94 protein-coding genes and 2 pseudogenes (1 of these 96 running past the window's edge) are annotated in these 115,343 nt (G+C 38.4%); 56 read left to right on the top strand and 40 right to left on the bottom strand.

All coding sequences use genetic code 11. The features are described from left to right. Positions 1-1,233 (bottom strand): hypothetical protein (locus H6607_00005; protein ID MCB9260748.1); only part of this gene is annotated, 1,233 nt, incomplete at its 3' end. 282 nt (positions 1,234-1,515) lie between these two features. Between H6607_00005 and purL the strand changes: the two genes are divergently transcribed. Next, positions 1,516-3,729: a phosphoribosylformylglycinamidine synthase subunit PurL gene (purL, locus tag H6607_00010; GenBank protein ID MCB9260749.1), complete on the top strand. Its 2,214-nt coding sequence runs from the start codon at positions 1,516-1,518 to the stop codon at positions 3,727-3,729. A 2-nt stretch (positions 3,730-3,731) separates the two neighbouring features. Here the strand turns inward: purL and H6607_00015 are convergent, their stop codons facing one another. The 3 genes from H6607_00015 to H6607_00025 form a co-directional block, all read right to left on the bottom strand. Beyond that, a complete protein-coding gene (locus tag H6607_00015) occupies positions 3,732-4,646 on the bottom strand; it encodes a hypothetical protein (protein MCB9260750.1) in 915 nt (304 codons plus the stop codon). Positions 4,647-4,750: 104 nt separating this feature from the next. Further along, positions 4,751-8,062: a hypothetical protein gene (locus H6607_00020; protein ID MCB9260751.1), complete on the bottom strand. Its 3,312-nt coding sequence runs from the start codon at positions 8,060-8,062 to the stop codon at positions 4,751-4,753. A gap of 38 nt (positions 8,063-8,100) precedes the next feature. Further along, positions 8,101-8,700, bottom strand: coding sequence for a hypothetical protein (locus H6607_00025; GenBank protein MCB9260752.1), 600 nt, complete (start codon positions 8,698-8,700; stop codon positions 8,101-8,103). Positions 8,701-8,833: 133 nt separating this feature from the next. Between H6607_00025 and H6607_00030 the strand changes: the two genes are divergently transcribed. Both H6607_00030 and rlmD read left to right on the top strand, forming a co-directional pair. Further along, positions 8,834-9,313, top strand: coding sequence for a DUF255 domain-containing protein (locus H6607_00030; GenBank protein MCB9260753.1), 480 nt, complete (start codon positions 8,834-8,836; stop codon positions 9,311-9,313). 51 nt (positions 9,314-9,364) lie between these two features. After that, positions 9,365-10,771, top strand: coding sequence for a 23S rRNA (uracil(1939)-C(5))-methyltransferase RlmD (rlmD, locus tag H6607_00035; GenBank protein ID MCB9260754.1), 1,407 nt, complete (start codon positions 9,365-9,367; stop codon positions 10,769-10,771). A gap of 27 nt (positions 10,772-10,798) precedes the next feature. On the opposite strand, the gene H6607_00040 is transcribed toward rlmD, so the two are convergent. Then, positions 10,799-11,059 (bottom strand): RNA-binding protein, encoded by a 261-nt coding sequence (locus tag H6607_00040; protein ID MCB9260755.1) that lies wholly within the window; start codon positions 11,057-11,059, stop codon positions 10,799-10,801. Positions 11,060-11,112: 53 nt separating this feature from the next. Between H6607_00040 and H6607_00045 the strand changes: the two genes are divergently transcribed. The 3 genes from H6607_00045 (at position 11,113) to H6607_00055 (ending at position 15,552) form a co-directional block, all read left to right on the top strand. Further along, positions 11,113-12,687: a hypothetical protein gene (locus H6607_00045; protein MCB9260756.1), complete on the top strand. Its 1,575-nt coding sequence runs from the start codon at positions 11,113-11,115 to the stop codon at positions 12,685-12,687. A gap of 239 nt (positions 12,688-12,926) precedes the next feature. After that, the gene (locus H6607_00050) at positions 12,927-14,513 is read left to right on the top strand and encodes a hypothetical protein (GenBank protein MCB9260757.1); all 1,587 of its coding nucleotides are present in this window, start codon (positions 12,927-12,929) and stop codon (positions 14,511-14,513) included. Between the two features lie 19 nt (positions 14,514-14,532). Then, on the top strand, positions 14,533-15,552 hold the full coding sequence (locus H6607_00055; GenBank protein MCB9260758.1) for a glycosyltransferase family 2 protein: 1,020 nt from the start codon (positions 14,533-14,535) through the stop codon (positions 15,550-15,552). Positions 15,553-15,604: 52 nt separating this feature from the next. On the opposite strand, the gene H6607_00060 is transcribed toward H6607_00055, so the two are convergent. After that, positions 15,605-17,380: a T9SS type A sorting domain-containing protein gene (locus H6607_00060; GenBank protein ID MCB9260759.1), complete on the bottom strand. Its 1,776-nt coding sequence runs from the start codon at positions 17,378-17,380 to the stop codon at positions 15,605-15,607. A gap of 245 nt (positions 17,381-17,625) precedes the next feature. Between H6607_00060 and H6607_00065 the strand changes: the two genes are divergently transcribed. The 4 genes and pseudogenes from H6607_00065 to H6607_00080 all read left to right on the top strand — a co-directional run bounded on the left by H6607_00065 (position 17,626) and on the right by H6607_00080 (position 19,568). Then, the gene (locus H6607_00065; GenBank protein ID MCB9260760.1) at positions 17,626-18,012 is read left to right on the top strand and encodes a hypothetical protein; all 387 of its coding nucleotides are present in this window, start codon (positions 17,626-17,628) and stop codon (positions 18,010-18,012) included. Between the two features lie 44 nt (positions 18,013-18,056). Beyond that, a pseudogene (locus H6607_00070) lies at positions 18,057-18,403 on the top strand (TfoX/Sxy family protein). Next, positions 18,400-19,053, top strand: a complete 654-nt coding sequence (locus H6607_00075) for a class I SAM-dependent methyltransferase (protein MCB9260761.1) — start codon at positions 18,400-18,402, stop codon at positions 19,051-19,053. Before H6607_00070 ends, H6607_00075 begins: the two are co-directional and overlap by 4 nt. A 56-nt stretch (positions 19,054-19,109) precedes the next feature. Continuing rightward, positions 19,110-19,568: a hypothetical protein gene (locus H6607_00080; protein ID MCB9260762.1), complete on the top strand. Its 459-nt coding sequence runs from the start codon at positions 19,110-19,112 to the stop codon at positions 19,566-19,568. Between the two features lie 2 nt (positions 19,569-19,570). On the opposite strand, the gene H6607_00085 is transcribed toward H6607_00080, so the two are convergent. The 3 genes from H6607_00085 to H6607_00095 are packed head-to-tail and all read right to left on the bottom strand — an operon-like array spanning position 19,571 to position 23,743. Continuing rightward, on the bottom strand, positions 19,571-21,964 hold the full coding sequence (locus H6607_00085) for a T9SS type A sorting domain-containing protein (GenBank protein ID MCB9260763.1): 2,394 nt from the start codon (positions 21,962-21,964) through the stop codon (positions 19,571-19,573). Continuing rightward, complete coding sequence (locus tag H6607_00090) at positions 21,964-23,202, bottom strand: hypothetical protein (GenBank protein MCB9260764.1); 1,239 nt, start codon at positions 23,200-23,202, stop codon at positions 21,964-21,966. The genes H6607_00085 and H6607_00090 overlap by 1 nt, the downstream gene beginning before the upstream one ends. Continuing rightward, the gene (locus tag H6607_00095; protein MCB9260765.1) at positions 23,195-23,743 is read right to left on the bottom strand and encodes a sigma-70 family RNA polymerase sigma factor; all 549 of its coding nucleotides are present in this window, start codon (positions 23,741-23,743) and stop codon (positions 23,195-23,197) included. Before H6607_00095 ends, H6607_00090 begins: the two co-directional genes overlap by 8 nt. A 261-nt stretch (positions 23,744-24,004) precedes the next feature. Here H6607_00095 and H6607_00100 point away from each other — a divergent pair, with 261 nt between their 5' ends. The 3 genes from H6607_00100 (at position 24,005) to H6607_00110 (ending at position 28,932) form a co-directional block, all read left to right on the top strand. Further along, on the top strand, positions 24,005-25,390 hold the full coding sequence (locus H6607_00100) for a T9SS type A sorting domain-containing protein (protein MCB9260766.1): 1,386 nt from the start codon (positions 24,005-24,007) through the stop codon (positions 25,388-25,390). A 180-nt stretch (positions 25,391-25,570) separates the two neighbouring features. Continuing rightward, positions 25,571-27,802 (top strand): penicillin-binding protein 1C, encoded by a 2,232-nt coding sequence (pbpC, locus tag H6607_00105; protein ID MCB9260767.1) that lies wholly within the window; start codon positions 25,571-25,573, stop codon positions 27,800-27,802. 89 nt (positions 27,803-27,891) lie between these two features. Beyond that, a complete protein-coding gene (locus H6607_00110; protein ID MCB9260768.1) occupies positions 27,892-28,932 on the top strand; it encodes a PA0069 family radical SAM protein in 1,041 nt (346 codons plus the stop codon). Here the strand turns inward: H6607_00110 and hflB are convergent, their stop codons facing one another. Then, complete coding sequence (gene hflB, locus H6607_00115; GenBank protein ID MCB9260769.1) at positions 28,933-30,972, bottom strand: ATP-dependent zinc metalloprotease FtsH; 2,040 nt, start codon at positions 30,970-30,972, stop codon at positions 28,933-28,935. A gap of 312 nt (positions 30,973-31,284) precedes the next feature. Between hflB and kbl the strand changes: the two genes are divergently transcribed. From kbl to H6607_00140, 5 genes are all read left to right on the top strand, one after another. Then, positions 31,285-32,475 (top strand): glycine C-acetyltransferase, encoded by a 1,191-nt coding sequence (gene kbl / locus H6607_00120; protein ID MCB9260770.1) that lies wholly within the window; start codon positions 31,285-31,287, stop codon positions 32,473-32,475. Further along, positions 32,475-33,380 carry a 1,4-dihydroxy-2-naphthoate octaprenyltransferase gene (menA, locus tag H6607_00125; protein ID MCB9260771.1) on the top strand — a complete coding sequence of 302 codons (906 nt, stop codon included), beginning with the start codon at positions 32,475-32,477 and terminating at the stop codon, positions 33,378-33,380. Before kbl ends, menA begins: the two co-directional genes overlap by 1 nt. A gap of 3 nt (positions 33,381-33,383) precedes the next feature. Beyond that, positions 33,384-34,400 (top strand): o-succinylbenzoate synthase, encoded by a 1,017-nt coding sequence (locus H6607_00130; GenBank protein ID MCB9260772.1) that lies wholly within the window; start codon positions 33,384-33,386, stop codon positions 34,398-34,400. A 61-nt stretch (positions 34,401-34,461) separates the two neighbouring features. Next, positions 34,462-37,362: a DEAD/DEAH box helicase gene (locus tag H6607_00135; protein ID MCB9260773.1), complete on the top strand. Its 2,901-nt coding sequence runs from the start codon at positions 34,462-34,464 to the stop codon at positions 37,360-37,362. A gap of 86 nt (positions 37,363-37,448) precedes the next feature. Then, positions 37,449-38,171 carry a T9SS type A sorting domain-containing protein gene (locus tag H6607_00140; protein ID MCB9260774.1) on the top strand — a complete coding sequence of 241 codons (723 nt, stop codon included), beginning with the start codon at positions 37,449-37,451 and terminating at the stop codon, positions 38,169-38,171. Positions 38,172-38,232: 61 nt separating this feature from the next. Here the strand turns inward: H6607_00140 and H6607_00145 are convergent, their stop codons facing one another. From H6607_00145 to H6607_00185, 9 genes are all read right to left on the bottom strand, one after another. Further along, the gene (locus tag H6607_00145) at positions 38,233-39,168 is read right to left on the bottom strand and encodes a GNAT family N-acetyltransferase (GenBank protein ID MCB9260775.1); all 936 of its coding nucleotides are present in this window, start codon (positions 39,166-39,168) and stop codon (positions 38,233-38,235) included. 5 nt (positions 39,169-39,173) lie between these two features. Continuing rightward, positions 39,174-39,986 (bottom strand): 1-acyl-sn-glycerol-3-phosphate acyltransferase, encoded by an 813-nt coding sequence (locus H6607_00150; protein MCB9260776.1) that lies wholly within the window; start codon positions 39,984-39,986, stop codon positions 39,174-39,176. A 196-nt stretch (positions 39,987-40,182) separates the two neighbouring features. Then, positions 40,183-40,857 (bottom strand): DNA-3-methyladenine glycosylase 2 family protein, encoded by a 675-nt coding sequence (locus H6607_00155; GenBank protein ID MCB9260777.1) that lies wholly within the window; start codon positions 40,855-40,857, stop codon positions 40,183-40,185. After that, positions 40,794-41,636 carry a prolipoprotein diacylglyceryl transferase gene (gene lgt, locus H6607_00160; GenBank protein ID MCB9260778.1) on the bottom strand — a complete coding sequence of 281 codons (843 nt, stop codon included), beginning with the start codon at positions 41,634-41,636 and terminating at the stop codon, positions 40,794-40,796. The genes H6607_00155 and lgt overlap by 64 nt, the downstream gene beginning before the upstream one ends. Before the next feature lie 2 nt (positions 41,637-41,638). Then, positions 41,639-43,174: a DUF853 family protein gene (locus tag H6607_00165; GenBank protein MCB9260779.1), complete on the bottom strand. Its 1,536-nt coding sequence runs from the start codon at positions 43,172-43,174 to the stop codon at positions 41,639-41,641. A 142-nt stretch (positions 43,175-43,316) separates the two neighbouring features. After that, on the bottom strand, positions 43,317-44,519 hold the full coding sequence (locus H6607_00170) for a TlpA family protein disulfide reductase (protein ID MCB9260780.1): 1,203 nt from the start codon (positions 44,517-44,519) through the stop codon (positions 43,317-43,319). Continuing rightward, positions 44,506-45,264 (bottom strand): hypothetical protein, encoded by a 759-nt coding sequence (locus H6607_00175; protein MCB9260781.1) that lies wholly within the window; start codon positions 45,262-45,264, stop codon positions 44,506-44,508. The genes H6607_00170 and H6607_00175 overlap by 14 nt, the downstream gene beginning before the upstream one ends. A gap of 434 nt (positions 45,265-45,698) precedes the next feature. Next, positions 45,699-46,691 carry a DUF4349 domain-containing protein gene (locus tag H6607_00180; GenBank protein ID MCB9260782.1) on the bottom strand — a complete coding sequence of 331 codons (993 nt, stop codon included), beginning with the start codon at positions 46,689-46,691 and terminating at the stop codon, positions 45,699-45,701. A 268-nt stretch (positions 46,692-46,959) separates the two neighbouring features. Beyond that, positions 46,960-47,823 (bottom strand): ABC transporter substrate-binding protein, encoded by an 864-nt coding sequence (locus H6607_00185; protein MCB9260783.1) that lies wholly within the window; start codon positions 47,821-47,823, stop codon positions 46,960-46,962. A 194-nt stretch (positions 47,824-48,017) separates the two neighbouring features. Here H6607_00185 and H6607_00190 point away from each other — a divergent pair, with 194 nt between their 5' ends. The 4 genes from H6607_00190 to H6607_00205 are packed head-to-tail and all read left to right on the top strand — an operon-like array spanning position 48,018 to position 51,696. Continuing rightward, entirely contained in the window at positions 48,018-49,037 is a 1,020-nt protein-coding gene (locus tag H6607_00190; GenBank protein MCB9260784.1) for a homocysteine S-methyltransferase family protein, read from the top strand. Between the two features lie 3 nt (positions 49,038-49,040). Then, complete coding sequence (bshA, locus tag H6607_00195) at positions 49,041-50,183, top strand: N-acetyl-alpha-D-glucosaminyl L-malate synthase BshA (GenBank protein MCB9260785.1); 1,143 nt, start codon at positions 49,041-49,043, stop codon at positions 50,181-50,183. Next, positions 50,180-50,923 carry a DUF4271 domain-containing protein gene (locus H6607_00200; protein MCB9260786.1) on the top strand — a complete coding sequence of 248 codons (744 nt, stop codon included), beginning with the start codon at positions 50,180-50,182 and terminating at the stop codon, positions 50,921-50,923. Before bshA ends, H6607_00200 begins: the two co-directional genes overlap by 4 nt. A 23-nt stretch (positions 50,924-50,946) precedes the next feature. Beyond that, positions 50,947-51,696, top strand: coding sequence for a uroporphyrinogen-III synthase (locus H6607_00205; protein ID MCB9260787.1), 750 nt, complete (start codon positions 50,947-50,949; stop codon positions 51,694-51,696). Here the strand turns inward: H6607_00205 and H6607_00210 are convergent. Next, positions 51,680-52,882, bottom strand: coding sequence for a methyltransferase domain-containing protein (locus H6607_00210; GenBank protein ID MCB9260788.1), 1,203 nt, complete (start codon positions 52,880-52,882; stop codon positions 51,680-51,682). The two genes, H6607_00205 and H6607_00210, sit on opposite strands and share 17 nt — an antisense overlap. 529 nt (positions 52,883-53,411) lie before the next feature. Here H6607_00210 and H6607_00215 point away from each other — a divergent pair. The 5 genes from H6607_00215 to H6607_00235 all read left to right on the top strand — a co-directional run bounded on the left by H6607_00215 (position 53,412) and on the right by H6607_00235 (position 58,755). After that, on the top strand, positions 53,412-54,086 hold the full coding sequence (locus H6607_00215; protein ID MCB9260789.1) for a hypothetical protein: 675 nt from the start codon (positions 53,412-53,414) through the stop codon (positions 54,084-54,086). A gap of 114 nt (positions 54,087-54,200) precedes the next feature. Continuing rightward, the gene (locus tag H6607_00220; GenBank protein ID MCB9260790.1) at positions 54,201-56,906 is read left to right on the top strand and encodes a T9SS type A sorting domain-containing protein; all 2,706 of its coding nucleotides are present in this window, start codon (positions 54,201-54,203) and stop codon (positions 56,904-56,906) included. A gap of 1 nt (position 56,907) precedes the next feature. Then, positions 56,908-57,600 carry a fused MFS/spermidine synthase gene (locus H6607_00225; protein MCB9260791.1) on the top strand — a complete coding sequence of 231 codons (693 nt, stop codon included), beginning with the start codon at positions 56,908-56,910 and terminating at the stop codon, positions 57,598-57,600. Between the two features lie 133 nt (positions 57,601-57,733). Beyond that, positions 57,734-58,165 (top strand): Hsp20/alpha crystallin family protein, encoded by a 432-nt coding sequence (locus H6607_00230; protein ID MCB9260792.1) that lies wholly within the window; start codon positions 57,734-57,736, stop codon positions 58,163-58,165. An 86-nt stretch (positions 58,166-58,251) separates the two neighbouring features. Further along, positions 58,252-58,755: a hypothetical protein gene (locus tag H6607_00235; GenBank protein MCB9260793.1), complete on the top strand. Its 504-nt coding sequence runs from the start codon at positions 58,252-58,254 to the stop codon at positions 58,753-58,755. Here H6607_00235 and H6607_00240 read toward each other — a convergent pair whose 3' ends face one another. Then, the gene (locus H6607_00240) at positions 58,756-60,195 is read right to left on the bottom strand and encodes a hypothetical protein (GenBank protein MCB9260794.1); all 1,440 of its coding nucleotides are present in this window, start codon (positions 60,193-60,195) and stop codon (positions 58,756-58,758) included. Between the two features lie 152 nt (positions 60,196-60,347). Here H6607_00240 and H6607_00245 point away from each other — a divergent pair, with 152 nt between their 5' ends. After that, on the top strand, positions 60,348-61,535 hold the full coding sequence (locus H6607_00245) for a T9SS type A sorting domain-containing protein (GenBank protein MCB9260795.1): 1,188 nt from the start codon (positions 60,348-60,350) through the stop codon (positions 61,533-61,535). 1 nt (position 61,536) lies between these two features. Here H6607_00245 and H6607_00250 read toward each other — a convergent pair whose 3' ends face one another. The 3 genes from H6607_00250 to H6607_00260 are packed head-to-tail and all read right to left on the bottom strand — an operon-like array spanning position 61,537 to position 66,270. Further along, entirely contained in the window at positions 61,537-62,544 is a 1,008-nt protein-coding gene (locus H6607_00250; protein ID MCB9260796.1) for an NAD(P)H-dependent glycerol-3-phosphate dehydrogenase, read from the bottom strand. Positions 62,545-62,570: 26 nt separating this feature from the next. Continuing rightward, positions 62,571-63,698 (bottom strand): radical SAM family heme chaperone HemW, encoded by a 1,128-nt coding sequence (gene hemW / locus H6607_00255; GenBank protein ID MCB9260797.1) that lies wholly within the window; start codon positions 63,696-63,698, stop codon positions 62,571-62,573. A gap of 4 nt (positions 63,699-63,702) precedes the next feature. Further along, entirely contained in the window at positions 63,703-66,270 is a 2,568-nt protein-coding gene (locus H6607_00260; GenBank protein MCB9260798.1) for a lamin tail domain-containing protein, read from the bottom strand. Between the two features lie 2,818 nt (positions 66,271-69,088). On the opposite strand from H6607_00260, the gene H6607_00265 reads away from it, so the two are divergent. Continuing rightward, complete coding sequence (locus tag H6607_00265; protein ID MCB9260799.1) at positions 69,089-72,214, top strand: histidine kinase; 3,126 nt, start codon at positions 69,089-69,091, stop codon at positions 72,212-72,214. Between the two features lie 123 nt (positions 72,215-72,337). Here the strand turns inward: H6607_00265 and H6607_00270 are convergent, their stop codons facing one another. Next, on the bottom strand, positions 72,338-73,036 hold the full coding sequence (locus H6607_00270; protein MCB9260800.1) for a Bax inhibitor-1 family protein: 699 nt from the start codon (positions 73,034-73,036) through the stop codon (positions 72,338-72,340). Between the two features lie 166 nt (positions 73,037-73,202). Between H6607_00270 and H6607_00275 the strand changes: the two genes are divergently transcribed. Together H6607_00275 and H6607_00280 are read left to right on the top strand one after the other, a co-directional pair. After that, positions 73,203-73,838 (top strand): hypothetical protein, encoded by a 636-nt coding sequence (locus H6607_00275; GenBank protein MCB9260801.1) that lies wholly within the window; start codon positions 73,203-73,205, stop codon positions 73,836-73,838. Positions 73,839-73,853: 15 nt separating this feature from the next. Then, positions 73,854-74,204 (top strand): hypothetical protein, encoded by a 351-nt coding sequence (locus tag H6607_00280; GenBank protein MCB9260802.1) that lies wholly within the window; start codon positions 73,854-73,856, stop codon positions 74,202-74,204. A gap of 87 nt (positions 74,205-74,291) precedes the next feature. Here the strand turns inward: H6607_00280 and H6607_00285 are convergent, their stop codons facing one another. Next, positions 74,292-75,401, bottom strand: a complete 1,110-nt coding sequence (locus H6607_00285; GenBank protein ID MCB9260803.1) for a DegT/DnrJ/EryC1/StrS family aminotransferase — start codon at positions 75,399-75,401, stop codon at positions 74,292-74,294. A gap of 155 nt (positions 75,402-75,556) precedes the next feature. Between H6607_00285 and H6607_00290 the strand changes: the two genes are divergently transcribed. From H6607_00290 to H6607_00315, 6 genes are all read left to right on the top strand, one after another. Continuing rightward, entirely contained in the window at positions 75,557-76,273 is a 717-nt protein-coding gene (locus H6607_00290) for a hypothetical protein (GenBank protein ID MCB9260804.1), read from the top strand. A 110-nt stretch (positions 76,274-76,383) separates the two neighbouring features. Beyond that, entirely contained in the window at positions 76,384-76,986 is a 603-nt protein-coding gene (locus H6607_00295; protein MCB9260805.1) for a hypothetical protein, read from the top strand. A 167-nt stretch (positions 76,987-77,153) separates the two neighbouring features. Then, positions 77,154-77,828 (top strand): hypothetical protein, encoded by a 675-nt coding sequence (locus H6607_00300; protein MCB9260806.1) that lies wholly within the window; start codon positions 77,154-77,156, stop codon positions 77,826-77,828. Positions 77,829-77,993: 165 nt separating this feature from the next. Beyond that, entirely contained in the window at positions 77,994-79,010 is a 1,017-nt protein-coding gene (locus tag H6607_00305; protein ID MCB9260807.1) for an RNA ligase (ATP), read from the top strand. Positions 79,011-79,106: 96 nt separating this feature from the next. Beyond that, a complete protein-coding gene (locus H6607_00310) occupies positions 79,107-79,820 on the top strand; it encodes a hypothetical protein (GenBank protein ID MCB9260808.1) in 714 nt (237 codons plus the stop codon). Positions 79,821-79,927: 107 nt separating this feature from the next. After that, positions 79,928-81,109, top strand: coding sequence for a Fic family protein (locus tag H6607_00315; GenBank protein ID MCB9260809.1), 1,182 nt, complete (start codon positions 79,928-79,930; stop codon positions 81,107-81,109). Between the two features lie 230 nt (positions 81,110-81,339). Here the strand turns inward: H6607_00315 and H6607_00320 are convergent. Continuing rightward, a pseudogene (locus H6607_00320) lies at positions 81,340-82,791 on the bottom strand (IS1182 family transposase). A gap of 362 nt (positions 82,792-83,153) precedes the next feature. On the opposite strand from H6607_00320, the gene H6607_00325 reads away from it, so the two are divergent. The 3 genes from H6607_00325 (at position 83,154) to H6607_00335 (ending at position 86,596) form a co-directional block, all read left to right on the top strand. Then, positions 83,154-84,281 (top strand): Fic family protein, encoded by a 1,128-nt coding sequence (locus tag H6607_00325; GenBank protein ID MCB9260810.1) that lies wholly within the window; start codon positions 83,154-83,156, stop codon positions 84,279-84,281. 288 nt (positions 84,282-84,569) lie between these two features. Continuing rightward, complete coding sequence (locus H6607_00330) at positions 84,570-85,346, top strand: hypothetical protein (protein MCB9260811.1); 777 nt, start codon at positions 84,570-84,572, stop codon at positions 85,344-85,346. Continuing rightward, the gene (locus tag H6607_00335) at positions 85,346-86,596 is read left to right on the top strand and encodes a hypothetical protein (GenBank protein ID MCB9260812.1); all 1,251 of its coding nucleotides are present in this window, start codon (positions 85,346-85,348) and stop codon (positions 86,594-86,596) included. Before H6607_00330 ends, H6607_00335 begins: the two co-directional genes overlap by 1 nt. On the opposite strand, the gene H6607_00340 is transcribed toward H6607_00335, so the two are convergent. The 4 genes from H6607_00340 to H6607_00355 all read right to left on the bottom strand — a co-directional run bounded on the left by H6607_00340 (position 86,591) and on the right by H6607_00355 (position 91,660). After that, complete coding sequence (locus tag H6607_00340) at positions 86,591-86,920, bottom strand: hypothetical protein (protein MCB9260813.1); 330 nt, start codon at positions 86,918-86,920, stop codon at positions 86,591-86,593. The genes H6607_00335 and H6607_00340 overlap by 6 nt on opposite strands. A 23-nt stretch (positions 86,921-86,943) precedes the next feature. Continuing rightward, complete coding sequence (locus tag H6607_00345; protein MCB9260814.1) at positions 86,944-90,561, bottom strand: TraB/GumN family protein; 3,618 nt, start codon at positions 90,559-90,561, stop codon at positions 86,944-86,946. Between the two features lie 70 nt (positions 90,562-90,631). Further along, positions 90,632-91,081 (bottom strand): D-tyrosyl-tRNA(Tyr) deacylase, encoded by a 450-nt coding sequence (locus H6607_00350; protein ID MCB9260815.1) that lies wholly within the window; start codon positions 91,079-91,081, stop codon positions 90,632-90,634. Next, positions 91,082-91,660, bottom strand: coding sequence for a nitroreductase (locus H6607_00355; protein ID MCB9260816.1), 579 nt, complete (start codon positions 91,658-91,660; stop codon positions 91,082-91,084). It abuts the gene before it with no gap. 97 nt (positions 91,661-91,757) lie between these two features. Between H6607_00355 and H6607_00360 the strand changes: the two genes are divergently transcribed. The 6 genes from H6607_00360 to H6607_00385 all read left to right on the top strand — a co-directional run bounded on the left by H6607_00360 (position 91,758) and on the right by H6607_00385 (position 95,181). After that, positions 91,758-92,360, top strand: a complete 603-nt coding sequence (locus H6607_00360) for a superoxide dismutase (protein MCB9260817.1) — start codon at positions 91,758-91,760, stop codon at positions 92,358-92,360. Positions 92,361-92,461: 101 nt separating this feature from the next. Next, complete coding sequence (locus tag H6607_00365; GenBank protein MCB9260818.1) at positions 92,462-92,959, top strand: transcriptional regulator; 498 nt, start codon at positions 92,462-92,464, stop codon at positions 92,957-92,959. A 60-nt stretch (positions 92,960-93,019) separates the two neighbouring features. Continuing rightward, positions 93,020-93,385: a hypothetical protein gene (locus H6607_00370; GenBank protein MCB9260819.1), complete on the top strand. Its 366-nt coding sequence runs from the start codon at positions 93,020-93,022 to the stop codon at positions 93,383-93,385. A 13-nt stretch (positions 93,386-93,398) separates the two neighbouring features. Then, the gene (locus tag H6607_00375) at positions 93,399-93,800 is read left to right on the top strand and encodes a hypothetical protein (protein ID MCB9260820.1); all 402 of its coding nucleotides are present in this window, start codon (positions 93,399-93,401) and stop codon (positions 93,798-93,800) included. Between the two features lie 168 nt (positions 93,801-93,968). Next, positions 93,969-94,541 (top strand): hypothetical protein, encoded by a 573-nt coding sequence (locus H6607_00380; GenBank protein ID MCB9260821.1) that lies wholly within the window; start codon positions 93,969-93,971, stop codon positions 94,539-94,541. Then, positions 94,507-95,181, top strand: coding sequence for a hypothetical protein (locus H6607_00385; GenBank protein ID MCB9260822.1), 675 nt, complete (start codon positions 94,507-94,509; stop codon positions 95,179-95,181). The genes H6607_00380 and H6607_00385 overlap by 35 nt, the downstream gene beginning before the upstream one ends. 314 nt (positions 95,182-95,495) lie before the next feature. Here H6607_00385 and H6607_00390 read toward each other — a convergent pair whose 3' ends face one another. Genes H6607_00390 through H6607_00410 form a run of 5 tightly spaced genes read right to left on the bottom strand, consistent with a single transcriptional unit; the run spans position 95,496 to position 100,644 of the window. Further along, positions 95,496-95,729 (bottom strand): hypothetical protein, encoded by a 234-nt coding sequence (locus H6607_00390; protein MCB9260823.1) that lies wholly within the window; start codon positions 95,727-95,729, stop codon positions 95,496-95,498. Further along, a complete protein-coding gene (locus H6607_00395) occupies positions 95,726-97,000 on the bottom strand; it encodes a DUF2851 family protein (GenBank protein MCB9260824.1) in 1,275 nt (424 codons plus the stop codon). Before H6607_00395 ends, H6607_00390 begins: the two co-directional genes overlap by 4 nt. An 18-nt stretch (positions 97,001-97,018) precedes the next feature. Beyond that, positions 97,019-97,816 (bottom strand): orotidine-5'-phosphate decarboxylase, encoded by a 798-nt coding sequence (pyrF, locus tag H6607_00400; GenBank protein ID MCB9260825.1) that lies wholly within the window; start codon positions 97,814-97,816, stop codon positions 97,019-97,021. Positions 97,817-97,849: 33 nt separating this feature from the next. Beyond that, positions 97,850-98,554 carry an SAM-dependent methyltransferase gene (locus tag H6607_00405; GenBank protein ID MCB9260826.1) on the bottom strand — a complete coding sequence of 235 codons (705 nt, stop codon included), beginning with the start codon at positions 98,552-98,554 and terminating at the stop codon, positions 97,850-97,852. After that, positions 98,554-100,644, bottom strand: a complete 2,091-nt coding sequence (locus H6607_00410) for a carboxy terminal-processing peptidase (GenBank protein MCB9260827.1) — start codon at positions 100,642-100,644, stop codon at positions 98,554-98,556. The genes H6607_00405 and H6607_00410 overlap by 1 nt, the downstream gene beginning before the upstream one ends. Positions 100,645-100,827: 183 nt before the next feature. On the opposite strand from H6607_00410, the gene H6607_00415 reads away from it, so the two are divergent. The 6 genes from H6607_00415 (at position 100,828) to H6607_00440 (ending at position 106,994) form a co-directional block, all read left to right on the top strand. Continuing rightward, entirely contained in the window at positions 100,828-102,846 is a 2,019-nt protein-coding gene (locus tag H6607_00415; GenBank protein MCB9260828.1) for a M13 family metallopeptidase, read from the top strand. Between the two features lie 149 nt (positions 102,847-102,995). Continuing rightward, positions 102,996-104,306, top strand: coding sequence for a UDP-glucose/GDP-mannose dehydrogenase family protein (locus H6607_00420; protein ID MCB9260829.1), 1,311 nt, complete (start codon positions 102,996-102,998; stop codon positions 104,304-104,306). A 6-nt stretch (positions 104,307-104,312) separates the two neighbouring features. Continuing rightward, complete coding sequence (locus H6607_00425) at positions 104,313-105,287, top strand: SDR family oxidoreductase (GenBank protein ID MCB9260830.1); 975 nt, start codon at positions 104,313-104,315, stop codon at positions 105,285-105,287. 65 nt (positions 105,288-105,352) lie between these two features. Then, positions 105,353-105,520: a type II toxin-antitoxin system HicB family antitoxin gene (locus H6607_00430; GenBank protein MCB9260831.1), complete on the top strand. Its 168-nt coding sequence runs from the start codon at positions 105,353-105,355 to the stop codon at positions 105,518-105,520. 214 nt (positions 105,521-105,734) lie between these two features. Beyond that, positions 105,735-106,154: a hypothetical protein gene (locus H6607_00435; GenBank protein MCB9260832.1), complete on the top strand. Its 420-nt coding sequence runs from the start codon at positions 105,735-105,737 to the stop codon at positions 106,152-106,154. A 36-nt stretch (positions 106,155-106,190) separates the two neighbouring features. Further along, entirely contained in the window at positions 106,191-106,994 is an 804-nt protein-coding gene (locus H6607_00440; protein MCB9260833.1) for a hypothetical protein, read from the top strand. Positions 106,995-106,997: 3 nt separating this feature from the next. On the opposite strand, the gene H6607_00445 is transcribed toward H6607_00440, so the two are convergent. Together H6607_00445 and H6607_00450 are read right to left on the bottom strand one after the other, a co-directional pair. Beyond that, the gene (locus tag H6607_00445; protein ID MCB9260834.1) at positions 106,998-107,648 is read right to left on the bottom strand and encodes a DUF2461 domain-containing protein; all 651 of its coding nucleotides are present in this window, start codon (positions 107,646-107,648) and stop codon (positions 106,998-107,000) included. Between the two features lie 82 nt (positions 107,649-107,730). Beyond that, positions 107,731-108,774 carry an SRPBCC family protein gene (locus tag H6607_00450; protein MCB9260835.1) on the bottom strand — a complete coding sequence of 348 codons (1,044 nt, stop codon included), beginning with the start codon at positions 108,772-108,774 and terminating at the stop codon, positions 107,731-107,733. Positions 108,775-108,937: 163 nt separating this feature from the next. Between H6607_00450 and H6607_00455 the strand changes: the two genes are divergently transcribed. Both H6607_00455 and H6607_00460 read left to right on the top strand, forming a co-directional pair. Continuing rightward, entirely contained in the window at positions 108,938-111,220 is a 2,283-nt protein-coding gene (locus tag H6607_00455; GenBank protein MCB9260836.1) for an SPOR domain-containing protein, read from the top strand. A gap of 62 nt (positions 111,221-111,282) precedes the next feature. Next, the gene (locus tag H6607_00460; protein ID MCB9260837.1) at positions 111,283-111,918 is read left to right on the top strand and encodes a putative DNA binding domain-containing protein; all 636 of its coding nucleotides are present in this window, start codon (positions 111,283-111,285) and stop codon (positions 111,916-111,918) included. Here the strand turns inward: H6607_00460 and H6607_00465 are convergent. Continuing rightward, a complete protein-coding gene (locus tag H6607_00465) occupies positions 111,905-112,648 on the bottom strand; it encodes a shikimate dehydrogenase (GenBank protein MCB9260838.1) in 744 nt (247 codons plus the stop codon). The genes H6607_00460 and H6607_00465 overlap by 14 nt on opposite strands. Next, positions 112,641-113,552 (bottom strand): DUF368 domain-containing protein, encoded by a 912-nt coding sequence (locus H6607_00470; protein ID MCB9260839.1) that lies wholly within the window; start codon positions 113,550-113,552, stop codon positions 112,641-112,643. The genes H6607_00465 and H6607_00470 overlap by 8 nt, the downstream gene beginning before the upstream one ends. A 482-nt stretch (positions 113,553-114,034) precedes the next feature. Between H6607_00470 and H6607_00475 the strand changes: the two genes are divergently transcribed. Together H6607_00475 and H6607_00480 are read left to right on the top strand one after the other, a co-directional pair. Further along, positions 114,035-114,985, top strand: a complete 951-nt coding sequence (locus H6607_00475; protein ID MCB9260840.1) for a calcium/sodium antiporter — start codon at positions 114,035-114,037, stop codon at positions 114,983-114,985. Positions 114,986-115,000: 15 nt separating this feature from the next. Continuing rightward, a protein-coding gene (locus H6607_00480; protein ID MCB9260841.1) for a leucyl/phenylalanyl-tRNA--protein transferase crosses the window boundary here: on the top strand, positions 115,001-115,343 show its 5' portion. It continues 227 nt past the right edge of the window; 343 of the gene's 570 nt are visible here — the first part of the coding sequence; the start codon lies at positions 115,001-115,003; the stop codon falls past the right edge of the window.

Here is a 115,343-nt window from a genome sequence, read left to right on the forward strand (position 1 = left end):
GCCCGTACCATCGGTTTTGCTCATAAGCGTACCGGCAGTACAAGTGATAACGTTTCCAGGAATACCGGTAATGGTACCTGGACCCATTTCTACATCACAACCTTTTACAACTTCCACGTAGTCGTGTTTAATCAACACTTGTGATGAACCTATATCGTTAGAAGCAATAAGACCAATGCTCCATTTTCCAACATCAGGAAATCCGGGAACGCCTTTAGCTGTAAATACTTCAGGGTTTTGGTCGGCATACGTACTACCAGCAGTAATATCAATGTGTGTACCGGCAGAGTCTGCTTCTTGATACATAAACCACTCCCAGTAAATAGGACCATTGGTTGATAAATCTCTCAAGTTGAAGGTGCTAAAGATGTCAACTCTATTTGAAGTTGCAACAAAGTCAGCTACCGGAGGAGCAGTTGGAGTAATAATCTGAACACATTTAAGAGCAGAGTCTCTTCCAAGACAGTTTTCTGAGAAAAGACGCACACAGTGTTTTCCACCAGTTGTAAAGGTGGTTAATAGGTTTGTGCTTGTGGCATCAATCGTACCATTGTCTTCAATGTCCCAACCGTGGTAGAAGTAACCATCCTGGTTGTTGTTTACTAAAGAAACACGAGTTTTAATGTAGGCAGTGTCGGGCATATAAAAGCCTGCTGCCAAAGTTCCGGCAATACCAAGAGAAATGGTGTAATCCTCTGTCTCACCGTAGGCATAAGTTCCGCAAGGAGCAGTGTTTGTTCCTTCTTTCACAATAGCACGCAAACGAGTGCTGCCACTTTTAATGTTACATGGAACAGTAAAAGTAATTACGTGAACATAACCATTTGCAGAAGAACCTGTTGTACCTTTTCCCAACATTTCACCTGCATCATCAAAATCGCCGTCTTGGTTGTAGTCAATCCAAGCATTTCCGTAACGGGTGTAGTTTCCACCACAAGTACCGTTTTCAAGAGTAATGGTGTAGGCTTCACCTGCCGTCAAATCGGCCATTACAGTTCCTGTATTGTCGGTATAGTTGTCACAACCAGAACCGGTTTTTGAAACATCGAGAGTTTTTGTGTCTCCCTCCAAATAAGCTCGAGCACACTCAGAGTCTGCCGAAACGGTTGCGTTTGAGGTACAATACTGTGCCTCGGCAAACGCACCCGAAAGTAAAGTTGCTGCCAACAACGCTGAGAATTTTTTTCCAAACGGAATTCTCAATTTTTTTGTCGTAAATAAATCTGTTTTCATTAATTCTACTATAAGAAAATTTTGAACGCCAAACTTATACTTTTTTACGAATAAAAAGAAAGGAACAAAAAAATTTTAACAACAACATTATTAGGTGTTTACATCAAATTCAATCAAGAAAAAAATGCTTACTATTTTTACTCACAGCAAAAACGAAATCATAATGAGAACCTCAATAAACTTCTTTTTTACAAATGGTGGGATTCTTGTGAATGACAAACGGATGTTTCAACTTTTTTGTAAGCACTCATTCGTTAATTTTGCCCAATCAAATCTCGCAGTATGCAACAAACAACAGCACAAACCGCTATTGAGTTAGGACTAACCGCCGATGAGTTCGAGAAAATAAAAGAGATTTTGGGTAGAACGCCCAATTTTACTGAGTTGAGCGTTTACTCGGTTATGTGGAGTGAACACTGCTCGTATAAAAATTCGATTGTTTGGTTAAAAAAACTTCCCAAAGAAGGACCTATGATGCTGGCTGAAGCCGGACAAGAAAATGCCGGATTGGTGGACATTGGAGAAGGTTTGGCTTGTTGTTTTAAAATCGAAAGTCACAATCACCCTTCGGCTATTGAACCCTATCAAGGTGCGGCAACGGGTGTGGGCGGAATAAACCGAGATATTTTTTCGATGGGAGCCCGACCCATTGCTCAACTCAATTCATTGCGTTTTGGAAATATCAACACAGCCCGAACAAAATGGTTAACCAAAGGGGTTGTAAAAGGAATTGGCGATTATGGAAATTCTTTTGGAATTCCGACCGTTGGCGGCGAGGTTTATTTTGATGATTGCTACGAAACTAACATTTTGGTTAATGCCATGAGCGTGGGTATTGTCGAGGTTGGCAAAACTGTGAGTGCAGTGGCCGAAGGCGTTGGAAATCCGGTATATATTTTTGGAAGCAGCACAGGAAAAGATGGGATAGCAGGAGCGGCGTTTGCCAGCAAAGATATTGGCGAAGATGCCATGAACGACTTGCCAGCCGTACAGGTTGGCGACCCTTTTTGGGAGAAACTAATATTGGAAGCTACCATGGAAATAATTGAGACCGGTGCAGTGGTTGGTTTGCAGGATATGGGTGCTGCCGGAATAACCTGTTCTACTTGCGAAATGAGTGCTAAAAGTGAAACGGGAATGTTGATTGACTTGGACAAGGTACCACTTCGTCAAGACGATATGCTGGATTGGGAAATTCTTTTAAGCGAGAGTCAAGAGAGAATGTTGGCCATTATTGAAAAAGGACATGAAGCAAAAATTGAAAAAATCTTTGAAAAGTGGGATTTGACTTTTGCCAAAATTGGTGAGGTAAACAACAGTGGAAGAATTCAATACAAAAAAGATGGAGCAATAACTGCCGATGTACCAGCCGAAAGTCTGGTTTTGGGTGGAGGGGCTCCAGTTTATAACAGAGAATGGGAAGAACCTGCATACACCAAAAAAATAAATGAATTTGAAATAAAGAACATTTCTCAGCCTACAGAACTAAAGCAGGTTGCGGAGTTTATGACGGCGTTGCCAAATATCGCCTCAAAGCGATGGGTTTATAGACAATATGATAGCATGGTTGGCACCGTTAACCAAAGCACCAATCAACCAAGTGATGCGGCGGTTGTTCAAATAAAAGGCACGAATCGGTCGTTGGCATTAACAGTAGATTGCAATAGCCGATACGTATATGCTAATCCTGAAGAAGGAACAGCCATTGCTGTGGCAGAGGCGGCAAGAAATATTGTATGCACCGGTGGCAAACCATCTGCAGTAACCAACTGCTTAAACTTCGGAAACCCTTATGACAAAGGTGTTTATTGGCAGTTTAAAAATGCCATTTTGGGTATGAAAAAAGCCTGCGAAAAATTCGGAACACCGGTAACAGGTGGCAATGTGAGCTTCTACAACCAGAGCAGCGACGGAACTGCCGTATATCCCACACCAACCATAGGCATGGTGGGTTTGATAGAAAAACCAGAGCATATTACCACTTTGCACTTTAAACAAGATGGTGATTTAATTTATCTGTTAGGAGAAGAAAAAAATGATTTGGGCTCATCGCAATATGTTGCAAAATATCACAATGTTTCGCACTCCCCCTGCCCGTCATTTGATTTGGATAAAGAATATGAATTGCAACAAACCATAACTCAACTTATAGAAAACAGCTTGTTAAAAAGTTGTCATGATGTGTCGGAAGGTGGGTTGTTTGTAACGGTTTTAGAAAGTTGTATGGCCAGTGGCTTGGGTGCTAATATTACCACCAATTCATCCGTTAGAAAAGATGCCTGTTTATTTGGCGAAAGTCAGAGCCGAGTGGTAGTTTCTGTTGATAAAAACAATCTTTCGGCATTTGAAAGCATGATGGCTAAAAGCAACGTGGTTTATCGAAAACTTGGTGTGGTTTCTGGCGAACAATTGGTTGTGGATAGCGAAAAATTTGGAGCCATATCAAAATACAAAGAAATTTATGACACAGCCATTGAGAAAGCGTTGGTGGGGTAGCTTTAATTTTGAAAAGGCTCAGATTCCAAAATCCTAAGGGGTATTATTTTGACAATTTTATTTTTGACTTCCAAATCCAAGTTTGTAAAATTAGACCCAAAGTAAGCATTCGACAAATCATTTCTTACATTATCAAATGCTTGAATTATCGTGCTATAAACTCCAATATATTGCTGGTATGACGTAGAATTTTCGTGATCCAAACCAATAGCTCCCTTAAAACTTTCAAGCTCATCGAGCTTTTTTGATTTATCAATTTTTTTAATTGATTTTTCTATAATGAACCTGCGAACTGCGGCCTCAATATGTGTAATGTCAGCCGTATTGCCATCAACAGTTATGACATCATTTCCATCTACCATAATATGCAAAATGGAGGTAGAATCATATTCCAAATCTTTTTTGATGTGTGGTGGCAAAACCACTTTCAAACCTCTATTGCTTGTTAAATCAAGTTCCATGGCAAACAAGGTTATCAATGCAATAATGCGAGTTTTGTATAATGGATGGTCAAAATCTGAAGGTTCAAAGTTATTTGTGAACATTGATGCCATTTTTTTGATGTAATTGGAATCTATGTTCATCGGATTTCTCATAGAGCTATCCCCCTTTTGTTTCAAAAATCTATATTTTGATTTAGATAGGTCTCTGTTTTCCAAGTTGATTGATGGGCAGCCAATAATTAAATGATTCAAATTCAAATTATGAAGTTCTTTGTACATTTCTATTTTTGTGAACATTGAATCATACTCACCCTTTTCAAGGGCTTTCAAGGCCTTGGCATAGCTTTTCCCAGAGCTATCATCTAGAATTTTGTGTTTGATATAAATTGTTTGATACTTTTTGTACAACTCGTTCAAATCATATCCTAAACTTTCTGCTGCCCCCTCTTGGCAGTAAAAAATTTCATTTTCCAATTCAAAATCATAATGGTGACGGTTGCAACCAATTAGTACAGAAATAAAAAAAAATAAGATTCTATATTTCATATCAGACTGAAAGTTTAGATATAATGTCTCAACTAACCACCAATCTCCTCAAAATATTCCCGCACCTTTTGTTTGTAGTAAGGCGATAAACCCGGAGGAACTGTTTTGAGCAATTCCTGCTCTTTTTGCTTTTGTTTTAGATACTCCTCAATGTTAGGCGGAATGGGCTTTGCTTCTTCCTTTGCCTCAGTAGCCTTTCGTTTATTGTCCTGTTCTTGTTTTTGAAGAGCTTTTTCATGCTCCAGCATTCGGGTTAAAATTTCTTGTTGCCGTTTCAACACATCAGGGTTCAGCCTTTTGTTGTATAAATCGCGTTCCAAGTCATCCATCATTTGTTCGGTTTTGCCCATATCACCGTGGTTTTTACCCTCTTTTTCCAACTGGCTTCTTATTTCTGCCATTCGTCGTCTTATGGCTGCTTGTTGGGCGGCGGCCTCTCCAAAGCTTTGGCTACTGGGTTTTTGGCCACCTTCTTGTTGTTTGCCCATTTGCTCCAATTGCTTTTTAAGGCCTTCTTGCATCTGTCTGCTGTTTTTCATTTTGTCGCCACTCGAGTTGGGGTTGCTGCCACCCGGATTTTGGCATTGTCCGCTACCCGACATTTGGCTTTTCATTTTTTCTTGCATTTGGTCGAGACTGTTTTCAAGCATCAAGGCAAGGTTGTTCATGCTTGTCATTGCATGTTGCTCGTGGTTTATAACCATTCCGGTGTTTCGTTCGCCAAGCTCTTTTATGGATTTGTCAATATGATAATTAACCAATCCAATTTCTTCATTTATAAAATGTTGCACCTGCTCCACCCGTTTACTCAAAGCAATTAGCGAATCTTCAATCATTTTGCTATCGTCTCTGATTTTCTTTTGTTGCTGAGCAAGCTCCACATATTTCGGATTGTAGGTTCTCACTTGCTTAAAGTTATTCATCAGGTCTTCCTGATCCTTACTTACTTGCACCAAATTTTCGAGAATGGATCGAAGGGTATTATAGTCCTCAACATGCTGCTCTTTGGTGGCCTCTTCCATTTCTTTTTGAAGCTTGTCCGCAGCTTTTTTCATGTTTTCGGCGGCATTTTTTTGGTTTTGCCCAGCTTTATCATTTTTGTTTTTAGATATGTTTTCTTCGCTTTCCTTTTGCTGTTCGTCCACATTTTCTTTTTCCTCTTTCAGCTCGTTCAAATCCATGTTCAGAGGAGTTTCCATTTCTTGATTTTTCTTTTTTATATCATCCAAATCCTTTTTTGCTTTTTCAAATTCGTCTGATAATTTCTTTTGTTCTTTAAGCAATTCATCGTTTGATTTCTTTTTGTCTTCGGTTTGCTCTGCCAGCTTTTCTTGCTTTTCCGCAAGGTCATTCAATTTGTCAACCGTTTCGTCCACCTTTTTCTCCAATTGAAGCATTTTTAGCTGCTCCATCATTCTATCTAATTGATTTTTGATGTCCTTGTCATTGAGTTTTAATTGCTCGAGCTGTTGCATCAGTTGGTCTTTCTGATTTTTTTGCATCATCTCCTCAATTTTTTCGAGCAATTCTTTCATTTCATCATTCATTACCTCATCAAAAAGGTCTTGAATTTCCTGTTGTTTGTCAAGAATTTGTTGGTCAATTTGTTTAAACTCATTTTCCTTTTGAATATTCTGCTCGTTTTGTTCAACAATATTTTCAAGCTGTTCTGAAAGGTTTTCATGCTTTTTAAGCAGTTCTTCAATCTTCTTCTTGTCTTCCCAAGTCAACTCACGTTTTTCGGTAAGTTTTTTCTCTAATTCTTCGATGTCTTTTTGAAGATTGCCTATATCTTTTTTACTGTCAGAAATATCATCTTTTATCTTCTCATTATTTTTTTCTGATTGCTTGTTTATCTCTTCAATGCTTGGTGCAGCAAAAATTTGTTTTGATGTTTTCGATGATTTATTGCCAAACACAGCATCGTTATCCCATACTTCAAAGTAGTATTCCAATTTATCTTCGGCCTCTATGCTCAGCTCATTCAAATCCCAGAAATAGTAGAAACTTTGGGTTTTTAAATCGCTGTTCAATTTGATGGGAACATTCTTTTCAAGCCCTTTTTTGGTTGGGTTGTTTGAATTCAAAAATTTGTAGTGAAAAACAAGCTTGCTCAAACCATAATCATCGCCCACTTTTCCGAGCATATATATCATTTTTTGAGTGCTAGAATCTGCTTTTTCATCGACTTTTATTTCGGGGTAATTGTCCGGAATTATTTGAACCGAGTACACCATCGAATCGCCATTTTTAACGTCGGTGTTTGAGGTTTTGATATTAAATCGATTTGATTTTAAAATGCGTTGGGCAAATTCAAAACGACCAGCACTCGGCTTTATTTTGGTCGATTTTCCATCAAAATCAAAAATGGCTTCTTCAGCATTTTTAGCATTTATTTTCCATTTTATTTGAGTACCAACCGGCACAGTAACCTCCGATGTATTTTTAATCCATTCGTCCTTTAACCCAGTATATTCGGGGTAATCCATAAATGTTTCATAGCCCACCAATGTTGGTTTTGATAGCGTTTTTAAGGTGTAGGTGTTGCTTTCAAAATCATCGGCCAAAAAATGAAAATCCATGGTTTTACCCACCTTTTTTATGGTGTAGGTAAAATGGCCAATTTGCTGATTGGTCATCTTAAATTTGTTCCCATCAAGGTTAAGATAAACCTCTCCAGGCACTTGGCTTCCAATTGTTTTTAGTTTTATTTCCACCTCCGAGTTTTGAAGCACCGTAAGGTTGTCCATGTCCAAAACAAATTCAAACGGGGCTTCGCGTTCAAAGGTTTTGTTGTAGTGCATCAAACGGTTTGCACTATCATTAAAACCTTTGTTTACAACCGACATAAGCACAAAAAGTAATACCGGAATGAGGGCATATTTTATGTACTTTTTGTTGGCATTAATATCAATGGCCTGATGGAAAGGGATGGGTTTTAGCTCGGCAGTTTTTTGCTCAATGGCGGCTCGCAAGAGGCTATCATCATCTGCATTTGCACCGAGTTGAAGTGTGTTTATCAGTTTATCGCCAATAGCAGAAAAATGCTGCCCAACTATGGTTGCAGCTTGATTATAATCTAAAGTTTTGCCCAATTTATTGAGCTTGAGCAGCGGAATTATTACAAATTTGACAAGTATTACCGCACTGAAAATGGTAAATACTCCGAAAATGGCCGTGCGTATTTTTGAATTAAAATGCCCAAAATATTCAAACAAAGAGGCGACCAAAAAAGCAGAAATAATGCCAGCCGTTACCCATAAAATACCTCTAACCAATTGATTTTTATAGTATTTTCGGATAAAGGCATCCAGTTTTTCCAGAAGAATGTTGTTTTTTTCCACGCTCTATTATTCTACTTTTTGCAGAACGGTAAAAGTAATTAATTATTTTTTTCTTTGGCCAATTGCATGGTTTCTTTAAACGTCATAATTGTGCCATTAACTCTACCTAAAAGTTCTATTTCTTTAAACCCCATTTTCTTTAAATCGTTTTCAAAAAGCAGTGCTTTTTTATATGAGCTAAATCTTGCCAACACTAATGCGTCTCTCTCATCAAGAGGCCTGCCCTGAATTTTAGCCATTTCACTTTTATATTTTTTAAGGTCAAAATCGCCTTTAAATTTTATGTGGATTTCAAAGAAAATTCCTTCAAAATCATCTGAGTTTTCGAGCAATGCTTCGTTAGCCAACTGCAACTGTAGATTGGTCTGCAACAAGCTATCAAGCCTATTTTTTACCGAGTCGGACGTAGCATTGATATTGGTTTGATGAGCAGTTTTGGTAAGGGCCTTTAAAGTTGAAATTTTAAACGACTGCCACAACACAATGCCAATTGAAAAGGCTAAAAACGACCCCAAAATGATGGCCCATAACCTAAATTTTTGAGCGTTTTGCTGCTCAATATTTTTTAAATAATCCGACTCTTTAGGAGATTCTATTTCTCCTGATATTTTAAACTTGGTATCTCTAATAGATGTCAATTCTAAACTACAAAAAATATTTGATGGCTCGAAATTATGAGTTTAGATTTACAAAACAGCTCAATAAATAATACTAACTTCGCAAAACATTCGGAATGGTTTTTGTCATGCTCCGAGTAATAATAATAAAAAAATGAAAAAAGCATTGCTCTTACTTCTTTTTGTATCAACGTTGTTTACCATATCGTCCACAACAAAAACACAACATGTGGCTTGGAAACAGTGGAATGAAGGATATCCCTCAGCAAAAAGCCAAAATAAAGTAGCCATTATTGATGTATATACCGACTGGTGTGGATGGTGCAAAAAAATGGACAAAGACACGTATGAAGATTCGACTATTATGGCCATGATAGATGAAGATTTTGTAGCGATTAAATTTAATCCCGAATTGGGGGGGCTGTATAACGTAAACGATACTACTCTGGATGGTAGAACTCTGCTTTCGGCCATGAATCAAGGCGGACCTAATAGTGGTTATCCCACCACATTTTTCTATATACCGAGCATAAACCAAATGTATAAAGTACCTGGATATCATGGAGCTGAAGAGTTTAAAAGCATTTTGGAGCAAATTCAAGAGTTTCACGAATCGCAGGCAAAGGGTCAATAATCAACATAAGAAGTTAAATTCTTGAGAAAGAAGAATCTTTACGGCACGCAATTGCAGAGCATTACAATTGAGCGGGCTGGTGCAGAGGGCAATTGCATTGCTCATTGGAACGGAAAGGTGGTTTTTGTAAAAAAGGCCGTGCCGGGCGATGTGTGTGACTTAAAAATAGTAGGTAAAAAGAAGAAGTTTTTAATTGCCGAAATCGAAATCATCCATCAAACGGGTTCAACGCGAACAACTCCATTTTGCAATCATTTTGGGGTGTGCGGCGGTTGCAAATGGCAACAAATGAGCTACGAGTCACAATTAGATTTTAAAACCCAACAGGTAAAAGACGCTTTTGAGCGAATCGGCAAACTGCCTTTTGAGAACATTCCAAAAGCCTTAGGAAGCCGACGAACCGAGTTTTATCGAAACAAAATGGAATATACATTCAGTCACAGTAGATGGCTGGAGCGGGAGTTGATTGAGGCAAATGAATTTGTTGAAAATCCCGGTTTGGGTTTTCATATACCGCAGCGATTCGACAAAATTGTGCACATAGATAAATGTTGGTTGCAGCACGACTTGGCCAATCAAATCAGGAATTGGTGTTATGATTATTCGATTAAAAACAACTTTGAATTTTATAATGCCCGAACAAAAGAAGGGTTTGTTCGAAACCTGATGCTTCGGAATAATAGAAGAAATGAGTGGATGGTTTTACTCACTTTTGGGTATGAAAGCGATGAAATCAAACCGATGCTTTCTGCCTTAAAAATGGAGTTTACCGAAATAATATCGTTGGTTTATGCCATCAACGAAAAAGTGAATGACAGTCTATATGATTTGGATATTCAGACATTTGACGGAGAAGAGTATTTAAAAGAAACGCTAAATGATTTGAATTTCAAAATACGTCCAAAATCATTTTTTCAAACCAATCCAGAGCAAGCCGAGATTTTGTATGAAACAGCGTTGGAGTTTGCCGACCTAAAAGGACACGAAAATGTATATGACCTTTATTGTGGTACGGGAACCATCAGCTTGTTTTTAGCCAAAAAGGCAAGAAAAGTGGTGGGCATAGAAAGCGTGCCGCAGGCTATTGCCGATGCCAACGAAAATGCTAAAGACAATAAAATTGACAATTGCCAATTTGTGGTGGGTGATATGAAAGACGAACTAAACGATGATTTTACCACAAAATATGGCAAGCCAGATGTAATAATAACCGACCCTCCGAGAGCAGGAATGCATCAAGCGGTTGTGGAGCAAATACTAAAATTGGAAGCTCCACGGGTGGTGTATGTTAGCTGCAACCCCGCCACACAAGCCAGAGATTTGGATTTGATGCGAGAAAAATATAGGATTATCAAAGTTCAACCCGTTGATATGTTTCCGCACACGCACCATGTGGAGAATGTGGTTCTTTTGGAGTTGACTGGCAGTTTGGAGAGTTCAGACCTAAATAAACCGTGATAAGCCGCGGCAAATCGCGGTGCAAAGCTAACTCCAGATATTAACCTTTCTTGGTTTGGCTTTTTCTACAACAATGGCTTTTCCGTTTATTTCTTTGCCATTAAGTTCTTCCATTGCTCTTTGGCCGTCTTTTTCGTTTACCATTTCCACAAACCCCATTCCTTTGTGTTCGCCCGTAACTCGGTCGTACACCACTTTCACATAATCAATTTCGCCAAAGGGGTTAAACAACATTTCTAGATAATGAGCATTGTAGCTTTCGGGCAAATTTTTAACAACCAAGTTCATGCTTTTTTTGTGCGAAGGTAGTGATGTTTCCGTCAAACAATTAAATTTGGTGCATGAAAAACAGACTATTTTATTCCGTATTAATCGCCCTAACCCTTTTGTCATCGAATGCCTTTGCTCAAGAATTGTTTAACTACCCTCAGTTTGAAATGAAGGGTTTGAAGAACATTAAACTTGAACATAGTAGATATATTTATGATGACAAAATGGAAAAAACCCCATTTGGGTATCTTGTCCAAGAAGGTTCAGGTCTTTTGGACAAAAATTATCAATTTCATCATTACAATAAAAACTTTGAGAGAATGGCGAGTTCAAAGGTTGTCCCTGACTTAGTTCCGAGCATGGATAATGAGGCTTCGTATTCATTGGAGAAAGTTGTATATACAGACTCGAAAATGTTTGTTTTCTATGAAAGGTATGGAAAAAAGGACGGTATGGCCAGTTTGCATTATGTGGAGGTGGCACCTAATTCACTAAAAAAAATGGGTGCTGCTAAAAAGATTGCCCAACACAAAATTTATTATACCAACACCGTTCAAGATCGGGGCTGGTTTCGGGTCGATCAATCGTGTAGAAATGGATGGATTAAGATAGTAAATGTTCATGCCAAAACAGAGGAGCAAATCCAAGAAATATCCGTATTTGACAAAGATATGCAGTCTTTGGATATAGAGTATCCCGAGGACGATGAAGTGGTGAATAAAATACCGGCAACATATTCTTTTTACTCCCCAACCTACACCATCGGCGATGACTTTTTATTTGTTGCTAATTCGAATGAGGCGACATCAACAGCATACAATTCTAGAGAGATAATTCTCAGAAGATTCTATATGGAAAAAGATGAGTTAAAACTCAAAGAATTTAATTATATCCCAAAACATGATGGTGGTGAATTTCAGCTAAAGGGATACAGAATTAAAAATGGGAAAGTCGCAATTTTTGGTAAAATTATTCAAGAGGACCACCATTGTATAGGGGTGTATGTATGCCAGATAGATATTGAAACACAAAAACTAGATTATGAATGGACTTTTGATTTTCAGGATTATGATAAATCCAAGTTTTCCGAAACGTTCGTTTCTGAAATAATAGATGGATTGAATACGAATGTGGTTAATCGGCAAAAAAACATATTACTTCTTGCATCTGATAGTGGTATGTATGTTGGTTTTGAAAGGTATAATGCTTCATACAGCGGAAGCTCTCAATACATTCGTAACGAGGATATACTGATATTTTATATTGACAAGAACCAAGGATTTCAGAATTTGAGTAAAATTGATAAAAACCAAATTTCAAAAAAGGAAAAAACGGAATACCTTGCTTCCAAATATATGTACACGGATAAAGATGGAGCTCTTAAAATTATTTTCTATGACAAACCAAAAAATGTGTCGCCCGCTCCATTAAATAGTCAGTCTTCAAAACCTCAAATTTTGGAAACAACGCTTTTACCAAATGGAGAAGCAAGTACTAAATCCATAGGTGTTTTGAAGAGCAATAATTATGAGTATTACCTCAATTTCAACTTATACATTCGACTTGAGGACTCCGAAAACAACTACTTAATGTCTATCACCAACGGGAGTGAAGCCAAGTGGGCGATAATTTCTCTAAAGGAATAGCATAGCAAAAACATAGGTTTCAATACCTTTGCCCATTATGCACTACCCAAAGGTGTTGGTTGTTATACTCAATTTAATACACGGCAATTGCTCGATTTATGAACAATTGGGTAAAGAGGTTTAAAACGCTATTTTCACCATTAGGTTGTTGTTTTTCGCAATTTTAAAAAAAAAGGTTTATCCTTCTTTTTGTATGAAGGTAGTTAATATCATTTGGTTAGAAAGGATACATTTGAAGAATGAAAAAATTAATTTATCAGCTAATAGTAGTAACTTGTTTACATTCACTTTCATGCATTGATTCATCTGCTCAAAGCGTTAACAACCATCTTTTTTCAATTGATTTTGATGCCAAAAGTGAGAATTTGGATATTATACCTTTCATTCCATCTGTTGTTAGCAATAATTATGTTATTGCATTAGAATATAACAACGGGCCAAATTTGGTTAAATTCAAAGAAAATTCGATAGTCGAGAAAAGGATAAAATTGAGTCCTGAAATAATTCCATATCGAACAGTGAAAAATCAGTTAAGGATAAATGGAGTATTTCTTTTTGGGGGAAAACTGTATGTTTCTTACAAATTCAATTCAGAAACTAAGTTGTTTTATTACGTTGCTCAGTTTTCACTGGAAGATTTAACACCCATAGGTGAGCCAATCTTGTTATTAAGTCATCAATTTGAAGAGGAATATAATAAGGGAGATATTGAAATGTCGTTTGCAGACAGCAGTGCTTCATACTTGGTGCTATGTGAAACATTACCACTGGGAAAAGCAAATTTTGAAACTAGTGAGCGGTTTGTTGTGTTTGACGAGGATTTGAAAAAGATCCACACCCACAATTTTGAGGGTGCAACAGAAAAATATGTAGTTGAATTATATCAAAGCACCGTGGATAAAGAAGGCAATTTGTTTTATTTGTCCGGAATAACGGAATATGAAGTTAAGGCAAAAGCAAAAAGAAATGACATTAATTACACGGCGACAAAGAAATATTACTTTGGGAAAATAGATATTGAAAAGAAGGAGACAGAAGAGTTGGAGATAGAATTAGAAGATGAGAGTTCAATAATTAGTGCTGAGTTCTATTTTGATTCGAACCAAGTTGCTCATATCGCTGGATTGTACGAATCGAACGGATTGGGCTGCAATTGTCCAGCTTCTAAAAAATCAAGCGGCTTCTTTAGTGTTACTCTTAACATGAATGAGTTTTATATAGAGAATGATTCATATATGAAATATGACGAAGGATTTTTTTCTGTTGCAAGTCAAGGACAAACCAAGCGTTTTACTCGTGTCGGGGGATTATTTAGTACTCCGGCTCGAGAAATTATTCAGGCTCGCAAAGGGGTCTTTTGCCTTTTTGAATCACGAATTTGGGGTGCCTTCGGAGAGTACTACGAAGAAATTATTGTACTGTATGTTGATGAGAAGGGGGAGGTTGAGTGGTATAAAACAATTGAAAAGAACCAATCAACTCAGCAGATGGATGTGAATGAATATAGTCCAAGTCAGCAGATGGATGCGAATGAATATAGTTTTTTTGCCTTCGGTAGCGATGACAATTTGGTAATTTTATTCATGGCACCAGCCAAAAGTGTTACAGCATATCGTTCTCAAAAAGTTGAGGATAAAAAAGAATATTTATTCGTAGCTTCTCTAAATACCGAACAAGAGTTTCGGATTGAAGCCCTCTATTCTAAGAATGAATACAAGTACATTCCTTTTGTCAAAAGTGCCATTTGCCTTGATGATAATACCTTTTTTATTCCCCATAGAAAGGGAAAACATGACAAGTACGCTGTATTAAAATTGGCAAAATGAAATAAATATGATTGGCATTATGCACTACCCAAAGGTATCGGTTGTTATACTCAATTTTAATACACGGCAATTGCTCGAACAATTGTTGCCCTTTGTTTTAAAAACAGAATATCCAAACCTTGAAGTGGTGGTGGCGGACAATGCTTCGACCGACCATAGTGCAGAGCTTGTAAAGACCAAGTTTCCGGAAGTAAAGCTAATTGAACTTGCTGAAAATTTTGGTTTTGCCGAAGGCTACAATCAGGCATTAAGGCAACTTGATACAGATTTTTGGGTACTCCTAAACAGTGATGTGGAAGTGCCACAAAATTGGTTGAAACCAATGATGGATTTGATGTTGTCGAACGACCAAATAGCAGCGGTGCAACCAAAAATTTTAGATTATTTCAAACGCGATTTCTTTGAATACGCAGGAGCTTCTGGTGGGTTTATCGACAAACATATTTACCCATTTTGTCGTGGTAGAGTAATGAACGAACTGGAAGCGGATAATGGACAATATGACGATGCAAAACCAGTTTTTTGGGCAACAGGTGCGGCCATGTTGGTTCGTGCCAATGTCTATAAAGCATTGAATGGATTGGATGCCGATTTTTTTGCCCACATGGAAGAAATTGATTTGTGTTGGCGAATAAAAAATGCAGGTTCTGAAGTTTGGGTTTGCCCTCAAAGCACGGTATATCACATGGGCGGAGGCACGTTGGCAGCTACAAGCCCACGAAAAACATTTTTGAACTTTAGAAATAACCTATGCTTAATGACTAAAAATCTAAAAGCCAGTGAATTGGTTCGGGTGTTGGCCATACGATTGGTTTTGGATGGAGTGGCAGGGCTTAAATTTTTGGTTGACGGAAAACCAGGCCTTACTTGGGCTGTGGTAAAAGCTCATTGGGCATTTTTTATAAAATTTGGTTATTGGGCATCAAAGAGAAAAAGGGTACCCAACCAATTGCCGCTGAAACAACATACCGGAGTTTATGGCCATAGTCTGATTGTGGCTCATTTTGCAAAAGGCAAAAAAAAATTCAGTGATTTATAACAAAAAAAACCTCTCCGTTTGGAGAGGTTTTTCTATAAAAAAGTAAGAAATCTTATTTTAAAACAACTCGTTTTAAAGCCGAAGATTTTTCAGCATTAATCTCAATTAGGTACATGCCCGAAGCAAGATTTTCAAGAGAAACAATAGCGTTCAACCCGTTTGCAGAGGTTTTAGAAACGACATTTCCTTGAATATCAAATACTCGAATGCTTGTCAAATTTTCAACAGATTCAATGTAAACAACACCTTCGGTTGGGTTAGGGAAAACCTTGGCAGAAAGCGTAAATTCTTTAATTCCTGCGTTTCTGTATTTCTCTATATCACTCAATTTTCTTGGGAAAATTTGATAACCGGAATTGTATGGAGAAGAATTGTCGAACTGACCACCAATTCCTGTAATTTTCAACGTATCCCATTCAATTGGTTGACCAACTATGTCAGAAGCATCTCTATCAATGCGTACTTGGAAAGTGTCTGTGCCATTGGTCATCCACACATTTCCATTGTCTGGCCAAACGGTGTTGGTGTCGGCCACCCATACTCTGTCAATAACGATAAAGTCCGATTCGGTTTCTTCTGAAGGTTTGGAAACCATAACAGCATCTTTCAATGTGTTTCCACTACTATTTACTTTAATACTATCAGCAAAAACCTCTGTCAAACCGTTGTAGAAATCCATTTTTCCTCTAACCGTAATTTCATCACCTTCTGTTACTACATAATCAGAAACATCATTAAAGTTAAAGATATTTACGCCAGCGGTAGAGTCGATAATGGTAAAAGAAATACCGGCATTTCCATCAAAATCAATTCCGTAAACAATACCAGTTACCTCTACTTTTTGACCTTTATTGGCAATGTTAAAATCGGCTGCATTAACCTTTACGTCTTTAATTTTAGCTACCAAATAATCATCATCTTCAATGGTGATGGTCATTGTTGAATCTGCAGTTAGCAATGCACCTGAAGACACGTTTCTCAATGTCAACATGATGGTTGAATTGCCAGAAGCCATTGTATTATCATTTAGTGTAATATCAAAAGTTTCGTTGCTGCTTGAGCCTGCGGCAAATGTCAATGTGGTTGGAGAAGTAGCCGAATATTCCGCTCCGTTTGTGGCCGAACCCCCGGTTATTACCACTTCAACAGTTGTAGCTACTGTGGATGACGGGCTTGCAATACCTACATTTACAGACACCATGCCTGCATTTTCCTTAAAGGTAGCTGAGGTAGCTTTAAAACCAACTTCTGGAGTTGGCGGAACATAACAATCGCTGGTGTGCGAACCTAAGTATGTTGTTGTGTTTTGTGGGTAAACATCCCATTCGTTCACGCCTGTTGTCCAATCTAAAGAACCACCTTTAATGGTTGATTTTCTTACCAAAGTATATTCACTTGAAGCTCCACTCCCGACAGTCCAATTGGTTCCTGGATCGATTCCAGGAGTGCCAAAAATGTCAAGTGCAGTTTGAGTAGAAATTTTGAACAAAGTCAAAGCATCGTCACCATTGAAATTGGTAGCCGAACCTGTAGTATCTTTTAAAGCCAAAATGGCTGCATTTGCACTAGCGTTGGCAACAATGTACACATCGTAAGAAGCCAAACTACCACTTAAATAAAAAGTGTCTGTGGTTGATACACCACCGTTTAATCTCAAAATGGCGTAATCCGACAAATCAATGGCCGAGCCTGTTGGATTGTAGATTTCAATAGCTTTGTTGTTGCTGCTGCCCTCGATATATTCCGAAAAGAATAACTCGTTGCACTGGGCAAAACCTGACATTGCCATTGCGGCAACTGCAATAATTGAAAGGAAAAGTTTTCTCATTTTTTTACTTTTTTACTTGTCTTTTGACTGCGAATTTATTGAGTTTAGAGCTAAATAGTCAAGCAAATCAGTATTAAATTGCCGTTTAATTTATGGTTGTAGCTATAACTGGCATTAAATAAGGATGTTAAACGATTGTCATCCTTATTGGTCGTTCGTTAAGTAAGGTGGTTCGTTTGTGAAAAGTGGCTTTTAAGGTTTGTTTTCTTCATCGAAGTTTACACTTTTTCTAATGTCAAATTACGATGGTTAAACCAATCTTTTACATTTTGTTGGCCATATTTTTTTTCACTGGTTGCGATTTTCAGAAAAACAAAAATGTCCAAAATAATATAAACGAACAGACCCAATTCATTATATCATACTTCGAACTAGAAATTGGTGATTCGGGTAAAATGTATCTTGAAGGCAAATTAAAGAACCTAAACGAACTGCAAATGGAAATGCAAAAATCATTGAAAACCAATGGAAAGAAGATGGTAATTTATTTGAGACATGACGAGCAAATGAGTTATTATAACTACAATCAATTTTACCAAGAACTTGACAAAATTTTTAAAGAATTAGAAACCAAGTTTCAAGCAGAAATTATGTTGACGGGAGAATATCAGTACACGATAATTTGTCGTTGAAAGCTCTGTTTTTGGAGTAAGTTTGTGTCAATAAATATTGTGAAATGGCATACGATAATTTTTTAGCAGATAGAATTGGAAATCATTTAAAACGCCACAGCGTGCATTTTGAGAGCAAAGAAATGATGGGGGGCTTGTGTTATATGGTGGATGACAAAATGTGCATTGGCATTATAAAAAATGAATTGATGGCTCGCATCGGTGAAAAATTAAGGCTCGAAAACGAACACAAGCCGGGTTGCAGACAAATGGATTTTACAGGAAAACCTATGAAAGACTATGTTTTTGTTTCGCCTGATGCGATAGACAGAGAGGATGATTTAGCCTTTTGGTTGATTTGTGTTTACAGTTTAACCCGCTAGCCAAATCGAGCAAAAAAAAGAAAAAATGAGAAACGGAGACAGTGAAGAATTAGCCGCCCAGCTACGAAAACCAAGTGGAGAAATGGGTTTGCAAGTGGCCGATTTTATGAACAAAGGCAATGAACTTCTCAATAGAAACACCATCGACAAAATAGATTTTGGGCCAGGAAAACGGGTGGTGGAAGTGGGTATGGGCAATGGCAAGTTTGTGGCCGAACTATTTGAAAGACAGTGCGATATATACTATTCTGGCTGCGATTATTCGGAGTTGATGATAGCCGAAGCCGAACGTATAAACCGACATTTTATTGACCAGAAAAAGGCTAACTTTTATCAGAGTCAAGCGGCAAATTTGCCTTTTGATGCCCATTCGATAGATATTATTTTTACCGTTAATACCATTTATTTTTGGGAGAATTACCACGCTGTTTTAAATGAATTTAAACGTGTTTTAAAATCTTGTGGACAGCTCGTGATTGGCATGCGGGCAAAAGAGCAAATGCAGCATTATGGATTTGTAAAACACGGCTTTCAAATGTTTCATCCACGCGAAGTAGAGCAGCTTTTGACAACTTCAGCATTTAAAAATGTCAATTCATATCTCATCAACGAACCCGATTTTATTACTGAAAATCAGGTGTTTAAAATAAAATCGTTGATTGTTTCGGCGAATACATAGCATTTGTTGCTTGCTATTTTGAACCAATAGTCGCAACTTTCGCAAAAATTAAGATTATGAAACGAACATATTTTTTTGGTTTAGTGTCAATTTTATTTTTAACCACTCTCACAATCACAAATTGTGCCCCTGATTCATCAACTTCCGACGATCAAGTTACACTCAACAATTTGTTTTGTGGCGTAGATCAATTGTCACAAAATCATACAGTTGGCACATCACCCTGTCCGCAAGATATTTCTACCTTAAACATTCTGCTTACTGAAGACCCTACCATTGGTCATCCGGATTCGATAAGTGTAACATTGAACAATACTTCGCTGGATGCCTTCTTTCAGGATAATGGTGAACGAACGATTGGTGGTTTGGCCGTGGTGAATTCGACGAAACTCAGAATCATGTTTACTTGTGCCACACAAGAAAGCTTTACCGGTACTGTTTCTATAAACTACTTCAAAGACGGGAAACTTGTTTTGAAAGAAGATGTTGATGTAACCATGAACATTACCAAATAAAATTAGTGGGTAAGCACCACCGGCAGAGTTTCAAATCCGAGCGAATGTTCAATGCGAACCCAATAAATGCCTGCTTGCAGCTTGCTTAAATCAATGGTGCTGGATGCTTGGTTTGTACTAAACTTTTCGGAAGAAATGATTTTGCCATCGGTTGTTATAACGATTGCGGCAAGCATATTTTTATTTTTGGCAAAAACCTGAATCATCCCGTTGGTCGGGTTTGGAAATAGGGTAAAATCATCGGAGTTGTTTGGGTAAAGTGCTGGTTTCTCAACTACCTTAGAAACCGTAGTGTTTGTAACAACAGGTTTTTGATAATCAAAATAGATATAGGCCGTATTTTCTATTGTTTGCCCAACAGTTAATTGATTTGACAAACCAGCCAAATAGGTGATGTATCCACTGCTTTCTTCATCGCCAACCCACTGCTGGGGCATAAGGTAAATTTCTTCAAAACTCCAAACAATGGCGTGGCCTCTCACTTTATATGACGAAGAATAATGTTGATGATGACTGTTGTCTAAAATTTGAAGATATTCTAATGGCATCGTAGGGTCAATGGTATCCACCACATGGATATTTGCCGCTGCTGCCGTACCCAAATTTTGAAAACGGATGTGATAATTTAAGTTTTTCTCGCCAACAACAATTTCTTCTTTATCACATTGTTTATCATTTGGGTCAAAGGCAGAAACCACCATTTGCTCCAAACTGCTTTCGGCAATGTTTGCTTGATTAATAGATTGGGCGTTAACCTCAAAAAGTAATTTTTCGTTCATTTCAATAAGGTCAGGATCTATTCTAAAATCAATGTCAATGACTTGATTTTCTGAAAGTTCCCAACCAATTGTATGTTGGCTTATCGTGGTTGGTTTCACGGAAAAAACGGCATCTGTTAGCCGCTCGTCGATTTTTAAAGAGAGCAATACCGGAAATTTGCTCTTGTCTGCAGAGTGGCAGCTCAAAACATATTTTTCCGTATAACCATGTTTTGCCAAAAACCCATTTTGTCCGGTTATTGATGCTTTCAGTTTAACAATTCCAGGATCAATTTGGAGGGCAAAATTTTCTACCAAAACAGAATCTGTATTGGTTGTTCTTACAGTTCTTTCTTCTCCATTACAATTCGGATTTTCATTGTCTTTGGCAAATATTTTTATGGTGCTTGTTTGATTGTTGGGAATAAAAAGACTGTAGAAACCTTGAGCATTGGTGCTGGTATAGTAGCTGCCGTTGTTCAACGAAATAAGTGCATTCTGGCGTGGTTCATCGCCAGCATCAAACACGCAGTTTCTGTTATTGTCAATAAAAACTCTGCCACTCAAAATGCTGTTTCCAGGTTTTAACACAGCAATATGGTCGAAATTTTTACCTTTTAGTTTAGAAAAATATCCACTGATAACCAGCTTATTATCATACGTTGAAAGGGAAATTTCCGTACTATGTGTTGCCGCAATATCAGCATCAAACAAAATAATTTCAGTGGTCTGTTGGTCGATGCTAATCAGCCGAATAAGGTTGTTTTTAGAATCCTTAAACAAACCAGAAGCATACAATTTTCCGTTATACTCCTCAATACTATTCATCGAAACAATTTCCAAATTCATATTGCCCATTTTCTGCCATGTTTGGTCATTTTTAAAATAAAACCCTTCCGAATTTATGGCAACAAGATGATTCTGAAAGGAGGTCAAATCAATAAAATTTTGGGTAAACGAATGTGGCACCTCAAACCAACGGTCATTGGCAAAACCCGCCAAATTCCTGCACTCAACAGATTCAATCTCGCTAAAATTTCCTGAAACATAAAGTGTATCATTGGCCACAGTAAGGCTATTAAAGGAATTTCCGACAGAATTTATTGGATGCCAAAAGTCGTTTTGCAGCCGAACCAAATTTTTTACGTCTCTGCCGTCGGCGAGGTCAAAATCACCACACACAAACAATTGGTTTTGGAATGATTTCATACCCGAAATAGAAAATTCGTCATGAATAATTCGGGAGGATTGGATTCCTCCTGCTACCGATTTCCATCGTTCTCCGTCCCATTTGACGATACCTTTAATTTGCTCATTTTGGGCATAAAACGAACCTCCAACATATAGTTCATTTTTATGAAATGCCAAACGCATTTGGTGAGCGGAATCATAGAAAACGTTGTTGGCATTTAAGGTTGGCAGACTGGTCCAAAACAGGCCGTTCCAGTACCGAAAACGAAAATTGGCCGCTCTATATCCTATACCAGTATTTGGCGAAAAGGCATAAAGATTTTGGTTGGAAGTTATTGTTTTTTCTATCGATACATTGGGTACTTCATCCAATGCGACAAACAGTGATTGAGCTTTTATAGAAAAAGCCGAAAAAACAATCAATATGCCAAAGAGGAAACGTTTCACTAATGCAAAAATCCGAATTTAATAGAGAACGAGTTAAACCCTACTGAATAAATACCCTTTATTTGGCTCAAACCAAAATTGTTTCCGTAGGTGGGTTCTATAAACCAACGATAGTTTTCGTTTCTTCGCCAAAGGGTAAAGCCCACGTTAAAGGCTAAATTACCCTGTTTATAGTTTGAAGAATTGAAGGTCTCCACCTCATTCAAATAAACAGCGTTTGGTGTTTGGCCGCCACTTGCTATCAACATTTGCGGAGTGAATTGAGCTAAAAATGATAATCCAATTTTATTTTTTTGAGTGATGTCGTAAGAAACACTCAACGGTAATTGAACAAACGAATAGTGATGAGCAGAGTTAAACCGAATATTTTGCGGCAACAACTTGGTGTAACCTATTATGGTTCCATTTTTTTCTAAAATTGGGCGTTCGGAATAGTCAAAATTATAATGAGCCAGCACCCTATAATGGCTAAAACCTAAACCAACCATCGGTGTTATTTTTGCATATTTTTTTCCTGCGGTTAGGCTAAAATCGATGCCTAAATTGGCCACTTCACTGCTATTTCTAATCGATGTATAATCCTTGTGATTTCTAGAAGGAGATGAAATACTTCCCGCAGAAATGGTCGGGGCATTGTAATTTGGACCTAAACTGAGTTTCAACACATTTTCGGCTGTTTTTAACAAAGGAAGACTATCAGAAATAAGGTTAGACAGCTTGTAAATAATTGAATTTGAATTAATTATGGTATCAAATATAACAAAATGTGGTGTGTGTTGGTGTTGGAAAGACTTTGGCACAAACCTTGGAAGTTCGATAGAATTCTTTGTTGAAACCATTGAAATTGGAGAGTCATTAACTTGTATTTCTTTTGGTTTCGAATCAGGTTTTACTCTTTTGAATTCATGCAATTTTTCGGTTATCGTATTTTCTTTTTTTATGTCTGAAGTGTCAATTATTGGCTGTTCTTTGGCTTTCATATTTTCTGGATGATGCAAATCGGTATGAGGCAAATTGACCTTTTTGGATTGATGATTTTTATTAAACATAGAGAAATAAGCCCAAGAGCCAATACCAATGATTAAAGTGGCAGTGGAAATAATTCTCCACCAAAAAGCGGCCCTCTTTTTTGACCTTTTTTGTTCAAACGAATTCCAGTCAATGCCATCGGCATCCATTTCGGCATTATCAAATAAGCCGTGCAAAAGTTGGTCGATATTTTTTTCTGACTTAGCCAATGTTCAACAATTTTTTTAACGCCGCTCTGGCTCGTGATAATTTTGAACGAGAAGACGATTCTTCAATTCCTAATTCTTGAGCTATTTCACTATGACTCAAATTTTCGATGGCATACAGATTGAGCACTATTTTATAATCGGGTCTTAGTTTACTCATTGCTTCCAAAACAGCTTTTTGTGAAATTTCTTCCTCTTCTTCATACATCATTTCGTTGGTTTCTTCAGTATAAATTTCTTCAAAATAGTGGATATATTTTTTGTAAGCCGACCGAACATAATCGATGCAATTGTTTGTAAACAAGCGTTTTATCCAAGCCGAAAAGGAGGATGTACCACTAAAAGACGATATGTTTTTAAAAAGTTTCATAAAACCTTCGTGAAGCAAATCTTTTGCTTCATCGGCATTTGAACTGTATCTCAAACAAATTGCGTACATCGATTTATAATAGGTTTCGTAAACTATTTTTTGACATTTTTTGTCGTTGCGGCAGCACCCCTCAATAACTTCACCCGAAATTTCAACTTGTCCTTTAGCCGACATGTATTGTCTATATATAGTTGTACCAAAAGCAAAACTATGTTTTTTATTATTTGACGATAAAACTCAAAAACGTTGCAGAAAAAATTTTGGGCTTTTTATTAGAAGTCAATTTGAGTTAAAAATCAAAGTCAAAAGAAGGCCGTTCCTCCTTTTATTTGAGGCAGTTTACGATGCCATGGATACGTAAACCAAAGAAAATTTGATATATTTTTGCAACGTTTTAAAATGCCTTCGTCTTAAAGGGTATAGAAAACTAAAAAAATGAAAAGTCTTTACAAATCTGTTTTATTTACTGTTGGTATGATGATTGGGGCTTTTGCCTTTGGGCAAACCACCGTTTCATCCATTATTTCATCAAATCAAACATGGACCGCCGCCGGAAGCCCATACTTGCTCTCTTCAAATGCTCTGATTGAACAAGGGGTAACTGTAACGGTTGAGCCGGGAACAATCATTCAAGGTGGAACAAGTCTATATAGACTTATTGTTGATGGCGAGTTTAAAGCAATCGGGAAAAAGGATTCGGCCATAACCATCAAAAAAATTACTGTAGAATTTAGCAAAAAAGCTGTTGACTATGATTCATCATCAAAAACGGGGTCACAATTTCAATATGTTTATTTTGAAGGCAGCAGCACTGGTGGCGATCGAAGTATTTATACCACAAGCACCTCGCTATTGGTAAGAAATTGTAAGTTTATCGATGGTTACTACAATATTTATGCTTATTCAAGCTATCCGGATACTATTGATGTTTTTATTGAAAATTCTGTTTTCAGAGGGGTTACCAATAAATATGGTTATGCATGTTATGCATCTGGGGGTAATATCAGATTGTTTATGACCGATTGTTATGCCGACAATTTGTATGGAATGTATTTGCCTTATACGGCAACCATTATTCGATCAAGTTTTAACAACATGTCCTCATACAATGCCATTTATGCTTCCAATATCCGAAAACTGAAATTGCAGTGTAACTCATTTACCAACTTCCCAAATACTGTTTTGAATCTTTATTTTGGAAAAGATGCGGAGGTAGAAATTACTCAAAACACTTTCGATTCAGGTGCTTACTTTATGTCGATTGGTAGCTACAAACCTGCCAAATTTGTTGTCGAAAACAATAATTTCCTGTTTGCTACTAAAAATACGATAAAAATTTCTGGTGGTAGTACACCCGGAAAAGCAGATACTCTAAATTTCAAAAATAACTATTGGGGAACTACCAATGCAGCGGCTATATCAGGTGGCATCTGGGATTTTGCAGATGATATAACTATTGGCGGATATGTTGATTATTCAAACTATTTGTCGGCAGCCCAAACTACTTGCAGTCTTGGAGGCACCATCGGCGGAGCAGATACATCCTCTATTCATGGCGGACAAGTAGCCGTTCAAAATATTCAAAACACTCGGGTTAAAATGTATCCGAACCCTGCCAGCAATCAGGTTCATTTCGATTTTAATGGTGAAAAAATTTCAACCATCAGAATGTTTGACCTACAAGGCAAATTGATTGTTGAAGAATCTGTTTTGAATAATAATCATACACTTTATCTTAATTCTATAAACGATGGGCTTTATCTACTCGAATTGAGTGGAGACAACAAAGTTGCCCAGCAAAAATTGGTCGTAAAACACTAAATTTTAATCACCCTTAAAAATGCGGCTCGCCACTGGCGAGCCGTTTTTTTTTCGTTTAATCAAAAAATCAACACGTTTTAATCAAATTCGATTTTCGAATAATAACATCCACTTCTTGCCTCAAAACTTCGACTCATATTTGAACTTGATATGTTGGCATTGCGAAGAATACCGAGAATAATGAAGTGGATAAAGAGAATGTTCTGGTTTGTCTTTATATACTTTTGGTTTTGTTTGCCTTCCAACCTGTTTGAAAACCAATATTCTACAGTTTTGGAAGATTCAAAGGGAAGCGTTTTGGCGGCTCATATTGCCCCTGATGGCCAGTGGCGGTTTCCGCTGAATGACAGCATTTCAGACAAATTTAAAACAGCACTCATCGAATTTGAGGATAAACATTTTTACAACCATTGGGGCATCAGTATCAGAGCAATTTCAAGAGCCATGCTTCAAAATATACAGGCAAAAAGAGTCGTGAGTGGGGGTAGCACCATCAGCATGCAAGTTATTCGGTTGAGCAGGGAGCGAAAAGGAAGATTTATTGGAGATAAATTGCTTGAAATGCTCATGGCTTTGAGGTTGGAAACCAAATTTACAAAACAAGAAATTTTAAATCTTCATGCATCTCATGCACCTTTTGGGGGCAATGTAGTTGGCCTGGAAGCGGCCAGTTGGCGATATTTTGGCCACAATTCTTTTCAACTTTCGTGGGCAGAAGCTGCCACATTAGCTGTGTTGCCCAATGCACCTTCACTAATGCATCCGGGCAAAAACAGAACGGCTCTAAAATCGAAAAGAGACAGGCTTTTAAAAAAAATGTTTGAAAAAGGTCTTTTAAATAAATGGGAGTATGAAACCGCTCTGGTTGAACCCTTGCCCGAAAAACCAAAGCCATTGCCGCAGACAACACCGCATTATATGGCCAAACTTTCTTTAAACGGTAAAGCAGGACAAAGAACCATAACAAACATTGACGCGTTGCTTCAACAATCTGTTAATGAAGTGGTTAAGAGGCATTATGAGGTTAATATTCAAAAAAATATTGCCAATATGGCGGTGGTAGTGTTGGATGTAAAGACTCAACAAACGTTGGCCTATGTTGGCAATACACCGTGCGATGCTCGACACCAGAATGCAGTAGATATAGCATCTTCTCCACGGAGCACAGGAAGCATTTTAAAACCGTTTTTATATGCCAAAGCCATGCAAAATGGTCAAATTACGCCCAAAATGTTGCTGGCCGATTATCCTACCCGAATAAATGGCTATTCTCCCCAAAACTATGAAGAATCGTATGATGGAATGGTGCCAGCCTCACAAGCATTGGCTCGGTCGCTCAATATTCCTGCCGTTCGGTTGCTTAGCGAATATGGTGTTACCCGATTTAAAGAAAACCTCAACGAAATTGGTTTAACAACTCTTTTTAGGCCGGCAGATGATTACGGATTGTCGCTCATTTTGGGTGGAGCCGAGGCCAATTTAATGGAACTGAGTCGTGCTTATTCCGAATTATCTCGTGCAACACAAGGCATTGGCAATGAAACAAAATTTGACAGAGCAGTTGCCTATGAAGTTCTGTCGGCAATGGCCTCCGTAAATCGACCCAAAGTGGAAATGTATTGGACTCGATTTGACGATAAGCAAAAAATTGCATGGAAAACCGGAACAAGTTTCGGTGCCAGAGATGCTTGGGCTATTGGCCTTACCACGGATTATGTGGTGGCGGTCTGGGTAGGCAACGCCACCGGAGAGGGTGTGCCGGGTATGACAGGCAGCAGCACTGCCGCTCCTGTTTTGTTTGATGTTTTTCAATTGTTGCCCAAATCTAAATGGTTTGTGCAGCCTATGGCAAGCATGAGCTACGTAAAATTGTGCAAAGAGAGTGGGCAAAGGGCTGGGCAGCATTGCAGTAATGTTCAAGAACAACTGATTCCGAAGACGTGTTTAAAGGCACGTTCCTGCAGTTTTCACAAACTTATTTCGGTGTCAAAAATTACGAACGAACGGGTTTACAACAACTGCGAAAAGCCTCACAACATTGTTCAAAAATCTTGGTTTGTGTTGCCTCCACCTGCCGAGAAATATTATAAAGCCAACCATCCGGATTACATTCCTTTGCCAAGCTTTAAGAAGGGGTGCGACCAAACTCCGGACAATTTGGAGATAATTTATCCCACCAAAAACAGCACCATTACCATTCCGGTTTTGCTGAGTGGAGAACTCGGAAAAATTGTTTTGGAGGCAGTACATAGACAGGAAAACGCAGAATTATTTTGGTATATAGACCATCAATTTATTCAAACCACCAAAACCGTGCATCAAATGGAGGTGCAACCCCCAAAAGGCAAACACCTGCTCACCGTTACCGATGAGCAGGGGCAAACAGAAAGCAGATTTTTTTGGGTGGAGTAGAGGAAATATCTGTTGAAAACCCAACACTCCCAACCCCATTTCTCCACGTTTTTTGATTGGTTGAGTTTTGCAAAGTACATTTGGAGTAAATGATAACAGGTAGAGGCAGTTCCATTAATTCAAACAATCGGTTTGCACAGCATCAGTATTCGGCTGATGAGGGCGAACGTTTGGAGGATGTGGGCATTGGCCAAAGTAAGTTTATCGAGATTTTCCCTAAAACCATTGTCAATCCGGTTATCAGTCCGGATGTGCCTTTGAAGTGGAGCTTAAACCCATATCAAGGGTGTGAGCATGGCTGCACTTATTGCTATGCCCGTCCAACGCATGAATATTGGGGCTATAGCGGAGGTGTGGATTTTGAACAAACGATTTTGGTAAAGAAAAATGCTGCCGAATTGCTCCGAAAAAAATTTGATAGTAAAAACTGGAAAGGCGAGGCCATCATGTTTAGCGGCAATACCGATTGCTATCAGCCCATTGAGCGGAAATTGCAAATAACTCGCCAGCTTTTGGAAGTTTGCAATCAGTACAAAAACCCTGTGGGCATAATAACCAAAAACAGTTTGGTGGCTCGAGATATTGATATTTTGGGCGAAATGGCCAGCAGAAACCAAGTGCAGGTGGTGTTAAGCATAACCTCCTTGCAAGAAAAAGTTAGAAGAATTTTAGAACCAAGAACGGCTTCGGTAAAAAGCAAGCTGCAAACCATTGAGCAACTTTCGGCTGCCAAAATACCTGTGGCTGTGATAATGGCACCAATTATTCCGGCAATAACCAGCCACGAAATTATGGATATGGCAAAGGCTGTTTCCAAAGCAGGTGCAACCTCGCTGAGTTATACCATTGTGCGTCTAAACGGGTGTGTTGAAGAGCTTTTTACCGATTGGTTAGGCCGCCATTTCCTAGATAGAAAAAACAAAGTGTTGACCCAAATAGCCGATTGTCATGGGGGGAGCGTGCAAGACCAACGGTTTAAAACCCGAATGAAGGGAGAAGGCAATTTCGCTGAATTAATTCATCAACAATTCAAATTGGCATGCAAAAAATACAACCTGAACAAACAAGAATTGCCCTTGAATGAAACCGCTTTTCATCGTTTTAATGCTCAGACAAGTTTGAATTTTTAATTATTCTTCCTCGTCTGTTTTTGCTTCCGAAGTTATTTCCGAAGAAATCATTTCAACCTTATTTGGAGCAGGTTGTTCGGCATCCTTTTCAAAGGGACGCGGGCCAAAAATGGCCTCCAAATCTTCCTTAAAAATAACTTCTTTTTCCAATAGTTTATCTGCCAATTGATTTAGCTGCTCTTTCTTTTTTGAAAGAATATCAATAGCACGTTTATATTGTTGGTCGGTTAGTTTTTTCATTTCTTCATCAATCATGGCGGCAGTTTTTTCGCTAAATGGCTTTGTAAAACCTTCGCTTAGATTGTAGTAAGAAATATTTCCGATTTCATCATTCAAACCATAAATAGACACCATGGCCATAGCCTGACGGGTAACTTTTTCCAAATCACTCAATGCTCCGGTGGATATTTTGCCAAAAGTAACCTGTTCGGCAGCACGACCTCCAAGTGTTGCACACATCTCATCCAATATTTGTTCGGTGGTGGTTATCTGCCGTTCTTCGGGCAAATACCAAGCCGCACCCAAGCTTCTACCACGTGGCACGATGGTAACTTTTACCAACGGATTGGCGTGTTCGCAGAACCAGCTCACGGTGGCATGACCCGCTTCGTGCACTGCAATGGTTCGTTTTTCTTCGGGAGTTATGATTTTATTTTTCTTTTCTAATCCACCAATAATTCGGTCAACAGCATCTAAAAAGTCTTGCTTTTCTACCACCGATTTATTTTTTCGTGCGGCAATCAAAGCGGCTTCGTTGCACATATTGGCAATATCGGCACCGCTAAATCCTGGTGTTTGCTTTGCCAAAAAATCTCTATCTAAATTGGGTTCTACTTTTATTGGTTTTAGATGCACCTCAAAAATGGCTTTACGTTCGTTCAAATCTGGCATGTCTGCAAAAATTTGTCTGTCGAAGCGTCCGGCACGCAACAAAGCAGAGTCCAATACATCCACACGGTTTGTGGCAGCCAAAATAATCACACCGCTGTCGGTTCCAAAACCATCCATTTCGGTTAAGAGTTGATTTAATGTATTTTCACGCTCATCGTTGGCACCTTGAAACGTGTTTTTACCTCTGGCTCGACCAATAGCATCAATCTCGTCAATAAAAATAATGCAAGGTGCTTTTTCTTTGGCTTGACGGAACAAATCTCTTACCCTCGAAGCCCCCACACCCACAAACATCTCCACAAAATCAGAACCTGACAGTGAGAAAAACGGCACATTGGCCTCACCTGCCACGGCTTTAGCCAATAGAGTTTTACCTGTTCCGGGAGGGCCAACAAGCAATGCCCCTTTTGGAATTTTTCCACCCAAGTCGGTATATTTTTTGGGGTTTTTAAGGAAATCAACAATTTCCATAACCTCCACTTTGGCTTCTTCCATGCCGGCAACATCGGCAAATGTTACATTTACCTTCGTGTTTTTGTCAAAAAGTTGAGCCTTCGATTTTCCAATGTTAAATATTTGACCAGCACCACCAGCACCACCAGCTCCTCCCATTCTTCGCATCATCAAATACCAAAATCCGAACAGCAAACCGAAAAAGATAATCCAATTGAAATATTGATTAAAATCTTCGCGAGTTTTTGGGGTGGCAATAATGTGGGGGGCATCAGCAATATCTTTCTGAGCATTTTCCATCTGCTCGGTAAAAGTTTTGTAGTCGCCAATATCGTCAATAAAAAAGTCGGGTGCATCTTCCGAAAAAGAGTTTACGCCTCTGGCTCGTTCTTTCTCTTTGTATTTGTCAAGTTTTTTGGCAGAATCAGTAAGATATACCAGCACTTCTTGACGATTTACGATTTCAATTTTCTTTACGTCTTGGTTTTTGAGCATATCAGACAGCTCATTGATGGTGGTTTCTGAGCCTCTGCCCGGACGCATAAACAACATGCCCAAGAAAATGAGAGCTAAGGCAATAAATATCCAATTGAAATTGAATCTTGGAGTTTTTAAACCACCTCCCTGATTTCCGGAAGGGTTATTCTCGTCTTTTTTTACCACAATTTTGGGTTTTTGATTGCTTTGTTCTGCCATGCAATTTTATTCTTTACTCTTGACCACTACCGCCAAAAGAGCGGCAAATGTAACATTATTTTAGGCCAATACTATGCAAACCAACAAAGGGCAAAAAGGTTGGTTGGATAGACGAAATTGTTATTTTTTCGGATGAGGGTGGTGTGGCAATTTTTGGTTGATGGTAAAACGCCGAACTAAATGGCAATTTTCGGATAAGATTATTGTTGCATTCGAGTAAAATGGTAGAACTTCTTGAGCAAATTATTTTGTATTACAATTTGTCAAATCATCCAATTCAAAAAAATATAATTTTGCTCCAAAATACATCTTATGTTCGATACCCTAAAACCCGCTCTGACAAAAGAGCTTGAAAACATAAAAGAAGCCGGACTTTATAAAAATGAACGCATCATTGCCACCCCGCAAGCAGCCGATATTAAATTGGCGGATGGCAAAGAGGTGATAAATTTCTGTGCAAATAATTATTTAGGTTTATCAAGCCACCCGAAAGTGGTGGAAGCAGCTAAAAAGGCTATTGACACGCATGGCTACGGAATGTCTTCGGTTCGATTTATCTGCGGAACACAGGATATACATAAAGAATTGGAGCTAAAAATTTCTGAATTTTTGGGTACGGAAGATACCATTTTGTATGCGGCCGCTTTTGATGCAAATGGTGGTGTATTTGAACCCATTTTTGGCGAAAACGATGCAATAATTAGTGATGCTCTAAACCATGCCTCCATTATTGATGGTGTGCGACTTTGCAAGGCTGCAAGGTATAGATACAACCACAATGACATGGCCGATTTGGAAAGATGCCTTCAAGAAAGTCAAAATGCAGAAAATAGAATCATTGTAACGGACGGTGCTTTTAGTATGGACGGCACAGTGGCTCAATTAGATAAAATTGTAGAACTTGCAGAAAAGTACAAAGCCCTAATTATGATTGACGAATGTCATGCCAGCGGCTTTATGGGCAAAACGGGGCGAGGTACACATGAACACTGCGGTGTGATGGGTAAAATTGACATCATAACCGGAACATTGGGCAAGGCCTTGGGCGGTGCCTCTGGGGGTTTTACTTCGGGTAGAAAAGAAATAATTGACATGTTGCGACAACGGTCAAGACCTTATTTGTTTAGCAACACGGTGGCTCCGAGCATTGTTGGAGCAAGCATTGCAGTGTTGAATATGCTTAGCGAAACAACCGATTTGCGTGATAAACTGCACGAAAATACTTCCTACTTCCGTGAAAAAATGACCGAAGCGGGGTTTGATATAAAACCGGGTGTTCACCCCATTGTTCCTATCATGCTATACGATGCAAAATTATCGCAGGTATTTGCCGAAAAATTGTTGGAAGAAGGTATTTATGTCATTGGATTTTACTTTCCGGTAGTTCCAAAGGGTCAGGCCAGAATAAGGGTGCAAGTGAGTGCCGGACACGACCGCCATCATTTGGATAGAGCCATAAATGCATTTGTAAAAATTGGCAAAGAACTGGGTGTAATTAGCTAATGCTCAAAGCTTTTGTCAAAGCAGCTCGGTTACGCACATTGCCGTTGGCCATTGGTTCTATAGCCATGGGATCTGCCTTGGCATCCTTTTTTTATCAGCATAGTTGGAAGATTACGTGGTTGGCAACTCTAACCGCCATTTTGCTGCAAATTCTTTCAAATTTTGCAAACGACTACGGCGATTTTAAAAAAGGGACAGACGACAAAACCCGCACTGACAGGGCATTGGCATCGGGTGGTTTATCTGAAAAGCAGATGAAAAATGCCTTAATTGTTACGGCTGTTTTGTCAACCGTGGTGGGCGTTTGGCTGCTTTTTTCGGCTTTTAAAAATATTAATCTAAGCTTCATAATTTGGCTATTTATTGGCTTTATGGCTATTGCTGCTGCCATAAAATATACCGCCGGAAAAAGTGCTTATGGCTATCGGGCTTTGGGAGATTTGGCCGTGTATCTTTTCTTCGGTTTAGTGGCAGTTTTGGGTGTTTATGTGCTTCATACCAATGATTTAGGTCGAAATTTTTATGTAAGCATTTTACCTGCATCGGCTGTAGGGTTGATGGCTACCGGCATCTTAAACATCAACAATATCAGAGATATTGAGGGCGACAAAGCCAACGGAAAAATTACTCTTGCCGTATTGCTCAAAAAAAGAAATGCAGAAGTTTATCAGCTCATTTTATATGTACTCTCTTTTGGGTTGATGTATCTCTTTTTTGACAAAACATCGGGTCGGGTTTCCTTTTTGTTTTTGCTATTAGTTATCCCTTATTTTGTGTTATGGCTTCGTTTAAAATCATTATCAAACAACGGGACAATGCGACCAACATATAATAAACTACTAAAAATCAATGTATTACTAAACTTGGTTTGGGTGGCGGTGTGTTGCTTTTTATTGCTTTTTTAAACCATGATCTACTCCATATCAAAGCATATTTTAACCTTTAAAAAACCTGCCAAAACCAGCCGAAATACTTTTTTGGAGCGGGAAATTTATCTTGTAAAGTTTGAAGAAAATGGTTTAAAGGGAATAGGCGAAGCCGCACCATTGGCCAAACTTAGCATAGATGATGTAGAAAATTATGAAGAAATGCTGCATCATTTTTGCCAACAAATTTGCGAGGGGGGGCAACTACAAGAACTGGATTTGGAGAGATTTCCATCTATAAAATTTGGACTTGAAACTGCATTACTAAATCTAAAACAACAACAAGCCAATAAGATTTTTGACTGCTCGTTTTTTGCCGGAAAACCAATCAAAATAAATGGATTGGTTTGGATGAATGAGTTAGAAGCCATGTATGATGAGGCTTTGCAAAAAATTGAATCCGGGTTTTCGTGCATCAAATTTAAAGTTGGCACACACGATTTTGATGCAGAGTGTAGATTGTTAGAAAAAATTAGGAAGCAGTTTTCTACATCAAAAGTAGAAATACGGCTTGATGCAAACGGAGCTTTTCTGGTGGATGAGGCACTCATTCAATTGAAAGAGTTAGCCAAATTTGACATACACAGTTTGGAGCAACCCATTAAAAAAAGCTCAGAGCCTGAGTGGGACAGTTTGGCTAAAATTTGCCACGAATCGGCCATTGATATTGCCCTTGATGAAGAACTTATTGGATTGAATATCAATATTTATGGAGAAAAACTAATCAACCAAACAAAGCCCAAATACCTTATTTTAAAACCCAACTTGATTGGTGGTTTTGATGCAGCAGACCATTGGGTAAAACTTGCTAAAAAGCACGAAATAGACTGGTGGGCTACATCGGCTTTAGAAAGTAATGTTGGGCTAAACGCCATTGCACAATGGGTGAGCCAATACGACACCAAAATGCCCCAGGGTTTGGGTACAGGAAGCTTATATGAAAACAACATTGCAATGCCATTGCAAATTGTTTCCGAATTTCTCCGATACAACGTTTGATATTTGACAACAAACCAAACAATCTTCTTAATTTCGCCCTCTTAGCTTTATTGCATTTAGCATGAGAATTTCGGCCCAGGCTTCGTTTGATATTGTTTATTCCATTTCGGTTCACCCACAATTGGGGCCGGTGGTAGAACCCTATATTGTGGAGCTTACAAGTGCCGGAAACCTATCTATGGTTAACCAAAAAGTACACTCTATAAATGCAGACTATTTCGACAAAAAGCTGGATGAAAATGATTACAAGGCCATAAAGCTTTTGGATGAATGTTCGCCAGAGTTTATAACCAAAAAATTCAGCAAAATAGCCAAAATTAAACCTCGCGATTTTTTTGAAAAACAGTTTGATGACCAACTTTTTCAAAAGAGAATTAGGCCACACATAGAAAAAAAATTGGCCGAAGCATTGGAGTTGATTCGAAACAAAAAACTATACTTTACCTATTTCAACAATATTGTTTATCAACCCATAGAGTGGGCAACAGAATCGGCATCTGTACTGTTTCATTTAAGAAGAAATGAAACCAATACGCACTATTTTGCTACGGTTAAATACAACAATCATCGACTTCATTTTAGTCAAAACAATTCGTTGATTTTGTCCACCTCTCCATGTTTTTTAATGGCGGGTAACATGCTGCTACACTTCGAAAATGATTTTGACGGAGCCAAGATAAAACCGTTCATCAGTCGAAAATTCATTGAAATTCCACGGGCTTCAGAAGAGCAGTATTTTAAAAAATTTGTGGTTCCACTGCTCGAAAAAAACGATGTATATGCTGTTGGGTTAGAAATTGTAACAGAGCGGCACGAAGCATCGCCGGTAATTAAACTTACGCGACTTTTGGATGGCAGTTTTGGGGTTGTTTTGGCCTTTAACTATGGCATTCACGAATTTCCGTATCACTCACTAAAAAAAGTGTCCGTCAGCCTGCATAAAACAGGTGATTCTTATATATTTAAACGAATTAAAAGGAGCAGCCAGTGGGAGGAAATTAAAAAACAAACCCTCGAAATGTATGGTTTGCATCAGGTGGCGGGTTCTGAATTTAGTTTCGAAAATGCCACCAGCGAGCATTCTGTAGTGGAATGGGCAGTTCAGAACAAAGAAAATTTGCTGAAAGCAGGGTTTCGAATCAAACAGAATTTTAGCCAAGAATACAGCTTGGAAGAGTCATCTATGCACTTGGTGGCCAGCATGCACGACGATTGGTTTGATGTGCATGCCAAAATTATTTTGGGGGGAATAGAAGTATCGATAAAAGCACTGAGGGCGGCCATAAAAAAGGGAACAAACGTGTATATGTTGCCTAATGGAGAGGTGGCCGTAATACCTCAAAAATGGATTGATCAGATTCAAGGTTTGGCTCTTTTTTCTCAATCAGAAGATGAGCTAAAGCTGAAAAAGCAGCACATTGGTATTGTTGAACCATTGCTTCGAGGGAATGATTTGGCAGAAACCAAAAATCAGTTTATTGGAGTGCAAGATGTTGAATTGCCATTGGGTTTTGAAGGTCAACTTCGACCCTACCAAAAAGCAGGTTTCAACTGGCTTTATTTTTTGTATCGAACAAGGCTGGGGGGCTGTTTGGCCGACGACATGGGATTGGGAAAAACGGTGCAATCGCTGGCATTTCTTCAAAAAATAAAAGAAGAATCGGGTGGTGCGGAAAATCAGGAGCATCAGGGCCAAACGGAGCTTTTTTCGAGCAACGAAAAACGAAAAACAAGTTTATTGGTGGTGCCAACCTCACTGATATACAATTGGGTGGTTGAGGCAAAAAAGTTTACCCCTGATTTAAAAATATTGCGTCACGTTGGGCTGGAAAGGCAAAAGCATACTTCTTTTTTTTCAAAATACGATTTGGTTATTACCACCTATGGCACTGCCCGAAACGACATGGATTTTTTAAAAAACTTTCATTTTGAAATTGTCATTTTAGATGAAAGCCAATTTATAAAAAATCCAACCTCGCAATTGGCAAAAAAGATAAACTTGCTTCAGGCACAGTTAAAAATAACCCTTACCGGAACACCAATAGAAAACACGATTACAGATTTGTGGAGTCAAATGAATTTTGTGAATGCCGGATTGTTGGGCAATTACAAATTTTTTGAAAAACAGTTTGTACAACCTATTGAAAAACAATTTGATATAGTAAAATCAGAGCAACTGCAACAAATCATAAAACCATTTGTGATGCGGCGAACCAAAATGCAGGTGGCCACCGATTTGCCACCCAAAACCGAACAAATTGTGTATTGCGACATGACCGAATTGCAACAAGACATCTACGAAAAAACAAAATCAACCTATCGAAATATGATTTTGGATTCGGTGCAAAAAAATGGTTTGGCAAAATCAAGAATACAGCTGTTGGCCGGTTTGACTAAACTTCGCCAAATAGCCAACCACCCGTTGTTGGACAACCCCGATTATGAAGGAGATTCTGGCAAGTTTGAACAAATCGAGCAAATGCTTTTCACTGCTTTAGAAGAAAATCATAACCTGCTCATTTTTTCTCAATTTGTGGGTCATTTGTCTTTGGTAGAAAATCTGTTGAAACAAAACGAAATTGATTACTCGTATTTGGATGGCTCAACCCCCCAAATGCAACGAAAAAAGGAAGTGGAGAGGTTTCAGAATAATGAAAAACGGGTGTTTTTAATTTCATTAAAAGCCGGCGGTTTTGGGTTGAATTTAACCGCTGCCGATTATGTGTTTTTGTTAGACCCCTGGTGGAATCCGGCGGCAGAAAATCAGGCCATTGATAGAACACACCGCATTGGCCAAACACAAAATGTTTTCAGTTATAAATTTGTTACCAACAACTCGGTGGAAGAGAAGATAATAGGGCTTCAAAACCGCAAAAAGGAGCTAAGCAATTCGCTTATAAAAACCGAAGAGTCATACATAAAACAGGTCACTTTGGAGGACATTGAGCAAATATTTGGTTAAAACGGTTTGGTTTTTGACAAAAGAATACGCAACTTGCCCCTTTAAATTCTAAAAAAATGAGAAAGTTTTACTTTATTGGATTCTTAATGTTTGTTCTGGCAAACGCAGCGTTTGCACAAAGAACGATTGATTGGTCGGTGGATGAAATTATATCTCCAACCCAATTGGCAAGTACAGCCTCAAATACGACAGCAATAAATGTTCAAGCTGTTTTAAAGTTGGTTTCCGGTGATTCTGCTTATGTTGGAGATACGGTTGGATATCAAACTGTTATTAGAAACATAAATGATCAAGTTCTTGTGGCAATCCCCAACGGCACACTTTATGTTAAATTGTTGACAAAAAATATGGGTGTTGGAGATACCATGCACTTAAATGCCAATTATAACTTGTCGGTTGGAATTAATGCATCTGCAAATATTAAGTTGCAAGTTTCGAGTCTGCTAATCAACAGAGGTACTATAAACCCCATCAGCTTGGAGACCACCACTAATGCAAACAATTTGGCAACAGCAAATATTATTTGGTATGACAAACATGGCTGGGGAGTAGGTGTTGAAGAAGTTGCCCAAAATGGTCTTTCGGTTTACCCAAACCCTGCATCAAGTTTAGTGAAAGTGTCAAGTTTGTTTGTCTCTAACTCTTCAAGTAAAATTAAGATTGTTGACCTACAAGGTAGAGTAGTATTGGAAAAAGAGCTTGACTCTACAAACAGTGTTGACGTATCTTCTTTAAATGCAGGAATGTACGTTGTTGAAGTTGTAAGTGGTGATATTCGTTCTACCGAAAAGCTTCAAATTGTGAGATAAGAAAAATTTAATTTGATAAATAAAACCCGGCGAAAGTCGGGTTTTTTTGTGCCTTCATTTTTCAAGATTTTAAATATGTGTCAACGTGCCGTTTCTTTTTTTCGGGATAAATATCGTTGATAGTAACCAAAATTCCGGTTTCTTCCACATCGCCAAAATCAGGGTTTAAGGCCGTCCCAAAACACTTCATTGTGGGCGAAAGCTGCATATAATTGTTTATAAGTGGCGGGATGTTTTCATTTCTATCCCGAACAAATTTGGTCAATACCCGATGGGCTTCTTTAAAGTCTAACGATTTTATTTCATCCACAAAAGCCGAAATTTGGGTCTGAATTTCTAAAGGTCTTTTTGGAACAACCATGTGTTTATGGTCGGCAAAAAAGTGATTCATAAAGGCCAAAATAGCATCTCTTCCTTGCCTGTCAAAATTTGAATACATGGTGACTTTTCCAAAAAAATGCCTGATATGCGGATAGTCGATGGTGATAGCCCCCAAACCATCCCACAAATTATCGAGAGCAAAAATGCCCTTTCTTGAACCATTGCCCGGTTGAAAATTGGGCTGAACCCAACTTCTTCCAAGTTCAATGGTGTAGGGTAAATAATCTTTTACAAATTCATCAGAAAAATGAAAATAATGAGCGGTAGAAAGCTCTAACGGATTGGTTTTGAGTACGGTTGAGCAATCAATAAACCGATATCCTCCAATAATTTCTTCGGCCTCGGGTGCCCACAAAACAAGCTGTTGGTAGCAATGCTCAGAAGTGTCATTTTCATCAATATCCACCGCATTGCCCGTGCCACCACCGGCAGAGGCAAAAGTTACCTCCCGCAATCGGCCAATTTCTTGCATCACATTGGGGCTGTTGTGATGGTTTATTACATAAATCTCGTTGTCTCCTTTGTTGGTAATACGCACAAAACGTTCTTTTGAAAGTTCTGATTTAAGAACCTCAACAGGCACCGGAGCCGCGATATAATCTAAATTTAAACTCATTGATTTTATGCCTGCAATTTATAAACTTCTTTTTTAACCCAATCTGCCCAATTTTGGTCTGTTTTTGAGCCGTCAAACGTAGTGTGGGGCAGGGGTTTCCCAAAGGTAATACGAATGGTTTGATTTTTTTGTTTGAACAGTTCATTTATCAAAAAGAGCATTTCGATATTGGCTTTAATACCGAGAAATTGCCTGAAACGTGCCAAACCATAAAAAAAGTTGCTCAATTTGCCATCAATAAAAACCGGAATTACTGATTTTTCATACTTTTTAGCTCGGGTGATAAAGGTTTTTTTCCAATGCAAATCCTCCACTTTCCCATGTATTTTCCGACTAACTAATCCTGCTGGAAAAATAAAGACCATCTTGTCTCCCGAAAAAACATCATCCACTTGTTGCAGGGAAGATGCCGCATTTCCACCGTGTTTGTTAACCCCGACAAAAAGGTCTTCGAGGTTTTTTAAATTAAGTAGTATGTCGTTTACAATAAATTTAATATCGGTTCGATGATGGCTTAGGGCATCTACCATTGTCAGGGCATCCATGCCACCCAACGGATGGTTTCCCACCATAATCAATCCGCCAGTGGGAGGTACATTTTCGAGTCCAGAAACAAGTAGTTTAAGGTTAAAACGCTGGATAATTTCTCGGCAAAATGCCTCATTTTTGAGCGAGGCATTTTCGCGAACAATGGCATTAATTTCGTCTTGATGTAGTATTTTTTTTAGATAAGAAAGCACAAAACCCGGCAATCGTTTTAGCAATTTCGGATTTTTTTCGGCTATTACCCGCTCAACATCAAAGAATGAAACATCCATAACTTGTAAGATGTTGGCGAAGTTATTAATAAGAAATTAATTGCAGCGTTCGGAGCTGCTTTTTTCACTGGTAGTTTGGCTTATTTGCCGTAAACGTTTTTTTTTAATTTGGTTCGGTAAAATTATAACGAAAATTCAGATCAAATCAGACGAAACCTCCAAAAACGTATTCTCAATCTCCCAAATGAACTAAAACTTAAAGATTTGATTTCCAGAGGTATTTGCAAGCCAAGCTGCGGTATGGTTTCCATGCCTCGCTCAGTTTTTCCATGTCGGTTTTTAACGCTTTTTTTTCTGAAGTAAGTTTATACCAGTGTTTTATTTTGGTTTGAATACCGAGGTCGTCTATCGGGAAAACATCAGGTCTATCAAGCGGAAACATCAATACCATTTGAACAGTCCATTTTCCAACACCCGAAATTTGGGTTAAATAGTGGATGATTTCATCATCCGATTTTTGCAAAAGATAATCGAATGAAAGGGTGTTTTGCAACGAAAAGTGGGCGACATTTTTGAGGTATTTAAGCTTTTGCCAACTTAAACCCACGGCTCGCAAATCTTCGTCGGCACATAGAATTATCTCTTTAGCCGTAGGGTTGCCTTCGGGAAACAAATCGGTGAATCGTTTCCAGATAATGTCGGCAACTTTTATAGACAGCTGTTGCGAGACAATGCTTTCCAACAAAAACTGATAGATGTCAATGTTGGCGGTGGGTTGCGGATGATAATCTACCGAGGTAATAATTTTTGCCATTGTCGGGTCGGCAATGGCTAATTTGTTGGCTATTTCAGAATAAGGCAGCTCCATTAAACCTGATTGGTGGTCGATTTTGTTGGAAACCACAATTGATTTTCGTTGAGGTTTTTCCATCGAAACCAAACGATGGAGCAGAGAACAAAAATGACAATGGCTATAAACTGCGAATGGCTGAGTGAGCCGTTGAATAAAAAGCCACGCTCCTCATCGCCCCGATAAAGCTCGTTGATGGAGCGGCCAATGGCATACATAATCATATAAACCAACATCAGTTGTCCGGCAAATTTCTTGCGTTTTTCGAGCCAAAAAAGGGTGATAAAAATTATCAGATTTACGCCAATATCCATCAGTTGAGTGGGATAAAGCGGCACGTTTAACGGATTTGCAAGACTTTTTGGATTTGAAAAGGTTACACCCATCCAGTTGTTGCAAACCTTGCCATGACAGCACCCGGCCAAAAAGCAACCAACTCGACCAAAACCTTGGGCAATAGGGCCAACAAAGGCTACTATATCCAAAAATGGTCTTACAGGTATGTGGTGTTTTCGCAACCAGATTATCAGTGTAGGAATTACAAAAATAACCGAACCATAAAAAACAAAACCGCCACCTGCCAAGCGAAGAAGTTTGCCGGGTTCGGCCATATATTTGTCTATATCTTCTAAAAAGAAAAACAATTTGCCACCAACAAATCCGGCCAAAATAGCCCACATAAAAAAACTGGAAAGCTGGTCTTTGTCTATTCCAAATTTCTTTACACGTTTTAGCATAAACCAAAACGAGAGCATAATGCCCAAGGCAATCATAAAGCCATAACTATGAATGGTAATATGGTCGGGCAGAAATCCGGTTAAAAACTCTGGGGTTTTAAAACTAAAAATTTGAGGGTACATGCCTAAAATAATTTGCTTCTACGCGAAGATTTGATGCCCAACACGCCCAACAAACCACGGGTTACCTCTCTCATTACGGTGCGAGTAATGGAATGGTTGGCAATTTTCTCAAACGTCGATTTTTCAGGTCTTCTATGGGTTTTAGTTCCGGCCTCTTTTTGCTCGTTCTCCTCTTTTTCTTCAAGCTTTTCCAGCTTGGCAGAAAGCATTTCATAAGCACTTTCTCGGTCTATGGTTTCGCTGTATTTTCTTACCAATTTAGATTTGGACAATATCTCATCCTTTTCATTTTCGGTTATCACATCCATGCGAGACGACGGAGCAGTAAGTAATGTATGTACCAGTGGGGTGGGAATACCTTTTTCGTTTAATACTGAAATTATGGCCTCCCCAATTCCCAATTGGGTAAGTAATTCGTCGGTTTTGTAATAGTCACTCAACGGATAGTTTTCGGCAGTCAGTTTGATGGCTTTTCTATCTTTTGCCGTAAAAGCCCGAAGAGCATGCTGCACCTTCATACCCAATTGACTCAGCACTGCATCGGGCACATCGGTTGGGTTTTGCGTGCAAAAGAATAATCCAATGCCTTTTGAGCGAATCAGTTTTACAATGGTTTCAATTTGGTCGAGCAGGGCTTTACTGGCTTCGTTAAAAATAAGGTGTGCTTCGTCAATAAAAATAACCAATTCCGGTTGACCGCTATCGCCTTGTTCGGGCATTTTTTCATAAATTTCAGCCAGCAAGCACAACATAAATGTGCTAAAAAGCCGTGGTTTGCTTTGAATATCATCCAACCGAAGAATGTTGATATACCCCATTCCTTCGTCGTTGAGCCGCATCAAATCGTCAATTTCAAAACTCTTTTCGCCAAAAAATAAATCAGCACCTTGTTCTTCAATGGCCAGTAGGTTTCGCATGATAGCACCCACCGAAGCTGTGCTAACAAGGCCATATTCTTTTTCAATTTCGGCCTTGCCTTCATCGCTCACATATTGCAGCACTTTTCTGAAATCTTTGATATCGAGCAATGGTAGAGCATGGTCATCACAATATTTAAACACCAACGAAACTACTCCGCTTTGCGTGTCGTTCAGTTCTAAAATTTTGGAGAGTAGCACTGGGCCAAATTCGCTAATGGTGGCACGCATTCGCACACCATTTTGCTCGCTGATGGTCATCAATTCCACAGGGTATTTTCTGGCTTGCCATGGGCTTCCAATTTTGGCATGGCGTTCGTCAAACTTTGGGTTTTCGCTACCGGGTTGTGCAAGTCCGCTTAAATCGCCCTTAATATCCATTAACAATACCGGAACACCTTTTTCAGACAGTCGCTCGGCAATGTTTTGCAAGGTTTTGGTTTTTCCGGTACCGGTGGCTCCGGCAATTAAACCATGTCGGTTAAACGTTTTTAGTGGAGCCTTTACTTGATTGCCGTCAATGGCTTGCCCATCAAGCATGCTGGCACCCAACAAAATGCTATCGCCTTTAAAGGCATAACCCTGTTCAATTTCAGCTTTAAATTGTTCTGTCTTGCTCATTTTACTACCCAAAAGATGTTGGGCAAAGATATGGATTTAGGGGAAAGACCTGACAGGTTTTCAAAACCTGTCAGGTCTGGATTTGATAAACACCCCTTCAAGGGTTTCTAACTTGTGAAGGATGTTTATTTTCATATAATCTTTATTTCATCAATTTAGAATCAATGATGGAATCAAGCATTTGAATAGATTTTTCTCCATAACCAACATTGACATACTCAATAGTTCCACCTTTTCCAACAAGAAAAAAAGTCGGATAACCATCAACGCCATAATGCTCTTGTGGGAGTTTTTCATCAACAAAAACAATTGGATAAATTAATCGGTGTTTGTCTAAAAATTTAGGAAACTTCTTTTGGTCGTTTGGGTCTCCATTATATGGGTTAACGCCCCAAACCGTTAAACCCTTGTCTTTATATTTGTCAGATACATCGCTTAAATGTGGAATTGCCATAATGCATGGATAGCAGCTCATATACCAAAAATCAAGCAACACATAGCCTTCTTTGACTTTGTCAGATAGCCTCACGGGTGTGCTGTCGGGATAAACATAACCCCAAAAATCAGGTGCTTTTTCGCCAACGGTGAGCAAAGGTTTTTTCTCTTTTTCAGATGGTTTTTGGTAGTCGGTAAGCGGGTAGTTTTTTGTTAAAAGTTGAAATTCATCTGCTAATCCATTTGATGAAATTTGGTCGAATTTTAGGTTAGTAAATTTCCACGAATCGTATTGAAAACCACCAAACAGATTGGCACGAAAAGTAAAATATACAGGATTGAATTGACTGTCGAACAAAAAAGTGGATACAATATCCGTAACTGGTGCTTGATCTTTTTGATGAATGGTTAGAAGAAAAAAAGAAACGTTATCAATTGAGGTATCACTCAAATACATTTCTGCAACATTATCGTCAATCAAATCGGCAAATTTCTTTTTACCTAAAAAATAGTTTACATATCCGCGGTTTATACGATGCTCTATTCTTGAAATATTTCCTTCTGGATATCGGGTAACCTTTTGAGAAGAGTGATTGACAGAAAACAGATTGCTAAAATTGTAATACAAGGCCATCGAATCACCATATTTTAATAAAATGGTGGCTCCCAAAAGCGTGTCGGATTTGGCCGAAACGAATGCATACTGACTATTTTCTGAGGTTGTATCATCATCCGAACAATACTTGATTTTATACTGCAAATCATACGAAAATGAATGATGTGAGCCAAGCACCGAATCAATCGCTGACAAAAAGTTGGTAATCTCGTTTGGAGTGGTCTTTTTTGGATTTTGCAACCCCAACAAAAAAAGAAAGGCAATAAAAAATAAGAAGGGTTTAATCTTGTTCATTTTCGGGTTTAAAAAGTTTCAAATATAAGTTTAACTTGGCATCAAAATCAGGGGCTTCTTTGGGCAATTCAATGTTTGAAAGCTCCCAACTTTCGTATTGGAGTTCTCCAAAGGAAACCAGTTGCTTTTCGTATTTGTAGGCAATTCCAGATTGAGTATTTACATAAACTGATTCATCGAAATTTTTGAGTAAAGGTCTGTTGTTGGGCAGCCCCAAAGAAATCTTTTGAGTAATGAAGCTGTCGGTTTCAAAGATCTTATGTTTAACCGAATATTTACCACTTATCATTTTATCGTAAAATGCTTTCTTGTTAATTGCGAAAAAACCAATGATCGCCAAAAAGTCAGAACTGCTAGAAAAATAATAACCTATACTATCAGAATTGATATACTTGTAAGTCAAATTTGACCTATTAAAGAAATAGGCCGAATAATTAGTATAATAAAATTCTAACGGGGTTTGCTTGTCAATAACGTTGACCCAAATCGTAGCTCCAAATAAAGTATCTTCATTGTTTTTATGAATAAAAATTTCCATGGGGTATTCTTCTGTATCCGAATCATCGAGATATTTCATTCTATAGGTAAGTGCGGCTTTTAATACAGAAACAGAATCAGGGATATTTTGGGTGTACGAATAATCTTTTTCTTGCAGGTGATTTTGTTGGATACCTTGTTTTCTAGTAAAACATCCTAAGTTGGAAAGACTAAACAGTAACAAAAGTCCAAGTAAAAAAGGTTTCATGTACAAAAATGTGTTTTAAAATAGGTGTCTCAAGAATAAGAACCTGAAACACCCAAAGGTAGGTAGTTTATCTAAAAGTAAAGTACCAGACCTGACAGGTTTTCAAAACCTGTCAGGTCTGGGTTTGATAAACACCCCTTCAAGGGTTTCAAACTCTTGAAGTGATGGTATTCGTACAATCAGAAAAAATCAAACCTTTTGCGATTCTTTCTGTTTAAAACTTTTTAAAAAAAATGGAACAAAAAATACGGAGAGAGAAGCAAATGCTCCAAAGAGAATAGAACTCCAAATTTGCCTGTCGATGCTATAAAAAATGGCAGATTGTAGAATCCAAAGTGGGAAATAGATGATAAGGCTTTTATAAAATTGTTTCATAAACATAATTTTCCTTTTAAGACCTAACAGGTTTTGAAAACCTGTCAGGTCTTAAAAAACTACCTCTTAAAAATAAACCATTTCCTTTTGTAGGAGATCAAAGTGAGAATGAGCAATACGGTAATTGGCCAAATATGCACAAAAAACAAAATGATGTTGGTGACAATATTCCAACCGCTTTGAAATGCATTTGCTAAATTGCCCCAAAAAGTAGGAGCGGTGCTAATGGGCGAGCTACTGTCCAAAGGTTGATATAGATACACAGTAATGGTGCTTTTTGACACGCGGTCTTCCAAAAATTTAAGCCGCCCTTCTTTCGATTCTATTTCTTCTCTAATAACTCGGATTTGGTCTTCTACCTGCAAAATTTCTTTAATGGTTTTGGCTTGCCTTAAAATGGTCAAATAGCGTTGTTCTACTTCTTTTTTGGTTTTGATACGGGTTATTAGGTCATAATATTCTTCGCCCACATCAGTGGCACTGATGCGTTTATAATCTATACGTTTAAAACCTTTTCCTTCCGATAAGGCATCCATCAGTGGATAGAAATTGGCATTTGGCACCCGAACGGTTATTTCGTTCGAAATGCGGTTGGTTTCTGTCCGCTCGTTTTCATGAAAAATCTCGGCACCATATTTTCTGAAAATATCTTTAAAGCCATGCTTTTCCCTTTCGTAGTCGTTAAGTTCAAAACCTATTTCGCCTGTTTTAATTATTTTATCGTTGGTTTGGTTAAGCTTTTGTTCAACAGGTTTTTGCTGGTTGGGGTCTGGTTCGGTAGTCGCAACATCATTATTTTCATTACCAGAGGCAGCATTGGCAAAATAGTTTTTGCTTACATATGTCACACTACCATCTTCGCCAACTTCTTCTACTGTTTCTTCCATATCCATGGTGGTTTTGGCTTCTTCGGGGTTGTATGCACTTGAGCTCCAACTGCTACCAACTGCTGCGGTTTCTTCTGATGCTACGTCTAAATTTTCAGATTTTTCGCCCTTATTGCAGGCCACAAAAACAAAAACGAGTACAATTAAATAAGCGATTGATTTCATAAAATTATTTTTTAAAAGTGTTGGTGTCATTTCTCAAACGGAAAAATGGTAAACGAAAATATGGAAACAAATTGATTAAAGCAGCAACTTGTTGGGCGTATCCTTTTTTATTATTCCTACTTTCTCGCTAAAACCAAAACAATCGGTAAGAGTAAGTCATTGATGGTATCTATCGTAAGTCGTCACCCGAAAGCTATCGGGTCTGAGGGCTTGCCCTATGAATCTCAAAGCAACCAATCAACTAATATTCAAGTCAACTAATCAACGCTTAATAAACCACGCATCTGCCCCAGCATAAGTCTTCGGCAGCAATTTTTTTGTCGATAATGCGAGTTTCAACAAGTGTATTCACCACATTGTTGAGCATTTTTTTTGATATGTAAACATCCTGTTCCCACTCGGTTTTGTTAAACCAACTGTGGGTATCGTCGCGGCTCAGGCCATATTTTGCCGATACAATCTGCTCCGCATTTTCATCAATCATAAAGTGGCGGCTCATTTTCCGGATAACCCAAAGCAAATTCCAAACGGTGTCTGGATTTTTTAACAGAATTTCCTGTCGTGCGGCAATAACAAAACATGGCCAAGGGGTCACGGTTTCGCCTATTCTTCTAATCTTTCCGGCATCAACCGTCGGTTTTGTGGTAAATTTTTCCCAAAGAAATAAATCGGCTTTGCCATTGTTTAAGGCATCAATGGCATTGTCAAAATTGGCAACTTCCACAAATTGTTCATCCTTCAGTTGTATGCCTCGGTTTTTTGCTTCAACGCAAGCCATTAGGTGTGAGCCACTTCCTTTTCGGCTGATAGCAAATCGCAGATTTTCATAAGAAGTTTCGTTTGAAACGGCCGAGTTGTTTCCGGTATGAATGCCCCAAATAAGCGGAGATTTGATGTATTTCTGAACAATCATTGATGGATTTCCGGCAGCAATATCGGCCACAATGCCTTCGGTAAGCACTACCGCCAAATCAATTTCGCCTGTACGAAGCTTGCGACACATCTCGCCAGTTCCGCCCGGCATATCATGCCATACGGCATCAATGCCAATGTTAGACAAACTTTTGCTTTCTATGGCCAAATGCCAAGGATAATTGAAATGCTCAGGAACGCCTCCAATGTTAATTTTCATTTGTTCTTATTTATGTTTTTTAAAACAAACCAATTGAATAATGCCTCAAAAATTCGCTGTCTGCCTTCTGTGTCGGCATAGATTATTCAACCTTGAATTTTTCAGATAACAAAAATGAACTTTTTTATCAGAAGTTTTGGATTGCCACAAAATTATTCCCACCCATAGAGGCTCGGAATCCCTATTTTTGCACTATGTTGACAAGAGCCTATTTTAATGAGTTGCTGACCGAGCGAATTTTGTTTTTGGATGGAGCCATGGGAACCATGATTCAGCGGTATAAATTAGCTGAAGAAGATTATAGAGGGAGTAGATTTGCCGATTTTGAACATTCTGTAAAAGGCAATAACGACTTGCTTTGTATTACGAAACCCGAAGTGGTTAGAGAAATTCATAAAAAGTTTTTGGATGCCGGAGCCGATATTTTAGAAACCAATACCTTTAATGCCAATGCCATTTCAATGGCGGATTATCACATGGAAAATTTGGTATATGAAATGAATGTGGCCGGAGCAAAAATTGCCAAGGAGTTGGCAATAGAATATACCAATAGAAACCCGGAAAAACCTCGATTTGTTGCCGGTTCTATGGGGCCTACCACAAAGTTGGCATCTTTATCACCCGATGTTACAAACCCGGGATATAGAGCTGTGACTTTTGAGGAATTGGTAAACACCTATACCGAACAGGCCAAAGGTTTGATAGATGGTGGAGCAGATTTGCTTTTAATTGAAACCATCACGGATACACTTAATTGTAAGGCGGCCATTTATGCAATTTTAGAGTTGGAAGAAACATTGGGTTTTGAGATACCGATGATGATTTCGGGCACCATTACAGATAATAGTGGAAGAACTCTCAGTGGGCAAACGGTGGAGGCATTTTACAACTCAGTGGCTCACGCCAAACCAGTATCTATTGGCCTCAATTGTGCGTTGGGAGCAGAGTTGATGCGGCCATTTTTGACCGATTTGAGTCGGGTGGCCGAATGTCCGGTATCTGCCCACCCCAATGCCGGATTGCCAAATGAAATGGGCGAATACGACGAAAGCCCTGAATATATGAGCAAAGTGGTTGGCAACTTTGCGGCTGCCGGTTTGGTAAACATTTTGGGGGGGTGTTGCGGAACAACTCCTGAGCATATTGCAGCCATTGTGGAGGCATCAAAAAACATCCAACCCCGAAATTTGTTACAACTGCAAACGCTTGAATAAACAATGAATGTTGGTGTAATCTGTTATCCAACCTATGGTGGTAGTGGTGTGGTAGCCACAGAGTTGGGCAAGTCAATGGCGGCAAAAGGCCACGTCATTCATTTCATTAGCTACGACCAACCTGCAAGATTGGATTTTTTTAGTGAAAATTTGTTTTACCACGAGGTGAACGTTAGCGACTATCCGCTGTTTAAATACCCGCCATACGAAATTGCCCTTACCAGCAAAATTGTAGAAATTGTGTTGTCGGCAAAACTGGATATTTTGCATGTGCACTATGCCATACCCCATGCGGCTGCGGCGGTTATGGCCAAATATATTTTAAAAGAAAAAGGTATTAACATACCCATAATAACTACGTTGCACGGAACCGATATAACCCTGGTTGGTAAAGATGCAACATACGAACCTGTAATCGATTATGCCCTCAATCAGAGTGATGGGGTAACGGCAGTTTCACAAAGCCTTAAAAGTGATACAAATGCTTATTTTCATATAACACAAGATATAGAAGTGATTCCAAACTTCGTAGATATGAAGCGGTTTAGCAAAAAACCCAAAGAGCATTTCAAAAAAGCAATTGCCCCCAATTCTGAGAGAATCATTGTTCACACCTCCAATTTTAGAAAGGTGAAAAGAGTGGACGATGTGATGAGGGTTTATAAAAAAATTCAAGAAAAAATCCCGTCAAAATTGTTGATGGTGGGAGATGGGCCTGAGCGGGTACGACTGGAAAGAGAGTGCCGAGAAAGCAATATTTGTGACCAAGTGAGTTTTTTGGGCAAGCAAGATGCGGTGGAAGAAATTTTATCTATTGCTGATTTGTTTTTGATGCCCTCAGAAACAGAAAGTTTTGGACTTGCGGCATTGGAGGCAATGGCATGCGAGGTACCCGTTATATCTACCAACACCGGTGGCCAACCTGAAGTAAATATTGATGGTGTCACGGGTTACACTACCAATGTGGGCGACATTGAGTTGATGGCCGAAAAGGCACTGTATATTCTAAATTCTGATGACGTATTAAGAAAGTTTAAAGACAATGCGGTGGCTCATGCCAAAACATACGATATTCATAGCATTTGCCCATTATATGAGCAGTATTATGAAAAAATAATTAACCGTGTAAAAATGAAAATGGCATGAGCAAACGCTTATTAGCTGTTCTTTTTATTATTGGGCTGCAACATTCAGCGGTGTTCTCAAAGGATGATATAGAACCTGTTTTAAGAAATAACAATGCTCAACTTTGGGTATTTGTCGTATCTATACTTATTCTCATAATAATTGGAATAATTAAACTTACGCAACCCACAAGGCACATACTGGCATTAAGAAGTGGTTTTTTGACCCCTGAAAATGAGTATGAGTTTTTGACTCGAGAAAATGGAGTAAGTCTTGTTTTTTTGCTTCAAGTATTACTCAGTTGCCTCATTTTGGGGTTAAGCGTTTATATGTTTTTGCCATTTGATCATACTTTTACTTTTGGTCATCCGGCAACAGGGTTTGGTCTTGCAGTGGTGTTTTTGCTGATGGTTTACTCAATCAAATATTTTATACATTACATTGTGGGCATAGTGCTGCAAACCGAACATTTAGGAAGCCTAATGCTGTTTTCTTTCGGAAATTTGATGTATGCCTACACCATTGCCGTTTTTCCGCTTGTGGTAGTGTGGTATTTCGTTCCTGACCAATCAATAAAGAGCATTATTCGGATGGTTTTTATTGGAGCATTTGTGCTTTTTCTTATGTGGAGATTGGCCAAAAGCATACTAATCTATGGTCAAATGTTTCCATTCAGCAAGATTTACTTATTTCTATATCTTTGCACCCTCGAAATCGTACCACTCCTTTTATTGGGCAAAATACTTGTTCAAACAGGATGAAAGTTTCGAGCAAAAAGTAGAGAATGTTGAAAGTAAAGAGTATTTTGGTATCGCAACCCGATCCGGGAGATAAAAAAACGGCATATCATATTTTGGCCGAAAAGTATAAGCTCAAGCTTGATTTTAGACCCTTTATACAAGTAGAACCCGTGCCGGGCAAAGAGTTGAGAAAAAACCGAATCAACATTCTTGACCACTCGGCCATTATACTTACCTCGAAAAATGCCGTTGACAATTTTTTTAGATGTGCAGAAGAGTTGAGGGTTGATTTGCCAATTACCATGAAATATTTTTGTGCAAACGAAGGAATTTCGTTGTACACCCAAAAATATATCCAACTTAGAAAACGTAAAATGTTTTTTGGCAAAGGCCGTGATCCGGAGTTTTTAAAACTACTAAAAACCCATAGCAAAGAGAATTTTCTGTTTCCCTGTTCCAACATTAGAAGTGAGCTAATTCCCAGTTTTTTGACAGAAAATAAAATAAATTTCAAAGAAGCTGTGATGTATAACACGGTAAATGCAGACCTTAGTGATTTGGAAAATGTTTTCTACGACATTATTGTTTTCTTTAGCCCTGCCGATATAAAATCTTTGTTCGACAATTTTCCTAATTTTAAACAAAACAAAACAAGAATTGCCGGCTGGGGCGAAACCACCAATCAAGCAATTGAAGAGGCCAAATTAGTAAATGATATTCCGGCACCAACTCCAGTTAGTCCATCCATGACTGCGGCTATTGAAGAATACATCAAAACTATTCCAAATCAATAGGTTTTGCATAATAGCAAACAGGGTTTTCTGCCTGATTTTTACTGAAAAACAAAAAATTCTTGCCACCTTCAGGAATTTGTAGGCGTTTTCTAATGCTCGCCACATCTTCAAAAAAATGCCTTTGAGCAATATTGAGGGCTTTTATTTTCTCTTTTTTGATAAATGACTTTATTTCTTTCCACGAAAAAACAAACGTGTGCAATATTTCAAAAGCTCGGCACTGCCCCGGGATAGAATCAAAACTATCAGAAAAAAAATAGAGGCCGTTTTGTGCCAAGAAACCAAATGAATGGTGCATAGCAAAGTTGGCGGCCAAACCAGATTTTATAATGGCTTTTGATGGCTCAATCAGGTATTTTCCGGCATCAGAATATTTCATTTTTGATGTAGAAGCTGTTTTAGAATACATACTCGTTTGTTCCTTTTGTATATCAACGGCTATTATTTCTGCATCGCCCAAGAAATTGTTTTTGGCACATATTAGCAGCTCCTTTACCTCGTTTTTTACAGCCACCACATATATAGTTTTCACCCATTTTAGCTGATTTAAAATCATAGAAATATCAAGCATTGGGCTTACCTTAATTAACAAGATTTCTGAAAAAGGCCAAAGTGTATCCTGAAAAATAGTCATATCAGGGCTGTAATCTTGCAGGCTGTATTCTCTTTTCTGCATGCCTTCGGGTCGTCGGTCGGGGTCGATGTATATTAAATCATAAGTTTCTGACAATTCATAATTTTCGCAGTTTTCGTTGACAAATTCGATATTGGATGCACCCAACTTATTGGCGTTATATTTGGCATATTCAAATGTTTCTGTATGTGCTTCAAGCGAAACAACTTGTTCAAAGCGTCTGGAGAAAAAATAGGAATCAACACCAAGGCCACAGGTCATATCCAGCATTTTTTTTCCTGCAAAAAGGCTTGCTTTAAACCGGGCAGTTTCTTCGCTGCTGCATTGTTCATAATTTTTGGCATTCATAGCACACCTTTTCAAAATCCAAAGCGGCAATTTGTGCTGAGCTTTTTTATACAATTGCAACAATTGTGTAACTTTTGAGATGTCAAAATCGACCCTTTGGCGATAGTTTAACGCCAAAAATTCAGGGTTTTCAGAACCGTGAAGACTAATAAATTCTTGAACAATCTCGTCTTCAAGTAATGCTATTAATTCGTTTCTTTGCACAATAATTTGCAATCTTACATTGTTGAACTTAAAAAGGCGTTCACATTAAAAGGAAAAGTATGAAAAAGTTGTTGAGTTTGTTTGGTTTGATGATTGTTTTGGCATTAGTTTCAACTTCATGCGGTGGTAGAAAAGAAGCCTGCCCAACGGGTTTCGGAAAAGTAGAAAATTCAAATCCGCAGCACTCATAATGGGCTTTGCCCAAATGGGGGTTATCACACGTTTTAATTTTATTTGCCGATACACTTATCGGGAAATGAGGTAAATTCTATTCTTGGTCTGTTTCCATTTTAGCATAATTTCTTCTTCAAGGTATTGGCCATATTGCCGTTTGTTCGAGATAAAATTTTCAAACAAATAGCTTTAAAAAGAAGGTTTTGCATTTACTCCAACAGCAAAAAAGGCTTTACAAAAGCAGCGTTTTGTTTGTTGAAGTGTTTATCGTTTTGAAATATGACTTCAAATAGTTAGATTTACCACTGATTTTAGATAAACAATCGCTTTGAGAATAATCTATTCTTTGATTTTTGTGTTCGTTAGTTTCGGCGTTAGATCTGCCGATAACCCGCGTTTATGGGATATGGGCTTGCATATAAATACCAATGGATTTGGGCTTGGCAGCACCCTGCGATTGTCAGAAAACAGAATGATAGATGTTGATTTTTCATCATTCAAACATCAGCGAGAATCAAAAGTGGTAAATCATAATTTTGAAAATAAGCTACCTTTTGTTTTTGGCAAACTTTATCATACCGGAAATTTTAGGATAACGTATGGAGTTTCAAAAAATCTGATTCAAAAACAAAATCAAGGCGATGTTACAGTAGATTTGAGAATGTCAGCGGGATTAGCGATAGCCACACTGCGGCCTGTTTATTTAAGATTGGCAGAGTTTGACGGCGACAAGGATGTCTATCACATAGTAAAATATACACCAGAAAATGTGCCATCAACATCCGATGTGGTTGGATATGCCCACTCCGGATATGGGTGGGATGAGATAAATTATAAGCCGGGCTTAACATCAAAAACCGGAATTGCCTTAACTTGGCAAAATCCGGCTACACTGGCCAGAAGCATTGGAGTTGGCACAAACGTTAATTATTTTCCTAAAGGGTTAAATATTATGGCTTTCGAACCAACTCAATACCTTTTTGTTTCGGGTTATATCGAATTCAAATTGGTTTTCAATTCAAGAAATTAAAAACCATTTGCCAACCGCTGGTTTCCATTGGTAAATTGAACTTGTCAAAAAGGGAAGAAAATATAATTTTGCACACTGATAGTAGTTTTGATTAAAAACTGTAGAATAGAGGATATGAAAAAGAATATATACAAAGCATTTTTTGGAACTGGAGTTTTGGCTGCCGGTTTGGTGGCATGGCATTTTGCACCATCTTCTAAAATGACTTATCAGCCTAAGGATGGAGAAAAAACAGCCGAAAGTTTTGAAGGTGCTGCAGAATATTTGAACAGCCTGAGGGCAAATCAAATAACAGGAATTGTTGACCCTGAGATTGTAAACGGTGTTAAACAACAAGTAATTGCATTTGAAAGCAAATTTGGTAAAGCTAAATTTCCATTTTCATGGAGATTTGCAGGTCCTGATAACGTTGGGGGCAGAACCCGTGCTTTATTAGTTGATAGAAATAACAGTAGCATATTGTTTGCAGGAGGAGTAAATGGTGGTATTTTTAAATCAACCAACAAAGGAGCATCTTGGTATGCGGTTGACGACCAAATGATAGACATGGCAATTTCTTCAATTTGTCAAACTCCTAATGGCACTATCTATGTTGGAACCGGTGAAGCTTTTACCACTGGTTTTTCGGGAGAAGAATCTGGTTCACCTGGTTTTTCGGGCGGAGGAATCTATAAAAGCACCGATGGGGGAACTACTTTTGCCAAAATTGCTTCCACCTCAGGATATTCATACGTAAACAAAGTGTTTTCTCACCCTACCAAAAACATAGTTTTTGCAGCCACATCGAATGGATTAAGAGCTTCTGATGAAAGTGATGATACTAAATGGAACGTGGTATTGAGCGGGGTTGTAACAGACATAGTTTTGGATAAAAATGGAAATGCTTTGGCCGTATCAGGGCCAAAGGTTTATCGTTCTACCGACCCTACAACCAATGGCTCATATACAGCAGTGACAGGTTTGCCTTTAAGCGGAATTAGTAGAATGGTGGTTGCCCATGCACCTTCAGATCCCAATTATGCCTACGTTGTAGTTACCGGTATTATTTCTATAAATGGGCCGAGAGGAGTAATTAATGTTGGTAGCGGTTTAAAAGGTGTTTACCAGTCAAAAGATAACGGTCAAAACTTTGAACAGATTATTGGTCAAGGTTCCACTTTTTTCGATCCATGGACGCATCTTAGCTTAGGTTTTTCGCAAGGTTCTTATGATTTGTGTTTGGCAGTTCATCCATTCGACAGAGAGCATATATACATGGGTGGTGTCGATTTCGCAGAATGGACTCCCAACAAAGGACCTTATGTTGTGGGCAATACAAACGACCATAAAGCAAACCCATTTGGCATTCATGCAGATAAACATTTGATTGTTTTTGATACAGTTTCTAAGCCTGCAATTATGTACATTACAAGTGATGGTGGTATTTCGAGAACTACCACCTCCACATTTGATAGATATACAACCTTGTATAACGGCTATTCTGCTACTCAATATTACGGTATTGCTGCCGGTAGAAATGGGTTGATAATTGGTGGTTCTCAAGATAACAACACCGTAGTAATCAATGGTAGAGGAAATACTCCACAAAGTGCTATTGAAGTTTTAGGAGGTGATGGTTTTCAATGTGAGGTTTCTATGATTAATCCTGACGTTGTTTTTGGTGAAAGCCAAAACACAGGTATGGCAAGATCATTTAATGCCGGTGGAAACATGTCGCCAATTTGGGATGAGCGAATCAAAGAAGAGTGTGTAGATGTTAGATCAGACGGAACGGTAGTTCAGGCAAGTAACATTTTTAACAGTCCAATGGCTTTATGGGAGAGACTTTCTGACTCGGCCAGCAAATTGTATATTGGTATGAATGATGCCGTATGGATGGCTCTCAATGCAAGCACTGCCCCAAGCCCAATTTGGTATAAAGTCGCAGCTTTAAGTTTTCCACCTGCCAATTTTGAGATTGTTCCTGATGGAGGCTCTCTATTTTTATCAGGAAGAACCTCAAATACATTGTATCGTATCGATGGTTTTAACAGAGAAGTTGAGTGGGATACGGCAATTATTGGAGCTACTGATATTTCGGATAGTTTAGAATTGGTTAGCATCTTCGGAACTGGTTTGCCATCAGGCAGATCGGTAACTGATATTGAAGTAGATCAAAGCAATCCAAACAGAGTAATTGTAACATTGGGTAACTACGGCAATACTGCCTTTGTATATGTTACGGAAAATGCCATGGATGCAAGTCCAGTTTGGAGAAATATCACTGGAGGTTTACCAGGATTTCCGGTGTATGATGCCGAGATTAGTGTTGACAACAACAATGTAATCATTCTTGGAACAGAATATGGCATTTATTATACACAAAATGGAAATGCCACCAACCCAACTTGGACCTTTAACAAAGACAGTATGCCACGAGTAGCTGTTTTCCAAATAAGACAAGTAGAGGAGAAAGTATTTAAAAATGGAAGCCGAACAGGGGCAATGCTCTATGCCGGAACGCACGGTCGTGGTATTTGGAAAAGCAGCTCGGCTTTAACAAAAGTGAATTCGATATCTCGGGAAGCAACGTTAAGTTTGTTAGCATACCCAAATCCGGCAACAGACGCAGTAACAGTAAAAATGGCACTTCGTTCAAACGATGCGTTGACCATCGAAGTTATGAGCATGACCGGGCAGATAATGATGAGCAAAAAGATGAATGCCACTGGTACCCAAGCTGTGATTGATTTGGATGTTTCTTCACTTCGGTCAGGAAATTATATAATCAGTGTTAAAGGCTCAAATCATACTGCGGCCACCAAATTCATTAAACAATAAGTTGAAATTAAAGGAACAAAATATAAAAACCCGTCACACGACGGGTTTTTTGTTTTATCTGAAATGGGTGGTTTCCTTTGTTTGGCCAATAGTTTTGGAGCGGCGAAAAGACCAATTCGTTCAACTCGAAATAGAACTTAATCGTGGAAAACTCTTGCTAAATACCACCAATGCAAACTATTCCTATGGCAATTTACAATTGGCTTACAAAGGGTTGTTTTATGAAGAACCTTTTGAATGGGAGAAAATAAAAACGAGCCTCATTTTAGGATTTGGAGCCGGCGGAGTGTGCAAACTGATTTATGAAAAGAACCCGGAATGCAGACAAACCGCAATCGAAATTTCAGAGGTTGTGGTGCAGATGTATCACACCTATTTTAAACCAATACCCAATGTGAACATAATCGTTGATGATGCCGAGCTTTTTGTTTTGAACTCCAATGAAAAATATGATTTGATAATTGTGGATGTTTATAATGACTTGGATGTTCCAGAGCAATTTCACAAAATAGAATTTGTACGTGGTTTAAGAGAATTATTGAATGTAGATGGATTTGTAATTTTTAACAAAGTATGCTCTACCCTAAACCAAAAGCAACAATTTCAGAATCTTATCCTTACATTTTCGCAATACTTCAAAAAGGTTAAAACCAATGAACAAATGACAATAAACCGGTTCATTATAGCAAAATAATGACACAATGACACTTTTATAAAAAATTTCGTCGAAATAGAGACAAAATGACACCTATTTGTTGACTTTTTTTATCTGGAACGAGGCTTGCAAAAAACTGAGCAAAAGTTTTAACATTAAAAAAAATACAACAATGAAAGCATCAAAATTAGCACCAGTAAGAAGTTTGTTCAACGACACTTTTTTCCCAACTGTATTAGATAGTTTTTTCAACGAATTGAACAAAGGCGAATTCGAGTCAACGCTCACACCTGCCGCCGAAGTAAAAGAAACTGATGAAAATTACATCATTAACTTGGCATTGGCAGGAATGGAAAAGGATGACATCAAGCTTGATGTACATTCAAACCAGCTTACAGTAATGGCCGAAAAAGTGGAGAAAAAAGAAGAGCAAAACGCAACCTATCATCTGAAGGAGTTTCGTTCAGGAAAATACAAACGCAACTTTTATTTGCCCGAAAAAGCAAATACAGATGCTATCAATGCCGAGTTGAAAAATGGTATTTTGACCATCACTATTGACAAGGTAGAAAAAACAGCTCCCAAACAAATAACCATTAAGTAGTCTGTTTCATTAATAAAATACGAATAATCCCCGAGAAAAACTCGGGGATTTTTTTTGTTAAAACCCAATGTAGTAAGTTTGCTTCCATGACGCTCAACGATATTTTTGAAATGGTAAAAAGCCAACCTACAGTTGCCTTTTTGTATTTGTTCTCAATTCCGGTGTTGGTAATTTTCACGGGGTGGATTTCAACACCAAAATCAAATCAAAACCCATGGAGATATGTGTACGCGGTTTTGCTCTACATGGTTTGTTTACCGGGAGTATTGGCATTGGTTTTCAACCTGTATCAGTTTCTTTTTGAGCGAAGAAGCATTTTAGATGCCGACATAAACATTCAGTTTTTACCAATTATTTCAATGATTGTAAGCCTATATTTTGCAAACAAGAAAGTGCGATTTACCAATATTCCGGGCATGGGAAAACTATCCACTTTTTTGCTCATTATGTTTGTGCTTATTGGTTTTTTGTGGGTCATGGATAGAACATTTATCATTGCCTTTGCTGCAATACCCATTCAATTTTTGTTGACTGGCTTTTTGTTGGGTTTTGGCATATTGCTCATTGGCAGCAAACGATTGCTAAAATAATCACATGGCCTCAAAAGCACCGGCATCCGGCATTCCATCTCGTGAGTTACCATCAAAATCGGTTGTTATTCCAACATTTGCTCCAATATTTTGAGCTGCCGAACCTACCTTAATCCGATAATTTCTATTGCGGGCATCCACAAATAGCACTGGTTTTTCAAAGGTTGGGTATGGGCCTTTGTCAATAACATTAGCCGGACTTCTCAGGGCAATTTCTGCCACCAGGTATTTGTCGGTAGCACGTATCAAATTATTTTTAAGGGTAGAATCAATAGTCATCATACTTTTTAGTACGGCAAAACCAAATTCATCATCTGCACTTCCTTCTATAATGCAGTTTTGAATGTTGAATCCAATGGGGAAAGAATTAACTAAATGGCGGTTTTCATCCAGCTCAATATTATTCAAAACCAATGTTGGGTCTTTGTGCGAAAAGTCGTAACCATAAGTGGCAAAAGTGCAATGTTTAAGGTCATAAAATCCACCATAAAGCCCTAAAAAGGTATATCTACCACAGTTGACAACAACATTATTTATGGCTCGTATGTAGCTGCCCTTGCCCGATATTCCATCGTAAGCCATGTTCCGTATTTCTGTGTTTTCAATAACTACGTTGGGAAGGCCGTTGTTGCTGGTGCTATCACAATAAACGCCCACAGTGCCATTTTTAATTTCAGCGTGTTTTATGGAATTATTTTTACTCAGATAGTTTAGCCATATACCACCCCACTGACCAGCTGATTCTTCAAAATCGGGTTGCAGCCTATCTCCTTCAAATTTTACTGGTTCTCCGCTGGTTCCTTCTATTTTTAAAGTTCCTTCCACATAAAGCCACGAACGAGGTGCGAAATGCAGTTTAACACCTTCTTTAATAGTAAGTTGACAATTTTCTGGTACATATAAGTAGCCCCAAACTACGTATGGCTTTTGTTTGTCGTCAAACACCATGTTGCAAACCGAATCTCGAATAATATAATGGGCATCTTGCCCCCAAGCCACAAGCTGCACATGTTGTCGGTTTCCATTGGTCAGAATCTCAACGGAATCTCTGATAATTAAGGGCATAGAGGTTGGGTTATTGTTTGGGTCGGCGGTTAGTTCAACAAAAACAAAAACGGAGTCCTTTGGCAATATTTCCACTTCCGAAACGGTTGGGCCAACCTCGCCATCAACATTTATTCGAAACTGCGAGGCAGAGCCTCCGGCCAATCTAAAACTGGTCTTAATTTTTTCTTTATGAGGATTAACTACCACAAATTGCTTGTTTATCGACTTTGGTACAGCCGTAGGAATGGCCGTAAAAACAGTGTCAAAAAACATGGTGTCTGTTCGTAAGGTTAAGGTTGCCGCAGGGTCGAGCAAAATGGCATCTTGATCTTTGCAAGAGAATAACGCAAAAACGAGTAGTGCAAAGCATCCAAAAATTTTACGAGTCAGCATGGGACAAAAATAAATAACACAACGCCATTACAACGTCAATTTATTTAAGGTATTATTTGAGATAATTATTTGACTTGGATATTTGGGATCCATTTTGCTAAATTTGGTCGGTTAATAGGTTAATCAAAAAACATGAATTTTAAAAAATTAATATGAAAAAATTATTTCAACAGTCTTTCGCATTGCTACCGTTTCTTCTTTTAATGAATTATTGTTCTACTCAGGCACAGAGCCTAAAAAGCGTTATGATAAATGCTTGTGGAAGTTCAGAAGGCGATAACGAATATCTTATTCTACAAAATGGGGGCTCCAGCCTAACCGTTTCACCGTCAACTATCGATATAAGATATGGAACAACTTCGCCTGCGTCAACTACCTATACCGATGCCATAGCAGCATCGGGCAATTCAGGCTTTGTGAGCGGGCTAAATACCAAACTATCCGGAAGTTGCGATTTTGCTTTTGTAAATGCTTCCAACGGCTCTTCAATACCTGCCAATAGTTACTTTATTGTAATGAATGATGCCCCATTGGATACACCCAATTTCAGTGCATGGTGCGGTAATAGTGTTGGCAATGTGTATGTTGTTTTTAGCACCGATGCAAGTTTCACTTCCTCCGGTAATTTTGCAAACGCCGGTGCAACCGCTCGATATTTTAGAACCATTATTAATGGCGTTGACAAAAACTATAACTACATTCCCAATAATTTAAGCAATACCGATGGGTCGTTTGCTGCATGGAGTGATACTGGTGTGGCCAGTACTTCTGGAAATTACTCTTCTTGTCAGCCAACCAACCTTGCGTCACTCCCAGTAGAACTTATTTATTTTAATCTCGCGGAGGGCATAAACGAACTAAAATTAATGTGGGCAACTGCCATGGAAAATCAGAATTTGGGCTTTGAAATTCAGCGTAAAACCGAGGCAAATGATTGGGAAAGGCTGGATTTTGTTGTTGGAAACGGTAGCTCCAACCGAACAATAAGCTATGAGTACAAAACGCTTGTGCCAACGGAAACAACTTATTTCAGGTTAAAACAAATGGATTTTAATGGACAATATGTGTACTCAGCCATTCTAAAATTTGAACCAAAGATGAAGAAGCCGTTTTTTGATATTTCCCCAAATCCAACGTCCGAATCTGTACAAATAAATTTTGCTATTTCGGATGAGGAATCAACGATTATTTTATACAACTCTGTGGGTCAGCAGATAAAAAATGAGCGTATTACAGCAGGTCAAAGCACATTGGGTATCTCAAATTTGCCGGGAGATATTTATACCGTAGTTTGGCAAAATGGGAAAGAATGTCATACAAAACGCTTGATTGTTTTGTAGATTAATCAATTTGAGAAATCAAAGTTTCAACGGCTTTTTTGGCTGAAAAATTTGCATAAATCACGCGATATACAAAATCAGAAATGGGCATTTTTACCCCAAATTTTTGGTTCATCTCATAAATGGTTTTGGTGGCATAATAACCTTCAGCAACCATTTTCATTTCAATCTGAGCAGATTTTACGGAATATCCTTTGCCCAACATATTTCCAAAAGTTCTATTGCGGCTAAATTGGCTATATGCAGTCACCATCAAATCTCCCAAATAGGCCGAGTCGTCAATATCCCGCTCAATGGGGTGCACGGCAGCCATAAAACGTTTTGTCTCTCTAATGGCATTCGACACCAAAACGGCTAAAAAATTATCACCAAAACCCAAGCCATGAGTTATTCCGGCGGCAATAGCGTATATATTTTTTAACACCGCTGCATATTCGGTTCCATAAATATCATCAGAGGTTACCGTTTTAATAAATCTACCTTGCAGTAGTTTGGATATTTCGTTCGCAAGATTTTGATTTTTAGAAGCTAACGTTAAAAAGCTAAGTTTTTCCAAGGCCACTTCTTCCGCATGGCAGGGCCCAGTGATAACCCCAATATGGTCATCGTTTATACCGCAGTGTTCTCTTAAATAGTCGCCCAAAATCTGACTCGTTTCAGGTATCAATCCTTTTACCGCCGAAATCAAATATTTGTCTGAATAAAGTTGGGGAGAAATGCCCGACAACGTTTGATGCACAAAAGCTGATGGAATAGCCAAGATAATTATTTCCCCTTCCGAAATACAGTCTTCAAGATTGGTGAAAAATTCAATCGGCTGATTTACAAAGCTAACCGAACTAATATAATCTGGATTGTGATGAAAGGTTCGCATATAGTCCGCTTTCTCTGGAGTGCGAACCCACCAATTAATTTTTTTTGCAGATGTGTTTTCGCACAAAATTTTTGCAATGGCCGTTGCCCAGCTTCCACCTCCCAAAATAGATATAGATTGAACCGAATTTTTCAAGTGTGCAAAGTAAGTTCAATTTTTAATTAATCATTTTCAAAGAAAAGTTCGGAGGCCACAAAGTCAGCCATTTTTTTGCCTGAATCTGTTAAGTATAACACATTGTTTTTCATTTCCAACAGTCGGTTTTCGTTTAATTTTTGAAATTCAAATTCTCTGTTTTTCAATAAGTTAATGCCAAAATAAGTTTCAAAATCATGAAGATTTAACCCCCATTTTGTTCGTAAGCCAAGCATAATTTGTTCATTCATGGAGTCCACTTTTGTAAGTTGCTCTTCCTCAAAAAATACCTCTTGGTTGTTTACTTTTTTAATGTATAATGGGTTGTTGGCCAAATTCCACCGCCGCTTATTTTTGGTATAAGAATGTGCCGAAGGCCCAAATCCCCAATAAGGCTTTTGTTTCCAATAAGAAGTATTGTGCAAGGCATAATTATCTGATTTACAATAGTTTGAAATTTCGTAATGTGTCCAATTTTTTTCTTTTATCTTATTTTGAAGAAAGTCGTATTCGGCATTCGATTTCGAGTCGGGAGCAGCTTTTTCTTTTCCGGTTTTCACAAAATGGTGCAAAGCCGTGCCTTTTTCGATGGTCAAGCTGTAGGCAGATAAATGATTTATAGGTAGGCTTAATGCCAACTCAACGTTTCGTTGCCATACGTTCGATACTGGAATTCCATAAATCAAATCTAAATTGACATCAGAAAAACCGATGGTTGCTGCATTTTCAATCGACTCAAGTGCCTGTTGTGCATTGTGCGACCGATTCATCCAAACCAAATCTGCTTCGTCAAAACTCTGAACTCCTATACTTAACCGATTGATTTTTAAATTCTTCCATTCAATCAAGTTGTGCAAACTGCAATCATCTGGGTTGGCTTCCATAGTTATTTCGGCGGTTTTTGAAACATCAAAGTAGTGGAAAATTTTGGTCAATATCTTCTCCAAATTTTGTAACCGGATGATGCTGGGTGTGCCTCCGCCAAAATAAATGGATTCTATCTTTTGGTTGTGTAATTCCGATTTTCGAAGGTCTATTTCCGCAACAATTGCGTCAATCAATGCATCCTCATTCTTTGTTTGTGTAGAAAAATGAAAATCGCAATAGTGGCAAGCCTTTTTGCAAAATGGAATATGTACATAAATGCCGCTCACTCGATTAATAAGCCACTGTAATGGCCTGTTTTTTAATTATTTTTTTACCGCTATCAACCGATAAAGCCTCTAAAACAACCACGTAAATTCCGGGTGGAACTACCTCATCATTCACTCCTTTTCCACTCCAAACAAAAATGTTATTGATACCAGAAAGAGCCGTGTTTACCGGAAAGGCAACCATTTTCCCATTCAAATCAAAAACGCGGATATTGATATTTGCACTTTCCTGAATGTTGAATTTTATGAATAATTCATCATTAAAGCCATCACCATCTGGCGAAAATGGGTCAGGTGAAATTTCAAATTCGGACAAACCCAACAACGGTAGTGCAGACTGCGAATTTTTATAACCCGGTGTTGCATAATTTTCGACATAAGATGCCGAAGTCCAGTTCAATTTTTGGTTTGTAGAATCTAAAACCGACCTTCTTTCGAGGCTAACACCTTCATTATTAGATATTAAACTGTTATGCATGTCTTCCGAATATGGCAACCAATCAATCGAAGTACCGTTTGAAATGGAAATACCAACATTGCCTTCATCATCTGGCATGGTGGGCAATGAGGGGGTTTCAAATAGATTTATCAAACTCGATTTAGGATAATGTTGATTGATTATCAGTGGGTTACTGGTCAATGCAATGTATTCTTTCGGAAAAATGAGTTTTGGAAGGGTTGATACTTGCTCCAAATTTTCCCAGTCGCCATCCATGTTTTTCTTTCCTATAAATAAATGGCTCAAATCAAAAACTGAGTCGGCGGCATTGTAAATTTCTACAAAATCAACCCCTCCGGTTTTGGGGTTAAAAAGTATTTCATTGATTAACAAATTGTTAGGTTTAATTTTTGATGGTAATGCCAACGATATTTTAGCATTTTCAATTTTATTTCCAGAACAATCCGAAACGCCATTAACCAATAATTCATACAATTTTCCATAAGAAAAGAACTGGTTAAAAGTCAAAGTTAAATGATAGTTGTCGGTTTTTTCTACCTTAGAAATGGAATAATTTTCAACTAAAAAATGAGAAGCATTGGGGGCATATAAAATCAATGATTCATCAAAAGTAAGTTTGATTTTATTTGGCAATTCAATGAATGAGTTGATAATGGCCGGAGCTTTACTGTCACTTATATTTCCTGAAATAGAGTTTATTTTTCCGGGAGTTCCACCGCTCAAATCCTTGCTCGAATTCCAGTTTTCCGCACCCAAACATGGCATGGTGGGGTCAATCATTTCAAGGCTCCAACCTCCGGCTTTTTTCCATTCTAATGTATGCCAATCGTTGGAATAATTCAATTGAAAAATGATTTCGTTTTTGTTGTTTTTTAGAGTGATGCTATCACCCGAATTGTTGAGAGAAATGAAATTGCTTGAAGTTAGAAGTGGAGCAAATTGTTTCATTTCTTCATAAGCCGATAGGTCGCAAATAACTAAAAAGGTGTTCGGCATCATTATCAAATCAGGCAATAGAATTTCTTTGCTGGCATCTGCCAATATCCAATCTTTAAGGTTTAATATTTTTGCCGACCTATTGTATAGCTCCAAATATTCAAATTCGGGCAAACCAACCGATGGAGTTGGGTCACTCATTACCTCCGAAATTACCACATCAAAAAGCTCTGCATCGTCGGGTTTTAAGTAATTGAAATTCAGAGTAGTATCAGATAATTTATTGCCTGCTAAATCAAAAATGTCAGTTATGTGTAGTTGGTAGTTTTGGGTGGCAAAATGATTTGGAAAATGTAGGGTACAACTGTTTTTAACGAAATTAACGGTAGTGGCAAGTCCAATGCCATTGTTTATCTCAAAATTAGTAGCGGTAATTTTAGTATTATCAATGGTTTCGGAGAATAATACAACCAATGAAGAATCGCTTAAAACATTAAGAAACTCCACCTTTGGAGGCGTTTTGTCAACACGTGGTTGGCCAAAATAAAAATTATCAAAACTGTGTTTTTTGTGAAAAGAAGTGGTGGATTGGCGAACGATAATACCACAATATTTGGAGTCGGAAAAGAAAATACTCGACACCGAAGTCAGAAAGACGAAATTACCCGAAAATCCATTGTCATAGCTAACCAACCAGTTGCCCAGAGAATCGCGAACAATTTTTATTTGCCCATTAAAATTATTGGAATGTCCGTTCGCCCCGTTCGCCAATAAAATGGGGCTTCCTGCCTCATTTCTAAAGAGTGAAAAATTGTCGGAAGTGCCTCCAATTCTTAAAAAGTGGCCATTGTATTTTGATAACAAATTGGCAGAATCGCTGCCCAAAACCACGTCAACATAGTTGGCCGATGAAGTTGCTATTGGAATGTTCACATCCAAAGTCCATTCGTTTTCTTTATTAAAATTGATTTGTGTGGTAATAAAAAAAGCATGGTTTACCGAGTCGCTGTTCGATTTCAATATTCCGCCGGTGTTCGCAAATTCCGAAATATTACCTATCCAAATAGGGTTTTGGCTCAAATCATTGTCTTCAAAATTATCCTGTACCAAATTGTTTTGGGCAATTGCAAGATGTGGAAACAGCAAAAGCCACACAACCCCCAAAAGTAGTTTCATTTTTTTCAAGCCATTTTTATTCATGATTTCACTTTAACCATTGTTCCTTCAAAAAAAGGTATATTTTGGCTTAATTTTGCCCACTTTTATAAAAAAATGGCATCAAAAGAAGAAATATTCGAGCAGGGCAGTATTGATATTATTGGTGCTAGAGAACACAACCTAAAAAACATAAATCTTTCGATTCCTCGAGGTAAATTGGTGGTTTTCACTGGTTTAAGTGGTAGTGGTAAATCATCTTTGGCGTTCGACACCATTTTTGCTGAAGGCCAACGTAGGTATATGGATACCTTTTCGGCCTATGCCCGTCAGTTTATTGGCGATATGAAACGACCGGAGGTTGACAAAATTGAAGGTCTAAGTCCGGTTATTTCTATTGAGCAAAAAACCGTGAGCAAAAACCCCCGTTCTACTGTGGGAACCATTACCGAAATATATGACTTCCTTCGATTGCTTTACGCCCGTGCTGCCGATGCACACAGCTATATTTCGGGCAAAGCCATGTCCCGATTTTCGGAAGATCAGATAATAGATTTGATTTTAACTGATTTTGAAGGTAAAAAAGTGGCGGTTTTAGCACCATTGGTAAAAGGTAGAAAGGGTCATTATCGCGAACTTTTTGAGCAATACACCAAAAAAGGCTATGGAAAAATGCGGATTGACGGGGAGATTGTAAAAATTGAACCGGGCATGCAACTGGATAGATACAAAGTGCATGATATTGAGCTGGTTATAGACCGTATTGAAGTTTCTGCCGACAACCGTTTTAGGGTGACCGAATCGGTTAAAGCTGGTTTAAAGGCAGGCAACGGAGTTATTTTGCTCCATGATTTCGACCAAAATACCACCCAACATTTCAGTAAAAATTTGATGGATGCCGAGAGTGGTTTGGCGTATGACGACCCTCAGCCCAATACATTTTCATTCAATTCGCCGTATGGAGCCTGCCCCAAATGCGGTGGTTTAGGCACTTTGGCGGATATTGAACAAGATGTTATTATTCCCGACAAAAAATTGAGCATCAATAAAGGAGCTATTGCACCTTTGGGAGAATATAGAGCCAATTGGACCTTTACGGTTTTGAGAGCCATGGCAAAGAAAATGAAATTTAGTTTGGCCGACCCCATCGAAAAACTAAAACCGGAAGTATTGCAAACCATTTTGCACGGCAGCGAAGAAAAATTTGAAGTAGTTTATACCTATTCGGGTGGTGGCACACAAACTTACGAAACCAATTTTAAGGGAGTTGTCCCGATGGTTTTAAACAGTTATTTGCAAAAATCTCAGGATGGCTTAAACCAGTGGGCAGAAGAATTTATGACCATTAAAGATTGCTCTGAGTGCGATGGTTTTCGGCTTAAAAAGGAATCGCTGCACTATTTTATTGCCGAAAAACACATAGGCCAATTGGGAGAAATGAATCTGACGGAGCTTGAAGATTGGTTCTCAAATATTGAGACTCAACTATCTGAAAGACAGCTCATTATTGCCACCGAACTATTAAAAGAAATACGCGGAAGAGTCGGTTTTTTAACCAATGTGGGTTTGGGCTATCTTAGTTTGAACAATCCTGCCCGAACACTTTCGGGTGGCGAGGCACAACGCATTCGGTTGGCTACTCAAATTGGTTCGCAGCTGGAAGAAGTGCTTTATATTTTGGATGAACCCAGCATTGGCCTGCATCAGCGGGATAATCAACGGTTGATAGAATCATTAAAAAAATTGCGTGATGTTGGCAATTCGGTGTTGGTGGTAGAACACGACAAAGACATGATTTTGGAGAGTGATTATGTCGTTGATATTGGCCCAAAGGCAGGCAAATTTGGGGGCAAGATAACAGCCGCAGGCCAGTGGGAAGAAATAAAATCTGCAAATACGCTTACTGCCGAATACTTGAATGGGACAAGAAAAATTGAAGTCCCGAAAAAAAGAAGAAAAGGAAACGGTAAAAAAATAAGCTTAAAAGGCTGTGTTGGCAATAACCTAAAAAATGTGGATGTTGATTTTCCGTTGGGCAAATTTATTTGCATTACCGGAGTTTCGGGTAGCGGAAAAAGCTCGTTGATTAACGAAACACTGCACCCAATTTTGGCCGAAGAGATTTATGGCTCGAAGAAAAAACCGCTGAAATATTCAAAAATTTCGGGGTTGCAACACATCGATAAAGTGATAAAAATAGACCAATCGCCCATTGGGCGTTCGCCACGAAGCAATCCATCTACCTATGTAGGCTTTTTTACCGACATCAGAACCCTCTTTGCGGAGTTGCCCGAAGCCAAGATTAGAGGCTATAAACCCGGACGTTTCTCGTTTAATGTAAAGGGTGGACGATGCGAAACTTGTCAGGGTGGCGGCAGAAGAGTGATAGAGATGAACTTTTTGCCGGATGTGGAAGTAGAATGTGAAACTTGTTTAGGAAAACGGTACAACCGAGAAACACTTGAGGTGCGATATAGAGGCAAATCCATCAGCGATGTGTTGGATATGAGTGTGGATGAAGCGGTAGTTTTCTTCGAAAATATTCCGGCTATCTATCGAAAAATCAAAGCATTGCACGACGTGGGTTTGGGGTATATCACGTTGGGGCAAAGCAGCACAACCATTTCGGGAGGTGAGGCACAGCGAGTGAAACTTTCAGCCGAATTGAGTAAAATTAGCACCGGCAACACATTTTATATTTTAGATGAGCCAACCACCGGATTGCATTTTGAGGATATTCGGGTTTTGCTGGAAGTACTTCAAAATTTGACCGATTTGGGCAATACCGTTTTGGTGGTTGAGCACAATTTGGACGTGGTAAAAGTGGCCGATTACATCATTGATTTGGGCCCCGAAGGTGGCAAAGGAGGTGGTGAAATCATTGCCATTGGCACGCCGGAAGAAATCGTTAAAAAAGGACTTGGACACACCGCTAAATTTTTGGAGTTGGAATTGGTCTAAAAAATTATTGTGTACTTTTGGGTTGATGTTTCATCAACGAATTTTGAGTATTTGTGTGCTTTTGCTCATGGCTGTTTTGGCCAATGCCCAGCAAAATCATTTTCGCCATTTTAGTTTAGAAGAAGGATTGCCGCAATCGCAAGTGTTTGATGTGTTGCACGATAGCCGTGGCTTTATTTGGGCAGGAACACGTGGGGGAGGCTTGGCCAGATTTGACGGAAAAAATTTTAAAACCTACCAGACAAAGCAAGGATTGATAAACAACTTTGTCAATTGCATTTATGAAGATGCAAAACATGATATATGGGTTGGAACCCAAAGCGGAATTAGTGTTTTCAATGGTCTGAATTTTAAGAATTACCAAATTTCTAAATCAAACGAGATACGCATATATTGTTTTTTAGAGCTTGACAAGAAAATGCTGGTGGGTAGCTCAAACGGTTTGTATGTATTTGAAAATGAAAAATTTACACGAATTAACTTGTCATCAAAACAGGACAATGAATATATAACCTCTTTAAAAATTGGCGATGGTAGTGTGTATGTTGGCACCAATCGGGGTTTGTATATTTTAAATAAAAGGATACTCAAAACCGAACGGATTCTTACCGTTGCGGATGGTTTGCCCGATGATTATGTGCAGTCGTTGTGCCTTGACTCGAGCGGTATTTGGATTGGAACCTATGGCCGAGGCATTCGATATTTTGATGGTCAACACATTGTTGACCCACAAATACCACTTCCCTGGGATGTAATTTCGTATGATTTAATGTTGGTAGGAAGGGAGCTATGGGTGGCCACCCAAATAAACGGCATTTTTGTATATCACACAACCACCAAACAATTAACACAATATGGGAGCAAACAAGGGCTTAGCAACAACCATGTGCGTTGTTTAGAAAAAGATGTTTGGGGCAATGTGTGGCTTGGCACTTCGGGTGGGGGGCTAAACCAATTTACAGGAAAGCAATTTACCCACTTTACCGTAAAGGATGGGCTGGCCGACAATTATGTATATGCCGTTTTGGAAGATTTTAAAGGCAGTTTGTGGATAGGAACCGGCAAAAAAGGAGTTACACAAATGGATTCGGCAAACTATGTGGTATGGGGACTTGATTCGGGTTTTGCCAATGTAAAAATAAAAAGCCTAGCACAAAGCAGCGACAGTTTATTTTGGTTTGGCAGCGAGGGGCAGGGGTTGGCTTATTTTGATGGTGACACTTTTAAATGGTTAAAAGTAGATAATGGGTTGTGCGGAAATTACATAAAAGATATTGTAACCCTACCCGATGGTAGAGTGTTTGTGGCCACGCTTGATGGCGGCATTAGCGAAATATCAAGAATCAACGGAAAGTTTGAAATAAAGAATTACCAGTATTTGACCCATTTGCCAACCAACCGAATTTTTTCGTTGCACGCCGATGCAAATGGGGTGGTCTGGTTTGGAACAGAAAACAAAGGTTTGGGCAAAATAGAAGCCGGAAAAGCCACCATGGTAATAAATGAAGCGAGCATTAAATATCAAAGCATCAGAGCCATTAGGTCGTTGCACCGACAACTATGGATAGCCACTACTGATGGGCTTTATCGATACGAATCGGTAACAAAAAAAATACAGAAAGTGGCCGACGAACATTTAAAATCGACCAATCTGTATTTATTAGAATTCGACAAAAAAAACAATCTATATGTGGGTCATGAGCGGGGTTTAGAAAAGTTGCGGCTGAATGAAACCGGTGATGTAATAGACGGAGAATTTTTTGGTGCAGCCGAAGGATTTTCGGGAATAGAAACCTGCCAAAACGCAGCAATTTGTGATGCACAAGGAAATATGTGGTTTGGCACCATCAACGGTTTGACAAAATATAACACCATAGAAATAGAAACCAATGCCATACGCCCCAAAGTGTGGTTGGATAATGTGGATCTTTTTTATGAAACTTTGGTGTCCGGAAAATTTGGCTTTAACCCTGTTTCGTGGAATAATCTGACTTCAACCCCGGTTTTTCCGTATAACCAGAATCATTTAAGTTTTTCGTTTACCGGAATAGATTTAACCAATCCCACAAAGCTCAAATATCAGTGGAAACTAGAAGGATTTGACGAAGATTGGGTAAAGTCAGGCATAAAAAGTGATGCAATTTACAGTAATATTCCCCCCGGAAAATATGTGCTAAAATACCGAACCATATCCATGCAAGGAATTGAAAGCCAAGAGTATAGTTGGCCTTTTGAGGTAAAAGCACCTTTTTGGCAAACATGGTGGTTTCGGCTACTTATATGGGTAATTCCCATTTTGCTAATTGCCGTTGCAATATGGAATTATATAAAAAACATTAAACGAAAAGCAGCTGAAGAACGTGAAAAAATATTGGTAGAAAAAGAATTGATAGAGTTAGAACAAAAGGCTCTGCGACTTCAAATGAATCCTCATTTTTTGTTCAATGCACTCAATTCTATCCAATCTTTGGTGGCTCTAAACCAGCATGAAGAAGCTAGAACGTATTTGCAAAAATTTGCCAAATTGATGCGGTTGACCTTGCAAAATTCGCGGGTTGATTCCATACCCCTAAGTGACGAAATTTTAACCCTAAAAAACTATATGGAGCTGGAGCAATTGACCAAAAAGCCAGCATTTTCATTTTCTATAAATGTGGAGAATGGCCTGAATCCCGACCAGGTTTATTTGCCTCCCATGATGTTGCAGCCTTTTGTTGAAAATGCCATTAAACACGGCATTGCCGATTTGGGCAATCAGGGTTTGGTAAAATTGCATTTTTCAATGCAGGGTTCAAAATTGATTTGTAAAATATCCGACAACGGAATTGGCAGAAAGGCTGCTGAAGAAAAGGCCAAACAAAAAACCAAAAGTCATGAGTCGGCTGCACTTCAGGTAATATCAGACAGAATAAACATCCTAAACAAAGAACACCCTGGCAACAAACTCGAAATCAGTGATTTGGAGATGGGTACAGAGGTTTGCCTCGAAATAGCAACCGGATAGATATGGGGTAGTTCAAAATTATTCAAATCAAAATGTGAACACAATTTTTTAGCATAATATACAGCAATAAAAAACCCCGAATGTTTCAAACATTGGGGTTTTTCTATTGATACAGATTTTATGTTAATCTCTACTCAAAAATATTTGAATGATATACCAAAGCAACAGCATGAATGAGGCAAACAAACCTAAAGATGCCAACACATATTGGTCGTTTGAATATCGGTAAATCATATTGCTAGTTTGATATAAAATAGATCCGGCAGCAAGTAAAACCATAGCACCGCTAAACCAAAGACCCAAATCAAAGCCAAAAATAATTCCGGCCACAATTAGCCCAAGAGCAATAATGCTACCCACCGTGATAATGCTTCGCATAAATGAAAAATCTTTTTTGGTAATGAGCACCACGGCACTTAAACCCGCAAATAGGGCAATGGTTAATATCATGGCCTGCATCAACACAGCCGTACCCAAATAGGCCATAGCCACCATCATTAATGGAACAAAAATGATGGCTTCGGCCAAAACATAGATGAATAGGCCAAGGTATTGCTTATTAATGCTCGTGGCACGTGCTACCATTTTCTCGGCTTGGGTGGTGGCCAACATAAATAGGCCTAACACAATAAGCCAAGACATGCCCTGTGTCATTTGCACCGCCAAGTCTCGCATAAAGCCAATATTTAAAAAGAGGCCTTCTAAAACCAAGAAAACCAAAAATGCTCCAGCCACATGGGCATAAGTCTTTTTGTAAAATTCTGCTTTTTCTACGGATGTTGAATTGGCTACCAATTCATGATCGATAATTATTTCTGACATATTATTTGTTATTTTTCTACGAATTTCAAAAATTTTTGGGTTTTGACAAATTTTTGTTTCATCGAAACTACACCTAATCGTTTTCTAACCCCTAAATAAAACCTTAGTAATTTCAAAATTCGCTATTTTTGATGCAAGGCAATTCAAACACACTATTCATTAAACGATGAACAGACTCAATGTACAATTCAAAAATGTTCTTCTAACGTGTAGTCTAATTTTCATAAGGAGCATTTGTTTTTCGCAAGATACAGCCAAGTTTAACATTATAACAGATACAACGTGGACTATTGAGAATACCATCAATATTTCAATTTCATCAACATGCTTTGATTACTCTGTTTATCATTTACCATCAAAAGAAGATTCTACATTTTGCCAAAACTATTCGGCTTTGATAACCGCCGAACCAACAGAAGGGAATCATTCAAACTACTTTTTGTTAGCCTGCTCGCTGTGGCAATTATCAAGACTTAATGAAGCGGAAAAAATGTTTTTAAAAATTGTAGGTTCTGCCGAGCCATACTATGTTGGCACGTACTACAATAACTCTGATATACCGGATGATACATCAAATAATATATATGGATATGGAAGTTACACATGGCATTATAAAAACTATGCTTGCAGATACCTTTCCAAAATTTACATAGAAGAAAAACGCTTTGAGTCGGCATTGACCTATTTACATGATGCGGACAAAAAATATATTGTCGAACAAAACTGTGGTACAGGGCATCTATTTTATCGACATGAAATGGATGGTTTGTATGGGTTGGTATATGAAGGCTTAGAATTGTAGGATACAATTATTGCAATGTTCTTGCCTAAATACACTCAACAAGGCTGCGGAACGTTAATCCGAGCTTTGAAAAAAGTGTATTCTCAGGAAGAAATAAAGGAGTATTTAAACATTGCCCAATCCTCTATTGTTTATGTTGTTGACACGTTTCAATCTTCATACTACTATATAGACAACTTCGGCGAAGAGAATGAAACTACGACCGAAATAAAATACAAATCAGGAGAAGCAAAAATGACTTTATTTGGAATACAAGTGGTGCTTCCAGAACCAAAATTGGAAGATGGGGAAACAGTTACGTCTGAACATTTTTTAAAGGATTTTAAGGAATCGAGGTTTTATTTTGAACTTACCCAAAATTTCTAAAAAATTCTGCACATCCATGAAAAGATTCCGCTAGTAACAAATTCTATTTTAAAAAAAATGGGTATGTAGCATATTTCATTATTCCCCCTATTTATACCCCAAAACAGCAGCAACAATATACTCCAACTGCTCTTGGCTCATTTCTGTGCTGATGGGCAATGATAGCACCCTACTGCACAAATCTTGGGTAATAGGAAATTTTCCGTTGCTTAAAAAAGCCTCCTGCTCATTGAGCGGCACAGGGTAGTAAACCATGCTGGGTACACCTTTTTCGTGCAAATAATTCTTTAAATCATCACGGTTTATTCCGTTCAATTTGAGGGTGTACTGATGGAAAACATGGGTAGAATTGGCCACTCGCTTAGGGGTATCAAAACGTTCATCATCGGCAAAAGCTATGTCGTAATAATCGGCTACATCGTTTCTGGCTTGACAATAGCTATCAAGATGTTTTAGCTTTACATCAAGCACCGCAGCCTGTATGGTATCCAGCCGAGAGTTTACACCGATAACGCTGTGGTAATATTTCTTTTTTTGTCCGTGGTTGCAAATCATTCTTGCTTTTTCTGCCAAGACATCATCGTTGGTTAAAATAGCCCCACCATCGCCAAAACACCCCAAGTTTTTTGACGGGAAAAACGATGTGGTTCCAAAATGACCGATACCACCCGCTGACTGCACCGAACCATGGGAAAAAGTATATTTTGCCCCAATAGCTTGTGCAGTATCTTCAACCACAAACAGATTGTGCTTCTCGGCCAACTGCATAATGGCCTCCATGTTGCTGCACTGACCAAACAAATGCACGGGAACAATGGCTTTGGTTTTAGCAGTAATGCACTGCTCTATTTGATTTATGTCTATTTGAAATGTATCTGTATCAACATCTACCAAAACAGGCGTTAGGTGCAGAAGGGCAATCACTTCCGCTGTGGCGGCATACGTAAAACAAGGTACAATTACCTCATCGCCCGGACTAAGATTGAGTGCCATAAATGCCACCTGCAATGCGTCGGTGCCATTGGCACACGGAATAACGTGTTTTATCTGCAAATACCTCTCAAGATTGGCGGCAAACTCTCGCACTTTAGCACCGCCAATAAAGGCCGTAGAATCAAGAACCTCTTGCATAGCTGCATCCACTTCGTTTTTTATTTTGAGGTATTGACCATGTAGATCCACCATTTGTATGGTCATAGACATAAAATTGAATGCAAACTTAGCCAAAAGAGGGCGAATAATTTGTTGGGAAAGCGACGATGCCATTGGTCTTTTTTGCCCTTATGGTAAAAATACATTACCTTCCCGTGTTTTTGTGTAAAATGTTTGGTAATCCTAAATAATAATGGCAGATGAAAAAAGAGTTAAGCCTAATTTATTCTTTCACATTTATTTTTTTAACGACACTGTTTGTGGGCTGCTCGGACAATGATGTAGTTGAACCCGTTTCCAACCATTTGGTAATTGATACAACCGAAAGCTACGTTAAAGTAGTTGCGATTGGGGGTGCTACTTCAAACCTAATAACCCATTACAAAGTTGATTTGAACGGAGATTTGATGGATGATATACTGTTGCAATACAATTCCGTTGCCTCCGCCGGAGGCATTAATCAATCTACGCTAATCATAGAGACCATAAATGACAATACAACCGTTGATGTTGAAACAAAAACAGACTCGATGGTGAGGTATTCTCGTAAATATTTTGTTCCAGAACTTGGTGATTCCATCCCTGTTTTATACACCGAAAATTATGTGTACGGCAAACAATATCCTGATAATTTTATGTTTATTATTGACCAAAACACCTACCCTGTCAAGCATCTCTATGGTGACACGCTAAATGCCCAGAGCCACTGGAAAACAGGAAGTTTTGTTCTTGAGTTTTGCGATTACACGAACAATCAGTCTTACAACAACCTTGTCCGGCTCGGAAATTGGGCGGATACCGAAAAAAAATATATCGGGGTGAAGTATACTGAAAGCTCGATAAACTACTTCGGTTGGATAGAGTTGAGTGTAAAAAATTGCCGTTTTGTAGCCTCGAAATATGCACTGAATAAATAGGCGATTCGCACCTAATAGTTACCCTGTTTTTTATTACGTAATTTGTTAGTTTTGAAAAGACATATTCCTAAAGGTTTTTTTATGTCTGCCAAAATTACCAGTATTTTAATATGAATAAAATGAGATTATATGCCTTAATTACTGTGATTTTTCTTAACGGTTGCTGCCCGTTAAATTATCCTGATTGCGGATGCATTCCTCCGGATCCTGAATTGGATGAAGAAACGTTGAAGTGGATAAAACCTTACAATAATGATGACTTTTTCGTTTTTGAAGACAGTATTGGCAATATAGATTCACTACTCGTAAATCGAAAAAGCGAAACTGAATTTTATGGCGGTGATGAATGCGGATGTGATTGCCAAGTTGAAATTGGAGTTTTGAAATCAACCAATAATTCAAATCTGACGTTTACAATTACAGCCACGGAAATACAAGTTTTAAAGATTAACAATCAAGAGGAAATGGAAAATCAAATTTTTGTTGCTGCAGATATTGGAACGAATAAAGTCATGAGAAACAATGAGAATGCCACCGCTACCTTAGTAGATGACTATGAATGGAATAACAAAAAATTAAAAGTTTTCGAGATAAAATGTGAAACGGGGTCAAACTGTTTCGACTACGAAATGAACGAAATGATAGTTTCAAGAGATTTTGGACTGATAGAATACCGTACGAAGGATGGAATGACTTGGAAGAAAATAAATTAATAGTAGGTAAAGCTATTGTGCTTATTGGCAAAAGCATTTAATTCTATACTTCTCCTAAAATATTGGGAATAGCGGTTGAACCTAAATCATTCCGAACCACACATTAGCTTCTTTTTCCATGAATTTTATTTCGATAATTTTGAAAAAAATAATTAAACGTATAAAACATGATTCACGCAGCAGAAGTAGTCAAAAAAGGAGACCGAATGAGAACAAATTGTGCTTGGTTTATGTTGCTGTTTTTACCATTAATGCTACTGATGGCCGTGTTTGATTTGAAACCGTGGTTTCTGATAATTGTTTTCCTCCTACCTATGATCATTGTTGGAATAACTCAAACTTATTATATTCAGAAATGGAGAATTTGGGCACTAACAAATGTTGACAATCCTGCTTTATTCAAAAAATGGGCACAACAACTTTGGCTTATACCCATTGGAAGCAAATTGGATAAATTTGAATTTCAAACAAAAAAATATAAACAAAAATGGGCAGCATTGCAACATCGGTTTGATGAAGAGGTAAAGGTGCAACCCGTTGAAATTCCATCTAATGGAATGCTGTTAGAACGCAGTATTTTGGTCGACAAAGCTTTTGGATTTTCCCGAAAAAACTTATTCATATATAGAGACAAAATGGTGGTGGAACAAAAGGGAGAGTATTACTGGGACAAAATACAAGATGCTTCCATTGATTTTACATCTGACTACGATGATGTACTAGGCCGGGTTTATGACCTATCTTTTAAATACTTAGGTAAAAAAATCGTTCTACCCATTCATCCAAAAAGTGATTTGGCCCTTATAGAACGAGTAGTTACCGCCAAAACAACGTGTTTTTGAGAACCAAATTAATCAGTAGCCAAGTTGCTTTTTTTGAGGTTATGGTTTAGTTTTGGAACCCTTCGCCTTTGAAAGATAAACCTTGCCATGGAATCAAGAAAATGAAGGTTCGGCAAGCCATTTTAAACTCTTTTTCAGGATTAATACCGATTTAAACAAACATAAATGCGAAAATTAGCAAGTATTCAAAAAATTATAGCATTGGAACCTATAAAAGGTGCCGATGCCATTGAAAAAGCCACCGTTTTAGGCTGGCAATTGGTAGTCAAAAAAAATGAATTTAAGGTAGGCGATTTGGCCGTTTATTGCGAAATTGACAGCCTATTGCCCGACAAACCCGAATTTGAGTTTTTAAAACCACGCAAATTGAGAATAAGAACCATTCGGCTGCGTGGGCAAATTTCGCAAGGTATATGTTTTCCGCTGTCCATATTACCGGCAGACTTTGAGGTAATTGAAGATGCAGACTGCACCGAAGCGTTAGAAATAATCAAATACGAGCCACCTATGCCGGCTTGCCTAAGGGGGATTGCCAAAGGGCCGTTTCCTTCTTTTATTCCTAAAACAGATGAAACAAGAGTGCAGGTATTGCAGACCTTGTTAGACAAATACAAAGGTGAAAAATGCTATGTTGCCGAAAAGCTGGATGGAAGCTCGGCAACATACTTTTTAAAAGACGGCATATTTGGTGTTTGTAGCCGAAACTTAGAGCTTACAGAAGACACAGAAAACAGCTTTTGGAAAGTTGCAAGACTAATGGATATAGAAAACAAACTGCGTTCGATTGGGAAAAATATTGGCATTCAAGGTGAGCTTATTGGTGAGGGAATTCAAGGAAACAAACTAAAAATAAAAGGACAAACCGCTATGTTTTTTAATGCCTTTGATATTGACAAGTATGAATATTTAAACTTTTTTGATTTCAAAGAGTTACTCCACAAATTAGATTTACCTATGGTTCCGATTATCTCTTTGGATTACGAGCTTGAAAACGACATTGAGGATATAATTAAAACTGCGACTATTAAAAGCAAACTATTAAATGATGTTTGGGCTGAAGGTATTGTTATTCGCCCATATACCGAAAAATTAGACCTACTTTTATCCAACGAATACTTTAGCAAGGGGCGTGTAAGTTTCAAAGCAATTAATCCGGAATTTCTCTTAAAATATGGGGAATAACGGTTGAACCTAAATCAATCAGAACCACGCATTAGCTTCTTTTTCTATGAATTTTATTTCGATAATTTTGAAACAAACAATTAATCACAAAAAGAGATGATTCACGCGTCGGAAGCCATAAAAGCCAAAGATAGAATGACACGAAAACCTGCTTGGTTTCTGTTGATGATTTTGCCATTAATTATACTGAAGGAAGCGTTGGAGTTGAAACCGTGGTTTTTTGCTGTTGTATTTCTTCTACCTTTAACAATCACATTTATAGCCTACAACCATTCCATTCTGAAATGGCGAATTTGGGCCTTAACAAACGTTGACAATCCTGCTTTATTCAAAAAATGGGCTCAACAACGATGGATAATTCCGATAGAAGGTAATTTGGATACGTTCGAATATCAAACAAAAAAATACAAACAAAAATGGGCAGCATTGCAACATCGGTTTGATGAAGAGGTAAAGGTGCAGCCTGTTGAAATTCCTGCAAATGGAATGCTGTTAGAACGCAGCATTTTGGTTAAAAACCGTTTTGGCACGCATCTTTTGGGAGTATATGACCGAAAAAATTTGTTCATGGATAACGACAAAATGGTGGTGGAGCAAATTGGCGAATTTTACTGGGCTAAAATGCAACATATATCCATTGATGTAGATTGGACCATATTTGTAAGGCACCACAAATATGAAAGAACATTAGGTAGAGTATTCACGTTGTCGTTTCGATACTTGGGTAATAAAATATCTTTACCCATTCACCCAAAAAGTGATTTGGCACTGATAGAACGAGTAGTTACCGCCAAAACAACATTTTTTTAGAACCAAATTAATCAATTACCCAGTTGCTTTTTTTGATACAATATTTTAGTTTTGGAGGGATATGCGACATAAATGTTCGCATATCTGGATGTTGTGCCTAATTAAAAATGACTACAGAACTACATTTAATAAATTGGAGAAGTGGAAATACTCAAGCCGAAAGATTAGGTGCAAAAATCCTAATAATGGAAGGGTACGAATCTGTAGACCCTCAATGTCCATTGGGAGGACCTGATGGATTAAAAGATATAGTTTGTGAGAAAAACGGATGGAAGTATGTTGCTGCTTGCTACTTTGGAATTGACCAAAAAGATTTTAAAGAGATAAAAGAAAAATACACTCACGATTTAGAAGGTGTTGCTAAAAACAACGCTAATGGAATTGTATTTATCACTAATCAGCACATAACACCAACAGAACGCCAAGTTTTAGAAAAAATAGCTGAAGAAAATGACAAAACAGCAATTATTTACCATAAAGAAAGAGTCGTTGCTATTCTAAACAGTCCTTTAGGTTATGGTATAAGACTAGAGCTTTTTGGTATTCAAATGAATAAAGAGGAACAAATGTCATTTTTTTCTCAACAAAACAACTACCTGAAAAAACTACTAGACCAGCAATCTGATTTTTTACTAAAAGAAATATCAAAACGCATTGACGGTGTTCAAAAACCGATAAGAAGAATTGAAAAATTATCCTACGAAAATAGAGAGCGGACTAGAAACCTAGAAGAATTAATAAAAGATGGAACTGTATCTAGCGATAAAACTAAAATCCCAGTTTCTACTGAATTAGAATCTACTTCTAATCTGACTTTAGAACGACTACTCTCAATCCATAAACTTTTACTTTTTTCAGATTCAATTCACGGACTTGGAGCATTAAGAAAAGTCCAAGTTTGGATTGCAAGTAATAAATCGGGTAACATAGAAGATGCAACATATGTTCCACCCAAAGCTGATAAAGTCCAAGAATTGACTGAAAAACTTTTATCCGATTGGAGAGACAATTACGAAAAATTTGAGAAAGGTAATCTTGGAGATAAATTAAAAGCAATTACAGAGTTTCATTTAGAATTTTTAAGTATTCATCCATTTTTAGACGGAAATGGACGAGTTGCTAGATATTTACTTAATCAACAAGCTTCGGAATTTTTTGGAATTGATTATCAAATTATCCTAAAAGACACACAAGCTTATTATTTGGCAATTAATGAAGGACATAATGGAAATCTTGAGCCTTTAACTAAAATATTAACTCAAGCGATTTATGGAAAAGAAACAATTTGAACTAAAATAACTAGGCACAACAATGGTAGCTGTTGCACAACTCTTGAAAAAAGAAAAAATGCTTAAAAATCAAGAAAAAAACAAAAGGAAATAGTGCCATTTAAGGCACTCTAATTTAAACGGCAGGGTTTCGTTATACAAAAAAATGAACCGCCCAAAATGCATGAAAATGCTTCTAATAACTTGATTTTAAGAAGATTTGACGTTTGCTCCATTGCTTGCACATTGCCTTGTACTTTTTTACGGCTAAAGTTGAGGTATTTTTTGAGGTTGTAGGTTAGGGCAGCCATCAGCACATGCTTGTTGGCTTGTTTCATCCCTCGGCTGTTTATTTTTTTCATGTTCAAGAAGTTGATAAGCGTGCCCAACACTGGCTCTACCGTGCTGCTGCGTATTTTGCTTATCTTCTTTGCATACTCTGGATTTTGGGCTAATTTTTGGTGCATACGGTCGTAGTAGGGTTTGTCTATGCTTTCTTCTATCTTTTTAAACTTGGTGCTTTTGCCACAACATTGTTCTCGCAAGGGGCAGTTCTTGCAACTTGATTCTGAACTGCGGTATTGCTTTTTTTGGTAGCCTTTACTGTCGGTTTTTATACCCTTAAAGGTTAGTATTGCTTGGTTTCCTCCCTGCTTTTGACACTCGTATTGATTTTGGTCTTTATTAAATTTAAAACCTTCTCTATTGGGTTTATACAACCCAAAGTTGGGTATATAAGCATCTATATTTTGTTCTTCGCAATACCGTAATGCTGTGCCGCTGCTGTAGCCCGCATCGGCCGTTAATTGATCTATGGTAAGGTCGTTTTCTTTCAGATTTTTGATGGTTTGGCTTACTATTTCGGGTAGGTTTTCGCTGTCTTTGCTGCCTGCTGTGCTGGCACATGCTCCGGTTATTACGTGGTGGGCATCATCAACTGCCAATTGGCCACTGTAATTCAATTGGCGGGCTTTGCCCGGTTTTACCGATATTTTGGCTTCGGGGTCGGTGGGACTGTAGTGTGTGTGATTGCTCAAATATTTAGGCCGAATGTCGTTGCCGTTTTCGTCTGTTTTTACAGTTTTATTGTTGCCTGGCATTCCTTTGTAGGCTTCTTTTTTCCAGTTGTGATGTCGCTCTACCAACTTTTTTCGGCTGCTCGTTACCTGATAGTCCGAGTTTTTGTTCAACTCATCTAAGTATGCTGGTGCATCTGCCACTACCTGTTTTTCTATCAAACTATCCATGCTGGCATTGGCTTTTATAAAGGCACTATCCACCGCTTGGCGTTTGCCTTTTACCATTCCTTTTTGTATGCAAAGCCTCAATACCTCTTGAAACAAACTCAAAAATACTTCTTCGCCATACAACTGTCGGGTGCGGCTTATGGTGCTGTGCCAAGGCAATGATTGGTCTATATCATACTTTAAAAACAACCGAACATCCAAACAATTTGAACAATATTCAATCAGTTTTCTGTCGGAGTTGATGTTGTTTAAATAGCCCACCAACAGTAGTTTAAAGAACACCACGGGGTCTATCGACTCCTGACCTTCTGTGCCATAGTATCCTGCCGTGGCTTTATACAAAAAGTGAAGATTTAACGCCTCCCCAAGTTTTCGATAGAAATTATCTTTGGGAACCAAGTCTTCTAAACTTACTTGATAGAACATTTTTGGCTCTATCTCTTGTCGTCCTTGCATGGTGTAAAGATAGTCAATATTTGTTTATCTTATTGATTAACAGTGTGTTGTGAACATTTTTCCGCGATTTTGTCTATAACTATTTTTTTTACCTTTGAATGGTTTGGTTGTGCAACAGGCACAATGGCTATAAACAATTGGGGCATAAGTGATTAAACGAAAATATAAACATAAAACAAAGGTCGGTGCTAAACCGAAAAGTTAGAAAGTAAAATCCCCAACTGTTCATAGCCTAAACCGTTACCAGTAAGTCAAAGAGATACCCCTGCAACGAATAAAGTTGATTATTGATGCAAAATAAGCAACGATTAATTTTGATTTGCGTCCAATAACGGTTATTTTCGTTGCAAATAATGCATTGAATGAAGGCGTTTATACATCAAAAAGACCATTGGCCAGAATTTACCTGGAATAATAATCATTTCTTGGATTTGTTAAGTGAGGCAAGAAATTTACAGGGAAGACTTATTGGAAAAATGGAAACATTAGGTTTTGGTTTGAGAAATGAGGCCCTACTTGATACATTGACTCTTGATGTGCTAAAATCATCGGAGATTGAAGGCGAATTTCTTAATCCTGACCAAGTGCGTTCATCAATTGCACGCAGATTAGGAATGGAAATAGCAGGAGTAGTGGATTCAGACAGAAGTGTGGAAGGAGTTGTTGAAATGATGCTTGACGCAACTCAAAAATGTTTTGATCCTTTGACTGCCGACAGACTTTTTGGTTGGCATGCTGCTTTATTTCCGACAGGAAGAAGTGGAATGTACAAAATTACTGTTGCGGATTGGAGAAAAGATACTACAGGGCCTATGCAGGTTGTATCTGGAGCAATGGGAAAAGAAAAAGTACATTTTCAAGCACCTGACTCCAATTTGGTGGAAAAAGAAATGACTCGATTTATTGATTGGTTCAATAACAAAAAAATTGACTTGGTAATTAAAGCTGCAATTGCACACTTATGGTTCGTTACAATCCACCCCTTCGAAGATGGAAATGGAAGAATAACAAGAGCATTGACAGATATGCTTCTTGCTCAAGCTGACAAAAGTAACCAACGATTTTACAGTATGTCCGCTCAGATTCGGTTGGAAAGAAAACAGTATTATGAGATATTGGAAAACACGCAAAAAGGGAATTTAGATATAACTGATTGGATTGTTTGGTTTTTAAACTGTTTGATTAATACTTTAAAATCCACGGATTCAATACTTACAAAAGTTTTATTCAAAGCTGATTTTTGGCAAAAGCATATAGATTCAGCAATAAATGACCGACAAAGAAAATTATTGAATATGCTAATGGGTGGATTTGACGGAAAATTAACTTCATCTAAATGGGCGAAGATTGCAAAATGCTCCAAAGATTCTGCAGTTAGAGATATAAACGATTTAATTCAGAAAGGGATTTTGCAAAAAGAAGCAGCAGGAGGAAGAAGTACAAATTACGAACTGAAAGGAATGCCAACTGGTAGCAATAAATGTACATAATGTGGGTGATTTGCTACATTTCAGCTTTAAAGCAATTAATAAAAAATGTAGCGGTTTGACAGTGAAGTGCCTTAAAATCCCGAAAAACGTATATTCGAACAGTTACCCCCAACTTCCCCAAAACGTTAATTCATAACCCTAACGGAATTCATTTTCATGTTAATCCTAAAAACCCAGAGATTCATCGCTTCACTCTAAATCCACGAAATAGGCTGAATTATACAGCCTCGCCACTTTTTTGTAACCATCTCACCATTATTTCCGTTATTTGCTTGATATTTAGTATAAATGAATTTTCGAATAAAAAGTCTAATCATTTTTTTGGCCGTTGGTTTCGGGCAAGCTAATTTTAGCTTTGGCCAGAATACCGATAAATTCTTTAAACCAAAGCAGGGGTATTTAATTGATATTCAATATGCTGCACAGATTCCGGGAGCAGATTTGGCCGATCGGTTTGGTTGGAATTCGGCCTTGGGAGTGGGTGGTCGTTTTAAGTTTGAATCCGGCTGGATTGTGGGTCTAAACTACAATTGGATGTTTGGCAACAACGTAAAAGAAACTAACATGTTCGATTCCATTTTGGGCTCTACCGGCGAAATTATTGATCAAAATGGACAGTTTTCTGTGATTCGTTTAAACGAACGTGGCCACCAAGCAAGTGCCAATGTTGGCCGACTTTTCCCGATTCTAAAAAACAATCGCAACTCTGGTATTTTGGTAGAAGCCGGGGTGGGTTTTATGTTGCATCGCATTGATATTTACGCTTCATCTACCACCGTGGCTCAAATAACGGGCGACTACGAAAAAGGATACGACCGACTATGCGGAGGACTGATGACCACACAGTTTGTGGGCTATCAGCACTTGGACATAAAAAAACAAATCAATTTTAAGGTTGGGTTTTGTTTCAACCAAGCTTTTACGCAAAGCATGCGTAGCTGGGATTTTGACACCCGACAATACAACGCCACCAAACGCACCGACCTACTTCGGGGGTTTCAAGTGGGCGTTACCATTCCGATGTACACCAAAAAATTGTCGGAAGAAGAGTTTTTTACTGATTGATGCATCTGCTATATAACGCTTTTGTTTTTTTAGTTTCCCTCCTTTTTGTTCCCGTTTCGCGGTTTTCTACCAAAATTAAACATTTTGTCGATGCCCGAAAAAATTGGGAAAAGAAGATTTTAGATTGGCAACAATCTCGCAAAAATCAAAAACCCATTCTCTGCCTTCATTGTGCTTCGTTGGGCGAATATGAAATGATTGTGCCCATTATTTCTCAAACGCAAATTCAAGAAAAATATCATTGTGTGGTAAGTTTTTTCTCTGAATCCGGATACAAAAACATGAAAAACTATGGACTCGAAATTGATGCATTTTATTTGCCCATCGACACCCCAAAAAACATGAAAACCTTTTTGCAATTGCTCAACCCAAGTGTTTTTGTTTTGGTAAAAAATGAATTATGGCTCAACTTATTGCATCAGCTTAACCACCTAAATATCAAAACATTGCTTGTAAATGGGATTTTTAGAAAAAATCAATTTTTGTTTTCGACTTGGGGAAAAGCTTGGCAAAAGGAATTAAAAAAATTTGATGCTGTTTTTGTTCAGAATAAGGATAGCTATCAATTGTTGGAACAATATGGTTTTAGGAACATACGCCACAGTGGGGATTTACGTTTTGACCGTGTGCTGCAAATCAAGAAAAATGCACAACCGATTGACAAATTGGCTCGTTTTGCGGAAAACAATACAACCCTTATTGCAGGAAGCTCGTGGCCGGAAGAAGAAGATTTGCTGTTGCATTTTTTAACCAATCATTCCGAAAAAAACTTGAAATTGATTATTGCTCCGCATGATGTTTCTGAAAAACACATCGCTGAGATACATCAAAAATTCCGGCCGTTAGGGGTATCTCTCTATACGGATGAAGAAATAAACCGGAACAACCAAGTATTGGTTATAAATGGCATTGGGGTTTTGAGCAATGCCTATCAATATGCCGATGTTGCCATTATAGGCGGTGCTTTTGGCAAGGGGCTGCACAATGTGTTGGAGGCCGCTGTATGGGGATTGCCCGTTGTATGTGGTTCAAACATTTCCCGTTTTCCTGAGGCCTTAGAAATGCAACAAAATCAGTTGCTATTTGCCGTTGACGGGCAAAATCAATTTGATGATTGCTTGAAAAACCTGCTCGTTACAGAAACATTCAAAACCAAACAATCCGAAATAAAACAATGGGTGGAGGCGAAATCGGGGAATGTACCTCCTGTTATATCCAAACTGATTTCAGAGGACGAACAAAACCTATAAATTTCTGTCTATCACATCTTCATCCAACTGAGAATCAACATTTTCGAATCTCGATTTTAACCACTTATATAGCAACCAACAAGCCAAAAGTCCAAAAGGCATTGCTATAAGTCCAATCCAAATCTGATCTATTCTATCTTCTGATAAAATCAAATTCTGTAATTCCGTTAAAGGAAAAATGAACATAATCATTCCGGCAATAAACGTAGCTACGTAATAGGCAGCCACACCTAAAATAGCATAACCCCACCCATTTTTACCATTCTCGCGGGCTAAGTCATAAAAGTTTTTGCCAATAAAATAAATTAATAATAAACCAATCATATTCAGCCTGTTAAATCATAATTTCAATACCCATAAAAACCACGATATTTTCGTTTCTCTTTCACTCTTTTTCGGTCGGCATACAGCAAATGATCAATTACATCCTCCATGGTTTTATCCAACTCTTCCTCATCGATGTAGTCATTGCCGTTGTCTTTTACATCATAATCTTTTGGCACAATGGTGCTGTCTTTAGGCATTATGCCAATATAATCATACTCCCATTGCTTGTCGTTGTATTTGTCTTTTTTCTTGAAAACATATACATATCCTTCGCCATCTTTGTTTCTTGCCTCATACCTTTTTAAAAACTGAACACTGTCTTTTTCGGTTACGCTATTGTATTTATAAAGCATTGATTTGGCAATGTTTTCTTGCGTTAAACAACTGTCGGGAATCAAATGCAATTGGTTTATTTCTTTTAATTTTTCGTAAAGTTTTATCAGATACTTTTCTCTATTGGCAAAATGCGGCCAAATGGTATCATTCACATCCATTCCTGCCTCGAGCATTTGAACACTTGTGGTAAATAACTCGCCCTCATCATTCAATTTTTTGGTTCGCTCAAAATAATTCTGCACATCCTTTTGATTTTTAAACGGAATCAACAAAGTGTTGTATGGCTCTAATGTGCTGCTTGGTTCGTAGTAATAATAACTTCTATAAGAATTTCCGCCCGACGCTTTATTAGCCTCCGAAATGGTTCTTTTCAATTCGTCTTTAGCTTCTCTCAAAATGTCTTTTTTGTATGACTTGTATTTTTTGGGTTTCAGCACTCCGCTATCCACCATTTCTGCCATCAAATCATACACATTTGACTGATACTCGGGATAACGGGTAAACTTTAACAGAAACGGAAACAAATCGGTATAGGTAGTCAAACTGTCGCTCATTCTCGAAGTAAGCTGGCTCACCGAACTTTTATCTACCAATGGCGTTTCGTATTCGAGCAGGGTTTTGAATAATTTGGTGGCTGGTTTTGAATGCTGATTGACCAAAGCTTTTAACACTGCCACCTGATATTGGGCTGTGTCCACATTTTGCTTGTAATATTTTTCTAAAAAAGGCAACACATCTCGATGTTTTATAAAACCCATTGATTCTATCAAATCCACTTTATCGGAGATGTCGTAATCTTTGTGTTTAAAATTTTCTATCACATCAATCAATTTATCCAAATGTTGCTTTTCAAAACGGATTTCATCTACCGATTGTATGGCATAGTCCACCGCCAAACTATCGCCATGTAATAAGTCATCAAAGAATATGTCGGCTTTGTTTTGCGTAATAGGCAATCCTACCACTGTGTCTGGATTAGGTGTGAAACTTGAAACAAAACTTTGGTAAAGCGGACTGGGTTTGCCTATTTCCGAAACGGCTCGGATGCTGTATAATATGCCTCCGTTTACCTTGAAATGAAAATGAATATTTCGAACACTATTTGTGTCGGAAACCACCAAATCATACTCTGTGCTGTCTTCACTTATTTTTTCAACATCAAAAACTAATCCGCTGCCCAAATAGTCCTTTTTAACACTTCTCCAAAGTGTGTCATACGCTGAGCGATAGAAATATCGGGAGAATTGCTTAAAACCTAAGCCGACCTGCTGATCGCTCATGGGTTCTTGAAAGACAAGATAATCTCGGCGGCCATCATAGTCTCGGTTGTTTTCTTTGTTTCTTACCCGCTCCGAAACTTCTCTCAAATCAAAATTGGCAAAACCACTTCTTTTTACTGGAGTTTTTACGCTGTAATGGTAGCTTGTGTCGTTAAACACAAATTCTTCTCTTATAGGTTTTGATTGAGTAAACTTAAACGATTCAAAAAACTGTTTTGGCCACTCCTCACTGTTGGTTTTAGCCAAAAGTTGATAATATCGAGGTCCGTCAACAAAATAAAGGCTATGCAAATATTTGTTTGAATCTTTGCACGTTGTTTTCATGGCAGGCCGGCCATTAAAATTGAAAAATTCCTTTGGCCCGTGTTCCAACTTCATTTCTTTATGAAACTCATGCGAGATGTAACTTAGCTCAAACGTATCTTCTTCTATATAAAAATAATCATGCAATGAGGTTCGATTTACATAGAAAAACTCATCGCCATCCATGGCCTGAATCTGAACATCGCTACCCAACATGTAGTCATGTTCTTTGTCTTTTTCCTCGGTAATAGGAGTTCCGGGCAAATCAATGTCGAAGCCATATATGCTGTGAAACGTACTCCAATCAGCCGTTTTTCCTTTAATTTTTAGTGATGAAAATACCTCTTCCAAATTGTTATTGTCTTTCACATAATCCAACGTGCCACCAACTTTAAAAATGATTAACTCAAGTGGGGTAGCCACAATTAAATATCGCTGATAATCGCTTTTTTTGGTTCGGTTTATAATATCAAAACCCGGAAAACCATTTCTTTTTATTTCCTTTTGTTCGATTATTTTTCCGGGAATATTTTCAAAAAGCAAACTGTCAATGCGTTTTATCATGTAATCCTGATCTTGATTTCGCATGGTGCCGGCATATCTCAAACGGGTTAATGAATAGGTTGCTCCGTTTGACATATCGGGGAAATAGCTGATTTTATATCCGCCATAGGCAGGGGTTTCAAACATCTTTCCCGGTAGTTTTACCTCTATCCATCCATCGCTGGTGGTATAGGTTTTAAAATCTTGTTTTACATAGGTTTTTTCAAGTTTGTTTTTGTAGTTTTTGCTGTATTCGTCGATGTTTCTAACCACTGGTCTCAGGGTATATCCTTTTGCCCGAAGCAGTTCAATAACCCCTTTTTCGCCTGCAAGATGAGCCGCACCAATGCCCGTAAATAGTTTTGTTCCGGATTGGATGATGGAATCCATGCGGTTGGCCATGATAATGTTTCGATCGTGTAGCATATATTTTTGGTGGTTGTTGCCCGGATCCATTAAACGTTGCAACGAATCAACCATGTCCAAATCACCGTTTCTATAGGCATCCTGCATCATCTCTCCAGGATTTTTACCGGAGTTTCTTATTTTTCGGTAGTCCACACTTTCCACACGGTCTTCTTCATCCTCATCGGGTATTTCCGATTTTTGAACCAACCGGTGTGATTCCATGAAATCTTCGAGTCCTATCACGGGTTTGTTCAGTTTTTTTCCAGCCTGATGAATGTACATATCCAGATAGGTTTCTTCCTCAAATTCGGCATCGTAGTCCGACTCACGATAAAGCAATCCGTTCATCAATCGGCTATTGAAATTTAGGCTTCTGCCCAAAGTTTGCTTATCAAACTCAATAATGCTAAAACCTTCTCGATAAAAATCGTTGTAATAAGACGAACGCCCGTATAAATCGCCGACTTCTTCCAAATATTCGGTGCTATACATTTTTTCGAGCCATTGGGTTGCATCGCTCTCCAGAGCCACCGCATCACAGCTTTCTAAGGCCATAAAAAACGTATCACCCAAATGGAAAGCCACTTTGCTGCTTACGTGCATGGTGCCATACAAATAACTCGGCTTGGCCACTCCGTTTCCCGAAATTTCCCACAACAAAGAGGGATATTTTTTGGGAGGCTCCTGCCCATAGATTAATGTGGAAGAAAGCAAAGTAAAGGCGAAAACTATAACGGCGAATTTGGACTGAAATCTAATTTTATTCATTCTTTGTTTTTAATATTTCGCAATATATTAAAACAAAAGTTGATTTTGCTACACTTATCGTTCTAAAAACCTACTCCTTATTCCGACTGTCAATTATAATTGTTACCGGACCATCGTTGGTAAAACGTATTTGCATATCGGCACCAAAAATTCCGTTGACAGTTTTGCAGCCAGTTTCTTTCATTTTTTGGGTAAAATATTGATAGAGTGGCTCGGCCTTTTCGGGTCTTGCAGCCCTTATATAGCTTGGGCGGTTGCCCTTTTTTGTAGATGCATGAAGGGTAAATTGGCTTACTACCATCATTTCTTTGTTTTGGTCAATTGCAGATTCATTCATCACTCCGTTTTGGTCGGCAAATATTCTAAGATTGGCAATTTTTGCGGCCAGCCAGTCAGCATCGGCTTTTTCATCCACTTCCTCTATTCCCAACAAAATCAATAATCCCGATTCTATTTCTGAAACTACTTTTGCTTCAACCTCCAATCTGCAGTGGTTTACTCGTTGTATTACAGCTCTCATTTATTCGTTCGTCCAAATTACTTTTTCTTTAATATCTCCACGGCTGCTTTGGGGTGCAACGCCATCCGCTTTTATCATTCCCAAATAAAAAATGCCCAAACATTCTTGGTTGCTCTCAAGATTTAAAAATTGAGCAAACTCGGGCAAATACACCAAATTTCCGGTACTCCAATATCCGCCAACCCCGTCAAATTTGGTGGTAGCCAACCATAAATTTTGCACAGCACATGCCACTGCCTCTCTTTCTTCTACTGCCGGAAGTCCGGGTTTATCACTTTTGTGCAATACAATGGCTATGGCATGCGAAAGCTGCTTTTTTCGAGTAGCGTATTTATCATATTTGGCTTCGCTAAAATTTTCTCCACTTGTCTTTTTATATAGTTCGGCTAAATTATCCAACAAATTTTCCAACCCTTTTCCGGCAAATACCCTAAACCTCCACGGTTCGGTGTGGTAATGATTGGGAGCCCAATTGGCACAATTCAGCAGCTCCCACACAATGCTGTCCTCTACTATTTCACCACTCATTTGTGCCGTATAAAACGACCGTCTGTTTTTTATTGCTGATAAAACATCCATAAATTCATTTTTTTGCCGAACAATTTTAGGCTTAAATCCTTTATTACTGTGAATGATTAAATAATTTTGTCACAATAATTTTAAACAAAAAACGAATATTATGGCTTTTGAATTACCGGCATTACCCTATGCCTACAACGCTTTAGAACCACACATAGATGCCCGCACCATGGAAATTCACCACGGAAAACATCATGCAGCCTACATTGCCAAATTGAATGCGGCCATTGAAGGCACCGAAATGGAAGGCAAATCCATCGAAGATTTGATGAAAAACCACACCGACAACGGTGCCGTGCGAAACAATGGTGGCGGACACTTTAACCATACGCTTTTCTGGACAGTGATGTCGCCAAAAGGTGGCGGAATGCCCACCGGCGATTTGGCAACAGCCATCGAAAATGATTTGGGTGGATTTGAAGCTTTTAAAACCGCTTTTAGCAATGCAGCCGCCACTCAATTTGGCAGCGGCTGGGCATGGCTGTGTGTGTGCAACGGCAAATTGTGTGTTTGCAGCACTCCAAACCAAGACAATCCAGTGATGGGTTCGGGCTGCCAGGGCACGCCTATCTTGGGTCTTGATGTGTGGGAACACGCCTATTATTTGAATTATCAAAACCGTCGTCCAGACTACATTGAAGCATTTTTTAATGTAATAAACTGGGACGAAGTGGCCAAAAGATACGCTGCGGCCAAGTAGTTAAAAGACTTCATTTTCATAAAACCCTCCAGAAAATTCATGATGGGTTTTATATTTTCAGAAATATTTGAAAATATAAAAATCTAATTTATATTTGCCTCGTGGAAATTAAAGAAGCACAAGATCGGTTTATTCAAGGCTGGGGGCAACTTGGTGCCAGCTGGGGCATAAACCGCACCATGGCTCAAATTCAGGCCGTGTTGTTGCTTAGCCCTAAACCACTTAGCACCGACGAAATCATGGAAAAACTTCAAATATCAAGAGGTAATGCCAACATGAATCTTCGTGAGCTTATGGCTTGGGGCATTGTTTATAAAAGTTTTGTGCCTGGTGATAGAAAAGAGTATTTCTATTCCGAAAAAAACATGTGGGAACTGGCAAAAAAAATATCAAGAGAAAGAAAGAAACGTGAGTTGGAGCCATTGGTAAGCATGCTCAATGAGGTAAAATCGGTGGAAGGTAATAGCGAAGAAGTACTGGAATTTAAAAAAGTGGCAGAATCAGCCACCAGCATGGCTAATAGAGCAGAATCAGCGTTGGATTTAGTAATGAAACTGGAAGAATCCATCTTTTTTAAATGGATGACCGGAACAAAATAATTTTTTTTATTATAAAGTTTCATTATTTATTGAAATTACAAAATATATAAATATTATAAAATGAACTATCAAGTTTGGAGTTATGGAATGTATTTTTTGGCTACGGGCTATATCACGATTATAGTGGGTTACGGCTTTTACAAGAATGGCTTTGCACTTATTTTAGACTTGTTTTCTCAAAACCACCAAGCTGCAAACGCCATTAATAAAATTCTGTTGATGGGGTACTATTTAATCAACCTTGGCTACGTAGCCCTTTCCATTCGATTGTGGCCACCAATATCCAATGTAAACGAACTGTTGGCCGAACTATTTTACCGTGTTGGAACCATAATGCTCATTCTTGGGCTCATGCATCTAAACAATGTGGTTTGGTTATACATTCTTTCTAAAAGCAAAAAATTTATTCATTACATAACACACTAAAAATTAATTTATTATGGAAGCACAAGCACATCAAACGTTATCAAACATTTACCTGATTTATCTTCCGGTAGCCGTAGTTTTAACCCTTTTGGTAGCCCTTATTTTCTTTAAGAATTCTAAAATTTTTATGCTCGATATTTTTAACGGTCGGGCAGAAATTGCGGACAGCACCAATGCATTGTTTAAAATTGGCTTTTATCTACTGAGTTTGGGTTTTGCACTTTTTCAAATGCGGACTCGGATATACGAAAGCATTACAAAAGCTACCATGTATGAGGTATTGAGCGACAAAATTGGCACCCTTAGCGTGTTTCTTGGCATCATGGTTTTTCTAAACCTTTACCTACTTTTTAGAGGCAAAAGAAAAAGCAGGGAAAACCAGCTCCGGCAGCGAGTTCGAAGAGTGGAAGAATAGTTTGATCACATGGGAAAACTCTAAAAATTTTTTATTTCTTGTAAGCATTATTTGGTCTGAAATATAAAAGGATACACTTTCTCTAATTTTATTTTTCGTGCAATCTATAGGAAATCTCCTAACTCAAATCAAGCATTTGTAACATATATTTGCATAAAGATTTTTAAAATGTCCGAAGAGCAAAATCTAAAAAAAATAGACACAGGTAGTTCGGTTGATATATTAATTAATGAGTATAACCTATGTGATGCCAGAATTAGTACATGGCAAAATAGGCAGGATATTGTAATGCAAATTTCTCTTTTATTAATTGGTGCTTCAATGTCTTTTTGTGTTATTAACGACGTTGCACCGGAATTTTACCTAATTATTCCAATTATACCAATTATAATTATTTCCCAAATTGCCTACCATCATATTAAAACTATTGTAAATCAAGGGTATAGAGAATATTTACAAGATAAAATAAATGCATACTTGCCAGAAAAAAATGTAAAATACACCACACTTGTGAAGAAATATTTACTGGACTCAAATCCTGTCTCCAAGTTTAACAAAATCTTATTCCCTGCCACAGTCGTTATTTCAATTATTTTTTCACTTGTGATGTCAGAATTTAATATGTATGTCGTAATTGGGAACATTGTTTTATCAGTTTTTACAGTTCTTTATGGTATAAGTATTCGAAGATTTTTAAAAAATTTGAATGAAAGGGTTAAGATATTTTGTAACGAGAATTAGTCAATTAATTTTTATAATTTTCTTCATATTCTTTTCATTTTGCACTATATCAGCATTTAAAGTTCATAATCAAATCTTATCATCAAAGAGAATAAACCTTAATGGTGTTTCAGATACTGCTGTTGTACATTTTGTGCATGGCTCTATTCGCAAGGAAAATTGTTCTTACACAAAAAAGAGATTAGGTGGATTTTTGGGTGGTCATGTAGAAATTGAAGTTGATGGTTTTGTTTATGGCTTTGTTCAAAATAGTTTACCAATTCATTCATTACCTCAAAAAAAATTCAACTCTAGAATGGAAAAACATAACCGTCAAGATTGGCAAGTTAAAGTCTCAAATGACAAGGTTACGTCAGTATATTTACCGATTCAAAGATTTCAAAAAAATAAATTGAAGCAAATATTAAATTCATACTGCAATAAAACTCCATATGATTATGCCTTTTGGGGGCAACGTTGTTCTTCTTCTTCTGCCAAAATATTGTCCGACGCAGGAATTTTTCCCCAATTCAGCACTGGTAATGCTATTATTGCTTTCTTTTACCCCAGATTATTTCGCCATGTAATGATAAACTTAGGTAGAAAACACAATCTAAGAATTAAGGTAAAAAAGGGAGTAGAATGCTATTATTGGGAGTAGATAATTTTCTGATATGAGTTTTTCTCATTTTGTTCATCTGTTGCAAAAATTTAGAAAAAACTTTATAAAAAAACAGAAATCTAAAATTAGCAGAAATATGTCCTAAATTCAACTTAATTATCTGAGAGGGTCTTCAAAAATAGAAAACCATAGAAACTATGAGGTTTTGGTGGACGATGTTTTACTTGCAAAGAATTCATATTCTGTTCAAAACAAAAAACTTAAGAGCCAAAACTTCGATTTCAAATTTAATTGAGAAATACGCAATTGGGCGTACACATTTTAAGAAACCCGTTCAGGTATTCCTAATTTCATCACAAATCCCACACAGATTTTTTGGTGCGTCCCAATCGGGTTTTTACTTCCATCCAAAATGCCACGAATAGGTACACCAAAATGGGTGAACCAAAGGTTATGAAAGATAGGTATATGAAATACAGGCGTATTCTAGATTCGCCTATTCCGAGTTTTTCACCCAGGTAGGTGCATACACCAAAAAATCGCTGCTCAACAATAAACTTCCAAGTATTTAATATTCGCTGTTTCATTTTTGTTTTAAAATGGAATGACCTACGCTGCAGACCAAACATTTTTTAAAAGTACAATATTTAGTTTTTAGTTGCAAAATTCCTTGTGTTTGCAGTGCATTTTTGGCCAAAAATCCGTGTTTTTCGTAAAATTGAACTACATTATTTTTTTCTGGTAATGTGTTTTCGAGCAGGGTCAAAGCCTCTACTGTCAATGCCTCACTATCTATAGAATGAGCATAGCAAAACACGGTTGGCACGATGGCATTTATTATAACCAAATCAATGGCCAACCGACCCAACTTTTTCTCTTTGAGTTCAGACAAAGTGTCAAACCGATAGTGTGTTTTCCAATATTCCGAAACATCGCTTTTAAATAGTTTATGCAATGCCTTCGTGTTCAAATTTTCTTTGGTTTGAGCAAAGAGATGTTCGTTTTTGTGAATTAAAACAGCCAACTGAGCCAATCGGATGGTTGGAAAATTGGCGGGTCGCAAGCGTAAAAATTTCCACAAATGTGGCGGTATGGTTTGCAATTGGTATTTGGCTTTTAAAAATTGAAACTCTGAGTATAAATCTTTTCCATAACTATCTACCAACGAATCGGTTAAAAAGCCTGCCACGCCAAAAATAAGAGCCTCCGTTTGAAATAGATTGTTTTTGTGTTTGGCCAACAATTTATTGGGCAGCATTTTAGCTAACATTTCAAAAGGGGTTTGATTGATTTTTAGACCCATCGCTCGGCATACTTCCTGATAAAAAACTTCCTGCCAGTCGTTGTTTTGTTGCTCCAACTTTTGCAGAATAGGTTCGGTTTTTTCCTGCAATCTTTCTATGGCCAATTGCTCTACATACAGTGCCTTTGTTGACTCTGAGGCCAAATGCAACATGGTTTCGCAGGGTATTTGGTTTTTATTATTGGTTATGGTTTCATATTTTGCAATTAAGTTCGGACTAATTTTGTCTTTCAACTCCACGCATGGAATTTTTGTTCCATTTGTTCTAAAAACATCAGAATCATGCTCAAAAACCACGTGCAAAATACAGGTGTCGTATTGTTTATCTGTTTGATGACTGTGCAAAAACCAATCGCTGCTTTTTACGTGTATTTCAATATTTCCGGCCCATCGGGTAGCATTCATTTCCAAAATTGCTCCAACAAAATCGGGTCCACTATGCGTGTTGTGCATTCCCACGTTTTTCAGCAAAATCTGCTCTCCATCGGTGGTGCAAAGATTATTTTGGCTAAACTGCTTTGTTTGCCAGATATAGTGTAAAAAGGCTTCGTTCATGGCGTTTTTTTTATTTTATCAAAAATAGGTTTTCATTTCGTTGTGTAATTTTTGAGCTTCAATGTTGGCCTTTTTGGCAAAATCTTCTCCGCTTGAGGCATAAATAATACCCCTTGATGAATTTATAAGTAGGCCGCAATCTTTGTTAAATCCGGCTTTTGACACACCTTCTAAACTGCCACCCTGACTTCCAACCCCGGGAACCAGCAAAAAATGGTTAGGAACAAGTCTGCGGATTTCAGCAACATATTGGTCTTGCGTGGCTCCTACCACAAACATCGTATTGTCCTCACTTCCCCAAGTAGCCACTTTTTTAATTACCTCTTCATATAATTTTCCGTTTGGCGTTTGCAAAAACTGAAAGTCGGAGCTACCATTATTGCTGGTTAGCCCCAAAACAATAACTACTTTACCATACTCCATAAAAGGCTCTACCGAATCTCGACCCATGTACGGGCTGACAGTAATACTGTCAAAATTCATGTTTTGCAAAAAAGCCTTGGCATACATTTTTCCAGTGTTTCCAATGTCTCCGCGTTTTGCATCAGCTATGGTAAAACAGTTTTTCGGAATCATTTCTAAGGTTTGCTCCATTATTTTCCAGCCTTCCGAGCCATATTGCTCATAAAAAGCCGTATTAATTTTATAGGCTACTGCATGGGCATGTGTGGCATTGATTATTTCTTTGTTGAATGCCACCATCGATTCCGGTTTTCGACCAAAATGTTTGGGCAATTTTTCTAAATCGGTGTCAAGCCCCACACACAGGTAGCTTTGTTTCGATTTAATTTCTTTTATGAGTTCTGAGATATTCAACGGAAAAAATTTTGTTCAAATGAAAGATATTTTTTACAAACCCAATAAAAAAACGGCAGGACGTTTATGCAAATGTTCCTCTTTATTGCTCCAATTTCGGAGTTGTTTGGTTTTTATTTCTTGAGTTGGTAGGCTAATATCTACTGCAACACAGAGCATCGTTTGCTCGGGCAATTGTTGTTTTAATTCGGCAATAAACGAGGCGTTTCGGTAGGGTGTTTCTATAAAAATTTGTGTTTCGTTTCGTGAAATATCTGCCAATGCTTGTTTAATAATTTTTCGTTTTCGGATTATGTCGTGTGGCAAGTAGCCATGAAAACGAAAAGATTGCCCATTAAATCCGGAGGCCATCAACGCCATCATGATGGATGAAAAACCCATTAGAGGCACTACCTCTATATCGTTTTTTTGGGCAATTTTAACCACTTCAAAACCCGGATCGGCAACGCACGGTAGGCCGGCATCACTCAATAATCCGATGGTTTTCCCCTCAAAACAAGAGTTTAAATACATTCCAAAATCCGCACGGTCAGAATGTTTTCCCATGAAATGAAAAATGAAATCATCTTGTTTTACCGGCGATTGAATTTCTTTTAAAAATGCCCGTGCGGGCTTTTCGTTTTCAACAATAAACTCATCCAACTGATGTATGAGTTTTAAATTGTAGGTCGAAATAAATTCAGTGTTGCTCTCTCCCAAAAAATTGGGGATGAGAATAAGTTTTCCTTTTTGCGACATTATTTAATCAAATCCTCGGCAATTTGTAGGGTTTCGTAAAGATAGATGTCTTTTTTTACACCTTTATACCAATCATCAACCCGCTTTGTTTTTACCGTATCAGTGGCAGAAACTGCATCTTCTTTGTTGGCCGTTAACACCAAATCTTGATACGCTTTAAACTGTGCATTATACGCATCGCTAACTTCTTTTTTGGCCTGAGTTTCGCTTCGATATTTTGCCAAGTTAAGGGTATAAACCTCATTTTTATTTTGCTCTTCCCATCGGTGAGCGTTTTTTTCGATTTCGGCAAAAAGTGGATTGGTCGAAGTTCTCTGCATACTGTTTGTTTTCGCATTCGCAAAAAGAGCGTTATTTCCGTTTATCACTTTATATTTAGCTGCACTAATCTTGTCATACGGCATGCTGAACTCTTCCTCTTTCTCTCCTGTTTTGATGTAGGTGTAGTTGTCTGCCCAAATAATGTCGGGGGTTACTCCCTTTAGTTGAGTGGTTTCTCCATTGATGCGATAAAACTTCTGCATGGTCAGTTTTAGTGAACCCATGTCGGGGTAACTTTTGCTGTCGAACGTTGCATTCAAATCAATCATGCGTTGCACAGTGCCTTTGCCGTGGGTGGTGTGCGAACCAACAATCAAACCGCGATGATAATCTTGCATGGCGGCAGCTAAAATTTCACTGGCCGATGCACTAAATTCGTTTACCATAAACACTACTGGTTTGTCCCAAACATATTCATTGAACATAGGCTCGAGTGCCTCTTGTTTTTGATTTCGTTGTTTTACTTGCACCACAGGTCCGTTGTTTTCCAAAAACAACCCGGCCATTTCGTTGCAGTCTCCCAATGAACCTCCGCCGTTGTTTCGCATGTCAAAAATCAATGCTTCCGCTCCATTGGCTTTGAGTTTTTCCAATTCGGCTTTTACATCTTTCCAACTGCTACGGCCACTTCTTCCATTAAAATCGGCATAGAAACTAGGTAAGTATAAATACCCAACTTTTTTACCTGTTTCATCATTCAATATCACCGATTTGGCATAGGTCTCTTCTAACTGAACCACATCTCGAACAATCGGAATAATTTTTATTGACCCATCCGGCTTTTGAACGGTCAGACGCACTTCCGTACCTTTTTTTCCGCGTATTAGCTTCACGGCATCGTCAATTTTTGCATTCACAATGTCCACCGGTTCTTCTTTGCCTTGTGCCACTTTTAAAATCAAATCGTTGGCCTGCAACTCGCCCTGCATAGCCGATGGCGAACCGGGAACGATGGAAGTAACTTTTATGTAGCCGTCCTTTTCTTGCAATTGAGCCCCAATGCCTTCCAATTGGCCACTCATGCGAATATCAAAGTTGGCTTTATCAGCAGGTGGAAAATAGTTGGTGTGCGGGTCGTAGATTGAGGTTATGGCATTTACGTAGGTTGACAAATGTTCTTTTCTATCAATTTTAAACATCCGTTCAAACCATTCATTGTGCGTTTTTAAAACAGCTTCGCGAGCCTCTTTCTCAAGCGTTTCAAACGGTTTTATTTCGGCTGTATTTGCCGAGTCTTTTTCTTTGGCCTTTTCAACATCCATTGATGTTGAGAGCCTTGTCATCACGGAGTATTTCAGGTATTTTCTCCAACGCTCTTTCAGTTCCTTTTCGTTTTTGGCATACGGTTGATCTTCTCCAAAATCAACAGTTTCGTCCAGTTCAAAATCAAACGGATTTCGTAAAATATCCTGATAGAACTCCTGACATTGCAGTGTTCTTTCTTTAAAAATTTTTAAACTTTCGTCAAAAAATACATACGTGCCATTTTGGGTTTGGTCATCCAACTCTTTACGGTATTTCTTGAGGTCTTTTACATCCGTTTCGAGCAAAAAACGTTTGTTGCCGTCCAAAAATTCCAAATAGTGGTCAAACGCTTTTTCACTCCAGTCATCATTTACGTCCAAAGGTTCGTAATGGTAATTTTTCAGGTTTTGTGTAATTACCTGCATCAAAATATCCTCACCTGCATCGTTATTCTTAAGGTAAAACCCCAACGAAATAAGACCTGCAGGCACCAACACCATGGCTATTTTTAAGAACTTTTTCATATCGCTACAATCTTACTAATTTATGTGTAGATAATTTAAACCAAACGTGAATATCGTTGTCAAATATTGTTCCATCTGCCAATTTTCGATAGTCGAACATTACCATCGGATGAAATTGCTCAAAGACAATTGCAGTTTTAAGGCAAATAACATTTTATTTGTGTCGCAATTAGTTTTTTAAGAATGAAGAAATATTTACTACCCGCCTTATTGTTTGCGGCTATTTTAAGCAGTATGAAATCAGATAAAAACAACAACCCAGTGGCTTTTGACCTGAACAATTTGGATAAGAGTATTTCGCCATGCGATAATTTTTATAAATATGCCATTGGCAATTGGCAAAAACTTAATCCAGTACCTTCCACCGAAGGCAGATGGATGAGTTTTAATATTCTGGACGAAGAAAACCGAAAAAAAGTGCAGGGTATTTTGGACGAGGCTCTTGCCACCAAAAATCCAAAAAAAGGCAGCGACCTCCAATTAATTAAAGATTTTTACACCTCTGCTCTTGATTCTAATTCTCGAAAAGAAAAAGGACTAAAAGCCATCCAGCCGCTATTGGAGGCAGTTAACGGAATAAATACGTTGGATGATTTGAGCCTTATTTTTGGAAAACTTCGCACTTATGGCATTACCACTCCTGTTGCTTTTTATGTTGGTAGGGATGATAAAAATAGTGAGCAATATGTTGTGAATGCAGGACAAAGCGGCCTATCTATGGGTGATAAGAGCTATTATCTGAAAGATGAAAAGAAGTATGAAATCATCCGAAAAGGGTACTCAAAGCACGTCGCAAAGATTTTTAAACTGGCGAAGGTTAAAGCCAAATCTATTGGCAAAAATATATTGGATATTGAAACCGAAATTGCCAAAATAAGTTGGGATCGTCAGGAATTGCGTGATGCAGACAAGACGTACAACAAAATGGCGGTGGCTGATTTTGACAACAAATTAGTCAACCTAAACATTCGCAAAATGATTGAAACAATGGGCATGCACAAAGTGGACAGCTTGGTGGTTGGGCCGGTAAGCTATTATGAAAAACTCGATAATGTGGTTTCAAAAATAAATCTAAATCAATGGAAGGATTATTTAAAATGGCAAATTCTGTCTCAATATGCCCCTCATTTGGGTGATGATTTTGAAAAGGAGAATTTTAACTTTTTTGCCACCACCATGCAGGGGGTTAAAGAAATGAAACCCCGAAAAGAGCGAATTCTGCGTGTGGTTGATGGCCGATTGGGAGAACCCATTGGCAAAATCTATGTAGAAAAATATTTTCCACAAGAATCAAAGGAATACATGACCGAACTCATTGAAAACCTGAGAGATGCCTATAGAGAAAGCATTATTAACCTGACGTGGATGGGCGATGAAACAAAGGTGAAAGCATTGAAGAAACTGGAATCTTTTAGCTATAAAATCGGATATCCAAACAAATGGAAGGACTATACCCAACTTGATATAACCGCTGACAATTACTTGCAAAACTTGATGAACTCATCGCTATTTGGTTTTGAAATGATGACAGACAAATTGGGCAAACCGGTGGACAAAGACGAGTGGTTTATGACACCTCATCAGGTAAATGCATATTACAACCGAAGCGGAAATGAAATTGTGTTTCCCGCGGGAATTTTGCAACCACCATTTTTTCATCCAACATTTGACCACGCCATAAATTATGGGGGTATTGGTGGAGTGATTGGACATGAATTTACCCATGGTTTTGACGATCAGGGTTCGAAATATGACTGGGATGGAAACAAAAATGACTGGTGGACAGACGAAGACCGCAAACAATTTGACGCTCTTACCACCAAACTTGCCGAACAATACAGCAAATACGAAGTATTACCCGGTGAGTTTGTTAATGGCCGATTGACTTTGGGTGAGAATATTGCCGATTTGGGCGGCATCACTTTGTCTTACATGGCCTGCGAAAAGGTGATGTCGAAACAAAAAGACCAAATGGTGGATGGTTTTACATGGCAGCAGCGTTTCTTTTTGGGCTGGGCCAATGTGTGGAAAGGAAATATTACCGACGAAACTCTTCGAAACCGTATAAACACCGACCCGCACTCTCCGGCAGAACAAAGGGTTTTAGGCCCATTGGCAAATCTTCCACAATTTGAAGAAGCCTTTGGTTGCCACGAAAAACCAATGATGAAGGCTGACACGGCACGGATAAAGATTTGGTAGCGTTTTAATTTTTTGTTGAAACCACCAAACGGTATCAGATGTCAATTTCTTAACCGTTTTATAATATGCTTTCCGTAAGTTTGCGGCCAATTTTAAAATGCTCCGAATTTGGTGCATTGCAAAATAATTTTAGACTATAAAAAAGAAGAATGAAAATAGCAGTTGTAGGTACGGGTTATGTGGGGTTAGTTTCAGGTACTTGTTTTGCCGAAACGGGCAACAATGTAACATGTGTTGACATTGACGAAAACAAAGTAAATAGCCTAAAAAATGGCAAGATAACCATTTACGAACCCGGTCTTGAAAAACTTTTTGAACGAAACCTAAAAGAGGGTCGTTTGCATTTTACCACCAACTTGGAAGAGGCCGTAAAAGAAGCCAAAATCATTTTTTTAGCGTTGCCAACTCCTCCGGGAGAAGACGGCTCGGCTGATTTGAGCTATGTACTCGGCGTGGCTGATCATCTCGGAAAAATAATGACCGAATACAAAGTATTGGTTGATAAAAGCACTGTTCCCGTAGGTACAGCTGCAAAAGTTCATGCCGCCGTTCGTGCCAACTACAGCGGCGAATTTGACGTGGTTTCAAACCCGGAATTTTTGAGAGAAGGTGTGGCCGTAGATGATTTTATGAAACCCGACCGTGTGGTGGTAGGTTGCAGCAGCGAACGTGCCGAAAAATTGATGGCAGAGTTGTATGCTCCATTTGTAAGACAAGGTAATCCGGTTATTTTTATGGATGAAAAATCGGCGGAGCTGACCAAATATGCCGCCAATTCATTTTTGGCTACCAAAATTACGTTTATGAACGAAATAGCCCGAGTATGCGAGCTTGTGGGGGCCGATGTGGATAAGGTGCGAAAAGGCATTGGCACAGATACAAGAATTGGCAATCGTTTTTTATTTCCGGGCATTGGCTATGGCGGGTCTTGTTTTCCAAAAGATGTGAAAGCTTTGGTTAAAAGCTCGGCCGAAGTGGACTATGATTTCAAAATATTAAATGCAGTAGAAGAGGTAAACGAAAGCCAAAAAACCTATTTGATACCAAAAATTAAGGCACATTTTGGCGGAAACATTTCGGGCAAAAGGTTTGCTATTTGGGGGTTGGCTTTTAAACCAAATACCGATGATATTCGTGAAGCTCCTGCTTTATATTTAATCGATGAATTGACTGCGGCTGGGGCAACCGTTTCGGCATTTGACCCCGAAGCTATGGAAAACGTAAAACGCATAAAAGGCGATAAAGCGGCTTTTGTAGAAAACATGTATGATGCGTTGGCGGATGCCGACGCACTAATTGTGGCAACAGAATGGGCGGAGTTTAGAAACCCCAATTTTGAACGAATTACAGAAGCACTTAAAAACAAATTGATTTTTGATGGTAGAAATGTGTTTGATTTGAGCAAAATGCGAGAATTAGGTTATACCTATTATTCCATTGGTCGGGAAACGATTAAATAAAAAAGGATGAAAAAAGTGTTGATTACCGGAGGTGCCGGTTTTTTGGGTTCGCATTTGTGCGAACGATTTATCAAAGAAGGTTTTCATGTAATAGCTATGGACAACCTGATAACTGGAGACATGAAAAACATCGAACACCTGATGCCGCTCGAAAATTTTGAGTTTTATCATCACGATGTTTCAAAATACATTCATATACCCGGAAAACTGGATTACATACTTCATTTTGCTTCTCCGGCAAGCCCTATTGATTATTTAAAAATACCTATTCCAACGCTAAAGGTTGGTTCGCTCGGCACACACAATTGCCTTGGTTTGGCATTGGCAAAAGGGGCTAGGATGCTTATTGCTTCTACGTCTGAGGTGTATGGCGACCCAATGGTTCATCCTCAAAACGAAGACTATTGGGGAAATGTAAACCCAGTTGGTCCGCGTGGCGTATATGACGAAGCAAAACGTTTTCAGGAGGCCATGACCATGGCCTATCACACCTTTCATGGGGTAGAAACTCGAATTGTTCGAATATTTAACACTTACGGACCTCGAATGCGTTTGAACGATGGTCGTGCGTTGCCAGCTTTTATAGGTCAGGCTTTGAGAGGTGAGGATATTACGGTTTTTGGTGATGGAAGTCAGACCCGTAGTTTCTGTTATGTCGATGATTTGATAGAGGGGATTTACCGCTTGTTGATGAGCGACTATGTGCACCCGGTAAACGTTGGGAACCCCGATGAAATAAGTATTTTAGATTTTGCCAACGAGATTATTAAGTTAACGGGAACCGACCAAAAAGTGGTTTTTAAACCCCTGCCAAAAGACGACCCAAAACAACGCAAACCGGATATAACTCGAGCCAAAGAAATTTTAGGGTGGCAGCCAAAAGTAAACAGAGCCGATGGTTTAAAAATAACTTACGACTACTTTAAAAATCTTCCAACCGAAGATTTATACAAATACGCACATCCGAGAGAGTTTAAATAGGAGATCATTGGATCCCTTTGCTTGTGAGTTTGTTTAGGATTCAACAAACCATTGTTTTTGATATTATGCTGACGTATAAAATTCTCTTAAATAAGGCACCAGAAGGTGGCTATTGTGTTTCGGTACCTGCTCTTCCTGGGTGTCTTACTTATGGCGAAAACATTGATGAAGCTTTGTTGATGACTAAGGAAGCAATTGAATTGTACATAGAAGAACTTCAGGAAAGAGATTAGCCAATACCGGATGACCAAAACACACTTGAATACTCTTTAAATGTTGAATGAATATGAATTTATCTCCCAGGCACTTAATTAGAATTCTGGAAGAAAACGGTTTCATATTCAAACGAGCTAAAGGATCACACCAACTTTTTTAGCTATTCTTAAACAAGCCGGAATTGAAAAAATGTAATACCAACCAATTTTTCCATATCTTCGTTAAACGATTATGCAAATTAAAAATCCATGTCCGGCCTCAATAGCCCGAATGAAGAAGCAGGGCAATTCTTTCTATTGCAAAGGTTGCCAAAAGTTTGTGGTTGATTTTCGGGATAAATCCAATGACGAAATCAAAGAAATAATTGGCTATGGCGGTTGCGGAATTTTTAGAAACGACCAGCTAATCAACCAAAAAAGATATGGCGGATGGGGACAAGCCGTTTTCTATGCCTTGATGGTTTTGTCATTTGTCGGATTTAGTGTAAAGCCCATGAAAGCGGAGGCAACAGAAATTTTGAACCCAACTGAAACGGTCTGTGCAACAAAAGATGCATCCCTTTCAAATGAAAAACCCAACCCGTGGCGGTGGCCGCGATTTTTGAGGAGGAAAGGAAGGCAGGTCATGGGGAAAATTAGAGTAATAGAATAATTCACAATTAAATCAAAACACGCTCGTTTTTTAACCATGAAATACATTTTTTATGGTGTGTTGATCGTTTTTGTATCTTGCCAGAAAAATAAACCTTTTGAAACGGAGAAAGAAAAGGCCATTCATAGCGATACGAGCCATTTGCAGCTCGTGATTGAACTAACCAATACCGACACAATTCCTATTGAAACAACTGCCACTCAGAAACCGAAAAACACACCGCATAACGATTCTTCTCATAGAGAGGAAACTCCCTCTTATCAACTTGCGAAATCAACCATAAAAGCAAGGAGAAATGCGTTGGCAAAGGCATACAACCATTTGAGAGGAGATAATGCAAAGGGGCATTTTTTGGATTCGGTGTCGTTTATTTTTAAAGATTTTTTGATTAATCAAATTATCCCTTACTGGTATGGAACCGAATGGGATTTTAATGGATTTACCGAAACGCCGAAACAGGGGAAAATTGCCTGCGGATACTTCGTTTCGACCACCTTGAAGCACGTTGGTTTGAACTTAAATCGGTATAAATTGGCACAACAAAATCCGGAGAATGAGGCCAAAATGCTGGCCATTGATGAGCAAAATCAACTTAAAATCAGCGACTTAAAATCAGGATTTTATTTTGTGGGGTTGGATTATCACGTTGGGTTTTTGTTGGTGGAAGGTGGCAACAAATACTTTATCCATTCCGATTATTTTTCAGGTGAGGTAAAAAAAGAACGCATTGAGACCTCACGGGGTTTTAGAAGCAGTACCTATTTTGTGACTAAATTAACCGAAAATCGAGCGTTGATGAAAAGGTGGCTAACGAGTCAGACGATTGAAATTTTGCAATAATGCTTATTTGCCAAGTGTGGCTTTAAAAAAGCTTATAAACTCTTTGCCAGCCTCATAATGTTGCATAATAAAGGGCAACAAATCGGGCTTGGTCGGAATTTGTTGGTCGTGATACTCTGCCATGTAGTAAAATTGTTTGTTATACACCCATTCATTATCTCCAAATTCTTTCAGCTCTTTTGGTAAAATCTTATTTTTCTCGCCTTTGATGGAGGTGTAAAATTTAATAAAATCGGGGTTTTGAAGCATTTTGTCCCACGTTTTTGGATTGTTGGCAATGGCCATTCTTATTTGCTCCAACTGGTTTTTTTCGGGCATATACATACCGCCACCAATCCATTGCTCTTCGGCACTTAGGTGCAAATACATACCAGGTATGGTCATATCCTTCCGTCCGCCATCGCTTATAACAGCTCCAACGTGCAGTTTATAGGGCGATTTATCTTTGCTAAATCGGATGTCTTTATTTATTCTAAATGTGGCATCTTTTACCAAAAGCTTCGAACCCGTTGCTTCTATCAAATCGGCCACCAATTGCTCAAAAGGCTTTTTTACTTCTTTATCGTAAATTTTTTTATTGTCTAAAAACCACTCTCGGTTGTTGTTGGCAGCCAGTCCTTTAAAGAAATCAACAAATGCTTTATTGAAATACATATCCAAAATAATTTTTGGCTAAAATAACAAAGCCGATGCATCTTTTTACATCGGCTTTGTCAAGAATATTTTTAATGAGAAGTTATTCTCCGGCATTTGTGGCTTCCGTATCTTTCATTTTGATGGGGTAAAGTATGCGAGTAAGCCATTTAGATTGATCAGGCTCGGTTGATGGGTCGGTAACATATTCTTCCAACACAGAGCCTGCATTTTCCATGTTTTTAGAAGTGATAAACTCATTAATTGCTTGATGAGCAGCCATCATGTTGTCGTAGTTTCCATAATAATTAAGCACGGCATATTGGCCTTCCGGCATTTTATACACCTCAAATCCGGAGGGGGCTTTGTCACCTTTTAGAGGTATTGCTGCGGTCATATCGGTCATTTTGGTGGTTTCATTCCAAACAAAATACATTCCGCAAGGTACACCAACCATGTTGTCTTTGCCAACTGCGGCAAACAAAACGGGCATGGTTCTTCCAAGATAGGCCATAACACTATCTTGTGAAATAGTTACTTTTTTACCGGCATAGTTCATGGCCGATCTATTTTCCAATTTTATTTCAAATTGTGGAGTTGCCGGAGCTTCTTTGGCTTGTTTTTCGCTCAACTCTTTAAGATTGACTAAACCTTCTGTATATTTTGATTTCATCATTTTTTCTGCTCCAAAAATGGCAGCCATCAGGTTTTTTCCGAAAGCATAGTTTTGATGATAGGTGTGGGTGACATTTACCTTTCCGTCTTGTTCTGATAAGCTTATAGAAACGTCTCCTTTGCCAAAACCGTGTGAAACGGTGGATGTAACCAAGTGGTTTTGATTATCAATTTTTGTAACGGTTTGGGTGCCTTTACCAACTTTGGGGATTTCGCTACTCCAACTCATCCAAGAACCCACTTTCCCTTCATTTTCGCTAAAATCAACTTTCATATTCTCATCTTCTACCCACCATGGCGACCATTTGTCGGCCTTTTTTAAGTCATAAACGTTCTCCCACACCAAATCCATTGGTGCGTCAATGGTTTCTTTAACTTCAATGTTCATTTCTTTAGGCAAAATAAGCGAGGCTATTAAACCTAAACCAATGATGACGAGAAGTAAAATACCGAGTACTTTTAATACTTTCATATTCTGAGTTTTAACAATTAGGCCACAAAATTTAGAAATTTCAACCACATTGTCGAAGATTTTTTACAAATCAATATCATTTGTGTGTTTTAAAATTAGGTATATCATCAATAAAAAAATCAAATAGTTATATTTGTAATAACCTCAATGTTACCCCAATAGAATGAAAAAGCTCTTAGGATGGATAGTATTGCTGCTAGCCAGCAACAATTTGTGGGCTCAATACCCACGCACTTTTGCCAATACAAACTATGGAGGAATGCAAAGCATTTCCTTTAATCCGGCCAATATTGCCGATAGCCGATATCGATTTGTAGCCAACCCATTGTCCTTTTATTTGGATGTGAACAACAATTTTGTGAACGTAAGAACGCCCTATAGTCAATGGGCTGCACTGTTCAACAACTTACCTGATTATTATTTGGATGAAAATGGTTTGCCGATTTATGAAAGAGCCTATACCGAACAACGGCTAAATGGACACCGAAAGCAGGCTTATGCTACTTCGGAAGTGATGGGGCCATCTTTTATGTTGGGATTTAAAGACAAAAGCGGTATTGGTTTTTCTACCAAAACCAGATTGTTTGTGAGCATGAATAATCTAAATGAAGACCTTTTAAAGATTTTTTTAGAAGATTCTGACACTACTTACAGCGGCTATACGGCCAACGCACATCAACTAAAATATAAAAACAAGCACAATGTTCAGGACCATTTCGGAATGGGGGCGTTGGCATATCAGGAGTTTGCAGTTTCTTACGGCAAAATTTTTTACGAAAAAGAAGAACATTTTATTAAAGCCGGAGCCAGTCTTAAATACAACATTGGCTTGGGGGCAGCATACCTTTCGGCAAGCAATTTGAGCTATGAGTTGATTAATGTGGACAGCCTCAGGTTTGATGCGGCAGACATGACGGCAGCATATACCTCCGATAGGTATTTTACCGACCAAGACAGAAGATTGTATCATTACCTTGGCAAAGAGAAACTTGGCAAGGGCATGGGCATTGATATTGGTTTTGTTTACGAATACCGACCCGGATACAAAGACTTTAAATACCGAATGGATAGAAAAAACTTTGAGGATAGAACAACCAACAAATACAAATTTAAAATTGGGGGATCTATCAATGATTTTGGCAGAATAAAATTTAACAATAGCCCATATACACAGCAACTCAGCATTTCAACCGACACCCTATACACTTGGGATAATTTTGAGAGTGTAAAAAAATTTAATGGCACTCAAGATATAGATTCATTTGCAGGAGAGCTTTTTAGAACCACCCAAATAGACAGCTCATTCAAGGCCAATTTGCCAACCAGCCTAAACCTAAGTTTAGATTATTTGATAAAACCAAACTGGTATGCCTCGGCATCTTATGTGCAAAGCCTAAGAGGAAATAGGGTAAGGGGCGTTCGCAAACAAAATGTTTTTTCTACTGGAATACGTTATGAAACGCGGCGGTTTGAAGCCGCCGCCAACGTTGTGGTTGGGCATTTTTACAACCCTGTTTTGGTGGGGGCTCATGTGCGAGTTGGCCCATTTTATGTGGGAAGCGACAATTTGGGTGGAATTTTTTCGCCCACCACCACCAATGGCTTTAATATTTATACCGGATTTCAACTGGCCATTTTGCAAAACAAACCACCCGATACCGATGGTGACGGTGTAAGCGATGACGAAGACCAATGCCCTGATGAATTTGGCAGCGATAAAGCAAAGGGTTGTCCGGATGAAGATGGAGACCGAGTGCCGGATGATGAAGACAATTGTCCGTTTACACCAGGAACGAAAAAAACGCATGGCTGCCCCGACCCTGATGAGGACGGTTTGGTAGGTGCCGACGACCATTGCCCCGATGTTTTTGGCGAAAAAGAAACCCACGGCTGCCCCGATACAGACGGTGATGGAGTGGGAGATGATGTGGATGCCTGTTTGACCGTAGCAGGCCCGGTTGAATATCATGGTTGCCCAGAACCGCCGGAAGAAAAGGAGATAGAAAAGCCTATTGAAAAGGTTGAACCAAAAGAAACACCCGAAATTCAAGAAAAACCCAAACCCACTATAGACCCACCCAAAGTGGAAGTTCCAAAATCAGAAACACCAAAAGTGGAAACACCAAAGGTGGAGAAACCAGCACCCACCGAAAATATTACTGTACATGAGGTGGTTGATTTGATGAATTTTGAGGAGTATGACTATTACCTCATTTTGGGTGCCTACAAAAACAAAGATTTGGCAGACAATTTAGTAAAAAAGTTAAATAAAGAAGTTGGTGTGCTTACCTACATATATTATGATGAGCAGAACGGAATGAATTATGTAACTTTTGGCCGAGCCACCGATAAAACATCAGCACAAAATCAACTTAAAATTTTAGACAGACCTGATGTGAATAGTCGGATAAATGGCCATGTTTGGTGGAAAAAAGTGCCAAAATAAAAAGTCTTTCAAACATCTGGATAAAATAGTTTGTTGGTTAAGTAGGGCTAAAAAAGATTCTTGTGAGCAAGCACATTTATAAACTGTTAAATCAAGGGGAAGACGAAACCCTCGACTACAAACAGGCTATAACCAGTGCATCAAAAATTGCCAAAACCATGTCGGCATTTGCCAATCATAAAGGTGGAACCTTGTTGGTGGGGGTAAAGGACAATCGAAAAGTGTGCGGCATACAAAGCGAAGATGAAATCTATATGCTCGACATGGCAGCCCGATTTTATTGTAAACCGGAAATAGATTTGGAGATAATAAGGCATCAACTTGGAGATAAAGAAGTGCTGGAATGCCGAATTAAGGAGGGAACCGATAAACCCTATTATGCCAAAGATGATGAAGGCAAGTGGTGGGCATACATTCGAGTAAAGGATAATTCGTTATTGGCAAGTAAAATCGTGCTTGATGTTTTAAAACGTGGCAATTCTGAAAAAGGGGCTTTTATTGAATTTGGCCACAACGAAAAGGCAATTTTGGAATATTTAGAAACCAATCATAAAGTTACCCTCGAACAGTTCAGAAAGTTGGTAAACATTTCAAAAAGGAGGGCATCAAAAATATTGGTAAATCTAATAAGTGCCGGTGTGGTGCGGTCGCACACCACCGAAAAAACGGAATTCTACACCCGATCTAATCAGTTTTAGCAATAGCTTGTTGCCATATTTTCCAAGCGGCTTCGGCTTGGTTAACCAACATTTCATAGCCGTTTTTTATTCGGCAACCTCGGTTTAAACCTTCAGACAAAAAGGCAGTTGTTCGGGGTTTGTATATCAAATCAATCAGAATGTTTTTTGGGTTTAAAAATTGATATGGAATATCTGGTTTTTCTTCCACATTGGGCCACATGCCTAACGGAGTAGTATTAATAATGGTGGTATATTCTTGAATTATTTTTTTGTTCAACTTACCATACGAAAAACCAAAAGTTGGTTTACGGGAAACCAACAAATATTCCATTTGGTTCTTTTCCAAAACATATTTCACGGCCTTCGAAGCACCACCACTGCCCAATATCAAACATTTAGAAATGGATTTTAGGCCAATGGTTTCGAGCATTTTTTCAAAACCAATTACGTCGGTGTTGTATCCTATGGTTTTATTTTCGGCAAAAAGAATGGTGTTTACCGAACCTACGTTTTGTGCTTCGGGGCTTATTTCGTTGAGAAAGGGGATGATTTTTTCTTTAAACGGAATCGTTACATTCAGTCCAATTAAGTTTTGATTTTGTGCAAGCTCAGAAAAATCTTCAATGTGTTGTAGTTCAAATTTTTTATATTCAAACGGGAGGTTTAAGCATTTAAATTTTGCATTAAAATAATCGGGCGAAAAGCTGTGACCCAAAGGGTTTCCGATAATGCCAAACAGGTTAGGCATTATCTTTTTCTGGCGAAAATTTGCTCAACAAAACAATTAAGCCAACTCCAAATAGCACAAGCAAAACAACAAACAACGTTTGCGGATTATCGTAAGCCGATGGCAAAATGTTCTCTTCTATCAAGGGTTTTGCCACACCATGTCTATCAATAAAGGTTTCGATTGTGTTTTTCCATGGCCAAATTTTATTAAGCGAGCCAATAAGAAAGCCCAGCAGCACAGCAATGGTAACCTCATAATGTGTGTCGAGCAGCCATTTTAAAAAGCGACTAAAGCTGAGCAAACCCACTATAGCCCCCAAACCCAATGTGGCAATAAAAGTCAAATCCATTTCTGAAACAGCGGTAATCATGGCGTTGTACACACCCAAAAGCAATAGGATAAACGAACCTGAAATGCCAGGCAAAATCATGGCACAAATGGCAATAGCCCCGCAAATAAAGATGTACCAAGTTTGATTATTGCTGCTTTGTGGGTGCAAAATAGTTAGCCAAAAGCAAAAGGCTGTACCCAATATAACGGCCACAATTTGTTGCCATTGCCAGTGTTTTACCATTTTGCTAACCAAATAGATACTGCCCAAAACCAAGCCAAAGAAAAACCCCCATACAAGGTGCGGGTGATGCTCTAACAAGTATTTGAAAATTTTTGAAAAGGTGACAAAACTAACCGCAATTCCGGCAAACAAGGCCACCAAAAAAGTTCCGTTAATTTTATTCCAAACAAAGGCCAACCCCTCTGTTTTCAATTCCTTTAAAGTCTTGAAATTTATGGCATTAATAGAGGATAGCAGCCTGTCATAAATGCCTGTTATGAAAGCAATTGTTCCACCCGAAACTCCCGGAATGACATCGGCAATGCCCATAGCCATACCTTTTAAAAAAATCAACAGATGTTTTATCATATTTCCGTTGTGCTGTCGTTTATTCTAAATATAAAACCGGACAAAACTAATTGTAAATACTACATTTGAGGCAATGTTTGCAAAACGAAAATATCTTTTTTTAATTTTGGCCTTACTGGCCGTTGTATCATTGAGTTCGTGCGGTTCGCACAGGCAAGGCAAAAAGGGCTGTGGCTGCCCAACAGGTTTTTAATTTTCTCCATTAAATCACATAAAAAAAAGGCTCGCCATTTTGTGACGAGCTTTTTCTTGATAACATGCGATTTGACCTAAGCCAAATAAAATTGAAAACTTTACCGAAATCTCTCGGTTCGTGACTTCTGTTTCTTGACAAACTATATACCAATATCTAATAAAATGTAACTGGTTGATATATATTAGATTATCACGGAAGCCATTTCAAAATTGGTTTCTTTTTGAATCAAGTTTTCTTATTTATAGACGGTTATTGGTCTATTTTTGTAAAATGGTTAAACGGTAAAATGATTCAAGCCCTCGTTATATTTTCAGTCAGTTTGCTGGCACTCATTTTAGCTTCTAAATATTTTACAGAAGCCGCCGAACGTATCGGCTTGTCGCTCAATATGTCGCCTTTTATGGTAGGTGTTATCATTGTGGCCGTGGGTACATCACTACCCGAACTAATATCGGCCATCATAGCCTCCTTCAATAATCAATCAGAAATAGTAGTCGGAAATGTTTTGGGAGCCAATATTTCCAACATTTTTTTAATAACAGGCATTACCACGATTGTGGCAAAAAAGGGGATAAAGTTAGGCAAAGAATACATTTTCATTGATTTGCATTTTATGCTGGGTTCGGCCACTTTGCTCATTTTATTTTTGCTTGATGGAACACTTTCAAGGTTAGAAGGAATACTGCTTTTGGTTGGATTTTGCATTTATCAGGTATATCTAATGCGGTCGGAAAAACCTGATGAAATGCCCACATTGAATGACGAAGCTATCGTAAAAAATTTGGATAAGCTGAGATTAAAAGATATAGTGATAGTGGTGCTAAGCGCGGTGGCAATATTTGTTAGTGCAAGTTATACAGTTGGCAGCATCGAAAAAATAGCCATGCACCTTGGCGTTTCTCAAACAATAATTGGACTTACCATTATGTCCATGGGAACCACTTTGCCCGAATTGGCAGTGAGTATTTCGGCAGCACGCAGTGGTCATCCCGAAATAGCTGTTGGCAATATTCTTGGTTCTTGCATTTTCAATTCATTTACCGTTGCGGGCGTGGCAGCCATTGTAAGACCCATTCAATCGCAAGAAGCAGATACGAACACATCCATTATTTTCTTAATAGTGGCATCGGTGTTTTTTTATTTGATAAGTCAAGATAAAAAAGTGAGCAGATGGGAAGGTATGCTCTTCTTGTTGTTTTACGTTGTTTTTATCTTAAAAGTAAGTGGTTTGCTTTAGACCTTCGTTATGCTAATGTCTCCAAAACTGTCTCCGGTAGAGTTAATATATGCCTATTCTAATGGCTATTTTCCGATGGCACACGAGGATGATAACAACGAAATTTATTGGCATCGACCGGAGGGTCGTGGAATCATTCCGTTAGATGGTTTTTATGTAAACAAAAACCTAAAACGGTTATGGAAAAAAACACATTATCAGTTCAGCATTAATCAGCGGTTTGAGGAGGTTATAAAAGGATGCTCAAACCGAGCATCGACATGGATTAGCGAAGAAATTATTGAGGCTTATATTGAACTGCACAAAATGGGTTTTGCCATGAGTTTTGAAGTGTGGGATGATGAAAAATTGGTGGGAG

The sequence above is a fragment of the Flavobacteriales bacterium genome (genome assembly GCA_020635395.1).
Classification (GTDB): Bacteria; Bacteroidota; Bacteroidia; order NS11-12g; family UBA9320; genus UBA987.

Bases quoted from the DNA above. Each gene is read 5' to 3' on its own strand.
- purL (MCB9260749.1), top strand. From the start codon at position 1,516: ATGCAACAAACAACAGCACAAACCGCTATTGAGTTAGGACTAACCGCC.
- H6607_00030 (MCB9260753.1), top strand. From the start codon at position 8,834: ATGAAAAAAGCATTGCTCTTACTTCTTTTTGTATCAACGTTGTTTACC.
- H6607_00040 (MCB9260755.1), bottom strand. From the start codon at position 11,059: ATGAACTTGGTTGTTAAAAATTTGCCCGAAAGCTACAATGCTCATTAT.
- H6607_00045 (MCB9260756.1), top strand. From the start codon at position 11,113: ATGAAAAACAGACTATTTTATTCCGTATTAATCGCCCTAACCCTTTTG.
- H6607_00050 (MCB9260757.1), top strand. From the start codon at position 12,927: ATGAAAAAATTAATTTATCAGCTAATAGTAGTAACTTGTTTACATTCA.
- H6607_00055 (MCB9260758.1), top strand. From the start codon at position 14,533: ATGCACTACCCAAAGGTATCGGTTGTTATACTCAATTTTAATACACGG.
- H6607_00060 (MCB9260759.1), bottom strand. From the start codon at position 17,380: ATGAGAAAACTTTTCCTTTCAATTATTGCAGTTGCCGCAATGGCAATG.
- H6607_00065 (MCB9260760.1), top strand. From the start codon at position 17,626: ATGGTTAAACCAATCTTTTACATTTTGTTGGCCATATTTTTTTTCACT.
- H6607_00075 (MCB9260761.1), top strand. From the start codon at position 18,400: ATGAGAAACGGAGACAGTGAAGAATTAGCCGCCCAGCTACGAAAACCA.
- H6607_00080 (MCB9260762.1), top strand. From the start codon at position 19,110: ATGAAACGAACATATTTTTTTGGTTTAGTGTCAATTTTATTTTTAACC.
- H6607_00095 (MCB9260765.1), bottom strand. From the start codon at position 23,743: ATGTCGGCTAAAGGACAAGTTGAAATTTCGGGTGAAGTTATTGAGGGG.
- H6607_00100 (MCB9260766.1), top strand. From the start codon at position 24,005: ATGAAAAGTCTTTACAAATCTGTTTTATTTACTGTTGGTATGATGATT.
- pbpC (MCB9260767.1), top strand. From the start codon at position 25,571: ATGAAGTGGATAAAGAGAATGTTCTGGTTTGTCTTTATATACTTTTGG.
- H6607_00110 (MCB9260768.1), top strand. From the start codon at position 27,892: ATGATAACAGGTAGAGGCAGTTCCATTAATTCAAACAATCGGTTTGCA.
- hflB (MCB9260769.1), bottom strand. From the start codon at position 30,972: ATGGCAGAACAAAGCAATCAAAAACCCAAAATTGTGGTAAAAAAAGAC.
- kbl (MCB9260770.1), top strand. From the start codon at position 31,285: ATGTTCGATACCCTAAAACCCGCTCTGACAAAAGAGCTTGAAAACATA.
- menA (MCB9260771.1), top strand. From the start codon at position 32,475: ATGCTCAAAGCTTTTGTCAAAGCAGCTCGGTTACGCACATTGCCGTTG.
- H6607_00130 (MCB9260772.1), top strand. From the start codon at position 33,384: ATGATCTACTCCATATCAAAGCATATTTTAACCTTTAAAAAACCTGCC.
- H6607_00135 (MCB9260773.1), top strand. From the start codon at position 34,462: ATGAGAATTTCGGCCCAGGCTTCGTTTGATATTGTTTATTCCATTTCG.
- H6607_00140 (MCB9260774.1), top strand. From the start codon at position 37,449: ATGTTTGTTCTGGCAAACGCAGCGTTTGCACAAAGAACGATTGATTGG.
- H6607_00145 (MCB9260775.1), bottom strand. From the start codon at position 39,168: ATGAGTTTAAATTTAGATTATATCGCGGCTCCGGTGCCTGTTGAGGTT.
- H6607_00150 (MCB9260776.1), bottom strand. From the start codon at position 39,986: ATGGATGTTTCATTCTTTGATGTTGAGCGGGTAATAGCCGAAAAAAAT.
- H6607_00155 (MCB9260777.1), bottom strand. From the start codon at position 40,857: ATGGAAAAACCTCAACGAAAATCAATTGTGGTTTCCAACAAAATCGAC.
- lgt (MCB9260778.1), bottom strand. From the start codon at position 41,636: ATGTACCCTCAAATTTTTAGTTTTAAAACCCCAGAGTTTTTAACCGGA.
- H6607_00165 (MCB9260779.1), bottom strand. From the start codon at position 43,174: ATGAGCAAGACAGAACAATTTAAAGCTGAAATTGAACAGGGTTATGCC.
- H6607_00170 (MCB9260780.1), bottom strand. From the start codon at position 44,519: ATGAACAAGATTAAACCCTTCTTATTTTTTATTGCCTTTCTTTTTTTG.
- H6607_00175 (MCB9260781.1), bottom strand. From the start codon at position 45,264: ATGAAACCTTTTTTACTTGGACTTTTGTTACTGTTTAGTCTTTCCAAC.
- H6607_00180 (MCB9260782.1), bottom strand. From the start codon at position 46,691: ATGAAATCAATCGCTTATTTAATTGTACTCGTTTTTGTTTTTGTGGCC.
- H6607_00185 (MCB9260783.1), bottom strand. From the start codon at position 47,823: ATGAAAATTAACATTGGAGGCGTTCCTGAGCATTTCAATTATCCTTGG.
- H6607_00190 (MCB9260784.1), top strand. From the start codon at position 48,018: ATGTTGACAAGAGCCTATTTTAATGAGTTGCTGACCGAGCGAATTTTG.
- bshA (MCB9260785.1), top strand. From the start codon at position 49,041: ATGAATGTTGGTGTAATCTGTTATCCAACCTATGGTGGTAGTGGTGTG.
- H6607_00200 (MCB9260786.1), top strand. From the start codon at position 50,180: ATGAGCAAACGCTTATTAGCTGTTCTTTTTATTATTGGGCTGCAACAT.
- H6607_00205 (MCB9260787.1), top strand. From the start codon at position 50,947: ATGTTGAAAGTAAAGAGTATTTTGGTATCGCAACCCGATCCGGGAGAT.
- H6607_00220 (MCB9260790.1), top strand. From the start codon at position 54,201: ATGAAAAAGAATATATACAAAGCATTTTTTGGAACTGGAGTTTTGGCT.
- H6607_00230 (MCB9260792.1), top strand. From the start codon at position 57,734: ATGAAAGCATCAAAATTAGCACCAGTAAGAAGTTTGTTCAACGACACT.
- H6607_00235 (MCB9260793.1), top strand. From the start codon at position 58,252: ATGACGCTCAACGATATTTTTGAAATGGTAAAAAGCCAACCTACAGTT.
- H6607_00240 (MCB9260794.1), bottom strand. From the start codon at position 60,195: ATGCTGACTCGTAAAATTTTTGGATGCTTTGCACTACTCGTTTTTGCG.
- H6607_00245 (MCB9260795.1), top strand. From the start codon at position 60,348: ATGAAAAAATTATTTCAACAGTCTTTCGCATTGCTACCGTTTCTTCTT.
- H6607_00260 (MCB9260798.1), bottom strand. From the start codon at position 66,270: ATGAAACTACTTTTGGGGGTTGTGTGGCTTTTGCTGTTTCCACATCTT.
- H6607_00270 (MCB9260800.1), bottom strand. From the start codon at position 73,036: ATGTCAGAAATAATTATCGATCATGAATTGGTAGCCAATTCAACATCC.
- H6607_00275 (MCB9260801.1), top strand. From the start codon at position 73,203: ATGAACAGACTCAATGTACAATTCAAAAATGTTCTTCTAACGTGTAGT.
- H6607_00280 (MCB9260802.1), top strand. From the start codon at position 73,854: ATGTTCTTGCCTAAATACACTCAACAAGGCTGCGGAACGTTAATCCGA.
- H6607_00285 (MCB9260803.1), bottom strand. From the start codon at position 75,401: ATGACCATACAAATGGTGGATCTACATGGTCAATACCTCAAAATAAAA.
- H6607_00290 (MCB9260804.1), top strand. From the start codon at position 75,557: ATGAAAAAAGAGTTAAGCCTAATTTATTCTTTCACATTTATTTTTTTA.
- H6607_00295 (MCB9260805.1), top strand. From the start codon at position 76,384: ATGAATAAAATGAGATTATATGCCTTAATTACTGTGATTTTTCTTAAC.
- H6607_00300 (MCB9260806.1), top strand. From the start codon at position 77,154: ATGATTCACGCAGCAGAAGTAGTCAAAAAAGGAGACCGAATGAGAACA.
- H6607_00305 (MCB9260807.1), top strand. From the start codon at position 77,994: ATGCGAAAATTAGCAAGTATTCAAAAAATTATAGCATTGGAACCTATA.
- H6607_00310 (MCB9260808.1), top strand. From the start codon at position 79,107: ATGATTCACGCGTCGGAAGCCATAAAAGCCAAAGATAGAATGACACGA.
- H6607_00315 (MCB9260809.1), top strand. From the start codon at position 79,928: ATGACTACAGAACTACATTTAATAAATTGGAGAAGTGGAAATACTCAA.
- H6607_00325 (MCB9260810.1), top strand. From the start codon at position 83,154: ATGAAGGCGTTTATACATCAAAAAGACCATTGGCCAGAATTTACCTGG.
- H6607_00330 (MCB9260811.1), top strand. From the start codon at position 84,570: ATGAATTTTCGAATAAAAAGTCTAATCATTTTTTTGGCCGTTGGTTTC.
- H6607_00335 (MCB9260812.1), top strand. From the start codon at position 85,346: ATGCATCTGCTATATAACGCTTTTGTTTTTTTAGTTTCCCTCCTTTTT.
- H6607_00340 (MCB9260813.1), bottom strand. From the start codon at position 86,920: ATGATTGGTTTATTATTAATTTATTTTATTGGCAAAAACTTTTATGAC.
- H6607_00345 (MCB9260814.1), bottom strand. From the start codon at position 90,561: ATGAATAAAATTAGATTTCAGTCCAAATTCGCCGTTATAGTTTTCGCC.
- H6607_00350 (MCB9260815.1), bottom strand. From the start codon at position 91,081: ATGAGAGCTGTAATACAACGAGTAAACCACTGCAGATTGGAGGTTGAA.
- H6607_00355 (MCB9260816.1), bottom strand. From the start codon at position 91,660: ATGGATGTTTTATCAGCAATAAAAAACAGACGGTCGTTTTATACGGCA.
- H6607_00370 (MCB9260819.1), top strand. From the start codon at position 93,020: ATGAACTATCAAGTTTGGAGTTATGGAATGTATTTTTTGGCTACGGGC.
- H6607_00375 (MCB9260820.1), top strand. From the start codon at position 93,399: ATGGAAGCACAAGCACATCAAACGTTATCAAACATTTACCTGATTTAT.
- H6607_00380 (MCB9260821.1), top strand. From the start codon at position 93,969: ATGTCCGAAGAGCAAAATCTAAAAAAAATAGACACAGGTAGTTCGGTT.
- H6607_00385 (MCB9260822.1), top strand. From the start codon at position 94,507: ATGAAAGGGTTAAGATATTTTGTAACGAGAATTAGTCAATTAATTTTT.
- H6607_00390 (MCB9260823.1), bottom strand. From the start codon at position 95,729: ATGAAACAGCGAATATTAAATACTTGGAAGTTTATTGTTGAGCAGCGA.
- H6607_00395 (MCB9260824.1), bottom strand. From the start codon at position 97,000: ATGAACGAAGCCTTTTTACACTATATCTGGCAAACAAAGCAGTTTAGC.
- H6607_00405 (MCB9260826.1), bottom strand. From the start codon at position 98,554: ATGTCGCAAAAAGGAAAACTTATTCTCATCCCCAATTTTTTGGGAGAG.
- H6607_00410 (MCB9260827.1), bottom strand. From the start codon at position 100,644: ATGAAAAAGTTCTTAAAAATAGCCATGGTGTTGGTGCCTGCAGGTCTT.
- H6607_00415 (MCB9260828.1), top strand. From the start codon at position 100,828: ATGAAGAAATATTTACTACCCGCCTTATTGTTTGCGGCTATTTTAAGC.
- H6607_00420 (MCB9260829.1), top strand. From the start codon at position 102,996: ATGAAAATAGCAGTTGTAGGTACGGGTTATGTGGGGTTAGTTTCAGGT.
- H6607_00425 (MCB9260830.1), top strand. From the start codon at position 104,313: ATGAAAAAAGTGTTGATTACCGGAGGTGCCGGTTTTTTGGGTTCGCAT.
- H6607_00430 (MCB9260831.1), top strand. From the start codon at position 105,353: ATGCTGACGTATAAAATTCTCTTAAATAAGGCACCAGAAGGTGGCTAT.
- H6607_00435 (MCB9260832.1), top strand. From the start codon at position 105,735: ATGCAAATTAAAAATCCATGTCCGGCCTCAATAGCCCGAATGAAGAAG.
- H6607_00440 (MCB9260833.1), top strand. From the start codon at position 106,191: ATGAAATACATTTTTTATGGTGTGTTGATCGTTTTTGTATCTTGCCAG.
- H6607_00445 (MCB9260834.1), bottom strand. From the start codon at position 107,648: ATGTATTTCAATAAAGCATTTGTTGATTTCTTTAAAGGACTGGCTGCC.
- H6607_00450 (MCB9260835.1), bottom strand. From the start codon at position 108,774: ATGAAAGTATTAAAAGTACTCGGTATTTTACTTCTCGTCATCATTGGT.
- H6607_00455 (MCB9260836.1), top strand. From the start codon at position 108,938: ATGAAAAAGCTCTTAGGATGGATAGTATTGCTGCTAGCCAGCAACAAT.
- H6607_00465 (MCB9260838.1), bottom strand. From the start codon at position 112,648: ATGCCTAACCTGTTTGGCATTATCGGAAACCCTTTGGGTCACAGCTTT.
- H6607_00470 (MCB9260839.1), bottom strand. From the start codon at position 113,552: ATGATAAAACATCTGTTGATTTTTTTAAAAGGTATGGCTATGGGCATT.
- H6607_00475 (MCB9260840.1), top strand. From the start codon at position 114,035: ATGATTCAAGCCCTCGTTATATTTTCAGTCAGTTTGCTGGCACTCATT.